This is a genomic window from Aeromonas sp. 603607 (genome assembly GCF_049171595.1).
Classification (GTDB): domain Bacteria; phylum Pseudomonadota; class Gammaproteobacteria; order Enterobacterales; family Aeromonadaceae; genus Aeromonas; species Aeromonas veronii.
In genome coordinates, this window is record NZ_JAAKOV010000002.1 from 1 (window position 1) to 115,343 (window position 115,343).

Sequence of the window (115,343 nt, forward strand, 5' to 3'; positions counted from 1 at the left end):
CCCGAGCGGCCAAAGGGATCAGACTGTAAATCTGACGGCTCTGCCTTCGAAGGTTCGAATCCTTCTCCCTCCACCATCATTCAGAAAGCCCGGCCTTGCGCCGGGTTTTCGCTTTCTTGCCCACTCACACTTTCCGCCCTTGTCAGATCTGACAGTTGCAATTGCATCCCACCTTGCTCATCGTGGCATCATCAACATCAGAGTGTTCACATCATGTTTGAAGTCTGGGATGAGCATGGCCACGCAACAGGTCTGACACTGCAGGCACTCAAAATCAGAATCAGCAACGACTATCAGGGCGATCTGATGGTGCGCTACAGCAACAAGCTGGGACTCCCCACGACTCTTTTTCTGACGGTTCACAAGGGAGTGGCCTACCAGCGCTTTAAAGCGGGCTCGCCAAGACTGGACTGGGAGTGGCTGGCTGGGGCTGGTAATGGCCATACACCCCGCGATTTTATGAGTGAGCAGTTCCCCTTATTTCAGCTCTCCCTCGACAACAACTGACTCTTCATACCGTTCGCTTAACCCCCTCAGCTCCCCGATGATTTGCTGTAATTGGGCACGAAATCCGGTCAGCTCATCAGCACAAGATGAGGACCCGAGCTGGCGGATCTTCTCTTCCAGTCGCCATGCCTCTTCAGCCAGCTGCGGCGCCATCATCATGCTGATGGTCCCCGCCTGACGATGCACCCAATTCGCCAGTGCCTTGTCATCCTGTGGCTGCTGCACCATCGCTTGCTCAAGCTCCTGGCGAAATAGCGGAAACATCTGCCGTAACTTGTCACCTTGGCCAAAAAATGCCTCCATGGCCGCGACATCAATCAAGGATGGCGATGGCAGGATACACCACTTTTGCAGCATCTGACGCAAACCATCCAGCAGCACCGGCTTGCCCAGCAAATCATCCATGCCGGCGGCAAAGCAGCGTTCAGCCTGCTCAGGCATGGCATTGGCCGTCATGGCAATGATCAGCAAGCGCTTCTTATCCTCCCCAGCCCGTACCCTGCGCGTGAACTCATAGCCATCCATCACCGGCATCTGACAGTCACAGAGCACCAGATCATAGGGATACTGCGCGACCATCTCGAGGGCTTGCTGGCCGTGCTCAGCCAGCTCGCAGTTCAGCTTGAGCTGCCCGAGCTGGCGTATCACCAGCTGCTGGTTAAGGGGATTATCTTCCACCAGCAGTATCCGACAGGGCAGCATGGACCCACGCGCAGCGCTATTGGGCATCAATTGTGAGGCGGTCTCATCGCTCAAGACCAGCTGGCGATAGCAGACTTCCCGCACTGCATGCCAGGTCATGGGATTGCTGTTGAGAATGTAACCCTTCTCATCACTGCGATAGCCAAGAGGGGTTGCCAGCGGCAGCACCCGGATAACGCCCTCAGCCGCCAGGTCATGGTCACTGAAACGCAACTGAGCATTATCAGGGGGCGACGTTCGCGTGACTCCCAGAGCGTCAAGATGCAGTAACAGGGTGTGACACAGCTTATCGTCATGCAGTTCAATGCTGGCTTGCAGGCCATTGAGACGGAGATCCGGCTCTCCAGTACCAGAACAGGCAACGTGACTGTCAAGGTGATAAAAGTGCCGAGCCCCGGGGCACTCTCCAGCCGGATCTCGCCCCCCATCAAGGTGGCCAGGGTCTGGCAGATACTCAGCCCCAAGCCAGTACCACCATAACTGCGGGTGGTAGAGCTCTCCGCCTGCTCAAAGGCATTGAAGATCCGGCCAAGCGCTTCGGGTGTCATGCCGATACCGCTGTCGCGCACGCCGAAGCGCAATTGCTGTTGCCCCTCCCCCTGTGCCAGCAGTTGCACCGAAATCTCGATAAAGCCCCGCTCGGTAAATTTGATGGCATTGCTGACAAAGTTGAAGAGGATCTGACGCAAACGCAACGCATCGCCGCTTACTCTGGCGGCAACACCAGCATCTGCCCAGAGGTAGACACGCAGCCCCTTGCGGTGTACCTCGCTCAGCGTCATGGTCAACACACTGTCGATCAGCTCACGGAGGAGAAACGGGGTTTGCTCGAGCTGCATCTTGCCTGCCTCCAGCTTGGCATAGTCGAGCACATTGTCGATCAGTGCATGCAGTCCCAGGGCACCGCGGTTGATGATCTCGACCATCTGGCGCTGATCCTGAGTCAGCTCGGTGAAGGTGAGCTGCTCCGCCATGCCGACGATACCATTCATGGGGGTGCGAATTTCGTGGCTCATGGTGGCCAGAAACTCCCCTTTCATGGTCGCCGCCGATTCCGCCCGCTCTTTCGCTCTGGCCAGTGCCAGCTCCACCTGCCGGCGCCTGGTAATTTCCTGACGAAGGCGCCAATACGCAATGCAGATAACCAGTATAAAGAGGGTTATACCCGACCCCAGCGGGATAAGTGTGCGCATCAGTTGCTGCCATGACACCCCCTCGCTGTAGTTCAATGCCAACCAAGTATTGCGGATCTGCCGTCGCTCCTTGTCGCTCATGCTGGCCAGCACCCGATTGACCAAAGGCAAGAGAGGGGTATAGGGCTCACGTACCGCTACCACCAGCTCATCCTTGAAGGGCGAAGGAGCCGCAATATTAAGCTGGTCTTCAAACTGATCCGCAATGAGTCGCGAGACTACCACCAGGTTGCCGATATAGGCATCCCCCTCACCAGCCGCAACTGCCGCCAACCCTTCACTGGCGTTGCTTGTCACCTTAATCGTCACATCCGGCAACAGCGCCTTGATCTGTGGAATTAACATGCCGTCGGTCAATAGCAGTCGCTTGCCTGTCAGGTCCGTGATATCTCCTATGGTGGGCGCACCGCTTGCCGTCACCAATACCATGGGAAATGATGCGAAAGGCTGGCTGGCATGCCACCCCATCAACCTGTCGATGATGCGGGTTGGCAGCACAACAAGATCGACATCATGATGCAGCAACTGTTGTTGAAGATCAGGCCAGCTCTGAACCGGAACCCTGCTGTAAGCCAAGCCAAGCTTCTCTTGCAGCAGCGCCAGATAGTCAACTACCATTCCAACCAGATTGCCATCCCTGTCACGATAGTAGAAAGGCATCCAATTGGGGCTCAATCCCAACTTCAATGGTGGCAGAGCCGACAACCATGCTCGCTCATCAGGGCGCAGCAAAAAATTACTGTGCCCCATAAAGTTGGGGACCAGGTTCTCCCCCAACCAGCGCTTCTCAAGCTCGCTGCGGGTCTCGACCGTCAACGCCTGAATGGCAGTATTAAGCTGGGTAGAAAGCGTTTGATTCTGGCTGGCAACAGCAAGATGAAGGGTCTCCATCAACAGGGGAGACTGTGCAACAACCGCCAGCGCAGGGTGACGCTTGATAAACAGATTGGCTACATACAGATTGCCGATATAGGCATCCGCGCGCCCTTGCTCCACCGCCTGCAGTGCGCTGTGAGTATCTACGAAGAGCCGCGGTGTGACCTTCGGATAGTGCAGCTTGACCAGCGTCTCGGTCATAAAGCCCTTTTCGATGGCTATGCTCGCAGACTGTAACCGGCTCACGTCGCGAAAGAGGGCGCTGTCCTGACGCACAACTACCACGGTCGGTGAGGTGTAATAGGGCAAACTGTAGGTGACACATGGGCGTCCCCCAGCATTAAAAGCATCGAGCAAGAGATCAATCTTGCCACGGCAAATATCCGCATACATGGCATCCCAGTCAGGGTAGGCATGCCAGGCAATCCGGTAATCCGGTAATCCAGTTTTTTAGCTAATTGCTCCATTAATTCCACGCTGAATCCAGCGGCAACCTTACCATCCCATCGCTGAAATGGAGCCCATCCTCCTGCTAATATACCGACTTCAATAGTGGCAACCTCAGGCGGCTCAGAAGCCTGTAATACAGGGGTAAAGAATAAAGAAAATCCAACAATAATGGTAATTTGACTGAGCAATGACTTTATTGAGCAACATATCGACATAGTGGTTTACATATTTTTACAAATCAGTGTATGCATATAAAAAACAGGGATCGTACGGTAGTATATCAATGTCAGATTTGATAGCCTTAATTTTACTAATCGCATCAATAGAGACTCATTTATTACCTTCAGAATTATACTTTCCGATGATCATCCATTGATTTTAGCTGGTATCCGTAGCCTGATTGAAAAAATAACCCCACGCTGTGATGTCGTAGCAGAGGCATATAGGGTTTCTGATTTGTATATTTTATTAAGGCAACAGCCATGTGACTTGCTGATAACGGATTTCAGCATGCCGGGTGATAGTCGCAGTGATGGCCTCGTAATGGTACAGCAATTACGCAGAGAGTATCCCAATTTGGCGATCATTGTACTGACACAACTCCACAACAATGCAATATTACAGGCTCTGCTTCAATGTGGGATTAGTGGCCTGATATTAAAAAAATCTGTTATCACTGAGTTATCAGAAGCCATTCGCCAAGTGCTGCTTGGCCACACTTATATAGGTAAGTCTGTTAAAACCCTGCTGACTGAGGCCGGCATATCTCGTCACACCGATCTCACCCCGCTTACACCAAAAGAGAGCGAGGTAGTGCGTTTGCTGGCCAGTGGCATGTCGGTCACCCAGGTAGCAGAACACTTGAATCGCAGTGTGAAGACCATCAGTACACAGAAAAAGAGTGCCATGATGCGACTAGGCTTGCAAAGCGATAGTGAACTTTTTAAGTATGCCAATGAGTATGGGTTATGTTAACATTGCATTGAGATCCATAGGTGAATCAACAGTTACAAACTATATATCCAGTAGCCTATTAAAATCCAAAATACAATGTTGTCATTTACCATATAATTAAATAAGAACATCAATCATAATGGTTATGTCACCTTTATAACGACTCCCAGGACGTTTCATCATCTCACTCAATTGCCACCCAGTTATTTCAAACTTGAATGGTCTTTCCTCACCAGATAAAACTGTATGTCCACTGAAATTCTCATGTTTACTCGCATATATTGGCCACAACCTTCGATTAATTCCTGTTGCATATACGCGAACAATTGCTGAATGATTTTTTTCATTTTTAATCATGCAATCATCCCCTACTTGATTTAAATATTGACATTTCACTTTCACATTATACTTTGCTGAAGTCCATATTCTGGCTGATAGTGTAGCCTCCAATTTTTCTGGAACACCACGGTTATTTCTATGTATCCAGTCGTGCCATCCCCTCGGGGGTTGTAACTCTACTCGATTTCCATTTATCGGGAACATGATTTTGAACTGATGATTAACCACAAGAGCAATATTTATTAAAAGAACATTATCAGAATAAATTCCATTACCCAGACTGATATCGCCATCTTTGCCAATAGATAATTCAAGACTACCTTTATATTTACCGTTAGGAATGTTAATAGGAGATGGAGGTTTTATTGCAAAACCGAATAAAACCTTCTTGACCACCCCACTTGATAACACAGAGGCTTTTGTATGACATCTGTTTCCAGCAGAACCTTGCCATAATACCATCCACTCACTCGTACTTTTCCCGCCCTCCATGTATTTATCAATCTGATTACATCCTCCAATTATATTTGACAGCTTATTGTTAAAAAATTGCCTGCCGATATCAGGGTCAACATTCGTACTATAATGAATACCTATGGTTTTTGGTAGAAAAGATACCGTGTATTTATCACCATTCTCTGAAGTTAGTACCACATTTCTTTTCCTCGGTATTTCCAGATAAGTAAATGCATCCTTCGGATCTGAAAATCTTTCCTTGGTCGTACGTAGCATATCCATACTGATAGGGAAAAATAAATTATCTAGGGGGAGTACACCACTCACACAATTGTAATTAAGCATTCCTGATGCACCTTGACTACATTTTGTGGTGCTATTAAAGGAATCACCATTAATGTCGTATGACTGTGGTGTATACTCGGCTGTCACTTCGATAGTTTTTGCAGAAACATTCAACGACAATAATAACAATGTTATTGCAATACAGACGCAAATAAACGTGTCACCACCTAGATAAAAATGACAGTTTTTAAGATTCATTATTTTGTTAATGCCTGATTCTGATTGGCCATTTGCCACGATGAACATGTCAACTCTCCTAGCATGATAATATCCATTTCTTCCATGCGCTCCTTGTCGCCCATCGAACGCCAGCAATAGAGAGTGCCATTTTGTTCCACACTAAACTCCGGCTGTAGCCGACTCGACTCCAGAGCAAAAAAACCGTCGTTTTCAGTAAATGTCCGTCCAATGGGGTTGCTGACCATGGCGCCACGCAGCGGCCGGTTCTGCTCATCAAGCAAACGACCAATCACTGTGACTGTGCTCACCGCATTCACTTGCCCATAACCAACCCCACCACGATTTAGGTGATAGGGAAGCACACTGGGTTTGATGGTGAGTGGTGTCCCTTCGTGGTCGGCCATCTCCAATTGCAAGGAGCCACTTTGCAAGGCTGGTACAGAGACCAGATGGCGACCGGGCCCCAATGTCTGCACCCCACCACTATCGTTACTGACCCTAATACGCGCCGCCTCGTCATCGGCGTCGATATCGAGGATCATCGCTGCCTCATTACCCATGCCGATCATATCGCGGGAACCGAGAGCGACCTCTCCTGCCCGCCCCAGTGCCACCGTGCTTTCCAGATTGATTCCACCTGTCACCTCACCGTTATAGGAGGAGTGCTGAGCATAAAGATCCCCTCCCAGCCAGGGTGCCGCGAAGCGGCCATAGCCGGACAGACCAGTACCATAACTATCATGCATGCTGCCGACTCTCACCTGGCTAAGCGGTCCCCACTCCACCTGCTGTTGATAGTTGAGATTGGCGCTGCGCTGAGCGCCGCCTGAACGGGAGGTATTACTGCCCAGCCCCAGCGACAGCTGTCTATCATCAGCCCCCCCAAGGTTGACGGTCAGACTCGGGGTACTACCGCGATCCCGCTGCTGCGCCGTACTCTCACTGCCAGGACGATCGAACAAAGTCACCCCCCAAGTCACCCAGCGTCCCCACAATCTGTCGCTGTAGTGCCATCCGAGATCGGCGCCATTGCCGCGACCGGACTGGTGAGAAAAATAGATACCGAGGGAGCCCCACTTCTCCAACGATTGCTGCAACGACAGGCTGGAGGTGGTGCTAGTCTCACCCTGCTTGCGCAAGTTGCGCGAATGGCTGGCCACCAGACTACTGTTACCATGCCAGTAGATCCCCTGCAGATCGTAACCCCACCCCATATCGATGCTCTGGTTGACAGAGGCAAAGCCATGGAACTGGCTGCTAGCCTGCCAGTCGAGCGAAATGGCGTTCTGAACCCGTCTGTCCACATACTGGCTACCCGCTCCCACCACCAACGAAGGAAGCAGCAGATGGTTAACGGCAATGCCACCACTGGCCCCTTCCAGATCACTCTCCCCCTGCCGTTCCAACCAGCGGGTCTGACGCCCAGCGAACAGGTTAAATCGCCACGGTTCCTCCGGCGTCTGCCAGTTGGAAGGTTTGTAGACCATCTCGCGCCAACGGCGGCTCTCTTGGCCATCCTCCAGCAGCCGCAGCTCCACCTCATAGATGCCACCAGGGAGCGAGCGGGTATCGAGCGCCTGCAGGCCAGCAATCACCGGCTGCGACTGGATAAGGTTGCCATCACGATAGATCTCCACCATGCCGGGCCGTGCTGGCGCGACCTGGATCGGAGCCAAGCTGGGCACTCCGCGCTCTCGACGCAACAGATCCGAACTACCCCACATAACCCCGAGTACTGTGGGCGTTGCACCACTGTAGTAGTTCGGCTGTCGCACCAATCCTTGCGCTGTGGGAAAGAAGAAACCAAGGCGATAAAAATTGGCCTCATGGAGCCGTTCTCCATAGACCTGAGCTATCCCCAGATCAGTTGGCCCACCCTCTTGCCAGGTGGCATCCCCCTCCATAAAAGGGGCCCACTGTCCCCAGCTTCCCTCCAACTGCAGGTTGTAGTGTCCATTGCGCTGGCTGCCCTGCACCAGGTTCAGCTGGTTCTGGACAAGCAACCCCTTGCTCTCCTGGGGCAAAACCATAAAGCGCTGATCCCGCGCCTCCCGCTCCACCTGAGAAGTCAGCACCGAGAGCTGGGACTCTTCCAGGCTGTATTGCAGTCCCAAGATTCCTTCTTGGCAGCCTCGGCCACACTCACCGAGCGGTATTTTTTTTCCCAGCCTGCTCAACCAGCGTTCACGCGCCCCCTCGTCAAAATCGCTATCCTGCACATCCACCAGAGATAGCAGTTGTACCGAGTTATCCCGCCCCAGCAGCACTTCACCATCCCCCAGCAACCGGCCGTCGACGGTAACACGCACCATCAGAGGCACACCAAAAAAGTGCTCTTCAAATCCCTCCGGTAATTGCTGTGCCTGTTTCAACAGCAATACAGGATCTCCTGCCAACACCAACCAGGGAAAAAAACCGAGCGAGAGGAGAATAAAGCGAATCATTACGTCACTCCCGAATGCATTTCATCTCAATGAAAGAGGGGCCTGTGGCCCCCCGAATATTCATCTCAAGCTTTCGGTGGTGCGTCTGACTCAAACATCATGCTGACTATCCCCTGATAGTTGCCGGGTTTGTAACCACCGGTTGGCGCAGCAGCGGGAATAATCTCGAGCCCGACCTGTCTACCTGTCTTGGCATCAGCCTGATTCAGCAAGTCCGATGATGTAGTGGTCAACGTGACCCCACCAACCTTGACTGTCAAGCCGATGCTCTCCTTACCACTGGCCATAGTCGCGGGATAGACCAGATAACCCTTGATGGGGCCAAGCGAACTCTTCATCTCCAGCTGCTTGGCCAACGGTTCCAGCTTCTGGCTAAAGGGGTTAAAAGACAGTTTCTGTGGAGTATTCATCCAATCCCCCACTGGCTGTACATAAAAGTTTTCGGTCGGGATCTGCGCCGTCACCGTCACCGTATGTTCGACTCGTTCGACAGCCATCAGATAACCACTTGCCAGCAGCAGAACGGGGGCGAACCATAACATCTTCATAATCACTCCTTATTGTGAGACTTTTTTGTGAAATACCGATAGTCAGGCTTTGAACTCCTTGAATATCGATTTATTTCCTTCGAGCAGTTCAAAACGAACCGTCTTGGTGGCATCTTTGCTGAGCCGTTTTTTAACGCCGGGCAGCAGATGTACTTTCTCCGGTTGACTACATGAGGTTTCCTTTTTGTCACACAGTTCCAGATAATCGAGAATCACGGTGGCATTGCCTCTGTTCTCCACATATAGAGCTCCGTTGTCACGGTCAATTCGGGTGTCATAACGAGGCTCTTTGGGGGCGACAAATAAAATGGTGCCAAAACCGGTCATTATGCTGACACCGGCACTGACTTGCTGATTAAGAGACAATGTGGTTATTTCATCTCCCTGTGGTTTGACCGGAACAAAGCGCACACGAAAATAGCGCTCCCGCTCACGTTCCCCCATATATATAAAGCGGGTAGCCTGTGAGCCACCAGCAGGAATAATCAGCCTGGACGGGCTGGTCACCAGTTGGCGAACCCCCTCCTCGGGTAGGGACTGCTCCTTTGGCTGCCCGTCGTCCCCATATACAATTTCGGCCAAGTTGATTTTGACAAAAGCCGTTTCATCGCCGAGATTACGAACTCTTTTTAGCTGAGTGTTTTTTTTCTGCTGACAGGTAGTCATATAAAGTACCAACACTGATGTCAGACGACGCAAAAACATTACTGCTAAATATTAAAAATAACGCGCAAAATTTACTCATTGACATTGAACCCAGCAAAAACAAGGAGAAAAATAGGATTGGGAAGCATGTGCAATATTACTGTCACAATAAAAAGTCCAAACCAAGCTCAACAACCCATCTCTTCTTAGCCAGTCTAGACAACCAGCACACCATAATTAATATGAATAATCCGATACCATCATAATGTATTCCGCCAACATTCAGACTATTCCTACAGCAGTTCTTTAAAAACATCCTGTATTATTCATCCCCATTTTTCTAAACAGGTAAGCGCCATGTTTGCGTTCAAAGAAGAGTTTCCGGTCGGTGACGTGGCATCCCTGGCAACAGCGGATATTGCCATCCCCTTCTATCAGCCGATCGTTGACCGGAACCACCAGCTCATCGGCTTTGAGGCGCTGGCCAGACGCTGGAAACCACGCCAGCAGCGCTATCAGGGGATCGACTTTCTCTCCCTCAGCGATGAGGAGTCCCTTCATCTGGACATCGTCATGCTCAGAGCGATTCTGCGCGACCTGCCGACGCTCGCGCAGAGCAGCACCAGTCTGCTCTCAATCAACCTCAACCCGACTCTGAACAGCCCCACCTACCAGAACCTGTTGTTGCTGGTACTGATCCAGGCGCGCAAGGTAGGGCTCGACATCTGGTTCGAGGTACTCGAGCACGCCCCGCTACAGCACAAGGAGCTGGCCCTGATTGAAGTGTTGCGCAGCCACGGCGCCCATATCGTCTGCGATGACTTTGGCACCCAGGAGTGCAACTTCCAGCGGGTGCTGGCGCTGCCCTACGAGATCATCAAACTGGATCGCTCCCTGTTGCTGCAAGCGACCAAGAGTAGCCATGCACTGCGGATGCTCACCGGTCTGGTAGAGTACCTGCAGCGGCTCGGCACCAAGGTGGTGTGCGAGGGAGTTGAGACCCAGCAACACATCGAGGTAGCCAACCTGCTCGGCTGTGACTATCAGCAGGGTTATGCCCATGCCATGCCATCTCCCCTCTCCCGCTGGGCCTGAGCGGCTGTTTCATTTCGGCATCCTATCGGCTCGCGCAGCCAACAATTTCCTGCCAAATTGCATGATGACGTCGGGGCGAGTACAATCTCGCACCCCGAATATCCGGCGCATCTTCTTTCGATAACCCCGGATATGCCGTCATCGGGTCGCGCTGCATTGAGCATCCTCTCGGAGGGCATCTTGCACCGCAACTCAACCACTACGACGCCATCAGGTGGCGTTGTCCTGATTTGCAATCAGACATAAAGAGTCCGACATGTTTAAACCAGAATTGCTCTCCCCCGCAGGTTCCCTCAAGAACATGCGTTACGCCTACGCCTATGGCGCCGATGCAGTCTATGCCGGCCAGCCCCGTTACAGTCTGCGGGTGCGTAACAACGAATTCGATCACGAGAACCTTCAGCTCGGCATCAACGAGGCTCATGCCCTCGGCAAGCAGTTCTATGTGGTGGCCAACATCCAGCCCCACAACTCCAAGCTCAAGACCTTTATCCGCGACATGCGTCCGGTGGTGGAGATGAAGCCGGATGCGCTGATCATGTCAGACCCTGGTCTCATCATGATGATGCGCGAAGCTTTTCCTGATATGCCCATTCACCTCTCGGTGCAGGCCAACGCGGTCAACTGGGCCACGGTGAAGTTCTGGCATCAGATGGGCTTGACTCGGGTCATCCTCTCCCGCGAACTGTCGCTGGACGAAATCGAGGAGATCCGCATGCAGGTGCCGGAGATGGAGTTGGAAGTCTTCGTTCACGGCGCTCTGTGCATGGCCTACTCCGGCCGCTGTCTGCTCTCCGGCTATATCAACAAGCGCGACCCCAACCAGGGCACCTGCACCAACTCCTGCCGCTGGGAGTACAAGGTTCACGAAGGTAAAGAAGATGATGTGGGCCAGATCGTCCACCGTCAGGAGCCCATCGCCGTGCAGAAAGTTGACCCGACGCTGGGCCTCGGCAAGCCGAGCGATGCACTGGTGCTGCTGGAGGAGTCCAACCGCCCGGGCGAGTACATGAGCGCGTTCGAGGACGAGCACGGCACCTACATCATGAACTCCAAGGATCTGCGCGCCGTCGAACATGTCGAGCGCCTGACCAAGATGGGCGTCCATTCGCTGAAAATCGAAGGGCGCACCAAGTCTTTCTATTACTGCGCCCGTACCGCCCAGGTCTATCGCAAGGCCATCGACGATGCGGTTGCAGGCCGTCCGTTCGACCGCAGCCTGATGGGCACCCTCGAAAATCTGGCCCACCGCGGCTATACCGAGGGCTTCCTGCGCCGTCACAACCACAGCGAATACCAGAACTACGACTACGGCTACTCCGTCTCCGACACCCAGCAGTTCGTCGGCGAGATCACCGGTCGCAACGGTGACATGGTCGAGGTCGAGGTAAAGAACAAGTTCCTGGTGGGCAACAGCCTGGAGCTGATGACCCCGCAGGGCAACCTCAGCTTCAATCTGGAGCAGATGCAGAACCGCAAGGGCGAGCTGATCGACACCGCACCGGGCAACGGCCACGTAGTCTATGTGCCGGTGCCGAAGGAAGTGGACGTGAACTACGGCATCCTGCTGCGCAACCTCGGTGAGCGTCAGGATACCCGTCAGCCCCACTCGGCCGCCTGAGATGGCACTGCTCATCACCGACAAGTGCATCAACTGTGACATGTGTGATCCCGAGTGTCCGAACCAGGCCATCAGCCTGGGTGAGGAGATTTACGAGATCGACCCCAGTCGCTGCACCGAGTGCGTCGGTCACTATGAGAAGCCGACCTGTATCAGTGTCTGCCCTATCGACTGCATCATCTGGGATCCCGCTCATGTGGAGACCGAAGATCAGCTGATGGAAAAGTTTGTGCGGATGCATCGGCAGTAACCTCGGTATCTGCATCAACAACTCACAGGCTGCATCCTCCGGGAGCCCGTCCATATGATGAAACCGCAGCGCTGCTGATGAAGAAGTTTGTACAGATGCACTGACAGTAAATGCAACAAGGCCGGGAAATCCCGGCCTTTTTTGATCCAGCCCTCATCTCCATGATGGCTATTTTTTGTTTACCAACCGGTGCAATTCATCCAGCTCCCGCTGCGCCGTCAGCAAGTCGGTCTGTGCCTGCTCCAATTTGCTCTGCTTGTCGGCAATCTTGTCCGGCTTGCCACTGACTCTCGCCTCCTGCAGCTCGAGCAGACGCTCGTCCACCTTGCCACGCAGCTTGTTAACCCGCTCTTTCTGCTCCTTGAGCAGACCTTCATCGGTACAATTGGCCTTGATATTGCGTGCGGCCTGTTCCAGCCCGGCAATCTGCCCGGCGTTATTGTGTGCTTTGGCAAACACCAGCTGGTCGTTGACGGCCTGCAGACGGGCCTTGCAACCGACCGCCTCACTGCCAAAGGCCTGACCCGCCAACAGCAGCAAGCCGGCTCCCAATACTTTCCACATCTCGATTAATCCGGTCTTGTTTGCGAGCTGACCATAAAAACCTTGATCGGCAGCAGGGTCAAGCAAGCGGGAAAAAGGTGCGACAGAAGTTGTGCAACATCACGCAATTGCCACCCTGTTGGTTCTACAATAGCGCTCTTTTCAATCGGGAGTCTGTTATGAATCAACAAATTGTGGTCATTGCCAACGGTGCCCCCTATGGCAGCGAATCCCTGTTCAACGCCCTGCGTCTCGCTATCGCCCTCAACGAACAGGGCGGTGCCAGCCTGAAGCTGTTCCTGATGTCCGATGCGGTGAGTGCGGCGCTGGCCGGTCAGGCACCGGCCGAGGGATACAACCTGCGCCAGATGCTGGAGATCCTGCTGGCCCAGGGCGTCACCATTCGCCTGTGCAAGACCTGCACCGATACCCGTGGCATCACCGCCCTGCCGCTGATCGAGGGCATTGAAGTCGGCACCCTGCCGATGCTGGCCCAATGGACCCTGGCTGCCGACAAGGTGCTGACCTTCTGAACCATAAGGGGCTGGCCAGCGGCGAAGTCAGCCCGGTTAGCCTATCACCGACTCCTGCCGGGCACTTCGCCGACCATGATGTCGGGAGCCAGCTTCATAAAGCGCAAAAATCGCCACACAAAGCAGCGCCATCAGCACATAGAGCAACTGCCCGCTCCACTGCTCGAGGATCCAGCCTCCCAGCAAGGCACCTGCGGCCCCTCCCAACCCGGCCAGTGCGCTGGCGCCAAAATAGCTTCCCTTGAGGTGGGTGGGGGCCATCTGGTCGATCAGCACGTTGAGCAGGGGAAAGAGAATGGTCTCGCCGATGCTGAGCAACAGCACGGCGCCAAACCAGTGGCTGCGCACCATTGGGTCCCCCAACGCGAAGAGCAGCTGGGCCGCCAGAAAGAGCGCCATACCGATATGAAGCCGTACCCGCACCGGCCAGCGTGACAACAACCGCAGCAGCGGAAACTGTAGCAGCACCACGGTCAGGGCATTGGTCGCCACCAGCAGGGCAACCAGCTCGGCCACCTGCGGCATACCAGCCCGGGTCAGGTATTGCACCAGCGGCGAGTGAAACTGGGAGTAGACCAGCACCATCAGGAGATTGGCCATCACCAGCAGCAGGAAGGTGCGATCCGCCAGCAACACCTTGATGGCATCCCGCAGTCCGGGGCCAGCAGCACCCGGCTTGCCTGTGCTGCCAGCCCGGCGAAATCCCCAGCCAAAGGCCAGCGCCAGCAGCAAATAGCTCACCACCAGAAACAGGAAGGTCTCCTGCTGGGCGTTGATCCCGAGGGTCACCCCGAGCAGCGGCCCCAACGCGGCTCCCAGGTTGAGCAGAAAATAGCGCAGGTGCAGTGCCAGCTCCCGCGCTTTGGCCGAGGCCAGACTGTCGGCCATCAGCGCCTTGCCGGGGGCATCGATGAGCCCCGACGAGAGACCGCTGCCCATCACCCCGACCCCGAGCCAGAACACCGCATGGGAGAAACCGAGCAGGGCGAAACAGATCATCGCCACCAGACAACCGGCCAGCAGTATGCTGCGCCGCCCGAAGCGATCAGAGAGCCAGCCGCCGTAGAAACTGACCAGGGTAGAGAGGGCCATCGAGCCACCCAGCAACAGGCCGATGAAGGTGGCCGAAAGGTCATACTCCCGATAGAGCAGAATGGAGAGGAAGGGCCACACCATGTAGTAGCTGGTGCGCACCATGAAGGTGCCCAGAATGACGATCCAGACCAGCGGGGTAAATTGCCTGAAGGTGCTCCATGACATCGCTATGCTCCATGCCCCGCAGCTCTTACCACAAGATCCTGTCATAAACGGGGAAAGCGTTCAGTTGTAACAGAGGGCCTCAATAGAAACAACCTTTGCTCACCCGCAAGGTGCAACCGGATGCAAAAAGGCCAGCCGATGGGCATCGGCTGGCCTTTTTATCGCGGGATTTCCCTCTGGCTAACGCCAGAGGGCCAGGCTTAGCGCCAGGGGCTCTGCTGCCACAGACGCCCCAGTCCGGCTTCCAGCGCCTGAGCACCCTGCTGTCCCAGCTTCTGGGTCAGACTTTTAGGCTTGCGATAGCTGATGCCGATCACCTTGTGGTGGCTGGCCTGCGCCAGCAGATAGTCATCACTGGTGCAGAGGGTATCCACCAATCCCAGCCCCTTGGCCTGACTTGCCAGCCAGTGCTCGCCGGTCGTGACCTGATCGATATCGAGTTGCGGGCGGTGTTCGGCCACAAAGGCCTTGAAGCGCTCGTGGATCGCCGCCAGCTCCTCGCGAAACTTCTCGCGCCCCAGATCGTCGTTCTCGCCGAACATGGTGATAGTGCGCTTGTACTGACCGGCAGTGTGCATCTCGAATTCGATATCGTGCTTTTTCAACAACTTGTTGAAGTTCGGCATCTGGGCGATCACCCCGATGGAGCCGACGATGGCAAAGGGGGCAGCCAGGATCTTGTCTGCCACACAGGCCATCATGTAGCCACCGCTCGCCGCCACCTTGTCGATAGCCACGGTGAGCTTGATGTCACGATCGCGCAGTCGCTGCAACTGGGAAGCGGCCAAGCCGTAGCCATGCACCACGCCGCCACCGGATTCGAGTCGCAGCAGCACCTCGTCGCCGGGCTGGGCGACGCCAATCACCGCGCTCACCTCCTCGCGCAGGGAGGCCACCTCTTTGGCATCCATGCTACCGTTGAAATCGAGCACGAACAGGCGACTGCGCTCATCACCCGCCTTGGCGCGCTTTTTCTGCTCCTCTTTCTGCTGCTTTTCCAGCACCTTGCGCTCGGCCTTGCTTACGAGCGCGCTCTTGAGGGCAAATTGCCCCTGCTCCAGCTCGCTCGAGAGATCGGTCACCACCAGCTCCCCCTTGCGCGCTTTCGGCTGGCGAGTGCTCACAATCATCAGGATGATGGCGCCGATGGCCAGCAGGAAGGTCACTGTCTTGGCCAAAAACAGGCCATATTCGGTCAGAAATGTCACGATGGACTCCAGAATGGATCGGTTTTCGTCACATTCTAGGGAGTTTGATGGAGGCGCGCAAAAAATCGCAGCCAGTGCCAGGAAAAACCAACCCGAGCATCACAACCTCTCTATTTTCTTCACATTTTTCTTGCCGCTGGCTGGTCAAACAGGCGCGCGGATCAGTACACTTGGCGCCGATTGCCATGCACTTATGGCCGGAATTTGTTAACAGGAGTTGTCATGCTCGATTATCAGGCGCCCCGCGATCTGCTCAAGGATAAAGTCATTCTGGTCACAGGTGCCGGCGACGGGATCGGCCGCGAAGCCGCCCTCACCTACGCCGCTCACGGTGCCACCGTGATCCTGCTCGGCCGCACCAGCGCCAAACTCGAAGCCGTGTATGACCAGATTGAAGCGGCCGGTTATCCGCTGCCCGCCATCGTGCCGGTGGATCTGAAAGGGGCCACCGCCGCCCACTACCGCGGCATGGCAGAAACCTTCGCCCAGCAGTTTGGCCGCCTCGACGGCGTGCTGTTCAATGCTGGTCTGCTTGGCACCCTCTCTCCGTTTGAACATATTCAGGAGAAGGAGTGGGACGAGGTGATGCAGGTCAACGTCAAATCGGAATTCCTGCTGACCCAGGCGCTGCTGCCGCTCTTACGCCAGACTGCCAAGGCGCAGGGCGATGCCTCCATCGTCTACACCTCCTCCAGCGTGGGACGCAAGGGGCGCGCCTACTGGGGCACCTATGCCATCTCCAAATTTGCCATCGAGGGGATGATGGAAGTGCTGGCCGACGAGCTTGAGAACACCGGTGTGCGGGTCAATACCCTCAATCCGGGCGGTACCCGTACCAAGATGCGCGCCAGCGCCTTCCCGGCGGAAGATCCCATGAACCTCAAGACTCCGGCCGACCTGATGCCGCTCTACCTCTACCTGATGGGGTCGGACAGCCGCGGCAAAACCGGCCAGACCTTTGTGGCTCAGCCAAAATAAACAAGTTGCGTGGCCCAGCCCAAATAAATCAATAAAATACCCAGAGTGTTGTGCGGCAGGGGTTAAATTGAATAGGGGGCACAGGCTCCCTGTTCGAACCACTGACCATCCTATCTCCAATCAGGTTGAACTATGTTTCGTCCCAAGAGCACGTTTGAGCAATGGCGGATCTTTCAGGCGGTGGTCGACTGCGGCGGCTACGCCCAGGCGGCCGAGGCGCTGAACAAGAGCCAGTCCTCCCTCAATCATGCGGTTGCAAAGTTGCAGCAGAGTCTGGGGGTGCCCTTGCTGGAGGTGCGCGGCCGCAAGGCGGTGCTGACCCCAGCGGGCGAGATCTTCCTCAAGCGGGCCCGTCAGTTGAGCCAGCAGGTGGAAGAGCTGGAGAATCTGGCCAACAACCTGGAGCGGCAGTGGGAGCCGCAGATCAACCTCTATGTCTCGGCGCTGCAACCAAGGGATCGCCTCTATCGGGCCTTGGCCAGCTTCTATCCCCGCAGCCGGGGTTGCCGGGTCAACCTGCACGAACGCATTCACTGCCACTTCAACGCCCTGCAACCGGGGGATCTGATGCTCTCCGAGCACCTGCCCGGCGATCGCACCGGCCTGTTGCTGGACGAGGTGTGCCTGCTGCCCCTCTGCGCCGCCAGCCATCCGCTGGCGCAAGAGGAGGGGCCCATCCGCAGCGACGTGCTGACCAGCCACAACCAGATCAGCCTTCATCCCCCCATTCACCGCTCGGTGGACTGGAACGATGCGGATGACACCGGCTGGAAGGCAACCCACTACCACGAAGTGCTCGCCATGCTGCGCCTTGGCCTCGGCTATGCCTGGCTGCCGCGCCATCTGGTTGAGCGGGAGTTGGCGGAAGGTTCACTCATACAGCTGGATCTGGAGAGCGGCAACGAGCGCCACCTCTACACCTACCTGCTGACCCTCTCCCCCGAATCCCTCGGCCCCGCGACCGAGCTGCTGCTGCGCTGCCTGCGCAACGAATATCAGGGCGAATCAGCGCAGCTCCCGCACGCCCAGCCCCAGCACGACAAATAACAGCCAGATCCCCCGTCAGACGTTGGGCACCCGCCAGCTGGCGGCCAGTGCCACCAGTGCCAATCCCAGCGCAACCATAAAGACCCCGTGGAAACTCCACACCTCCGCCACCACACCGGCGATGGCCCCTGCCATGATGGAGCCGGTGCGGATGCTGTTGGCAAACAGGGTAGTCGCCACCCCGGCTCGCCCCGGCATCAGATCCTGAAAGTAAGACATGCCGATCCCCGCCACGATACCGATGAAGATGGCGTTGAACAGCTGTAAGGCGATCAGGGCGTATTGGTCGGTGAGGGTCACCAGACCTGTGTAAAAGGCCGCGCCAGCCAGCACCGCCAGCAACATCATGGGGCGCTTGCCAAAGCGCGCCGTGTAATAACCCGCCAGCAGCATGAAGGGGATCTCCAGCGCCGCTGCCGTGCCCATCAGGATACCGGCAAGCTTCTCATCCATCCCGAGCTCGCGAGTGATGTAGAGCGGCATATTGATGAGGTACATGCTGTTGCAGGTCCACATCAGAGTGGAGGCGATAAAGAGCGCCCGCACCGCCGGATCCCGCCAGCTGCTGACCCGCTCTGTCTCTTCAGCCAGCTTGGGCAGTGGCAGAGAGGGGAGCCAGCGCCACACCACCAGGGCACAGAGCAGATAGGCCAGTGCCGAGGCCAGGTACATCAGCTCAAAACCGTAGCCGATGGCCAGCGCAAAGGCGATGGGCGGGCCTATGACCCAGGCCAGCGAAAACTGGGCGCGCATCACCGAGCTGAACATGTCCGCCCGCCGGTTGCGGCTGTCGGAGTACTCCCGCGCCAGCGCAAACAGCTGGGGGCTGGCAGTGGCCGCCAGCGCCGCCAGCATCACCCCCAGACTCGCCAACAGCCAGTAGTTGCGGTTCCAGGCAAACAGCAAGGAGAGCGCCACCCCGGCAAAGCAGCAGCGCAGGATCAATCGCTTGCGATCCCCCTTGTTATCGGAGCGGTGGCCCAGCCACTGGCTGACCAGAATGCCCACCACAGCGTTGATGGTGTAGAAGAGCCCGACCAGAAAGGGGCGCACCTGCACCTCTTCGGCCAGAAACAGACTTAAGGTAGGCACCTGCAGTGCCACCGCGACGCCGGTCATAAAGGTCACGGCAAGAAATGAAAGAGAGACGGGGTCCGGGCGTTTGACCGCCGCTATCGACAAGCTCATAGGGTTACCACTGATTGGAAGGACGATACGGGCTAACGGGCGGCAGCCGTATGAAAATTCGGCGCCTATCTTATGTCACTATCAAGAGCGGGCTCAAGGATGGCATAAGCAGGTGTGCGCCTTGCGAGGGAGGCCGCGACCCCGTAGAGTGAAAGCCCATCCTGCCAGCACAAGGAGTTCGCATGTTTGATTTTGATCAGGAAGTAGACCGCAGTGGCACCATGAGCCTGAAATGGGACAAGTACAAGGGTCAGGATGTGCTGCCCATGTGGGTTGCCGATACCGACTTTGTCTCCCCCCCGTCCGTGATTGAGGCGTTGACCAAACGGGTCGCCCACGGCATTTTCGGCTATTCACGCCCCTCGCCGCGCCTGATCGAACTCATTATCGAACGGATGGCGACCCGCTATGGCTGGACCATCGAGCCCGAATGGCTGGTGTTCCTGCCCGGCGTGGTGCCGGGGCTTAACCTCGCCTGCAAGGCGTGGAGCCAGCATGGCCGCGGTATCATCACCCCCAAGCCGGTCTACTACCCCTTCCTGCAGGCACCGGGCTTCAATGATCGTCCCCTGCTCACCGTGCCGATGATTGAAGAAGCCGGTCGCTGGGTTCTGGATCTTGAAGAGCTGGAGCGTCAGGCTCCCGCCGCAGATCTGCTGCTGCTCTGCAACCCTCACAACCCGGGCGGCACCATCTTCACCCGTGACGAGCTGCTGGCCATCGATGCCATCGCTGCGCGCCACAATCTGGTGATCTGCTCCGATGAAATCCACTGCGATCTGCTGCTGGATAAAAACGCCCGCCACATTCCCTACGGCGCCATCAGTGCGCAAGCGGCCGAGCGCTGCGCGGTGATGATGGCCCCGAGCAAGACCTTCAATATCGCCGGTCTCTGCTGCTCCTTCGCCATTATCCCCAACGCCCGTCTGCGCTTCAGGCTGCAACAGGCGATGCGCGGCATCAGCGCCGACGTCAACCTGCTGGGTTTTGTCGCCGCCGAAGCGGCCTATGAGGGTGGCGAACAGTGGCTGACCGAGCAACTCGACTATCTGACAGCCAATCTGGCCCTGATCCAGCAAGCGGTTGCCCGCTGGCCCGGCGTCAAGCTGGCCAGTCATCAGGCGACGTATCTGGCCTGGATCGATGTGAGCGCCCTTGGCCTTGCCGATCCCATCGCCTTCTTCGAGCAGGCAGGGGTTGGTCTCTCCCCCGGCGCCCAGTTTGGCGACGGTCAGTTCGTGCGGCTCAACTTCGGCTGCACCAGGGCACGGCTGACCGACGCGCTGGCGCGGATGGAGCGGGCAATCCTCAACCACAACAAGCCCTGATCAGCCAGCAACGGGATGGGCAAGCCCCATCCCTTTTACCCTGTGTCATCAGCCAGCGGTCAACTCAGTCAACGGTCAATTATGTCTCTACGGATCTTGCATCACCTTCTGCTCCCCCTCTGTGCACTCTCTGCGCTGCTCCCCTTTGGCAGCCAGGCGCTGACTATCGGAACGGGCCCGCTCAACGGGGTCTACTACCCGACCGGTGGCGCCATCTGCCGGGTGCTCAATGCCGGCCATGCCCTGCATGGGGACAGCTGCACCGTGCAGAGCACCCGTGGCTCGATGGCCAACCTCAAGGCACTCGACAAAGGGGACGTACAGCTGGCGCTGGTGCAGTCCGATGTGTTGCACCACGCCCTGCACGGCACCGGCCCCTTCAGCGGGCAGGGGGCCAACAATGAGCTGCGCAGCCTGTTTCGCCTCTATCAGGAGTCGCTGATCCTGCTGGCTGCCCCCAATAGCGGCATCACCACCCTGGCAGATATCGAAGGGAAGCGGGTTTATCCGGGCAACAAGGGCGCCGGTGAGCAGATCACCAGCCAGGCCCTGATGGCGGCCATGGGATGGCAACCCGGGCAGTTTGCTGCCTATCAACTCAAGTCGGACAGCGAACCGCTGGAAGGGCTGTGCGATGGCTCGCTGGATGCCGCGTTTGTGGTGGCCGGTCACCCCAGTCTGGCGGTCGGCGATCTGATCAGCCGCTGCAAGGTGCGCCTCATCCCCATCGAAGGGGAGCAGATCGACAGGCTGCTCAAGCAACACCCCTACTACCAGCGCAGCCGCATCGCCGCCAACCTCTATCCGGGGCAGACCACCGCCATCAACAACATCGGGATGAGTGCCGAACTGGTGGCGCTGGCCAGCCTGCCGGACCCCATCGTCCGTACCGTGCGCGATACCCTGCTGGCCCGAGTCAAACAGTTCAGTCGGCTGCATCCTGCCCTGAGCAAGGTGACCCCCGAGCAGTTGCAGGCGCAAACCGAGCTGCCCCTCCATGCTGGGATGTCGGATCAACCGCCAGCTCCCTTGTCACTGACCCCCGAGCAGTTAACCGCGGAACAGCTGACGCCGGAGCCGTTAACACCAGCGCCATCGGCCTCGGAGGCGGCACCAACGGCAGAGCAGGTGAGTGCCGCCAACGGGACAACTGCGCCCCTTGAAGCGCCCTCTGACGCGACCACCACCAGCAGTGCCACAGTGGCCACAGAAGCCACAGAAGCCACAGAGGTTAATCCCTTGCCCGAAGAGGCGCTCGAGGTCACCTCCGAGCTCACTGCGCCAGCCTCCGAGGGTGAGAGCGGGGCCCCTTCGGCCTCTTCTGCAGTGTCAACGGTTCCATCACCATCGGCTGCCGTGTCGACTCAGTTGCCACAGAGCGCCTCGGCGGCAACTGCGCCGCAAGAGCAGGCAGCCGAGCCGGCCAGCAGCGCGGTGAGTGGCGAAACCCCACCGCAGGATAAAACCGATATACTTCCCTCCCCTGCCACCAGCGCAGCCACACCGCTGCAACCCTGAATGGTCAGCTCCCACAAATGCATCAGGGCAGCCGAGGCTGCCCTGATTGTTTACGCGCGTTCGATAGTGACGCAATTGAGAGCGGCACAGTCTCCCCGATAGGCCTGCTCACCTTGCCGCCCCGCTACGGCTCTATCACCCGGGTCAGATAGGGATTGGGCTTCTGGATCTCCTCCTCCACCCAGTGCAGCAACTGCTTGATGGCCCGCGACAACACCTGATTCTGGCGCACCACGTAGCCCAGACTGGTACCGGGAAAGTCGCCGAGGCTGGTGACCGGCGCGGTGAGGTTGAGGCGCGGATGCAGAGAGAAGTCCGGCACGATGGCGACACCAAAGCCAGCCTCGGCCCAATCGAGCTGGGCGTCCACGCTGCCCACCTCCATGATGCGACAGGGGGGCAAGGCCAGCAGCGGCAGGGACGGGTCGATCAGCGCCCGGGTGCGGGTGTCGTGACCGAGCAGGATCAGGGTCGGCTCGTCGAGGGGGTCGCTCTCCCCCGCCACCGCCCGCGCCTGCCAGCGGGCAAGGCCGTGCCCCAGCGCGCACCAGGTCACCTGTTGCAGCTCGGTGTAGAAGAGCGGCTCGCTGCGCTTTTGCGCCATCACGAAGCCCAGATCCGCCTTGCCCGCCTTGACCAGCTCGGCGGCCTGATCCGAAGTGGTGTTGAACAGGGTAAGGTCGATGCCGGGGAACTCCCGCTTGAAGCGCTGGAACGGCTGGATCAGCAGCAGGCGGGAGATGATGTCGCTGGCGGCGATGGCCAGCGTCCCCTGACTCAGCTGGTTGAGGGCATTGAGATCGGACTGGCAGAGCTGCAACTCGGCAATGGTGCGCTCGGCGCTTTGCAGCAGCCGCTCCCCCGCCTGCGTCAGGCGAAACGGACTGCGCTCGATCAGCCGCACCCGGGTCGCCTGCTCCAGCCGCTTGATATGCAGGCTGACATTAGGTTGGGTCATGTGCAGCTCGGTGGCGGTCTGGCCAAAATGTTGCAATCGGGCCAGGGTGACAAAGGTTTGCAGCCAGTGAATATCCAGCATAAGAGTCCCTCAACCCGCGATGTGCGGGGCTTGCCAGGCAAAATCGGACGGTTTGCCGCTTAATTGGCCATAATTATATGGTTCTCTTATCGGAACTATAAAGATAATTAATTTTTCTAATCCGCATCAGGCTCCTAGGATGGACGCCTAACGTCTTAGGAGAAAGAGTCATGTCGTCTATCGTAGTCGTAGGTGCTAACTGGGGTGATGAAGGCAAAGGCCGCATCGTGGATTATCTGGCAGGTCAAGCTGGCGCCAGCATTCGCTTCCAGGGCGGCAACAACGCTGGCCACACCGTGGTCAACGACCTTGGCACCTTCAAGCTGCACCAGGTTCCGAGTGGCGTATTCAACCCGGATTGCCTGGTTGTCCTCGGCCCGGGCATGGTGATCAGCCCCGAGAAACTGACCGTCGAGCTCGAGGAAGTCAAAGCCTCCGGCGTGACTCCGAAGCTGGCCATCTCTGACCGCGCAACCCTCTGCCTGCCGCTGCACGCACTCGAAGATACCCTGGAAGAGCAACGTCTGGGTGACGGCGCCTATGGCTCCACCCGTCAGGGCATCGCTCCTGCCTACGGCGATCGCGTGATGAAGAAAGCGATCCTGGTCGGCTGGCTGAAACAGCCGGACGTGCTGGTCGAGCGCATCCAGTTCATGCTGGACTGGAAACTGCCGCAGATGAAGGCTATCTACCCCTCCTTCGAATTCACCCAGACTGCCCAGGAGATGGCCGACTGGCTGCTGGAAGTCTCTGCACCCTGGATCGACGCCGTGTGCAACGTCAGCATGCCGCTCAAAGCGCTGCAGGCTGAAGGCAAGACCCTGCTGTTCGAAGCCCAGCTGGGCGCTGGCCGTGACCTGATCTACGGCGAATACCCCTGGGTGACCTCCTCCCACGTATCCGGCGCCTACGCCGGTATCGGTGGCGGTCTGCCGGGTCTGCGTCCGGAGCGCGTCATCGCTGTGGCCAAGGCATTCAGCTCCTCTGTCGGTACCGGCACCCTGCTGACCGCCATGGAGAACCAGGACGAGTTCCGCAAGATCACCAATGAGTTCGGCGCTACCACTGGCCGTCCCCGTGATGTCGGTTACTTCGACGCCGTCGCCACCAAGAACGGGGTCGAGCTGCAAGCCGCCACCGAAGTGGCCCTGACCAAGCTGGACTGCCTGACCGGTCTGCCGGATCTGAAGATCTGCGTGGCCTACGAAGGTGCCCACACCGAGAACCCGATTTGGCCGCAAACCGCTGCCCTGAAGCCGGTTTACGAGCAGATGGAAAGCTGGAGCGAAGACATCACCGGCTGCCGCACCTTTGAAGAGCTGCCGCGCGCTGCCCAGCAGTACGTGCTGCGTATCGAAGAGCTGCTCGGCGTACCGGTTCCGATGGTTTCCGTCGGCCCGGGCCGTGACGAGATGATCCTGCGCTAAGCCGCATTTCTCATCGTCAAACAAAAAACCGGCATCCCTGATGCCGGTTTTTTTATGGCTGCCGTTTACCTTCTTGCCATAAAACCACTCAAAGGCTCAATTAACTCACCAATCGACCTCACATTGAGCCGTTCTGCAATAACATTCTACCCTGCCCTCGTTAAAGTGAACCCGTTACCACACGAGGAGTCACCCGATGAAATTGCTCAAACAGAGTGCCCTGTTGCCACTGCTCTGCCTGACGGCCATGCCGGCCTTTGCCATGACCCTGAAGAGCACGGACATTCACGAAGGCCAGTTGATGGACAAACAGTTCAGCTTCAACGGCTTTGGCTGCAGCGGCGACAACCACTCGCCCCAACTTAGCTGGCAGGATCTGCCGGCAGGCACCAAGAGTGTTGCCATCACCGCCTATGACCCCGATGCCCCTACCGGCAGCGGTTGGTGGCACTGGTTGTTGGTTAACCTGCCTGCCACCCAGAGCGAGCTGGCCAGCAATGCCTCCGGCAAGCTCAAGCAGGGATTGGAGATCCGCACCGACTTTGGCAGCCAGGGTTACGGCGGCCCCTGCCCGCCCGCTGGTCACGGCATGCACCGCTATCAGTTCACCGCCTGGGCCCTGCCCCATGATCTCGAGGTGAAGGCTGATACCCCGCCCGCTATGGTAGGCTACATGCTCAATAGCATGGCGCTCGGCAAAGCCACCCTGACCGCCACCTTCGTCACCCCCTAGGAGCCAACCGGATGAGCACTCCCCTGCTGCAACAGAGCCACTATCTCGGGATCCGCCAGCAGCCCCTGCATCGGGTGCTCATCTATGCCCCAACCCTCATCTGGGTCACCCAGGGGAGCAAGCAACTATGGTGGCGCGAGCGGCGTCTGTCGTTTGACAGGGAGCGGTGGCTGCTGATCTCGGCAGGCCACCAGCTCACCTTCGTCAATCAGCCGGAGCAGGGCAAATTTCGCTCCCACGCCATCACACTGCTGACTCCACCACCGCAGGAGTGGCTGGCCGAGTCAGCCCCTTCCCACGCCGATCTGGAGGAACCCGCCGTCAAGGTCACCCCCGGGCTCGCCTTCTGCTTTGAGCTCATCAGCACCATGGCCGAACGGGGACTGAGCGAAGCAACCCAAGCCGAGCTGCTGCGCAGCTTCTATGCCGAGCTGCGGGCTGCCAACGCCCTCGGGTTGCTCTTTCCCGCCAGCACCATGACCCTCGCAGAGCGGCTGGCCCGATACCTGGCGGTGGAACCCGGCATCGACCACACCCTGGAGGCGGTGGCCCCCCACTTCTCCATGAGCCGCGCCTCCATGGTGCGCAAGCTGGCCGCCGAAGGTCGCAGCTTTCGCCAGTTGCTGGCTCAGGTACGCATGAGCCACGCCCTCAATCTGTTGCAACAGGGCCTGACCCCGCTGGAGGTCGCCCTCGCCTGCGGTTATGACTCCCCCAGCCGCTTTGCCGCCCGCTTCAAACAGGAGTTCGGCCTGACGCCCCACCAATACCTGCACACCTGTCCTGCCAGATTGGCGAGCAACGAAAAGTAAAATATTACTTAAAGACCATTCTATGTAACCTGATGTAACCCGGTGATCCCGCTCACATTGCCGCCTCTTCAGAGTGTGATCTCGCGCCAACGCTCCCTTTTTCCCTGCCGTACAATGGCTACCGAACACCTTTTCACTAAAAACAAGCGTAAAAAATCTTCCTTTTAACCTACATAAACGGAATTGGAGCGAGCAATGTTTCGTAAAACTTTACTCTCGGTAGCCCTCGGCACCGCCCTGTTCGGACTGACCGCCTGCAACGATAACCAGACAGAGAGCAGCACAGTCGCCAAACCGGAGCAGGCCATCCAGTACAAGGACGTGATCGACCGTCGGGGAACACCGACCCAATTCCGCGACTTTGACAGCTACTCCAACCTCAAATACAACCCGCTGCTCGATCTGGGGGCCTGGCACGGTTTCCTGCTGCCTGCCAACGACAAGGAGTGGGGGGGCTTTACCGGCCCCATGGTCATCTCGGAGGAGTACAGCCTCTTCTTTGCCAGCGAGCTGGACAAGCTCACCCTGAGCGATGCGAGCGGGCGCCCGTTCCCGCTCACCAGCGCCCGCAAGCAGGAGGTGTACGCCATTCCCGGTGCACTGGTGCAACACTTCGAGTTCGAGCCCTTTACGCTGGAGCTGGAGCTGCGTTATGGCGATGCCCGCACAGCTCTTATCCGCACCCGACTCATCAATCAGACCGATGCACCGCTCACCCTCAACCTCAACTGGCAGGGCGAGTTGCTCAATCAATGGGATGCCAAGGATACGATTGCCAGCAAATATCCAGGCTGGACTCGCACCATCAGCGAGAGCGACAAAGGAATCGAATTCCAGTTCGGCAAACTGCGCAGCACTTGGAACATCATGCAGAGCGGCAGCGCCCGCTATCGCATCGACCGCACCCTGCCAAGCCGCACCACCCTCGACCAGAAGACACTGGGCTACCAAAGTGACGCCAGCATTACCCTGGCCGCCAAGGGGAGCCAGGATATCTACACCCTGCAGAGCTATCTCCACTCCGCAGATGACGCCAGCCGCCATCAACAGAGCCGTCAGGCCCTGCTGGCTGACCCGGCCAGCTATTTTGCCGACTCCATCCGCCGCTGGGAGGGCTACCTTGCCAAGGGTCTCTCCAATCAGGGGATCCCCGAGTCGGAGCGTCGCATCGCCGTCAAGGCGATGGAGACCCTCAATGGCAACTGGCGCTCCCCGGCTGGCGCCATCCTCCACGACGGGGTAACCCCCTCCAATACCGCCCGCTGGTTCGACGGCGTCTGGGCCTGGGACAGCTGGAAGCACGCCTATGCCATGGCGCACTTCAACCCTGAGGTGGCCAAGAACAACGTGCGCGCCATGTATGACTATCAGGTGCAGCCGGATGATCCGGTGCGACCGCAGGATGCGGGCATGGTGATCGATGCCGTCTTCTACAACAAGCTGGCGGATCGCGGTGGCGATGGCGGCAACTGGAACGAGCGCGATACCAAGCCGCCCCTCTCCGCCTGGGCCATCTGGGAAATCTACAGCGCCACCAAGGACAAGGCCTTTATCGCCGAGATGTATCCCAAGCTGCAGGCCTACCACGACTGGTGGTACCGTGCGCGGGACAACAACCACAACGGCATCATCGAATATGGCGCCACCAAGCATGTGGAGCACAACGACGAGTACGGCAATATCACCTTCAAGGTGCAGTACTCCAACGGTATTCCCGCCGGGCTGGATCTCTCCAGCTGTACCAGTGAGGGGGATGGCTGGTATGCCTGCGCCGGTATGCCGCTCTATCAACAGGTGTTGAACGTGGGCGGTTACAGCGACATGGATATCGGTGCCCAGCACGGCGCCGGTTGGGAGTCCGGCATGGACAACGCCGCCCGCTTCGGCTTTATCGAACCGGGCCAGCTGCAACGCTATGCCGACAAGACTTATGGCGGAGATTTGGCCAAGGCACGTCAGGACTGGAACGTCGCCTTCTTTGAAAACCATCAGGACAATGGCGATTTGATCGGCTTCTCCATCGATCAGGAGTCGGTGGAGCTCAACGCCTTCCTGGCCAAGGAGAAACGCATTCTGGCAGACATGGCCGACCTGCTTGACAAGCCGGACGACGCGAGCCGCTACCGCGATGGCGCGACCCAGCTGGCTGGTTACATCAACAGCTGCATGTTCGATGAGGCATCAGGCTTCTATTACGATCGCCAGATTGCTCAGGGGGATGTTGCTGACGGCAACGGCTGCGTCGGCAAATTGCTGACCGCCCGCGGCCGTGGCCCGGAAGGGTGGAGCCCGCTCTGGGCTGAGGTCGCCGACAAGGAGAAAGCGGCGCGGGTGCGCGAGGTGATGCTCAACGCCCAGGAGTTCAACACCAGGATCCCGCTGGGCACCGCCGCGCTGACCAACCCGGCCTACGACCCCAATATCTACTGGCGAGGCCGGGTATGGCTCGATCAGTTCTACTTCGGGGTGAAGGGGCTGGAGAACTACGGCTATCGCAGCGATGCCGAGGCTCTGGTCAACAAGCTGTTCAACAACGCCGAGGGCTTGGCGGGCAGCGGCCCCATCCGCGAAAACTACAATCCGGAGACCGGCACCATGCAGGGAGCCAGCAACTTCAGCTGGAGCTCGGCCCACCTCTACATGCTCTATCGCAACTTCCTCAAGCCACAGGAATAAGCCTCGAGAGAGGATGGCTTGATGCATCAGGTGGCCTTGTAGAGTGTTGCCATACTGATTGAGCAAACTGAGCGCTCGGGAAATATTGCTCAGGTGCTTGCTGCTCCCCCGCAAAAAATGGTGATAGCGGGGGAATAAAAAACAACCCGGCACGAATGCCGGGTTGTTTTTTTATCAGAGAGACGAACTCAGCTCTGGCCTTGCAACGCCTGTTGCAGCTCCTCTTCAGTCCAGATGGTAATGCCGAGCTCCTGCGCCTTGGTCAGCTTGGAACCGGCCGCTTCCCCCGCGACCAGCACATCGGTCTTGGCAGATACCGAACCCGCCACCTTGGCCCCCAGCTCCTGCAATGCCGCCTTGGCGTCGTTGCGCGACAAGGTGGTCAGGGTCCCGGTCAGCACGAAGGTCTTGCCGGCAAAGGGTTGCTCCGCGGCCTCTTTCTTCTCGATAGCCGGCCAGTGGATGCCGGCAGCCAGCAAGGCTTCCAGCACCTCCACGTTGTGGGGCTGACGCAGGAAGTAGTAGACATGCTTGGCCACCACCTCGCCCACGTCGGCCACTTCGAGCAGTTGCTCCACCGATGCAGCGCGCAGGGCATCCAGGGTGAAGAAGTGGTTGGCAAGGTTGAGCGCAGTCGCCTCCCCCACTTCGCGGATCCCCAGAGCAAACAGGAAGCGCGGCAGGGTGGTACTGCGCGCAGCATCGATGGCGGCTACCAGATTGAGGGCCGATTTTTGCCCCATCCGCTCAAGACCGGCCAGCTGGATGGCGTTGAGGCTAAACAGATCGGCGGGAGTCTTCACCAGCCCCTTGTCTACCAGCTGCTCGACAATCTTGTCGCCAAGGCCATCCACATCCATGGCGCGACGGGCGGCGAAGTGCTTGATCGCCTCCTTGCGCTGCGCCTCGCAGAACAGGCCACCGGAGCAGCGGGCAACTGCCTCTCCTTCCAGCCGCTCTACTGCCGAACCACACACCGGACACTCGGTCGGGAAGAGGATCGCGCGGGCGTCGCTTGGGCGCTGCGCCTCCACCACGGCGACGATCTGCGGGATCACATCCCCTGCCCGGCGCACGATCACCGTATCGCCAATCATCACGCCAAGGCGCTCGATCTCGTCGGCGTTGTGCAAGGTGGCGTTGGAGACGGTCACGCCGCCGACAAACACCGGTTTAAGCTTGGCCACCGGGGTCACGGCGCCGGTGCGGCCGACCTGAAACTCGACGTTCTCAAGCTCTGTCATCTCTTCCTGCGCCGGGAACTTGTGGGCGGTCGCCCAGCGCGGCGCGCGGGCCACAAAGCCCAGCTCCTCTTGCAGAGCGATGGCATCCACCTTGTAGACCACGCCGTCGATCTCGTAAGGGAGCTCGCCACGGCGGGCCAGAATGTCGTCGTGGAACGCCTGACAACCGGCGGCCCCCTCTTTGAGCTTCACCTCGGGACTAAGCGGCAGCCCCCACTCCTTGAGCTGATTGAGGCGACCAAAGTGAGAGTCACCGAGCAGCTCGCCGCCAACACCGACACCGTAAGCGTAAAAGCTCAAGGGACGGCTGGCAGTGATACGTGAATCGAGTTGACGCAGGCTGCCGGCGGCGGCGTTGCGCGGGTTGACGAACACCTTCTCGCCCGCTGCCAGCGCCTTGGCGTTCATCGCCTCGAAACCGGCCTTGGGCATAAAGACTTCGCCACGCACCTCCAGCCGCTCTGGCCAGCCAGTGCCACGCAGCGCGAGCGGAATGGCCTTGATGGTGCGCACGTTCTCGGTGATCTCCTCACCGGTGGCGCCATCGCCCCGGGTGGCCGCCTGCACCAGCTGACCATTTACATAGAGCAGGCTCACCGCCAGACCATCGAGCTTGGGCTCGCAGCAGAAGGTGAAACGCACGTCACGCTTGAGGCGATCGCTCATCCGTTGTTCGAACGCCTGCAGCTCTTCGCTGCTAAAGACGTTGTCCAGACTCAGCATGGGGATCTCGTGGCGCACCTGTTTGAAGGCCGTCAGCGGCTGACCGCCGACCCGCACGCTGGGTGACGCCGGTGTTTTCAGCTCGGGATGCTCGGCCTCCAGCGCAATCAGTTCGCGCATCAGGCGATCGTATTCGGCATCCGGCACTGTGGGGTTATCCAGCACATAGTACTGGTGACCATATTCGGTAAGCAGTTCACACAATTGACGGTGGCGGGAGAGGGTGTCGCTCATGAAAAAGTCTCGAAGTGTGATTGAACATACGGCCGGGGTAGAAACAAAAATGCGGTACCAGGGTACCGCACTTTTTCTTCACTCGACCCGCATGGTGTATTAGTCGCGGCTGGCCTCGTAGGCAGCCAGCTCGTGACGGTAACGGGCAATAGTCTCGTCGCTCAGCGGGCTGCGATCCATATCTGTCAGCATGGCATCGAGATCGCTGGCCAGCTGATCGGCTGCCTGCAGCATGTCCTCGAAGGCAAACGCGGCATTGCTGCGCAGGGGCAGTTGCATGAACAGGGAGACACCCGGCGTGGTGAACTGCTCCATCCGATAGGGATTGAAGGTACCCGGCTTGACCATGTTGATCATGGAGAAGAGCACTTCACCCTTGCCGTTGGGATCTTCGTGACGGTGGAAAATATCCATCTCGCCAAACTTGAAGCCCAGCGCCATCAGGGATGAGAGCAGGGTCGCACCTTGCAAGTCGTGACCCGGACGGCCCATCAGGTTGATGACATAGACATCCTGCCAGATCTTCTCGACCGGCTGGGGCGCCATGCGCGGCTCTTCCACCACAGGTGCAGGCGCCACATAGGCTGGCTCTTCATAAACAGGCTCGGGAGCCACATGACGGGGCTGCGGCTGATATTCCGGCTCGGGAGCACGCACCGGTTCGGCACGAACGGTGTCAGCGGTACGGACTGTCTCTGCACGGGCACCAAAAGTCGGGGCGGTCGCGTAAGCGGGCTCGACCAGCGGCTCGTCATCCAGCGACTGCATCATGGGCTCGCGCTGGGGACGGGAACGGTAGACCGGGGTACGACGATTGACCTGAGCAGGTTTGCGCACCGGCGCGGCGGGCGCCTCGTCGATCTCCTCGGGCAGCGGTTCGTCGAACGCTTCCTCCTCTTCATAGACAGGAGGCGGCGGAACCGGGCGGGCAGCAGGCTTGCGCACTACGGGCGGCGGCAGCTCGTCCTCGTCATCTTCATCATCAAAGGCGGGGACGGCAGGGCGACGACCGAGTTCCGGCTGGCGGCTCTCTTCACTACGCAGCTTGGGCTCGGCACGACGGCCACCACTGACCACGCGTACCTGGCCGATGCCATCGCTGTCGAAGGCGTCGTTATCACGATCCCGCGACTTGGAGTCCATCCGTCCAATCGGTTTCTCTTTGATCGGTGCCTGACGATTCTTTTTGTTGCTCCACAACCCGTGAATGAGCAATGCCGCAATAGCAATACCGCCCAGGGCAACCAAGATGTAACGCAATTCCTGCATTAGCTGCTTCTCTTTCTAGTTTTGCTCAGCCAAAGCGACGGCTTCACCGATATCGACCGACACAATGCGAGAAACCCCGGGCTCTTGCATCGTGACGCCAACCAGCTGCTCAGCCATCTCCATGGAGACCTTATTATGACTGATGTAAACGAACTGTACTGTGCTCGACATCTCTTTGACAAGAGAACAGAAGCGACCGACGTTCACTTCATCGAGCGGTGCATCCACCTCATCCAGCAGACAAAAAGGTGCTGGGTTGAGTCTGAAGATGGCAAAAACCAGCGCAAGCGCGGTTAACGCCTTCTCCCCCCCGGAAAGCAGGGCAATGGTAGCATTCTTCTTACCCGGAGGTCTCGCCATGATGCTCACTCCGGCCTCCAAAAGATCATCAGAGGTGAGCTCAAGCCAGGCACTGCCCCCACCGAACACTTTTGGAAACAGGGATTTTAAATCTTCGTTGACCTTATCGAAAGTGTCCCGGAACCGTATTTGTGTCTCTTTATCAATTCTTTTAATGGCTTGGCTCAAGGTTTCCAGAGCTTGCTCGAGATCCTGACACTGATTTTCGAGGTAGGTTGCCCGGGTTTTCGCCTCTTCGTACTCCTCCAGCGCCGCCAGGTTGATGGCACCGAGCGCCTCCACTTGCGCCTCCAGGGTCTGGATCTCCTGCCGCAGCTTGCCGCGATCAGCTGCGATCAGCACTGCCTGATCGAGATCTACCAGTCGAACACCCAGCTCTTCGAACTGCTCGTGCAACCCTTGCCGGCGGGTGAGGTTGCGTTCGCGCTCAAGGCGCAGGGTTGCCAGCTTCTCTTGCAGAGTCACCAACTGCTTGTGATCGGCACTTCTGGCCTGCTCCAGCTCACCGAGCTGGCGCTCCAGCTCCGCAAGCCGTTGATGGCAGGCGAGCTGCTGCGCCTCAAGATTGCGCTGCTCAGCCAGCAGGGGCGCCAGATCCGGCACGGCCTCGCTATCCGGCCCTTTCAGCCCGGCCAGCTCCAGGCCGAGCCTCGCCAACTCCTCTTCGCCCAGGGTAATGAGTTGGCGCAGATTGCCCAACTCCAGTTGCAAACGCTGGCAGGTCGCTTGTTGCTGCTCGCGGCGCGCACGGGCCTCGTCGACCGTCCGCTCGCTGCGGGTCAGCTGCTCCTGAGCGAGCTGCAACCCTTGTGTCAGCGGCTCCCCCTGCTCCTGCAACTCGGCAAGGCGCGCCTCATCGAGCTCCAGTTGTTCACGGGCGCTGGCCAGCCGCTCAGCCTCTTCGGCCTGCTCCTGATCGAGCCGGATCAGCTCTTCGCCGAGCTGACCGAGCCGCTGCAACCGCTCCTGCCACTGACCCTGTTGCAGGCTCCAAGCTTCGCGCAGTTGTTGCCATTTCTGCTCTTGCTCGCGCAAGGTTCGCTGCGACAACTCCTGCGCGCTGGCAAGCTGGGCACGCCGGGCATCGGCAGCCACAAGTTGCTCGCTTAGCTGTACCAACCCCGCGGCAACCCTCTCCTGCTCGGTATGCAACCGCTCACGCTCACCCAGCAGTGCCATGGTGCCGAGCGCCGCGCCTTGCCCCAGATCTGCCCAGTTTGGCCCCAGCCAGTCGCCAGCAGGAGTCAGTACCGACTCACCGGCCGCAAGGCTTGGCTGGCGGGCCAATGCGGCCTCCCGGCTCTCGACCAGCCAGATGGCATTGAGGAAGGCGGGAATATGCTCGCCGCCCAGTTGCGCCGCCAGCGTACCGGCAACCGCCGGTTGCGCCGGGCCAATCCAGAGCCCCTCTTGCGCCAGATCGCACTCGTCCGCCGGCGTTGCGGTGAGCCAGCGACCCAGCACCTTGTCGAGCGCCTGTGCCCATTCGGGAGCAACCTGCAGTCGATCCGCCAGGGTCGCCCCTTCCATCTGCTCGCCCAGGATTTGATCCAGGGTCGCCAGCCGCGCCTCCAGTTCCCGCTGCAGGCTCAACTGCTGGCCATACTGCTGCTTGAGTTGTTCATGGGTGTCGACCGCCTGCGCCAGCTGCTCGGTCAGCTCGCCATTAGCCGCCCGCGTCAGCTCCAGCTCACCACTCAGGGCATCGAGGGCCGGTTGCAGGTCATCGGCCTCAGCGCCGAGGGGTCCCGCGCGTTCATCTTCCAGTTTGAGGCGGGCCAGCCGGGTCTTGGCTTGCAGTTCCTGCAGGCCACCCAACCGGGTACGAGTCTGGTTGAGCTGCCCCTGCAACCCGGCCAACTGTTGTTGCCACTGCTGCTGGCGCAAGCGGGCCTGTTCCAGCTGCTCGCTGGCGTGCTGGCGGGCCTCCTGCTGCTCGGTGAGCAACTGCTCACACTGCTCCAGCCGGGCACTCTCCTGCTCGGCGCGCAATACCCCTTCGGTCAGTTGATCCTGCTGGCTGGCAAGCTGCGCCTTGCGGGTGGCGATCCGCTCACCGAGCGCCTCTGCACGGGCCTGCCAGTCGCGCCCCAGTTCACTCTGGTGCAGTTGCTGTTGCTCGAGACGGGCGATGGCCTGCCCGCCGAGAAAAATCTGTTGCTGGCGGCTCGCCTGTTCGGCTTGCGCCTCTTGTCTGGCGACCGACAGGGTGACGTGGCGCCCCTCATCGGCGGTGCGCTTGGCATCGAGCGCCGCCAGCGCCTGCTCGGCCTGCGCAAGTTCGGTTTTAGCCTCGCCAAGGCGCGTCTCCAGCGCCCACAACTCGGAGCCAATCAGCTCGGCGCGAGCTGCGCGCGAACGACTCTTGAGCTGTTTGTAGCGCTCGGCCGTTTCGGCCTGGGCTTTGAGGTGGTCAAGGCGCGAACCCAGCTCGCCGCGAATATCGCCGAGGCGCTCCAGGTTCTCCTGAGTGTGGCGAATGCGCTGCTCGGTCTCGCGGCGCCGCTCCTTGTAGCGGGAGACCCCGGCGGCTTCTTCCATAAAGAGCTTGAGATCGGCCGGACGTGACTCCACCAGTCGGCTGACAGTGCCCTGCTCGATGATGGCGTAGCTGCGAGGGCCAAGACCGGTGCCGAGGAAGAGGTCGGTCACATCCTTACGGCGGCACTTTTGACCGTTGATCTGATAGTGGTTGGAGCCATCGCGCAGCACTTCGCGGCGCACCGAGATCTCGGTAAAGCGGCCGAACTCGCCGGGCACCCGGTTATGGGGATTGTCGAACACCAGCTCGACCGAGGCGCGCCCGTGCGCACTGCGGTTGATTGAGCCGTTGAAGATGACATCGGTCATGTTTTCGCCGCGAAGATGGCGGGCGGAACTCTCCCCCAGCACCCAGCGCACCGCGTCGATGACGTTGGATTTGCCACAGCCATTGGGGCCCACCACGGCGGTCATGTCTGCCGACAGTTCGATGCGGGTCGGCTCGACGAACGACTTGAAGCCGGCGAGTTTGATCAGTTTCAGACGCATGGCGACCTGTATCAGTGGCTAAATAAAGAGGATGCGGGCAGGTGACTTTACCAAATCCAGACCCGGCTTTGTTTGTAATATGCAGGCATCATCCCCATTCAATGCCCGATTTTCAGTCGCCACGGCACGAAATAAGGAATAGTCGGCGACTTTACCAAATCAAAGGCTTGTTTGTAATATGCTGGCAGTTCTCCCATGCATAGATGGAGCTCACATGAGCCAATCACCCCATATGGTCAAAGATTCAATCAGCGGTGCAGACTACTTTCTGCGCGGGTTTTCCCTCATTCGCCAACCGGGCATCCGCACCTTTGTGCTGATCCCCCTGCTGGTCAACTTCGTGCTGTTTGCAGGGGCCTTCTATGCCCTGCTGCTGCAACTGGACGGCCTGTTCGCCTGGCTCCATCAGCAGATCCCCGCCTGGCTCGACTGGCTGGACTACCTGCTCTGGCCCATCGCCCTCATCACCATACTGGTGGTCTTCTCCTTTATCTTCAGCTCGGTTGCCAACTGGGTAGCCGCCCCCTTCAACGGCCTGCTGGCGGAGAAGGTGGAGCAGATCCTCACCGGTCAGCCCGCCAATGACAGCGGCATGCTGGATATCGTCAAGGATGTGCCACGCACCTTCGGCCGCGAATGGACCAAGCTGAAGTATTACCTGCCCAAGGCCATCGGCTGCCTGATCCTGTTCCTGATCCCTGTGGTGGGCCAGACCCTGGCGCCGGTGCTCTGGTTCCTGTTCAGCGCCTGGATGATGGCGATCCAGTATGTGGATTATCCGTTCGACAACCACAAGATCGACTTCATCACCATGCGCGATGCCTTGAAGCAGCGCCGCGGCAAGTGCCTGAGCTTCGGCGCTTTGGTGACCCTCTTCTCCGCCATTCCGGTGGTGAACCTCTTCGTGATGCCAGTCGCCATCTGTGGTGCCACCGCCATGTGGGTCGATCACTACCGGCAAGAGCAGTTGGGGCGCTAACCCTTGAACATTGATTAGAAAAAGGCACCCGAAACGGTGCCTTTTTCGTATTTAGCATGAATTAAATTAATGCATGCATTCGATAGCTTGTCCCATATGACACGAGTTGGTAGGATTCTGGCCTTTCTCGTTCCCTGGGATATCTCATGTTACATGCACTCTTCTTGGTGGGCCTGGTGGCCGAAGGGATGACCGGCGCGCTGGCCGCGGGTCGGCGACGGATGGACCTGTTTGGTGTGGTGATCATCGCCTCGGCGACGGCCATCGGTGGTGGCACCATTCGTGATGTGCTGCTCGGCCACTATCCGCTGCTCTGGATTGAACATCCGGAATATGTGCTGCTGGTTGCCGCAGCTGCGATGGCGGGTGTGGTCTCCGCCCCCCTGATGCGCTATCTCGGCAAGCTGTTCATGGCCCTTGATGCCCTGGGACTGGTGGTCTTCTCCATCTTCGGTGCGGCCCGGGCGCTGGATATGGGCCACGGCGCCGGTATTGCCTGCATCATGGCGGTAGTGACCGGGGTCTTTGGCGGGGTGCTGCGGGATCTGCTCTGCCAGCGGATTCCACTGGTATTTCGTCGCGAGCTCTATGCAGCCATTTCGCTGATCACCGCAGCGCTTTACTGTCTGGCGCTGGATCAGGGCTTGCCGACCAACTGGGCCGCGTTCGGTTCCATCGGGATCGGCTTTGTACTACGACTGCTGGCGGTTCGCTTCAAGTGGGGTCTACCCACCTTCAACTACCAGTACGCGACCCACTGAGTACGCCAGCTTCTGGCGAGGCGGGTTGGATTGCGAGCAACAAAAAAGCGCCCGAGCGGCGCTTTTTTCATGGACGGTCTGCGACTCAGTTAATCCCTTCCGAGCTAAAGAAGGTCGCCTTGTCGGCGATAAAGCGGATCTTGATATTCTTCCCTTCTCCGCCCCAGAGGCAGCTGGTGGTGCCCAGCGCATCGTCACAACGCTCCGCCTTGCCCAGAATGGTGCTGGCCTCGGCGTAACTCATCCCCATCTTCAACTGGTCGTAATTTTCACGGTTGAGCTTGCTGCAACCGGTCAACAACAGGGCGATCAGGCCGCCAATCACTATCTTTTTCATCGCAATCTCCTCTCTGGTGGGAAGAGCTTGGCAGTTTGCCAACCCCTTTACCAGCTGCGCACCGGGCCGGTATCGAGGTGAACGAAGTTATCACGGGGATAGTAACCAACCCCACCCACCTTGAGCTGGAGCGCCGCCTTGCGCAGATGGGCCAGCTGTACGCCGGGGATCCGCACATCCACCGCCTGCCCCAGGGTGTGGTAGCTGTGCTTGGCCACGCCGCGGCTTTTGTGGCGCTTCTGACGATTGGTTGCCGGGGCGCGATAGCCGGAGATCAGCTGGATTTCACTGCGCCGACCCAGCTTGTGCTGCAACAGAAACAGCTGATCAAACAACTTCTTGTCGATGTTGAACACTTCGTTGCGCCGGTAATCGCGGAAGATGTGGTTGAGCTCGGCCAACCCGTCGCTCAGATAGTGGCCGTTCTCCCAATAGCTGGCGCGCACCCGCTCGCCGGTATTGAGATTGAAGAAACTGAGTTCACGCCCGGTGGTACTGCGGCTGGCCAGTGCAGGGAAGGAGATCAGCGAGCTGCCCAACAGGCAACCGGCTCCCAACAACAGGCGACGTCGACTTATCTCTTGTTCCAGCATAAGGGGTTCGTCCATCGCAGATTCAAGCGAAAATAGTTGAATAAGATCACTGATTGAATGTGATACAGGCGCTTGAAACTACCCTCCTGCGGGGCGCCCTGTCAAACCTCAATCGCCCATAGAAAAGCCCGGCACCGGCCGGGCTTTTCACTCTGTGGCAGGGATCACAGCAGGCGGCTCTGGAAGCTGACCCGATCAAATCCGTAGATGTCGTTACGCAGTTGCTGGCGACCATTTTCGTCGATCCAGCTGCTCCAGTAGACGGTAAAGACCGGGATCGGCGTGGTGAGCGGCAACCATTTGGTCTGGCTCTCCTTGAGGATATTGGCCACCTTGTCCGGCTGATAGCGGGAATCTGCCAGCAACAGTTCGGCCAGATCGTCCGCATGTTCCACCCGGATGCAGCCCGAGCTGAAGGCGCGCGCTCCCTGTTCGAACAGCGCCTTGCGCGGGGTGGAGTGCAGATAGATGGCGTCATTGTTGGGCAGGTAGAACTTGTAGCGCCCCAGGGCATTGTGATCCCCCGGCTTTTGCCGCAGGCGATAGGGGAAACCGGCGGCCAGCGCCTGATGCCACCCCTCTTCGGTGAACTGGACCGGATTGCCCTCGCTGTCGATCACCTCGAACTGCTCGCGACTCAGATAGGCGGGATCGCGACCCAGCTTGGGCAGGATATCCTTGCTCAGGATGGAGCGCGGCACATGCCAGGAGGGGTTGAGCACGATGGAGCGAATTTCGCTGGCCAGAATGGGGGTGGCCCGCTGCTCCTTGCCGACGATGACCCGGCTGGTAAACACCTCGTTGCCGGACTCCACCACGCTCAGACGGTAGTCGGGAATATTGACCAGCACGTAGCGGCCACCGGCGAGCTGATCCACCAGATCACGACGCCACAGGTTGCGCAGCAGCAGGCTGGCGCGCACTTGCGGGCCGGTATTGAGCCAGGAGCGGGTCTGACGACCGATAATGCCGTCCGCGGTGAGACCGTGACGACGCTGGAACTGTTTGATGGCCTGCTCGGTATCACCATCGTAAATCTGATCACCATGGCTCGGGGCGCTGTCGCCCAGCTCGTTGAGCATGGCGCGGATCTGGCCGAGCTCGGCGGAGCTCTCTCCGGCACGCAGGGTCGGCATATCGAGGGTCGGCCACTTGCTGGCCATCGGCATTGCCAGCAGTTTGTGCACTTTGGCCCGCACCGCCTCGTATTCCGCCACCTGAGGGCGCAGGGATTTCACCTGGGTGAGCAGGTCATCATCGCTGGGCTGGGTCACCACAGGGCGGTTCAAATCGAGCTTGAGGGTCTTCATCTGCTCGCGAGAGACCAGATCCATCCCCCGCCAGGCGTGCTGGAAACGGCTCAGCTTGGTAAAAATGTCGTCATAGATGGCGCCACGCTTGTCTGCAGGGGTGGCCTGCAGGCGCTTCCACAGCGTGAAAAAATCGGGATGCAGCTGGGCAAGCACAGCCTCTTGCAACTGCTGCTCCAGCTCGACACGGGCCTGTTCGGCCTGACTGCCCTGATACCAGTCGTGTCCGGTTTCACTGGCCGCCACCACAACTTGTGCTTCGGTCGCATGTACCGCGCCAGCGGGCAAACATCCCAGCCACACCAGATTGGCAAGGGCCAGCCAATACTTCATCCCCATGGGTACCTCAAAACGGTTTGTTCACTCTGTCGGGCCTGACAAGCAGACCCGATACTCAGGCCGCTCATGATGCGTGAACGGCCAATACTTTGCTAGCGCCCGGGGGCATAACGCTGCCAGATAATGTCATACGCATCTGTCTCCTTGAACCGCGCCAACGCCTGATTAAATTGTTGCAAGAACTGCGGCGAAAAGCTGCGCTTGCCCAACATAAAGAAGCTTGGCGATTCAGATACCACCATGGGGTGACTGGTGAACAGACCGCTCATCCCCTCCTTGTTAAGGGCGCTGGGGGTAGCCAGCATGTCACCGAGGAAACCGTCGATCCGGCCGCGGGCCAGCTTCTCAAAATTTTGCTGGTCGCTCACCGCACTCACCTGTTTGGCATAGCGAGCGAGCAGCGACATCACTTCCTCACCATAGAAGTACTCTTTGGTAACGCCGAGAGAGTAACCACTGGCCAGCCAGCTCGTCAGATCCTGTTCGGGATAGTGGCTGCCCTTGCGGATCCACAGCAAGGTGCGCCCCGGGTTGTAGGAGTCGGAAAACCAGGCATAACGGGCGCGCTCATCATTGATATTCGCCTCCATCGCCATGTCTATCTCGCCATGCTCCATTTCGTGCAGTACGCGCTTCCAGGGCAGCTCCACATAGTTGACCTTGCAGTGCATGGAAGTGAGCACAGCCGTCAGCACCTCGGCGGCATAACCGCGCACCTCTTGCGGTGAATCGGCTTCGTAATAATGGTAAGGGGGCCAGTTATCGTAACCGACCTGAATAGGCTCGGGACACAGGGCCCTGGCCAATGCCATTGGCGCCCATAATCCAAGCAACAGACAGCAAGAGATCCACTTCATATGTCATCCTTGACGAATAAGTGAGTCATCATAAATCGCCCCCTGCAAAATGGCGATAGAGGCCAGATGACTATCGCATCCGCTAGAAAATGACGCAGCAAAGCACGTCTATTTGCCAATTGCCCTGCCGGAGCACCATTGGCAACCGGCGCCCCGCCAGACCTGTTTAACCGGGAAACAGCAACGTTTGGAACAGGGGTAAAAAGGGGTTAATATGTGACCAAATATTTTTTTGTGATCCACTATGCTTTTTTTGCAATTGGATTAGCATATGCGCGACATCGGCCTACCCATTCTGTCAGGCATAGAGAGTGATATGACGTACAAAAAGTTCGGTTTTTTGACTGCCATTCTGGCGTTAAGCGGTTTTTATCTTTACACCCTCTATCTGGCTGCTCACCCCAACGTGAGCCTGGCCTACAAACTCTATTATCTGGAAGGCAAAACCCGCTTCTGGGAACACAACTCCAGCATGACCTATCAGCCGGGTAACGAGCTCAATCTGACCAAGCCGAGCCGCTTCCTCTCCAGCGAAGGCTGGGCCAAGAAGCCGAGCGACGAAGGTACCCTGCTCAGCGGTCAGGGCGGTCTCTACTTTGTGCTGCCCAAGCAGGCGGCCAATCCGGATCAGCTTACCGTACAGGCCCGCATCAACAGCCCGGAAGCCGGTGCCCTGTTGAAAGTGGCGCTGGGTCACGACTTCACCACCACGGTGAAACTGGCCAAAGCGGGCATCAACGAAATCCGCCTCAGTTTGCCCGGCGACTCGCTCACGGCAGATCCCAAGCGCCCCAATTTTCTGGCGCTCTCGGCACCTACTCCCATCAATGTGCAGTCGGTACGTTTGACCGTAGCCCAGTGATCCTTGCCCCGAATACCATTTTATAAAAACAACTATCCCAAATAAGGACGTTCTTATGTCGCATCCAGATTTTCGACTCTCTCTGGTCGTTCCCGTTTACAACGAGGAAGAGAGCATCGATGCCTTCATCAACGCGATAGACAACGAACTGGCCCCGCTGAAAGACCAGCTTGAAATTGTATTCGTTAACGATGGCAGCCGTGACCGCACCCGTGAAGTGGTCGAGCAGGCCATCGCCCGTGACCCGCGCGTGACCCTGGTCAACCTGGCACGCAACTTCGGTAAAGAAGCGGCCCTGACCGCCGGTCTGCATCAGGCCAAAGGGGATGCCATCGTGCCGATGGACGTGGATCTGCAAGACCCGCCCGCCCTGATCCTGGAGTTCGTTAAACTGTGGCAGACCGGTGACTATGACACCGTCTACGGCATCCGCGTCGATCGCAGCGCCGATACCCCGATGAAGCGCCTGACTGCCGGTGGCTTCTACCGCTTCTTCAACGCCCTCTCCACCAGCACCAAGCTACCGGAAAACGCCGGTGACTTCCGCCTGATCGACCGTCGCGTGGTCGAAGCGATCAAGCTGCTGCCGGAGCGCAACCGCTTTATGAAGGGGCTGTTTGCCTGGGCCGGTTTCCGTGCCGTTGGCGTCCCCTACGAGCGCCCGGCTCGTCACGCCGGTGAAACCAAGTTCAACTACTGGAAACTGTGGAACTTCGCCCTCGACGGTCTGCTCAGCTTCTCCAGCTGGCCGCTGCGGGTCTGGAGCTATGTGGGTGTCAGCGTCTCGCTGGTGGCCTTCCTCTATATCCTGAAAATCATCACCCAGGTGATCTTCTTCGGCATCGACGTGCCCGGTTACGCCTCCCTGATGTCCGTAGTGCTGTTCCTCGGCGGTATCCAGCTGCTGTCGCTCGGCATCATAGGCGAGTACATCGGCCGCATGTTCGTGGAAGTGAAACAGCGCCCGGTCTACCTCATTGAAGGGGTCTATGGCCAGTATGCCAAGCAGGATGCGGCCAAACCACAGAGCGCTGACAGCAACCCGCAAGAGCAGCAGGAGCAAGCGCCTCAATGATCTCCCGCGAGGAATTCTGGCGGCTGGTACGTTTCGGTTTTGTCGGCGGGGGGGCTACCCTCGTCGACCTTGGCACCTCCATCGCACTGTTTCATACCTGGCCCACCATCTCGGAGCACCTGGTTACCACGCTGGCTTTTGCCATCGCGTTCTGGTTCTCCTTCTTTGGTCACCGCTACATCACCTTCCAGAAGCAGGGAGCCGCCAGCAAGTTTCTGCTGGTTGCCCTCTTCTCGCTGGCGGTGCGTAACCTGATCCTGAGCGGCCTGCTGTTTGCGGGACTCTCCGGTCTGCTGCCGGTGGTCATCGCCACCCTGACCGTTACCGTCCTCACTTACGTTCTCTCTCGCGTCTGGGTTTTTGCCTGATGAATGATATGACCAATACTGCCCCGCTAACCGGGGCTGCACTCCCCTATCGCCCGTCACTGCGCATCAGCGGTCGTGACTGGCTGATGATCATCGCTGCCTTCATGCTGAGCCGGGTGGCGCTGTATGGCATGGGTTACTTCGGTGTCCAGCTCTATGGCTCCCCCGACATCGGCCCGCTGCAGGCCTATTGTCAGTTCGACTGCGTCTGGTTCCAGCGCATTATCGAGAACGGCTACGATCTCTACCCGCGCTGGCTGAGCAAGGGCAATGCGGCCAACTGGGCCTTTATGCCGCTCTACCCGATGGTCTCCGGTGCCATCTCCAACCTGTTCAATGTCGAGAGCCTGATCGGCCTCATCATTGTGGCCAACGCCTCCTTCTTCGCCAGCCTGCCGCTGATGCTGCTGGTGCTGCGTCAGCTCAAACTGGGTGACGATACCGCCCGCTTCGGCGTCTGGCTGCTCGCCTTCTCCCCCTTCTCCGCCTACTTCGTCTCCGGTTATACCGAGTCGACCTTTATGGCACTGATGCTGGGGATGTTCCTGTTCGCCTATCGGGAGCAGTGGCTGATGGTGGCCGTGCTGGGGGTCTGTATCTCCGCCACCCGCAACCTGGGGGTGATGATGGTCTTCCCGGTGCTGATCCTGGCGCTGCATGCTTACGGCTGGCGGGAATTTTTCCGCTTTACCGAGCGAGCTTTCAAGGTGGTCTTCACCCTCTGGATGATCCCGTTTGGCCTGTTTGCCTACATGGTCTACCTCTATCACCTGACCGGCGATGCCTTCGCCTTCAAACACATTCAGGTGGCATGGGGTCGCTACATGGACAGCCCGCTGGACTGGTGGCTGAGCGGTTTCGAGCTGGGCGGCCGCAAGGCTTACCTCTCTATCATGGTGATCTTCGGCTGGTGCCTGAACGGCTACCTGTTTAGCCAGAAACGCTGGGCCGAAGCGACCCTGATGTTCATCTGCTGCACCATCCCGCTGATGACCGGCCTCAACGCCATGCCACGCTACATGTTCGGGCTCTACCCGACCCTGCTGGCCATCATTCTGCTGACCCATCGCTGGCCTGCCATCCGCCCTGCTGTGCTCTGCCTCAGCGGCATGGTTGCTTCCTTCATCGCGGTGGCCTTCGTCAACTTCAAGTTCTTCACCGTCTGATGTGACGACAATGCCTGACACACCAAATGCCGGTCACCTGACCGGCATTTTTTTATGGCCGCTATTTTTATCGGCAGAGCGTCTCTCTCCTCTCCGTCACACTTTCCTCGGCTTGAAAACGTAACCATTTGAACTGATGTCACAAATCGGCATTTTGCCGATCCAAGGCGCGCTTTGCTGCTCCTAGAATGGGCCCTTGTCCGAACTGCCCTGCTCAAGGAATGGCTTATGCGTCGTGCTCATTACTTATCCCCTCTCTGGCTCGCCCTGCTGGCCGCCCCTCTGTTCACCCAACAGGCGCTGGCCGCTCCCGAGGTTCGCCTCTATGTGGATGGTCAACCGGTCGCGACCCCGATCGCGCTGGACAAGGGCACGGTGGAGCTGATCCATCCCCTTGCCAAGGGGAGCCACCAGATCCACATCAGCGACGCAGACAACAGTTGCGGTACCAGCTTTGGCCCGAGTGAGAGCAAGCCACTCCCCTTCGGCACCGCCCAACCAATGGACAAATGCAGCAAGGATCAGAGCTTTACCCTGCGGGTGATGCTGGCCGGGGAGTATCAGTTCACCTTCAACCCGGATACCCCCAGCCTCAAGGTGCTGCGGGCGACCAAGAAGAGCGAGTTCAAGCGCCAGCCACCACAAGAGCCCTGCATCAGCTGGGATGGCGGCCCGGTCACTGTATCCCTGAAAGGGGTCTGGCCCGACGGTACCCGACTGAGGGATGCCTACTCGAAACAGGAGGCGGTGGTCAAACAGGGCAAACTGACCCTGACCCCGAGTAAAGAGAGCGGCGGCCTGCTGCTGCTCGAGCCGGTCAAGGCAGTCAAGCCAGCACCATTCAGCTGGGATCAGGCGAGCGTCTATTTCCTGCTGACCGACCGCTTCAACAACGGCGATCCCGCCAACGACCACAGTTTCGGCCGCCAGAAGGATGGTCAGGACGAGGTGGCCACCTGGCATGGCGGTGACTTCAAGGGGCTGACCGAGAAGCTCGACTACATCAAGAGCCTCGGCATGAACGCCATCTGGATCACCCCCATGGTGGAGCAGGTTCACGGCTTCATTGGTGGCGGCGAGCAGGGCAATTTCCCCTTCTACGCCTACCACGGCTACTGGGCGCTCGACTTCACCAAGATTGACCCCAACTACGGCGATGAAGAGAGTCTGAAAACCCTGGTGGACGAGGCCCACAAGCGCGGCATGCGGATCATCCTCGACGTGGTGATGAACCACGCCGGTTATGCCACCCTCGCCGATCTGCAAGATCTGGGGCTCACCGAACTGACCCAGAACAGCGGCAAACTGCCGACCGTCTGGAACCAGTGGCGCCCGAGCGGTGGCCTCAACTGGCATGGCTACAACCAGTTCATCGACTATCAATCACCCGCGTGGAACAAGTGGTGGAGCGGTGACTGGGTGCGCGCCGGTCTGCCCGGCTACCCACAGCCAGGCACCGACGATGTCACCGGCTCGGTGGCGGGGCTGCCGGACTTTCTCACCGAATCGACCAAACCGGTAGGGCTGCCGCCGTTGCTGGCTGCGAAAAAAGATACCCTCGCCAAGGCGCTGCCCGACGCTACCGTGAGTGACTATCTCATCGCCTGGCACACCGACTGGGTGCGCCGCTTTGGCATCGACGGCTTCCGCGCCGACACCGTCAAGCATCTGGAGCCCGAGGTGTGGGCCAAGCTCAAGCAGGCGGGCACCGCTGCGCTCAAGGAGTGGAAGACTAACAACCCGGACAAGGCCCTCGACAATCTGCCCTTCTACATGGTGGGCGAGGTGTGGGATCACGGGGTGGCCAAGGATTTCTGGTATCAGAACGGCTTCGATTCCCTGATCAACTTCGACTATCAGCGTGAGTTCGCCCTGCCCCAGGCGCAGTGCATGGCCAGTGCCGAGCCCACCTATGCCAGCTACGCCAGCCGCATCAATCAGGATCCCGAGTTCAACGTGCTGAGCTACATCAGCTCCCACGACACCAAGCTGTTCTTTGGCGACTATCAGGATGTGCCGCTACAGCGCCGGGTCGCCAACAGCTTTATGCTGCTGCCAGGCGGTATCCAGCTCTACTATGGCGACGAGTCCGGCCGGGGGCTGGCCAAGGATGGGGGGGTGTTCGATCAGGCGTTGCGCTCGGACATGAACTGGCAGGAGCTGGCCAGCGGCGACAAGGCTGAGCTAGTCAAGCACTGGCAGCAACTGGGCCAGTTCCGCGCAGCCCATCCGGCCATTGCGGCAGGCAGCCACCAGAAACTCTCTGATGCTCCCTACGCCTTTGTGCGGGAGAAGGGGGATGACAAGGTGGTGGTGGTCTTTGCCGGTCGGCAGAAGTAACTCTTGAGCCACATTCACCAGCAACAGAGAGGGGAGCCACTGGCTCCCCTCTCTCGTTTATCTATCTACCAAGGCTCACTGTGACAGGCGCGCCGCCACCGGCCACTGCAGGCGCGCTTTGACCAACATCTCTTGCCACAGGGGCCAGGCCAGCAGCGCCTGATGATAGGTTCCGGCCTGACCGGGCAACAGGATGCCGTAGCTGGCCAGCCGATAGGCCATCACCGCATAGAAGGCGTCGATAATGCCCGCCTCGCCAAAGTAGAAGGGGCCACGCGCCTGCGACCAGATCTCCTGCAAGCGAGCCAGCTCGCCGACCGCCTCCACCGGGGGATCGATACGGGTTGGCGCCCCAAGAAAGAAGGGGAGCAGAGAACGGATCTGCCGAAATCCGGCGTGCAACTCGGCACAGAGGCTGCGAGCCTGTGCCCGCTCGGCAAGCGAAACAGGATAGAGCTGGCGGTCGGGACAGAGCTCGTGAACATATTCGGCAATGGCCAGCGAGTCATGAACCCGCACGCCATCGTGTTCGAGCCAGGGCACCAGACCGGCCGGTGCCAGCCGCTTGAGCCGCGCCAGCGACTTGGCATCCTCCAGATCGAACACCTGCTCCTGCCACGTCAGCCCGCTCATGGCGAGCACCAGTGCCGCCCGCATCGCCCAGGTGGAGCCGGTGCCCACCGCCAATACCAAGGATCCCATCTGCTGCCTCCTGCATGAGTTGCCTGCGACCGGCCGATCTGCCCTTGATGGCAAAACATCCGATGGTCGCTTCACATTTGCACACCGGCGGGTTTGACCCTCTTGGTGAGCGATGCTAGTTTGATTTTTCAAAACAATCAGTTAGCAACAATGTGAGCCATTAACCGAAATATGGACAGCCAATTTACCATCGTCATCGCAGATGACCACCCCCTGTTTCGGGGCGCCCTTTACCAAGCGGTGCACATGGCCATCAACGACGCTCAATTGCTGGAAGCGGACTCCATCGACAGCCTGACCAGCCTGCTCGGCGAGCACCCCGAAGTTGACCTGTTGCTGCTCGATCTCAAGATGCCGGGAGCCAATGGCTTCGAGGGGCTGGCCCACCTGCGCGGCCAATATCCCGACCTGCCCATCGTGGTGGTCTCCGCCTCGGAAGATGCGGCCATCATCCAGCAGGTGCTGCGGCTCGGGGCGCTCGGCTTTATTCCCAAGTCGGTGCCGATGAAGGAGCTGGTCAACGCCCTCAATACGGTGATCGGGGGGGATAACTGGGTGCCGGAAGGCATCTCGCTTCATCCCGAATCGGAAGATGGCCCCGATTTCGCCAGCAAGCTGGCCAGCCTCACCCCCCAGCAATACAAGGTGCTGATCATGCTGCGCGATGGCAGCCTCAACAAACAGATCGCCTGGGAGCTCAATGTCTCCGAGGCCACCATCAAGGCCCATATCACCGCCATCTTCAGAAAACTGGGGGTCAAGAACCGCACTCAGGCGGTTATCGCCCTGCAACAGCTCGATATCAAGGAGAGCTGAGCCCCGAACGCGGCGACACAGGCCAGATGAGATAGCCAGCCATGCTGGCTATTTGTTGCTCGACAATTAGCACGATCGTACTTTATGCTGCCAGCGCCAACGAGGAGAGAGTGATGAGCAAGGGGCGCCTGACCCGGGAAACCATTTTGCAGACCGCCTTCGAGCAGGCGAGCCAGCAAGGGCTGGAGAGCCTGACCATCGGCTCGCTGGCCAGCGCCTGCGAGATGTCGAAAAGCGGCCTGTTTGCCCACTTTCAATCTCGCGACAATCTGCAGATCGCCGTGCTGGAGTACGCCGCCGAGGTGTTCCGGCTGCGGGTGATCCAGCCGGTACGTCAGCAGGAGCACCAGAGCCAGCACGACAAGCTGATCGCCCTGCTGCGCGCCTGGCAGGCGTGGAACCACTGCTTCGCCGGTCGCTGCATGTTCCTCGACGCCTGGACCTCGGCGCAGGATGGCCATGAGCAAAAGAGCCTGGTGCAGCAAGCTGCCCGGCAACTGGTGCGCTTCTGGCTCGACTATCTGGCCCGTCAGGTGGTGCAGGGTCAGGCCGCAGGCGAGTGGCGACGGGAGATGGATCCCTGGCGCGCCGTTTACCGTCTCTATGGCCTCTATCTGGCGGATCAGGTGTTCAACGATCTCGAACTGTGTCAGGATCCGGCCCGCCACTTCTGGCCCGAGGTGGACGCTCTGCTGAGCAGCTGGCGCTGATGTTTTGGCATCCGTTCAACACGAATTTTTAAAAACCGACAAAAAAGCACGACCGTTCGCATATAAAAACCACAGGATGACCATGAGCAGCAAGATCTACTTCAACACTCGCCGCTTCAGCCCGAGCAAATGGCTGCTGGGGATCGGCACCCGGTTGCACCACAGACTCGCCCCTACCCATGCCAAGCGTACCGCCAGCAAGTTGCTGCTCACCCCCCAGCGCAACCAGCGCGGTGGCCACGAACCAGCCGGTCTGGTGAAGCAGGCCGTCCATACCAGCGAAGGTGTATTGATGAGCTATCGGCTCGGTCAGGGGCCGCTGTGGCTGCTGATGCACGGCTGGTCCGGCAGCGCCAGCCAGTTCTATCCGCTGATGAGCCATATCGCCGCGCAGGGTTTCACCGCCATTGCCTACGATCATCCGGCCCACGGCCAGAGCGCGGGCAACACTGGTCACCTGCCCCGTTTCGTGCGCGCCTTCGACGAGCTGGCAACCAAGCTGGCCAGTGAAGTAGGCCCGCTGCACGGGGTCATCGCCCACAGCATGGGAGGCGCCGTCACCCTCTCCAGCCGTCAGGCGGGTATCGATACCCTGCCGCTGCTGTTGATTTCGCCGGTGCTCGACTATGTGCCCCAGCTCTACGGCATGGTGGCGCGCTCCGGCTACTCCATCCGGTTGTTCGATGCGGTGGTCAAGGAGATTGAGCAAGAGTACCAGCACCCCTTGAGCACGGTCGATCCGCTGGGTCGCCTCGCCAGTCGCAGCGGTGCGGCAATGATAGTACACGACGAGGAGGACAGATTTGCCCCGCACGGCGATTCCTTGCGGGCCAGTCAGGATGGTCATACCAGGCTGGTGAGCACCCGGGGACTGGGCCACGGTCGCATCCTCGCCAGCGCCCCGGTCTTCGCCGCCTTCGATCAGCTGGCGCGGCCGGAAAATCCTCACCGCGCCCTTTGACATGGGGCCATGAAAAAAACGGGCAAGCGCCCGTTTTTATATTTGATACAGCGCCTTATAGTTAACTTGTCAGTGGGAACATTCTTGTCAGAACACGATAAGGCGCCAGCATATGGCCAGACCCAATACAGCGTTGTTGCTCACCGGTGGCGGTGCTCGCGCCGCCTATCAGGTCGGCGCCCTCAAGGCGATTGCGGAGCTCTACCCGCGCAATCTCGGCATCCCTTTTCCCATCCTGTGTGGCACCTCGGCGGGGGCCATCAATGTCACTGCACTGGCCTGCTACGCCTCCTGCTTCCATCTGGGGGTGCGCAAGCTGGAGTGGGTCTGGCGCCGCTTCGAGACTCACCACATCTTCGATTTTCATCCCGGTCGCCTGCTGTGGCGGCTGATGTACGAGGGGTCGGCGGGGCTGATCAACCCCCACACCAACCACGCCTTTCACCTCTTTGACAACGCGCCGCTGCACCGCCTGCTGGATCAGCTCATCGACTATCACCGCATCGATGACAACATCCTCTACGGCAGTCTGGAGGCGCTGGCCATCACGGCATCGGATTACGACGACGGTCTCTCCACCACCTTCTTTCAGGGGCGGGCCGACCACCATCCGTGGGAGCGGGCCAGACGGCGCGGGGTACGCACCGTGCTTACATCGGAGCACCTGCTCGCCTCCTCGGCGTTGCCCTTTGTCTTTCCGGCCACCCGGATCGGCGAGAAATTCTACGGCGACGGCTCCATCCACCAGCTGAGCCCGCTCAGCCCCGCCATCCATCTGGGGGCGGAGCGGATCCTGCTGATCACCCAGGATCCGCCAGCCCACTCGGCGCCGACCCATCATCACGGTCATCTCACCAGCTCCAATATCGCCAGCCATCTGCTCGATACCGTCTTTACCGACACCCTCAACTCCGATCTGGAGCGGCTGTGGCGCATCAACCAGACTCTGGATCTTATCCCTGAGCGGGAGCGCAACCGCCTAAAGCTGAAGCGGGTGGAGACCTGCGTGCTGAAACCGAGTCAGGATCTCGACACCATCGCACTGGCCTACCTGCGCAAACTGCCGCTAAAGTTGCGCCGGCTGTTGCGGGTGTTGGGCGTGAAGGGGGATGAGACCAGCAGTCTGGCGAGCTTTCTGATGTTCTATCCAGGTTACTGCCAACAGCTGATCAAGCTGGGCTATCAGGACACCCTGAGGGAGCGGGAGCGGGTCGTCGCCTTCCTCGATATCGAAGGGCTACCAAAAGAGCGGGAGTAAAGGACGCGGCCGATGAGAGCAAGGGGGCTCAGCGCCCCTCCAGCAAACGCTGCTCCGCCTGCTCCATCGCCACCACGGTACCAAACAGGATCAGCCGATCCCCAGCCGCCAGCACCAGCTCGGGTCTGGGTTCCAGGCTCTGATCGCCGCGCTGTACCTCCTTGATCCGCACCTCATCAAGCGGCAGCTCGCGCACTTCACGGCCTACTGCCCACGCCTGATCGTGCAGCAACAGCGGATGGAGGCGTTCAAGCAGCTGATCCGCTTCCAGATTGCTGGCGCTCTGATCCCCCCAGTAGAAGCCGTGCAGGAAGCGATACTGGCTGCTGCGCTCGAGCTCCATCCGGCGGATCACCCGACCAATGGGGATATCGCAGTTGAGCAGCAGGTGGGAGACCAGCATCAGGGCCCCCTCCTGGGATTCGGGGATCACCTCAAACGCCCCCGCCTGCTTGTACTGCTCCAGAAAGCTGTCATCCCGGGTACGTACCAGCACCTTGAGATCCCCCGCCAGTTCGCGGATCAGTGCCAGCATAGTCTCAACCCGCTTGCGGTCATCGAAGGTGATGATCACCAGCCGTGCCCGCAACAGACCGGCGGCCAGCAGAATATCGCGGCGGCTGGCATCGCCGAAGGCCACCTGCTCCCCCGCCAGCTTGGCCTCGCTCACCCGCTCGGGGTCGAGGTCTAGGGCCAGAAAGGGGATCTCCTCGATCTTGAGAAAGCGGGCACAAGTCTGCCCGGCCCGGCCAAACCCGGCGATGATGACATGCTGGTTTTTGCTCAGGCCCGACTGGGCGACTTCGGAGCGGGTCAGCAGCGCCGGATCGGTCAGGCTGCGGGCCAGCGAATGGGCCTGAGTCACCAGCCAGGGGGTCATGGCGATGGAGATGATGCCGATACCGATCAGCAGGGAGACCAGTTGCTGATCCAGCAAGCCGTGGTGGAGCGCCAGCGCCAGCAGCACGAAGCCGAACTCCCCCACCTGACTGAGCATGATGCCGGCGGCCATGCTGTCGCGCTTGCGCTCCCCCATCAGCCGCCCGGCCAGCAGCACCAGCAGGGATTTGCACAGTACCAGTAGCACCACGCAGATCAGTACCTGCCACCATGCCCGTGCCACCAGCTCCCACTCCATAGCCATGCCGATGGTGATAAAGAAGAGCCCCATCAGCACATCGCGAAAGGGCTTGATGTCCACCTCCAGCTGATGACGGTAGTGGGACTCCCCCAGCATCATCCCCGCCAGAAACGCCCCCAGTGCCATCGACAGCCCGAGCGAATGGGTCATGAAAGCGGCGAGCAGCGCCACCAGCAGGGCACTCAGCACAAACAGCTCGTCGGAGCGGGCCCGCGCCACCTCGTGAAACAGCAGCGGCAGCAACCACTTGCCCACCGCCAGCAGAGTGAAGAGGGCAAACAGCCCCTTGAGGGTGGCCCAGGCGATCTCGGCGGCCAGGGCGCTCCCCTGCACTTCCGGCTGGGCGAGAATAGGGATCATCACCAGCAGGGGCACCACCGCCAGATCCTGAAACAGCAGCACGCTCACCCCCAGCTGGGCGCGGCGGGTATGGAGCTGCTTCTGCTCGCCGAGCTGCTTGATCACCACAGCCGTGGAGGAGAGTGCCAACGTTCCCGCCACCACCAACGACTGGGCCAGACCCAGCCCCCACCACCAGCCGATGGCGAAGAAGAGCAGTGACGTGAGCAGCACCTGCAACATCCCCACCCCCAGCACCAACCGACGCATCGCCAGTAATTTCGGCAGGGAGAACTCCAGCCCCAGCGAGAACATCAGAAAGACGATCCCCAGCTCGGCAATGGTCTGCATGATCGACTGGCCGGTGATCACCGCCAGTCCGTGGGGGCCGAGCAAGACGCCAGCAATCAGGTAGGCAAGGATGACCGGCAAGCCGAGGCGCCGGAAAGTTGCCACCAGCAGCACGGCGGCGAACAGCAGGATCAACAGGTCGGTGTACAAATTTCCCTCTCCTTTTATCGACTTAAGCTTAGTCAGCCGATCTGGCGGGCAGGAAAGATATATTGGGCATGCCAATTGCAAGGAGGAGACAGTAGTCAGGTGTTACAGGTGGAAGACCATGGAAAATACGTCGTCACTTAATGGCTTTAGCCATGGCATCGAGCAGTGGGTTCGCCAGATGGAGCGGCTCACGCCGTTGCCCAGCGTTGAACGCAACCAGTTGCTCGAGCAGTTGTTGGGGCAGAGCGATCTCGGCGGTCTGCTGACAACTTTTGCCGATCGTGCGGCAAGAATTGTCAGGATCCACGGTCTCTACCTCGATTGTGGCCAGCCCCATGTGCTGATCCAGCACCCGCCGCTGGCCACCCTCAACCTGCACAACTATCCGTTCGAGCTGCGCGGTCAGCATGGCCAGCTGCTCGGCCAGCTCCACTACGAGCTGGAACACCCGCTGAGCGGCAGCCAGCAACGGGTACTGATGCAATACCATCAGCTGCTCTGCCTGCTGCTGCCCCTCTATCTGCGGCTGGAAAAACTGGATCAGCTGGTCCGGCTCGATCACCTGACCGGCCTTGGCAACCGCTCCTACTTTGACGAAGCCATCGGCCGCGCCATCGAGCAGCATAGCCGCGAGCCCCACGGACTGGTGCTGGTGCTGCTGGATCTCGATCGCTTCAAGCAGATCAATGACACTTGGGGTCATCCAGTGGGGGATCTGGTGCTTAGCCGCTTCGCCCAGCTGCTCAAGGGGTGCATCCGCAGCACGGATCAAGCCTTCCGGCTCGGGGGAGATGAATTTGCCCTGCTGCTGCAACCGGCCGAACCCGAGGCGTGGCGCCCGGTCTGGCTGCGACTGCAGCATATGTTGATGACCAACAAGGAGCTCAGCACCTTCTCGGTCGGATGCAGCCTTGGCGCCGCCAGCTGGCAATCCGGGGTCGATGTGCCGAGCCTCTACGAGGCGGCCGACAACCACCTCTATGCTCGCAAAAAAGCCGGCTCAGCCGGCCTTATCGAATAATCCCGAACTCTTCTTTGCTCCGGCACATGCACGCCATGTGACCGGAGCTTCTTTTTTTTGGGCTAACCCCCCCTTACACCGAGATCACCTCAAGCAAGATCCTGCTCGGGCAGAACCGGGGCTGTACCGCTTCCCTGCCAGTGGCAGACCAGACCAGTTCCCTCAGCCATAAAGCCGTCGCAGACAAAGAGCCCCACCACCGCCGCCACCTGCTCGCCATAGTAAAGGATGGGGATGCGCCCCCGCTGCCACGAAGGCACGCCATACTCCTGCAGCAGCTTCTTCATCCGCCGACTGCCGCTTCGCCCCACCGGTTTGAGGGGGATCCCGGGCGCCACCAGAAAACGCACCGAGAGCGGCTCGTCCGCTCGGGGGGAACGCAGCAGCCCCTCGCCGTGCTCCGCCATGCGCACCACCAGCTCACCCAACCCGTCCGGCAGGGTCAGCGGCTCACCCACGGTCAGCGGCAATACCTGATGACAGGGTTGCAGGTCAGAGCTCACCAGATAGAGCCGCTCCTGATAACGGCGACAGCTCTGGCGCCCCCAGTTGAGCTGGGGATTGGCATCGCCGCGCGCCAGCGCTACCTCCTGCCAGAGCCGGGCAAGCTGCTCACGGGATGGCATCTCGCCCCCCTGACGGCGGATCCAGTAGCGCAGCAGGTTGTTGCGCCGTGTGGGTGAAAGGGCGTGCAGCGGGCCGATATGGAGCGCCTCCCCCTCGCCCGCCAGCTGCCAGTCACTCTCGGCCAGCTCATCCAGCAGCGCCTCCTGCTCGGCGCACAGGGCCATGCTGCGCGCAGCGGTCTGGGCCATGGCGGGCCAGCGCGCCTTGAGTTGGGGGATAAGCATCTGGCGCAAAAAGTTGCGGTCATAGCTCACGTCCTGATTGCTCTCATCCTCCACCCAGCCAAAGGGGAGGCTCGCCGCCGCCTCGGCCAGCTCGGCGCGACTCATATCTAGCAGCGGCCGCAGCAACAGGCCACCGGCAAAGGGCTGGCTTGGCAAGATCCCCGCCAGCCCGCGCAGACCGGCGCCGCGCTTGAGGGCCAGCAGCAGGGTCTCCAGCTGATCGTCCTGATGGTGGGCGGTGAGCAGCCACTCCCCCTCCCGCATCCGGGCGGTCAGCCGCTGGTAACGGGCTGTGCGCGCCTGCGCCTCCAGACTATCGCCATTGCCGCGGGCCAGAGTTACCCGCTCGACCAGCAGCGCCACCGCCAATTGCTGACACACCGCTTCACAATGAGCGACCCACTCATCGGCATGGGGACTGAGGCCGTGGTGCACGTGCAGGGCGCGAAGTGGCAGGCTGTGCTCGCGGGCATACTGCGCCGCCAGCACCAGCAGCAGGGTGGAGTCGAGGCCGCCACTGAAGGCCACCAGCAGACCGGTGGAACCTTCCGGCGCTGGCATAGTCAGACAAAAGCGAGAATAAAGATGAGAAATCATAGGCTTCCCCAAAACGGACCGGCCGATCTTAGCAGAGTCGGGCTTATCAAGCTGCAACCCTGCTGCTAGAGTGAGGCTCGCCCGCCCTCTCCACCAGGCTGGCCGCAAGGCGGTCGCACAACTGATTGGAGCAAGGAAGATGGGCAGGGAAGCAAACAATCGGAATTGGAATCAAACAAGATGAACAATAAGAAAAGCTTACTGGCCGGCCTGATTGGACTGGCCCTGCTGGCTGGCTGCAGTCAGGCACCGCAAGACTCCCCCAAACACTCCGAGCTGGCGCTGGCCAATATGGACACCCAGGTCAAACCCGGCGATGACTTCTTCCGTTACGTCAATGGCAAGTGGCTCGCCACCGCCAAGATCCCCGACGATCGCCCCGCCGATGGCGCCTTCTACATGCTGCGGGACAAATCCCTCGCCGATGTGCGGGTGCTGGTCGAGGGGCTGGCCAAGCAGGAGGCAGCCACCGGCACGCCGACCCAGCAGATCCGCGATCTCTACGCCAGCTATCTGGATCAGGCTAGCCGTGACACCAAAGGGCTCACCCCGCTGGCACCGGCGCTAGCCGACATCGATCGGATCGGTGATCAGGCCGCGCTGGCCCGTGCCTTTGCCCAAAGTGGCCGCATGGGCGGCGGCGCGCCGTTTGGCATCTGGATCGACGCCGATGCCAAGTCCCCCGACCGCTATGCTGTCTACCTCTATCAAGGTGGACTGGGACTGCCGGATCGGGACTACTACCTCAAGCAGGATCCCGAGAGTCAGGCCCTGCGCCAGAAGTACCAGCAGCATATCGCCGCCATGCTGAGCCGCCTCGGGGAATCTGACCCGAGCGGCAAGGCCAAGCGGATTCTGGCCCTCGAAACCCGGCTCGCCACCATCCAGTGGGACAACGTGGCCCTGCGGGATCGGGAGAAGAACTACAACAAGCGCCCCGCCAGCGAACTGGCACGCCTCGCCCCCCATCTCGACTGGCAGGCTTATCTCAATGCCGCAGGCATTGCTGGCCAGCCGGAGCTCATTATCGGTCAGCCGACCTATCTGAGCGCGCTGGATCAGGTGATGGCCCAGACTCCCATCGCCGACTGGCAGGCCTACCTCAAGTGGCAACTGCTGACCGATTACGCCCCCTATCTTGACAGCGAGACCGACCGCGCCAACTTCGCCTTCTACGGCACCACATTGAGCGGCACGCCCAAGCAGCGGGCCAGCTGGGAGCGGGCGCTCGGGGTGCTGAACGATCATCTGGGTGAAGCAGTCGGCCAGCTCTATGTGGCCCGCTACTTCCCGCCAGCGGCCAAGGAGCGGATGGAGCTGCTGGTGGAGAACCTGCGCACCGCCTACGGCCAGAGCATCAAGGAGCTCGACTGGATGTCGCCCGAGACCAAGGCGCAGGCACTCGAGAAGCTGGCCAAGTTCCGCCCCAAGATCGGCTACCCCGACAAGTGGAAGGATTACAGCGCCATCACCATCAAACCGGATGATCTGGTGGGCAACCTGCAACGCTCGCAAGCCTTTGAATACGCAGACAGTCTGGCGCGCCTCGGCAAACCGGTCGACCGGGACGAGTGGCACATGTCGCCTCAAACGGTGAACGCCTACTACAACCCGAGCAACAACGAGATCGTCTTCCCGGCGGCCATCTTGCAGCCCCCCTTCTTCGACATGACGGCGGATGATGCGGTCAACTACGGCGCCATCGGCGGGGTGATCGGCCACGAGATGGGCCACGGTTTTGATGATCAGGGGGCCAAATCCGACGGTGATGGCATGATGCGCGACTGGTGGACACCGCAGGATCTCAAGGAGTTTCGCTTCCGCACCAGCCGGCTGGTGGCCCAGTACAACCGCTTCGAGCCCATCAACGGCCAGTTCGTCAACGGCCAGTTTACCCTGGGGGAGAACATTGGCGATCTCGGCGGTCTCACCATCGCCCACAAGGCCTACGAGCTGTCGCTGGATGGCAAGGAGGCGCCGGTGCTGGATGGCTTCACCGGCGAACAGCGCTTCTTCCTCGGCTGGGCGCAGGTGTGGAAGGGGATGTATCGCCCCGAGCTGATGCAGATGCTGCTGCGCTCCGACCCCCACTCGCCCCCCGAGTACCGGGTCAACGGCGTGGTGCCGAACATTCCCGCCTTCTACGAGGCATTCAACATCCAGCCGGGGGACAAGCTCTATCTGCCGCCCCAGAAGCGGGTGAAGATCTGGTAACAGCATCACGTCGGGCTCCCCGAGAGCCCGCACTCAAGAGACAGCAAGAGGTTGCAAGATGAACAGAGCATTGATGATGGCAGGGCTGCTGACCCTGCCGCTGGCGGCACAAGCCGAAGAGGGATTTAGCAAGCAACTGACCCTCCCCTCCGGGCAGGTGATCCGGATGGCGCAGGGGGTGGGTGAGCCCGCCTCCATCGGCAGCTATGACGTGCGGCTCTACTCGGGCCAGAACGCCCAATTTCCACTGGATGAGTTTCAGGATGGCAAGGTGATGGCCCGTAACGGCTTTATCCGGGAGCTGAAACTGGTCGATTTGAATGGCGACAAGCAGCCCGAGCTGGTGGTCATCATCGAGAGCGCTGGCAGCGGCAGCTATCAGGATGCCGATGCCTACACCGTCAGCCCGCAAGGGGAGCTGGAGCTCTTCAATCAGGTCAAGGAGCTGGAGCCCAAAGAGGATGTGGTCAAGGCGCTCAAAAGCCCGCAGGACTAAGCCCTCTCCCGGAATCTGAAATATAAAAAGCCCTGATGATCAGGGCTTTGTTGTTTCTGCTGTTGGCGTAACCAGCTCAGAGGCGGGTCGCACGAATGGAGACCTGTGGCAGCGCCATCTCGTGCTGGGCCGCCACCAGTTGCAGCTCGTAGGCCCCCGTCAACCAGGTACGAGCCAGCACGGCATCCACGCTGGCGTTGGTAAGCTCGAACGCCGCTACCGGGGTACAACCCGCCAGCAGATTGGCCAGCATGGTGGCGCTCAGCAGATCCCCCACCCCGATGGGATGGCGGGCAAAGGGGTAGAGCGGGCGGGAGAGGTGAAAGGTCCCCTCCTCGCACACCAGCAGCATTTCGAAGCGGTCCATGGCAAAGCCGGCCTTGCCCAGATGCTTGACCATCACCAGCTTGACCCCTTGCGCGCGCAGCTGCTGGCACGCCTCGATGGCCTCCGGCACATTGCGGATATCGCGGCCGGTGAGCTGTTCCAGTTCCAGCAGATTGGGAGCCAGCATATCGGCGCAGGCCAGTGCCCTGGTTTTCAGAAAATCGGCGACGCCGGGTGCCACTATGCACCCCTTGTCGGGGTGACCCATCACGGGGTCACAAAAATAGAGGGCGGCCGGATTGAGCGCCTTGAGCCGGGCCACAGCAGCCAGGATCTCCTCCCCCTGTTCGGCCGAGCCGAGGTAGCCGCTCAAGATCGCATCGCACTCGGCCAGCACGCCGATCTCCGCCAGGCCGTTTACCAGCTGACGGATATGGCCGCCGGGCATCACCATCCCCTGCCAGCCTTCGCTGTATTGGGTGTGGTTGGAGAACTGCACCGTGTTCATCGGCCACACCTCGATCCCGAGGCGACGCATGGGAAAAACGGCGGCGCTGTTGCCGGCACAGCCAAAGACTACGTGGGATTGAATGGAGAGCACTCGCTTCATGATTGGCGACTCACGCAATAAGAACAGGAATTCCGGAGGGAAAAACGGGCCTTGCGGCCCGTTGTTGTCACTTTCGACTGTTGTCACTGTCGATTAAAGCAGCACCTTGACGGTGTAGCTGCCATCGGCCTGACGATAGAGGCCGTGGATGTCGGTCTCGAAGCCCGGGTAGTGGGCACCGATCTCGCACAGCATCTCGAGGAACTCGAGCACCGGCAGAGAATCCTGAGTCACCATCTCGCCCGGCAGAACCAGCGGTACTCCCGGCGGGTACGGCAGGATCATGTTGGCGCTGATGCGGTCAACCATGTCACGCAACGGCACCTCTTCCAGATTGCCCGCCAGCTCTTGCTGCCATGCAGCATGCGGGGTCATCTTCATCTCCGGCAGCACATCGAACGCCTTGAACATCAGCTCCGGCAGACGGTATTTGCAGGTCAGATCATGGATGCTCTGGGCCAGCTCCTGAATGCGCATCCCTTCGTAGAAGCTCGGATCTTCACGATAGAGGCTCGGCAGGATGTTCTTGATGGTCAGGTTCAGGTCATAACCACGCTTGAACTCGGTCAGGGCGCGCAGCAGCTGCATCGCCTTGGACTGATCGATACCGATGGAGAAGAGGAACAGCATGTTGTAGGGGCCGGTCTTCTCCACCACGATACCGCGCTCGTCCAGGAACTTGGAGACCAGTGAAGCAGGGATGCCGTTGTCCAGCAGTTGGCCGTCACGACCCATACCCGGGGTCAGCAGAGTGACCTTGATCGGATCCAGGTACATGTGGTTGTCATCGATGTCCTTGAAGCCGTGCCAGTCATCTTTCGGATCCAGCTTCCAGCACTCGACGGTGTCGATGTTATCCGGCTGCCATACGTCGAAGAACCAGCCTTCGCTCTGATCACGCAGACGCTTGATCTCTTTGCGGAAGGAGATGGCGCGATCGATGGAGTCCTTGATCAGCCGCTTGCCGGTGTTGCCACGCATCATGGCAGCGGAGATCTCGGTAGAGGCCACGATGCCGTATTGCGGCGAGGTGGAGGTGTGCATCATGAAGGCTTCGTTGAAGGTCTCTTCCTCCACGTCACCCTTGATGTGGATCATCGAGGCCTGGGAGAAGGCCGCCAGCAGCTTGTGGGTGGACTGGGTTTCGTAGAACACCTTGCCCGGCATGGCTTCGCCGCTCATGCCGCACTTGCCTTCATAGATCGGGCTGAAGTTGGTGTAAGGCACCCAGGCACTGTCGAAGTGGATGTAAGGGGTATCCAGACTCTCCTTGATGAAGCCGGTGTTGTAGAGCAGGCCATCATAGGTAGAGTTGGTGACGACGGCGTAGCGGGGAGCCTGGGCACCCGGTGTTGCGGCAACCTTGGCAGCTATGGTGTCGCGGCTGAACTCGCTCTGCGGGATACCACCCAGAATGCCGTAGGCGTTGCGGGTCGGACGGAAGTAGATCGGGGTCACGTCGTTCATCATCATCAGGTGAGTGAGCGACTTGTGGCAGTTGCGATCCACCAGCACAGTGCTGCCGGCTGGCGCTGAGTACATACCGACGATCTTGTTGGCAGTGGAGGTGCCGTTGGTAACGATGTAGGAGCGATCGGCGTTGAAGGTACGGGCGATGTACTCTTCGGCTTCCTTGTGCGGACCGGAGTGATCCAGCAGGGAGCCCAGCTCCGGCATGGAGATGGAGACGTCGGCCTTGAACGCGTTCGGGCCATAGAAGTCATAGAAGATGCTGCCAGCCGGGCTCATCTGGAAGGCGGTACCGCCCATGTGACCCGGCGTACAGAAGGTGTATTTACCCTCTTCCACGTACTTGAACAGTGCCTTGGTGAACGGCGGCAGGATAGCGTCCTGATACTCCTGAGTGGCCTGACCCATCTTGAGGGCGATGTCGTCAGCCATGCCGAGACGGTACTCGAAGAAGTGCACGTTCAGACGCAGGTCGGTCAGGTGAATGTCCAGGGTGGACTGGTCGTTGGCAAAGGCAAAGATCGGCAGCTTCTCGTTGCGATCATGGATCTCCTTGCACAGGCCCAGAGAGTATTTGTCCCAGTCGAAGATGGCGCCGCAAACGCGGGGGTTCTTCTCGATCAGTTTCAGCAGGTCGGCGACGTCTACCGGATAAACAACCTCGAAACCCTTGCGCTCGAGGGAGGCTTGTAGCTGGCGAATGGGTTCTTCTTTAAAGAAAACGCCCAGGTGGTTGAGGATGGCAATGATATTCATCGTAATGCTCCACACGTAAAGGGGCGCTCTCCATCAGGGATGGTGAGTGAAGAGCGCTCGGAAGATAAAAGGGGGAATTAGTTGCTGGGTTGCTCGTTGAGCAGGGCGTCGTGCTGACGCAGACCCTGTTTTTTGGCGTAGAACATCAGGATGATGAGCGACACCACGAAGGTAGCGGTAAGGTTGGAACCCTTGGCGCCCATCAGGGCCACCAGACAGAAGACACAGGCCACACCGGAGAAGATCATGGCGCCGATGCTGCGGGAGGTCATGCCCTCAAAGCGGATCAGGTTAATGCTGGAGTAGAAGTAGGGCAGCATGGTCAGCAACACCGCATCTGTGGTCAGCACATTGAAGAGGTCGGCAGCGTGGGCGGACTGGGAGGTGAAGGCGGTCAGGCCAATCATCAGGGCAGTCATCTTGAGGGAGCCCAGGATCAGACCCTTCTTGGCCACGCCGTTCTTGTCCACTTCACCATAGATTTTCGGGAAGTTGCCGTCGTTGGCGGCACGCTTGCCCGCCTCGCCCACCAGCATCATCCAGGAACCGAGCGAGGTGAAGCAGGCCAGGGCGGTGAAGGCAGAGACGAATGGTGCAGACCAGCTACCGAAGATGGCGGAAGAGGCCATGGCAAACGGGGCGCCGGAGGCAGCCACTTCACCGGCCGGGAACATGCCGCTGATCACCTGGGTAGAGAGGATGTAGATAACACCGGCGATACCGGTACCCAGCATGGTAGCGAGCGGTACGGTGCGCTTGGGATTCTTCACCATGCCGGAAGAGACGGCGGCAGATTCAACACCGACGAAAGACCAGAGGCAGATCAGCACGGCGCTGATGACCGCATGCAGGTCGCTGCCGCTGGTGGTGTTCCAGTTCTGGCTGTAGACAGTGGCATCAAAATGACCCCAGCCCATCACCGCTGTACCGACAACTGGCAGCAGGATCAGCACCAGACCCAGAGTACAGAGTCGGCTCACCCAGCTACCGCCAAGCAGGTTGACGAAGGTGAAGATCCAGACGGCAGCGATGGTGGCTGCGGCGGCCGGAATTGGGCTATTGAGAATGGGGAAGAAGACCGAGAGGTAGGAGACACCGGTAATGGCGATGGCCAGGTTACCGATCCAGTTGGCGTGGTAATAGAGCACACCGGTCTGGAAACCGAACACCGGAGAGATCTCGCCAGCGTAAGCAATGGGGCCACCCTCTTGCGGGTTCTTGGTAGCAAGGCGGGCGAAGACAAAGGCGAGGCCCATGGCGCCTACCAGACAGATTGCCCAGCTAAAGACAGAGATGGAGCCGATGGTGGCCAGTGCCGAAGGCAGCAGCGCAATACCACTCCCCATCATGTTGCCGGCCACCACACCTGTACAGGCGATAAGGCCAATCTTCTTGCTCGTATCTAGGGACATAAGATCTCCGGTTCTATAAAAGGTCGGGTCGTCACATACACATTTGGCGGAACGCCCCGCCAAAGAATGGGCACAGACTAGGCCTCTCATCCCCGGAAAACATAAAGACCAGCTAACGGATAAAAATATGAGCCAACTTTTTTCGCTGTCTCATTATTTTTGATAAAAACCATTTAAAAACAGTCAATTGACATCATGTCACACCGCCGCCTTGATAAAACCTTGATATCCTTCCGCCCCATTTTTGCCCCTTGATAACCCCCTTATCTCGCCGTCTTGATATTTTTGGTCAGATAAACTCGGGATAAAGCAGCGCCCATTGCGCCCCCTCCCCTTGTAACCATCCGAACGCCCAGCTGACCATCACCCTGAGTGGCCACTCACCTCCTGTTCGCCCCTCAGCTCGGCTCATCACAATCCAAACTCAGAGGTAAAGCGCAACGGCGATAACCGGTAAGCAATGAGAAATGGGTCGAGACAGACAGCTTATCCCGCAACCGACAATGAGCAGATGTCACAAGCTGCGTGCGCGGCGTGAAGCCGAACAAACGCGAGTGCAGCGAATGCCGCGTGCAAGACAAAGGCAGATAGTGGGGAACTGCGGGGGGATAAATCGGGCCGCACCAGAGCGACTATCCCCAGTGGCAAACAAGCAGGATTGAAACAAGCAGAAACAGCACAGGCCGCCCGAAGGCAGCCTGTGGATGGGGTCGGCAACCGCGCCGGCCGAAGGAAAACCCAAACTGCGGTGTTAGAAGAGCTTCACCTTACTCTGACCCAGCGCATTGAACAGAGCCGGGGTGAGGCTCTCCATATTGCTGTAGAAACCGAGCTGCTGGCAGAGCAGATAGGTCTGCTCGGTCGCCTCCATCAGGAAGGCCTGACTGTAGGCATCCCCCGCCGCCTCAGGGCGACCGTCCAGCTCCGCCAGCTTGCCCTGCAGTATGTAGTAGAGCACCGAGCGGCCGCGACTCGCCGCCTTCTCTAGCAGATAGTTGGCCTGCTGTTGCTGGCCGTTGAGGATCGCCTGCAGGGTCAACGCCTCCCACACCCGAGCAGGGAGAGCACCGCTGTTTTGCACCACGCTGGCGAGATGAGTGCCAATCCCCTGCAGCCGCTCGCTCTCGGATTTGCCCGCCAGGGTGGCCAGCGCCTCGCCAGCCAGATAGCGCTCCGCCAACAGCAGCGGCTGATCCGGATGGGCAATCAGCGCCTGCTCCAGCAGATCGATGCCGCGCTTGAGGGCGACCGGATCCCGGCTGTTGATGTAGTACTGCGCCTCCATCATCGCCATCAGGGAGGCATCATCGGTCGGCCAGCCCATCCCCGGCTCGGCATCGGGTTGGTCGAGGGCGCGCAGCAGATCCTGGCTGCTGGCCTGCAACACGCCGTGCACACTGTGGCGACTGAGCTGGTACTGATGGCTGAACAGCACCCGGTTGGTGTTGATATTGCGATACTCCAGATCGAGATAGGTGCCGCGCGGCTGGCGGGTGACCCGCACACTCAGCTCCTTGCCGGGCATGATGCCCCCCATCAGAGTGGTGGCACCATACTGCACCCGCAGCGGTGTAGCCACGGCCACCTCCCCCATCAGGGCGCGGGTAATGCCATCGGCGAGGCGCACGTTCTCGTTGTTGTCATCCATACCGGAGTGAAAGCGGAACACCAGCAGATTGGGATCCAGCATGGCATGTACCTGGGGGCTGGTGTGCTGGTAGCTGAGCATGCTGACAATGGCGATCAGCACGATGGCCACGAAGATATCGAAACTCACCATCTTCCAGCGGCTGCGGGCATCCTTGGCATGGGTGGAGATGGCGCGGGTCAGGGGCCCGGCGGGAAAAGGGGCAACATTGGGCTGTGCATCATCATCCTGCTCAGCCACGGGCGGGCTCAGATCGGAGAGCATCGGGTTGTCGGAGAGAGCGGTATTGACCGCGGGCGCGGGCTGCTCGTCCGCCATCACCACAGAAACCACCTGTAGCGGCCGCACCGGTGCCACCAGCTTGTAGCCACGCTTGGGCACGGTGACGATATAGTCGGTCGCGTCGGTGCGACCATCTTTGAGGATCTTGCGCAGTTCGAAGATGGACTGGGTCACCACCTGATCGGTCACCTCGGCGCCGTCCCACACCTCGTTGATCAGGGCATCGCGACCAAACACAGTGCCGGCATTGCGGGCCAGAAACCGCAACAGGTTGACCAGTCTGGGTTCGAGGTAGACCTCGCGGTCGGGGCGACACAGCATGTTGTCGTCAACGCTCAGGGTCCAGTCGTGGATCTCAAAAACCGATTCGCTCATGATTCACTCGCTGCAGATGGAGACAATGCACGATGAGAGAGACGCAAAACCCGGACTGACTGAACGGAACAGGATGCTGTCACGAGGTGACAGATGAAAGAGAACCGAAGCAATAAAATCTCTGTGAGCCAGTCTGGCCAGGCCATCCTGCTAGCGTCTGAAGGGCATCCTTGCGGGCATTCCGACTAACGGGATCGGAAAAAAGCACTTTAAGCAAAACGGGAGCTGGATCCCACTTTTTTTGGCTATAAATCGCCGTTGAGTTGATCCGACCCCGCATTTTTCAGCAAATAGCGTGCCAATGAGTGCTCATATGAACACCCCATCTATCTGAATCAAAAAAGCCCTGAACATCAGGGCTTTCTCATTTCTTCGACCATCGGGGAGACGTTACTTCGCTACCGGAAGCGCATCCTGCTGACGACTGCGGCGCAGATGACGCCGCCACAACGAGAAGCCGCCGTAGCCAAGACTCAGCACCACCGCATAGAGCACCTGAGAGGAGAGCGCCACCAGCACCAGGGCGCAGAGCAGCACGCTCACCCCCGCCAGCCCCTTGCCCACACCGCCAAGCAGACGCCAGCCCGCCGCCATGCAGAGCAGGTAGACCAGCACGAAGTTGCCGTTGGCGTAGCGGATCAGCTCATCGAGCGGCAGTCGCAGCCAGATGATCAGGGTGATGCAGAGCAGACAGATAGCGAGCACCAGACCGAGTGCCCGCAGCGGCGCGCCGCGCGCGGTGAGTACGGCCAGCGAGGGGGGCAACTTGCCTTCCCGCGCCATGCTCCAGATCAGCCGGGCAAAGCCCTGAATGTAGATATTGATGCTGGCAAAGCAGGAGAGGTAGCCGAGCACCGCCACCAGCCACTTGGCGGTGGGGCCGAACAACAGCGCCAGCAGGGAGGGGATGGCGGTGGCGTTTTTCGCCTCATCGCCGTAGAGGCCATATTTGAGCACCACCAGCGAGTGTACCCAGTAGATGAGCCCCGCCAGCAGTACACCGCCGAGCAGGGCGATGGGGTAGTCCCGCTCCGGCCGCTTGAACTCCTCCCCCATATGAGCAAAGGCTTCCAGCCCGACGAAACACCAGAACATCACCGCCAGCGCAGTGGCCATAGGGGGCCACTCATCCGCGCTCGGCAGCGGCCGGGCCGCATCGCGCCAGCTCACCTCCCCCTTGAACCAGATAAGCAGGGTGAGCCCCAAAATGGCCAGCGCGATCAGCAACTGCAGGTTGCCGGAGGAGCGCGCCCCGCGCAGCCCCAGCAGAAAGACCCCGAGCAGGGTCAGCAGCTGGATGGCCCAGAGGGTCCACTCCCCCATCTCGAACAGGGCGTGCCAGAAGCCGGCGGCAATCATCAGGGCGGCAGGCAGCCCCACCGGCAGCACAGCCAGAAACAGGAAGGCGGAGAAGCGCTCGGCGCCGTTGCCAAAGGCGAGGCCAATCAGGTGCGGCGCACCGCCCGCATGGGGATAGCGACGGCCGAGGCGAGCGAAGGTAAAGGCGATGGGCAGCACCAGCGCTATCAGCAGCAACCAGGCCCAGAGCGAGGCCCCACCCGCCAGCGAGGCGGCAGTCGCCGGTACCACGAAGATCCCGGTGCCGAGCAGCGAGGTGGCGAGCAGCCCCATCCCCTGCCAGAGCCCGAGATCCTTTTTCAACCCAGACATATCCTTTTGTCCCGACTAGAAAAACATCCCGCCATGTTAGGCCTGCTCCGCCCCTTTGTTAAGCACGATGGTTAAGCGCGGCGGCGAGAATATGCAGCCTTTTATTCAGGCTCGGGCCCAGCTTGCAGGGATTCGGCCAGAAAATCCCCCAGCAGGGTGATCTTGAGCACCTGCCGCCGCGCCGCCGGATAGATGAAGTAGAGGGTCTTGGCCGGGCTCTGATAGCGGCCAAGCAGCGGCAGCAAACGCCCCGAAGCGATATGGTCACTCACCTGTTCGGCTGGCTGCAAGGTGATGCCAGCCCCCGAGAGCGCAGCCGTCAACAAGGCTGGCCAGTGATTGATGCGCAGGCGCGAGGCGACCCGCACCTCCTCGCTCTGGCCATCCTCGCCAACAAACTGCCAGCGCTCGTGCTCGCCCCAGTTGCCGTGCAGACACTGGTGGCGGGCAAGATCGGCCGGATGACGGGGCACGCCGCGGCGATTGAGGTAGTCGGGGGCCGCGCAGAGCCGGTAGTGCTGGGTCAGCAGCGGACGGGCGATCAGCGCCTCATCCTGCGGGCGCAGGGTGCGGATGGCGGCATCGAACCCCTCCTCCACCAGATCGACCCAGCGAGGAGTGAGCTGCAGATCCAGATCCAGCTTGGGGTAGCGGTCGAGAAAAGCGGGCAGCAGCGGCACCAGCCGGTGGTGGCCAAAGCTGAGGGGGGCGGCGATGCGCAGCCGTCCGGCCGGCTCGGCCAGCAGATTCTGGGTGAGCGACTCGGTCAGTGCCATCTCCTCCTGTACCCGCTGGCAGCGAGCCAAAAACAGCTGGCCCAGTTCGGTGAGGGTCTGCTGGCGGGTGGTCTTGTGAAACAGCTTGCCCCCCAGCCACTGCTCCAGCCCCAGCACATGCTTGCCCACCATCTGGGCGCTGATCCCCTCTTCGCTCGCCACCGCGCTATAGGAGCCTAGATCCACCACCCGGGTGAAGATACGCATGCTGGTCAATCGGTCCACAACCCCTCCTTTTTGCCCGTTTCAAGGCCGTTTGTCCCGCGACCAGGGCCCAGATTCACAACCAAAAGTTTAGTAATAAATGGATTTTAGCCAATTTATTCAACTTTTAGTTACCAATACAGTGATGCCGTCCCTTCCCCACAGGATAAATTCCCATGAAAAGCACCTATCTGGCCGCATTACTGGTCGGTCTGCTGGCCAGCGGCGCCAGTCAGGCTGCCGAGAGCAGCTTTATAAGCAACCACGATCATGCCCCTGCCTCAGCAACTCAAGCCCGGCCCGATATCTTTCGGGTCAGCCTGCTCGGCACCGGCACTCCGGTACCCCAGATCAGCCGTGGCGGTTACAGCACTCTGGTCGAGGCGGGCAACCAGAAGCTGGTGTTCGATTTTGGCCGCAACTCCGCCACTCGCCTGTGGCAGCTGCATATCCCCATCGGCCGGATCAACGCCTTCTTCCTCACCCACTTTCACTCCGACCACACCAACGGGCTGGCGGATCTCTGGCTGACCGGCTGGCTGCAACCGGCCTATGGCCAGCGCCACGCGCCGATGGAACTCTACGGCCCCAAAGGCACCACAGCTCTCGCCCGTGGCTTGCAGCAGGCCTACGCCACCGACATCGCCACCCGGGTCAAGGATGAGGGTACGCCGCTGGATGGGGTGGAGATCAACAGCCACGAGGTTACCGCCGGGGTGGTCTACAACCATGACGGGGTCAAGGTAACCGCCTTTGACAACGACCACGGGGTCAACATCAAGCCGTCATTCGGCTATCGCATCGACTATCACGGCCATAGCGTGGTGCTCTCCGGCGATACCCGCTACAGCCCCGAAGTGGTGAAGCAGGCCAAAGGGGCCGATCTGCTGGTGCACTGCGTCTCCATGACCTCTGCCGAGCAGATGAAGGCCAACCCCGGCTACAAGGCGATCGCCGGTCACCTCGCCTCTCCAGAGCAGGCGGCCCGGGTAATGAACGAAGCCAAACCGGCGCTGACCGTGTTCAGCCATATCGGCCTCAACGGCAAGATCAGGGTCAAAGATCTGGCGCAGGATCTGCGTGCCCGCTACTCGGGCCCCTTTGTCATCGGCAACGACCTGATGCAGATTGATCTGCCCACCACGGCCTCCGGCAAGGGCTACGCCCTCTGGCAGTCGGAGAATATCGACAATGCCCAATCCTGAATCCCGGCCATAAAAAAGCCGCCTCTTGCGAGGCGGCTTCTTCATTCAACTTGGTAACCGACGTTATCAGGCAATCAGCTTGTAGATGATACCGGACATGGCGATCAGGCCGATGATGGTCACGAAACCGTTGCTGATGTTGCCAGCGTATTTGCGCATGGCCGGAACCTTGGTGATGGCGTACATCGGCATCAGGAACAGCAGCATTGCGATGATCGGGCCGCCCAGGTCTTCAATCATGCCGAGGATGCTCGGGTTGATGGTGGCGATGGCCCAGGTGGTCAGGATCATGAACACGGCAGTGACTTTGTTCAGTTGCTTGGTGTCAACGTTCTTGCCCTTCTCGCGCAGCGCCTTGGCCATCAGGCCGTTCATGCCCTCTTGCGCACCCAGGTAGTGACCCAGGAAGGATTTGCTGATGGCAACCATGGCGATCAGCGGAGCCACAGTACCGATAACCGGGTTATCGAAGTGGTTGGCCAGGTAGGACAGGATGGAGATGTTCTGTTCTTTGGCAGCAGCCAGGTCAGCCGGGGAGAGGCTCAGTACGCAGCTGAATACGAAGAACATAACGGTCATCACCATCATGACGTGGGCGCCCAGCAGGATGTTGCTGCACTTCTTCTCGGCACCTTCACCGTAACGACCTTTGTTGTCCACCGCGAAGGAGGAGATGATCGGGGAGTGGTTGAAGGAGAACACCATTACCGGGATAGCCAGCCACAGGGTCTTGATGAAGTCACCGTTGAAGGCGTCGGACAGGGCCGGAGCTTCAGTGATGATGGCACCGTTCCAGTGCGGGATCAGGTAGAACGCCAGACCCATCAGGGTGAGTACGAACGGGAATACCAGCACGCTCATCGCTTTGACGATAACCTGGCCGCCCAGACGAACAACCGCCATCAGACCGAGGATCAGGGCCAGTGACAGAACGGCACGGGGAGGTGCAGACATGCCCAGCTGGTGAACAATCACGCTCTCGACGGTGTTGGTGATGGCGACTGAATACATCAGCACGATCGGGTAGATGGCAAAGAAGTAGAGCAGGGTGATGAATTTGCCTGCGGTCTTGCCGAAGTGCTCTTCTACTACTTCAGTGATGTCGCCATCACGGGTAGAGCCGGACAGCACGAAGCGGGTCAGACCACGGTGAGCAAAGAAAGTCAGCGGCAGCGCCAGGATCAACATGGCAACCAGCGGCCACAGGCCACCGACACCGGCGTTGATTGGCAGGAAGAGCACACCGGCACCGATCGCGGTACCGTACAGACCCAGCATCCAGACCACATCGGCCTTGTTGACGCCGCGGGAGGTGTTGCTGGCTAAACGACCATCAGCTGCAATATTCATGTCAGACATACGTTGTTCCTGTCATCTAGGAAAATGGGATTCTTGTTTGGTCGGGCCTTGGCCCGGTTCCATCTCCCTGGAACGCCTGCTGTCCGTCCTTGATATTAACCTCTCGCCCCCCGGCAACCTGGCCATCACTCCTTGTGACAACAGGATTGCAACAAACAACAGTGCGAGATTTTGACCCTGAGGGTCGGCGCCCGTCTCACTTAACAACCGATTAACGTGCGCCACTCTTGATGGGCTGACTTTAATTAAATGCCCTTATTAATCACAGCGTTTTTTTGAATTAATCAACCAAAGTTTGATTTTGGTCGCCTTTCGGACGACCAAGATCACACTCAAAGCGCCTTATTGTGAGTTTTTTTTAACAATTCAACTTAGTTTCACTGGAATCAATGGCCTGCGAGCAGCTACATATTTGCAACAAGCCACCCGTTTAGCGCGGATTGTGTGCAGCACGGCCTTGGCGTACCCTTGTGACTCACGCCTTTTTGTTGATTGATGATGACCATTACCCGTACCGATCTCGCCGAACTGGCGGTATTTGCCGCCGTCGCCCGTCACCGCAGTTTCAGCAAGGCCGCCCTCGAACTCGGGGTCTCCGCCTCCGCCCTCAGCCACAGCCTGAAGGGGTTGGAAGCAAGGCTGGGGGTGCGGCTGCTCAACCGCAGCACCCGCGCCGTGGTACCGACCGAAGCGGGCCAGCGGCTGCTCAAGCAGCTGCTCCCCACCCTCAATACTCTTGAAGAGGCGCTTTGCGAGCTGGCCCGCAACAGCGATGAACCTGTGGGACGACTCAAGCTCTGCGCTCCGCGCGGCGCCATCGACAGCCTGCTGGCACCTGTGCTGATCGACTATCTGGCCCGTTATCCGCGGATGCAGGTGGAGGTGGTGGAGCAGGAGCTGATGCCCCGGCTGATTGAGGATGGTTACGATGCCGCGCTCTTTTATGGCGATCTGCTGCCCAAGGAGATGATCGGCATCCCCCTCGGCCCGCCCCAGCGTTATCTGGTGGTGGGCTCCCCGGCCTATCTGGCGGAGCACGGAACACCGGAGCACCCGAGCGAGCTGAGCCGCCACGCCTGCATCGGCTATCGCCTCACTCCGCACCATCACTATCGCTGGGCCTTTGCCGCCGACGGCACCATGCTGGAGATCGAAGTGACCGGGCCGCTCACCACCAGTACCCCGGCCCTCTATCTGGGCGCCGCCGAGGCGGGGCTGGGACTGGCCTACTGTCTGGAAGAGGAGGTAAGCCAGAAGGTCGCGGAAGGGAAACTGCTCACCGTGCTGGAGCCCTGGTGTCCCACCTTTGCCGGCTTCTACCTCTTCTATCCCAGTCGGCATCAGCTGGGCAGCGGGCTGCGCATCCTGATCGACATGCTCAAGGCGCACTACCAAAACCCCGGATTAGTGAGTAATACTCAGCAATTCATCAAGTGAAACCCTGATTATCACCAAATAAGTATTAATCTAGACTAGCTGTTCGATAATCGAACTCCCCGAGAGAACAGATATGTCTGCCTATTTAACACTGCGGCAACGGGCCATGACCCGTCGCTTCTGGGCTTACGCCCTCCCCTCCATTCTTGCCATGCTGGTCTCGGGGGCCTACTACCTCATCGACGGCATCTTCGTCGGCCACTATGTCGGTGCCGCTGGCCTCGCCGGGATCAACCTGGTCTATCCGGTCATCATGGTGCTGATCGGTCTGGCCGCCATGATCAGCATGGGGGCGGCCACTGCCATCTCCTTCCAGCAAGGGGCGAAAAACGACACGCTGGCCCGTCAGGCGCTGGTCAACGCCCTCTGGCTGCTGGCCGGACTCGGGGGCGTTGCGCCGGTGCTGCTCTATTACACCCACACCGATATCCTGCTGGGGCTGGGGATTGAACAGGGCACCGAGACCTGGAAACAGGCGAGTGACTACCTCACCTGGATTGGCGGCGGTACCCTGCTGCTGGCGAGCAATCTGGCGGTGCCCTATCTGCTGCGCAACGATGGTCGCCCGAAACTGGCCATGGTGCTGGTGAGCAGCGGCGCCGTGCTCAATATCATCCTCAACTACATCATGGTGGGTCGGCTGGGGCTGGGACTGATCGGGACCGCGCAAGCCACCCTGATGGCAGAGGGTGCGGTGAGCCTGATCGGCCTAGGCTACTTCTTTACCCCCTGGGCGCGGCTGCGCCTCAGCTGGCGGGATCTGGTGCCCAACCTCCCCGCCATGCCGCACCTGCTCTTTACCGGTCTGCCGAGCTTGATTGCCCAGTTCAACCTCGGCCTGCTGCTGATGCTGCACAACAGCCAGCTGATGGTGTACGGCAATGTGAAGGATCTGGCGGGCTTTACCGTGGCCGGTTACACCGAAGCTGTCTTTATCGTCATCCTGCAGGGGCTCGCCTTCGGCATTCAGCCGCTCATCAGCAAAGCAGCAGGGGCCAAGCGCCACCGCAACCTCAAGTACCTGATGGAGATGGGGCTCAAGTTCACCTTTATCTACGGCATGCTGGTGTGGCTCACCATCCAGCTGCTGCCGGGACAGGTCGCCATGCTCTATACCGGCGACAAGGATCCCGAGCTGCTGGCCGCCGCCATCAGCAGTCTGACCCTCAACCTCGGCGCCATTCCGCTGGAGGGGATCATCATGTTCGGCATCGTGCAGCTGCAATCCATGGCGCGTACCCGTCAGGCGCTGGTCATCTCCATCGCCAAAACCGTGTTGCTGCTGCCGCTCATCTTCCTGCTGCCGCAACTGTGGGGGCGTGATGGGGTGCTGATGGCCCAGCCCGCCACCGTGCTGCTGCTCACCCTGCCGCTCTGCTGGCTGCTGTGGCGCGAGTGGCTGCGCCTGAAGATGGCCTGCGCGCCAAAAAACAAGCGTCGCCCGCAACCGGCCCGCGCACGCGCCGCCGTCCAGCTGGCCCGTTAAGGCCACCAATCCCGCAAAACAATAAAAAACCGGCATCCATTGATGCCGGTTTTTGCTATATGGGCGGGTCTGCCTGCCCTTACACAGGGATTCAGGCCAACACCGCTGCCCACACTTATGCCAATACTTCTGGCCTGAGCTGGGCCATCAGCCCCGGGTTGTCGGAGTAATCCACCGGAATGGCTACCACAGCTGGCCCCTCCACCGCCAGCGCAGCACGCAGGGTGGCGCGCAGCTCGTCGGCCGAACGCACCGCGAAACCGGCCGCCCCGAACGATTCGGCATAGCGTTTGAAGTCGATGGGGCCAAAAGAGACGCCGGAGGTGCGGCAATACTTCTGCTGCTCCTGCATCGCGACCATGTTGTAGCCGTTATCGACCCAGATGATGTGAACGATATTGCTCTTGAGCCGCACCGCCGTCTCCAGCTCCATGCTCGACTGCATAAAGCTGCCATCCCCCGATACCGAGATCACCTTCTCACCCGGCCGCACCAGCGCCGCACCGATGGCCCACGGCAGTGCCACCCCCATGGTCTGCTGACCATTGGAGATCAGCACCTGACGGGCGCGGAAGCTGTAGAGGTAGCGGGCAATCCAGATATGGAAGCTGCCCATGTCGACGCAGAGTGTCATGTCGTCGCGCACCAGATCCTGCAGCTCGCGCACGATACGCAAGGGGTGAACCGGATTGCCGTGCAGATCGTCGGCCCGCATCGCCAGTCGCAGCCGCTGCTGGCGTACCCCTTGCAGCAGCCGATCCACCTCGGGGGGGCGGATTTTCGGATTGCCCATGATGCGGGTCAGCTGCAACAGGTTGGCGCGGATCGACCCCACCAGCTCGGCGGTCGGGCAGTAGCTGCTGTCGATATCGGCAGGCAGCACGTCGATATGGAGGATGCGCCGCTCCCTGTCGCCATTCCACAGCACGGGGTCGTACTCGATGGGGCTGTAGCCGATGCAGATCACCAGATCGGCCCCTGCCAGCAGCTGATCCCCCGGCTGGTTGTTAAACAGCCCCACCCGTCCGGCAAAATCATCGAAGTGGCAGCTGTCCACCACCCCGGCAGCCTGATAGGTACCGGTCACCGGCAGCCGCGCCTTGTCGAGGAAGGCGCGTACCGCTTCGGCATTTTCCGGCCGGCTCGCCATCAGGCCGAGCAGCACCACCGGATTCTGGGCGTTGCGCAGCAGGGTCAATGCCTGCTCCATATTCTGTTCGTCGGCGCAGCCCGGCTCCGGCACTTCACGGGGCACCAGCACATTGCCCTGCACCGGCTTGTTGATGATATCCATCGGCAGGCTGACAAACGCCGCCCCCGGCCGTCCCAGCTCGGCAGCGCGAAAGGCGTTGGCCATCACTTCCGAGATCGCCGCCCCGCTATTGACCTGGGCGCTGAACTTGGTGACCGGACGGCAGAGGTTGACCGTATCCATGCTCTGATGAGTGAGCTTGAGGCCATCGGCACGGCGCACCGCACCGCCCAGCGCCACCATGGGGTCCCCCTCCGAGGTGGCAGTCGCCAACCCGGTAATAAGGTTGGAGCAGCCGGGGCCCGAGGTGACCAGCGCCACCCCCGCCTTGCCGGTGAGGCGCCCCACGGCGGCCGCCATAAAGGCGGCGTTCGCCTCGTGGCGCACCACTATGGTCTCGATGGGAGAGTCCTCCAGCGCATCGAACACCCGGTCAATCTTGGCACCGGGAATACCGAACACCTGCTTGACCCCTTGCGCCTCCAGATGACGAACAACCAGCTCGGCACCGCACTTCCACTGTCTGTTTTCCATGATATTGCTCCTTGTCTATCAGCCTTCGGCGGCCTGAATGGCGCGATCGAGATCGGCGGGGTTGAGGTCGGCCTGCCGGAAAGCGGGATCCGATGGCAGGGCCAGATTGAGGTGACGCACCACAGAAAGTCGCAGGGTGCCGTGGGCCATGGTGTAGTCGAGCAGATGGCCGCCCCCTTTGCGATCGGCGGTGATCATGTGTTCGTGAAAGCCCGCCACATTGACCCCCTGCACGAACGGCGGGCAGCGAAATCCCACCAGAGTCCCCACCACCGCGGCAAAACGGAACAGCGGCTGCTGTTCGATGGCTTCCAGCATGGGGCGATAGGGGGGCTCCTGGCGCGGCACGGTACGTACCTTGGCCGTTTCAAACTGGCCGTCGAGGCGCAGGGCAACGAAGACGTTGTCGGAGCCCACCAGCCGATCCACCCACTGGTGGATCTCGTCACGGCTCAGGGGGTGATCGAAGCGACGCTCCAGACAGGGGCGAAAATGGGTCATCACCGCGAAGGGGGTCTTCTGATCGGCACGGGCGGGCCGGGCCGAGCCATCGGAGCGCAACTGGTGGATCTGCCGCTCGAAGGCGATCAGCTCGCCATCGAGGTGATTGAAGGTGCCGAGGCCAAAGTCGCCGTGGCGCAGCAGCTCGCTCATGGTGGTCTCCCCTTCGTAGACCCCGGCCAGCAGGGCGCTCATCAGGGAACTCTGGTAGATCTCGCCACCGTCATGCTGCCTGCGCCAGCGGGAAAACTGCTGGCTCACTTCGAGGGCACAGCTGCACCCGGCACTGTCAGATGTTGCAATATGTTCCATTCGGGTTTCACCTCCACCGTGAATCCTGTTAGCGTTCGGATCCAATGGTGACTTGGTTCACATTTCAACACCAATACGCTGATCCCATGACTTTGAGACTCAATCGATATGGAACTTCGTACGCTCCGCTACTTCATGGCCGTTATTGAAAAGCAGAATTTCACCCGCGCAGCCGAATCACTCAACATGGCCCAGCCGCCGCTGAGCCAGCAGATCCGCAAGTTGGAGGAGACTCTGGGCACCCCGCTGCTGCGCCGTTTGACCCGCAGTGTCGAGCTGACCGAGGCGGGCGAAAGCCTCTATCGGGATGCGGCGCAGATCCTGGCGCTGGCCGATGCGGCAAAACTTAAGGTGAAACGGATTGCCCGGGGCGAGCAGGGGGCGCTGCGGATCGGCTTTGCCGGTTCCACCGTGCTCCACCCTGCGGTGCTGACCCTGTTGCACGACTATCGGGAGCGCTACCCCGAGGTGGCCCTCAGCCCGCAGGAGGGCACCATGCCGGCACTGGTGGAGGCGCTGCGCAACGATCGGCTGGACGCCGCCATCTTGCGGCTGCCCTGCCGGGGTAGCGAGGGCTTTGCCCATCACCTTATCGAGCAGGAGCCGCTGCTGATCGCCCTGCCGACCAGCCACCCCAAGGCCAAGCCGGGCCCCTTGCCACTGGCCAGCCTGAAGGACGAGAGTTTTATTCTGTTTCCCCACGCCATCGGGCCCGGGCTCTATGACGGCATCGTGGGCCTCTGCCGGGAGGCGGGGTTTGAGCCGATACTGGGGCCCGAATGCCCGCAGGTGATCTCTACCGTCGGCATGGTGCAGGCGGGCTTTGGCGTGACTCTGGTGCCCAGCTCGGTGGCGGCGCTGCGCCCGCTCGGGGTCAGTTATCACCCCATTGAGGGCAACAGCATGATGACCAGTATCAGTCTGGCGACACGGCCGCATCCAGGTAGTGCCGTGCTGCGGCACTTTATCGCCCAGATCCGTGCCGCCCAGATACGACAAGGCCTCCCGAAGGAGGCCCTGTTGAACAAGCTTGAACCGGTTTGATGGCCAGCTTGCCTGATGCGACGGCTTATTTGACAGTCACGCGGGCGAACTTGCGCTTGCCAACCTGATAGACGGCGGTACCGGCACCGATGAGTGCCTTGCCATCTTCCAGCTTCTCGCCATCCACCTTGACCGCGCCCTGCTTGATCATCCGCAGCGCTTCGGAGGTGGTGGCCACCAGATCGGCATCTTTCAGCAGGTTGGCAATGGCCAGACCTTCGCCTTCCAGAGCCAGCTCGACTTCCGGCATTTCGTCCGGAATGGCGTTCTTGGAGAAGCGCTGGGTGAAATCTTCGTGGGCCGCTTCGGCCGCCGCTTCGTCGTGATAACGGGCGATGATCTCTTTGGCCAGCCAGATCTTCACGTCGCGCGGGTTGAGAGTGCCGGCAGCGATGCCTGCCTTGAACTCTTCAATTTCAGCCAGCGGACGGAAGGAGAGCAGCTCGTAGTAGTTCCACATCAGATCGTCGGTGATGGACATGATCTTGCCGAACATCTCGCCCGGAGCGTCATGGACGCCGATGTAGTTGCCTGCGGACTTGGACATCTTCTTGACGCCGTCCAGACCCACCAGCAGCGGCATCATCAGCACGCACTGGGTCGCCATGCCGGCATCTTTTTGCAGCTCGCGGCCCATCAGCAGGTTGAACTTCTGGTCGGTACCGCCCAGCTCGACGTCCGCCTTCAGCGCGACCGAGTCATAGCCTTGCAGCAGCGGATAGAGGAATTCGTGAATCGCGATGGACTGGCCGTTGCTGTAGCGCTTCTTGAAGTCGTCGCGCTCCATCATGCGGGCCACGGTCTGCTTGGCCGCCAGCTTGATCATGCCGGTCGCACCCAGCTCGCTCAGCCAGCTGGAGTTGTACTCGATGCGGGTCTTGGCCGGGTCGAGGATCTTGAACGCCTGCTCGGCATAGGTGAGGGCGTTGTGCTTGATCGCCTCTTCGGAGAGCGGCGGACGGGTGGCGTTCTTGCCGGAGGGGTCACCCACCATGGCAGTGAAGTCACCGATCAGCAGGATCACTTCATGGCCCAGATCCTGGAAGGTTTTCAGCTTGTTGAGGATCACGGTGTGACCCAGGTGAATGTCGGGGGCCGTCGGGTCCATGCCCAGCTTGATGCGCAGCGGGCGCCCTTCCTTCAACTTGGCAACCAGTTCCTCTTCAACCAGAATTTCTTCCGCTCCGCGCTTGATCTCGGCTAGCGCCACCTCGAGCTGGGACATTTTTTGACTCTCCATCACGATTCCACAGGGCCAAACATATTACTGGAATGGCGGGCCAATTGGAAAGGCTGTAAAATCCGTCCATTCTGCCCGACTTCATCTGCATCTCATGGTTATTTGGCACGCCTTCAACTCTCTCCCTCACTGGCACCGCAAGATGGTGCTGATTTTGAGCATCATGATCATGATGCTGGCGGCCTGGCCCAGCGAACAGGCGGTCGCCACCCGGGTCGATGAAAACGGCAACGAGATTGCCCTGCGACAGCAACAGGAAGAGAACAGCGACGACAATCTGCCCCAGGACGACATCACCGCAGATGCCGTGCAACCGGCCACCCCGCCCAAGCCGCGCTATATCACCAAGCAGGTGAAGGTGCGTCGCGGCGACAACATGGGGGTGATCTTCCAGCGTCTGGGCCTCAGCACCACGGATCTGCACCTGATCGACCAGCTCGATGACAGCAACCCGCTGCGCATGCTGCAGCCGGGGCAGGAGCTCACCTTCAAGCTGACCGAAGATGGCCAGCTGCACAGCCTCTACTACCCCCACAGCCTCGAACAGGCGCTCAAGGTGAGCCGCAAGGATGACACCTTCGTCGCCCGCAGCGTCAAGATCGCCCTCGACACCCGTGAACAGGTGACCAAGGGGGAGATCCGCTCCAGCTTCTGGAGCTCCGCTGTCGAGGCGGGCATGACCGAGGATCAGATCATGGACTTGGCCGCCATCTTCGGCTGGGACATCGACTTTGCCCAGGACTTGCAGCCGGGCGACAGCTTCCGGGTAGTCTACGAGGACAAGTTCCGCGATGACGAGCGGGTTGCCTCCGGCGATATTCTGGCCGCCGAGTTCGTCAACCAGGGCACCGCCTACCGCGCCGTGCTCAATGAAGATGGCAACTACTACACCCCGGAAGGCAAAGCCATGCGCAAGAGCTTCCTGCGTGCGCCGGTCAACTTCAAATACATCAGCTCCAACTTCAACCCGCGCCGTCTCCATCCGGTGACAGGCAAGATCCGCCCCCACAACGGCATCGACTATGTGGCGCCGGTGGGCACTCCCATCATGGCGGCGGGCTCCGGCAACGTGGTGGCGGCGGGCTACAACCAGTTCAACGGCAACTACGTTTTTATCAAGCATGCCGGCAACTATGTGACCAAGTACCTGCACCTCTCCAAACGCACAGTCAACAAGGGGCAGCGGGTCAAACAGGGGCAGACCATCGGCCTGTTGGGGGGCACCGGTCGCGTCACCGGCCCTCACCTGCACTACGAGTTCGTGGTGGGCGGCGTACACAAGAACCCGCGCACCCTCAACCTGCCGCAGGCGGAGTCCCTGAGCGGACGCGAGCTGGCCAACTTCAGAAAACTGGCGACACCGCAGCTGGCCAAGCTCGACAGCCCCGAGCTGCAGCTGGCCCAGAACAAGCGGGAGAGTCGCGGCAACTAAAGCCTTCAGGGCTGGCGGGGTAGCGGCCCCGTCAGCCCTTTTTATTTTGCCTGCGCATGGCTCTGCGCCATGTTGCATCGGTGTCGGGAAGCGGACCATCCCGACCAGCGAGTGAGGAGAGCCAATGGCTGAACGCTATATCGGATTGATGTCAGGCACCAGCATGGACGGCATCGACGCCGTACTGGTGGTGATAGACGGTGATCAACTGCGGGTCGAGGCGGCCCTCAGCCACCCCTGGCCCACCGCCCACGAGCTCCATGAGCTCTGCACGCCGAGCGACAACGAGATCGATCGGATGGGAGTGGCCGACAATCTGGTGGCGCGCGAATTTGCCGCCGCCACCCGCGCCCTGCTGGCCAAGACGGGCCTCACGCCCGCCGATATTCGCGCCATCGGCAGTCACGGCCAGACCATCCGCCACCGCCCCCAGCTTGGCTTTACCCTGCAGATCGGCAACGCGGCCCTGCTGGCGGCGCTGACCGGCATCGACGTCATCGCCGACTTTCGCACCATGGACATGGCCCTCGGCGGTCAGGGGGCGCCGCTGGTGCCCGCCTTCCATCAAGCCTTCTTTGCCCGCCCCGGCGCCCTGCGGGTGGTGCTGAACCTCGGCGGCATCGCCAATATTTCGGTGCTGCCGGGCCATGCCAACGGGGTCTATGGCTTCGATACCGGCCCGGCCAATACCCTGCTCGACGGCTGGTATCGCCGCCATCACCCCAAGGGGGCCGGTTACGATGCCGGCGGCCAGTGGGCAGCCAGCGGCCAGCTCATCCCCGAGCTGCTGGAGCAGCTCTTGGCTCACCCCTACTTCGCCGCCCCCCACCCCAAGAGCACCGGACGGGAGATGTTCACCCTGGCGTGGCTCGATGGTGAGCTGGCGGGCCGCCCCTATGCTCCGGCGGATGTGCAGCGCACCCTGCAGGCGCTCACCTGCCACAGCATCGCCCGCCAGCTGCCTGCGACTCCCGAGGCATTCGGGGCCAGCCAGCCCAAGACCGAGCTCTTTGTCTGCGGCGGCGGCGCCTACAACACCCCGCTGCTGGCGGAGCTGGCCAGCCTGCTGCCCGGCTGGCGCATCGCCAGCACTGCCGAGCTGGGGATTGCTCCCGACTGGATGGAGGGAGCTGCCTTTGCCTGGCTGGCGGAGCGCTTTATCAAGCGCAAACCCGGCAACCTGCCCGCCGTCACCGGCGCCAGCCGTCCGGCTGTGTTGGGTGCTCTCTACCCCGCACCCTAGATATCCCCCAGATATGCAAATGACGACAGCCCCGATATGGGGCTGTCGTCATGTCACATCATGAACAGTGGCACTTTGGCCAACACCCGTTGTTACGTGGCATTGGTGGACTCAAAAATTTTGTCGGCGGACGCTTCGACAAAGCCCGGATAGAGCACGCCATCTGGCTGCGGGTAGCGCAGGGCGAACTCGTAGAAGCAGCTCGGGATGGTACGCACCCCATCGCTGAACGGCACCTCTGCTTTGTCAGCCATGGTGGAGGATTGCTCCAGCATCACCTGCGGATCCCCTTTCACCTCGCCACCCACGCTGTTGAGCACAAAACCCGCCGCCTTCAGCGCCGCATTGACCTGATGGATGGTGTCGAAATCCTTCAACTTGTTGATATTGACCGTGAAGTGGTTGGCACGATAACCCCAGGCTGCCATCCAGGCCGCATACTCGCTCTCCGCCAGCAGAGTCTGATAATCGGCATAGGAGACCTGCCAGGGGGCGCCGGTGTAGAGAAATGCCGGGGTATCAGTCAGATGATCGGGCACCTGATCGGCCAGCTTGTGGATGATGGCTTGGGCAGCCGGGGAGAGCTCTTCCACCTTCAGCTCACTGATAAACACCTTGGGAGCGTCCGGATCCTGATGCTCGAAGTGCTTGGCGTAGAGCTTCTTGGCCTTGAAAACGTACTCGCCCTTCTGCTCGTAACCGAGCGCCAGAAAGTGGGCTGCCAGCTTCTCCAGCCCCAGCTTGGGCAGGTTGTAGGTACGAAACGCCACGTGATCGTTGACGATGGGCTCGCCGCCACCCAGCAGGGTGTGCACCTTGAGGGCGCTCGGGGTCACCTTGATGTAGTTGTCCCACAGATGGCTGAACAGGGTGTCGATATCCTTTTGCATCTCTCTTTCCTTTGATTGCGGGTACAGATGGGGGCACCGCTGGATGCCCCGTGTCGTTATTAGAAGCGCAGGCCGGGCGACAGTTAATCCGGCATGGCGGCCTTGCTGTCTTCGACAGAGGCAATCGGGGATATGACACAGTAGTCGGCGGCGTTGAGCCATCTCTGCTGCATTGGCATCCCCGTTTGCTCTTAAAACGTCAAGCCAGGAGACAGCTGCTCCGGCATGGCGGCTTTGCTGTCTTCAACGGAGGCAACTGGGTAAGCACAATAGTCAGCGGCGTAGTAGGCGCTTGCCCTGTGGTTGCCGGAAGCGCCGATACCGCCAAACGGCGCGGCACTGGAGGCACCGGTGATGGGCTTGTTCCAGTTGACGATACCGGCGCGGATCCGCTTGAAGAAGTGGTGCCAGTCCGCCTCCTTGTCCCCCAGCAGACCGGCCGAAAGACCATAACGGGTAGCATTGCCCTGATCGATGGCGGCATCGAAATCGTCATAGCGAATGAGTTGCAGCAGCGGGCCAAAGTACTCTTCGTCAGGCAGCGCGCTGACTGAGGTCACGTCGATAATGCCCGGGGAGACAAAGCCGGTACCCGCTTCCAGGTGCTTGAGGGTAAGCAGGTTCTCACCACCGAGGCGCTGCAGGTTGGCTTGCGCCTCAACCATGCCCAGTGCTGCCTTCTCGCTTATCATCGAGCCCATGAACGGCTGCTCGGCGGCGTCATAGAGGCCGACCTTGATCTGGCTGACCACCTCGACCAGTCGCTTGACCAGCGCATCGCCCCGCTCGCCGCGCTCGACAAACAGACGGCGGGAGCAGGTGCAGCGCTGACCGGAAGTGATGAACGCCGACTGGATGATGGCATGCACCGCACCGTCGATGTCGCTCACATCTTTCACGATCAGCGGGTTGTTACCGCCCATCTCCAGCGCCAGAATTTTGCCCGGCTGACCGGCAAACTGCTGATGGAGGAAATGACCGGTGCGGGAGGAGCCGGTGAAGAAGAGGCCGTCGATATCGGGGTTGCCAGCCAGCGCCTTGCCGGTCTCGACCTCCCCTTGCACCAGATTGAGCACCCCTTTGGGCAGCCCGGCCTGCTGCCACACCTTGACCATGGCTTCGGCCACCATGGGGGTCAGCTCGGAGGGTTTGAACACCACGGCGTTACCCGCAATCAGTGCCGGGACTATATGGCCGTTGGGCAGATGACCCGGGAAGTTGTAGGGGCCGAACACCGCCACCACACCATGGGGCTTGTGACGGACAAACGCCTTGGCGCCCGGCATGGCATTTTCAACGGTGCCGGTGCGCTCGTCGTGCGCCCGGATGGAGATGGCAATCTTGCCCTGCATGGCGGCCACTTCGGTGCGGGTCTCCCACAGGGGTTTGCCTGTTTCACGGGCGATGGTCAGGGCCAGCGCCTCTTTCTGCTCGCCAAGCAGATCGGCATAACGACGCACTATGGCCAGACGCTCCTCAAGGCTCATGTCCGCCCAGTGGTAGAAGGCGGCACGGGCGGCCTTGACGGCGGCATCCACCTGCGCCGCACTGGCGGCAGCCCCCTGCCAGATCACCTCGTTCTTGGCCGGATCGGTTGACTCGAACGGCTTGCCTTCACCGGCAAGCCACTGACCGTCGATAAATTGCACTAACTGGCTCATCCATTCACTCCCTGTCGCTGGCAGGCAGCCTCGGCAGCCTGTCTGATAATCGGTTTGCTTGTCCTGTTTGTCTCAGTCGAGGTCGACCACCCGCACCATGTCGCCATCCTGCACCTTGAGCGCCGCCGCCATCTTGGGCGGGATGATGGCTTCATGCTTGTCGAGATCGACCCGGATATTGCCGTAGCAGGCGCGGTAATGCTCGAAACGGCTGTTGCAGATAAGGTGGGTCTTGCCACCGATGGGCTCGCCCACCAGCACCCGCAGCTTCTTGCTGCGGCGCACGCTGCGGATATTCTTCACGTCGCACTCGACGGTGGGGCCCGCATCGAAAATATCGACGTAACCACGGTTCACGAAGCCCTCGTCCTGCAGCATCTTGATGGCCGGGCGGGTCTTCTCGTGGGTCTGGCCGATAACGGCCCGCGCCTCTTTGCTCAGCAAATTGACGTAGATGGGGTACTTGGGCATCAACTCGGCGATAAAGCGCTTCTTGCCGATGCCGGTGAGATAGTCGACGGTGGGAAAATCCATCGAGAAGAAGTGGGTTTGCAGCCACTCGTAGAAGGGGCTGTGACCGTTGGCATCGGAGACGCCGCGCATCTCGGCGAAGACGGTCTCGTCAAACAGCTCGGGGTGCTCGGCCATAAACAGGAAGCGGTGCTTGGAGAGCAGGCGGCCGTTTAGCCCCTCGCGGGCACATTCGCGCAAGAACAGGGTGCAGAGCTCGGAGTTGCCGGTGTAGTCGTTGGAGAGGGTCAGGGTTTCAACGACGTTGTAGATGCCGAGCTTGGGGGAAGAGTGCACCACCTTGCCGATGTGGTAGTTGTAAAACGGCTGGGAGAGGCCAACCGCGGCATCGATGGCACAGGTGCCGACCATCTCGCCGGTCTCCAGATCCTCGGCCACGAAGAAGTAGAGGCAGTCCCCCTTGCCGGCGGGCTTGTCGGAAAAAGTCTGGGTAGAGGCGTCAATCTTGCGCTGCAGCAGCTCATCGTTGACGGGCAACGAGGTCATGCCGGTGCCGGACTCGATGGCGCAGGTCTTGAGCCCGGCAAAATCTTTTTGCTCGATGGGACGGATAACCAACATAAATGACAACTCCCTTTCATTGACGACAGGTGGGGTCCCGGCTCCTGCCGGGAGAGCTCCCCACCTCAATTTGGAATCAGGCGTTAACCACCTGGGCAACCGCCTTCTCGAAGCGGGCCAACCCTTCCTTGATGTCCGCTTCCGGGATCACCAGTGAAGGGGCAAAACGAACCACGTTGGTGCCGGCAACCAGCGCCATCAGCCCCTGATCGATGGAGGCCAGCAGGAAGTCGCGCGAGCGTCCCTTGTACTCTTCGCTCAGAGCGGCGCCCAGCAGCAGCCCCTTGCCGCGGATTTCGCTAAAGCAGTGGTATTTGGCGTTGATCGCCTCAAGCCCATCGCGGAACAGCTGTTCGCGCCGCTTGACCCCGTCCAGTACCTCGGGAGTATTGATCACGTCGATCACTGCCTCGGCGACCGCACAGGCCAGCGGGTTGCCGCCATAGGTAGAGCCGTGAGTGCCCACTTTCAGGTAAGAGGCGATTTCGTTGGTAGTCAGCATGGCGCCAATAGGGAAACCGCCACCCAGCGCCTTGGCGCTGGTGAGGATGTCCGGCGTGACGCCCAGCCCCATATAGGCATAGAGATCACCGGTCCGGCCGACCCCTGACTGCACTTCGTCATACACCAGCAGGGCATTGTGTTTGTCGCACAGCTCGCGCACCCCTTTGGCAAACTCGTCGGTAGGACGAATGATGCCCCCCTCCCCCTGCAGCGGCTCCATCACCACGGCGCAGGTATTGTCGGAAATCACTTCGGCCAGCGCCGCCAGATCGTTGTAGGGAACATGGGTAATGTCACCGGGCTTGGGACCGAAGCCATCGGAGTAGGCTGCCTGGCCACCGACGCTGACGGTAAAGAAGGTACGACCGTGGAAGCCCTGATTGAAGGCGATGATCTGGGTCTTCTGCTCGCCAAACTTCTCGATGGCGTAGCGGCGAGCCAGCTTGAGGGCAGCTTCATTCGCTTCGGCGCCGGAGTTGCAAAAGTAGACCTTGTCGGCAAAGGTGGCCGCGACCAGCTTCTTGGCCAGACGCAGGGCCGGTTCGTTGGTCATTACGTTGGAGAGGTGCCACAGCTTCTCGCCCTGGGTTTTCAGAGCCTCGACCAGCTTGGGATGACAGTGACCCAGGCCGTTAACGGCGATACCACCGGCGAAGTCGACATACTCGCGCCCCTCCTGATCCCAGACACGTGACCCTTCACCACGCACCGGGATGATCTTGGCTGGCGCATAGTTGGGAACCATCACTTCATCAAACACTTCACGTGTCACTGCCAACAACTCTGACATATAGCTCTCCTTCAGATTCGGCGACAGAATAATCCACCGCCTAAAAGTTAAATCCGTGTAAACGTGACGGGATTATCACAGAAATAAAGTAAAAAGTCTGTAACAAGACGACCTATGAGGAACAATGTTCGATTGACCTTGAGATTTTAGGCAACCGCATTGCATAACGACTCAGGGGGGCTTGGCAAGAGATAATTTGGGCTGGAAGGGGGCTGAATAAAGTGTCAGAGAAATATTTTTTACCTTCTTTCAAACTTGAGAAGGTGATCACAAATTTTTATGAACAGGACAGAAAATTGGCCAGCAGCAAATGGCCCTGTTCGCTCAAAATACTCTCCGGATGGAACTGAACACCCTCGACAGGAAGTGTCTTATGGCGTAATCCCATGATTTCGTCAAACGAGCCATCGGCATGCTCGCTCCAGGCGGTGACCTCGAAGCAGTCGGGCAGCGTGTCGCGCTCCACCACCAGTGAGTGATAACGGGTCACCCGCAAGGGATCCTTTAGACCGTAGAATACCCCTTCGCCGCGATGGCGAATCAGGGAGGTCTTGCCATGCATCACCTGACGCGCGCGAACCACGCGGGCACCAAACGCCTGCGCCAGCGACTGGTGGCCAAGGCAGACGCCAAGAATGGGTAGCTTGCCGGCGAAGTGGCTGATGGCATCGAGAGAGATCCCCGCCTCATTGGGTGTACAAGGACCGGGAGAGATCACCAGAAAACGGGGGGAGAGCTGCGCTATGGCATCAAGCGTCAGTTCATCATTGCGCTTGACCACAACCTCTTGTCCCAGGGCGCCGAAATATTGCACCAGATTCCAGGTAAAAGAGTCGTAGTTATCGATCAACAACAGCATGAGATAACCAACAGTGGAGAATTAACGATCGAGATAACGACCCTGTTCCATTTCCCGTTCACGCTGACACTCGGCCAGATAGATGGCTGCAGCGATGGCAGCAGTCTTGTGATGTTTATCGATGGCATTGGAGACCATCAATTGCAGGGTATTGAGGTTTTTCGCCTTGCGGAACTTGCGCAGCCAGTGACCTTTATCACTCAGCTCTTCAATCGAAATATTTGGTTGAACAGACATGCGTACTCTTGGGGATATAACCCGGGTTGAAATAAAGAATTAAACAAAATACAACGTGGGAAAATAAAGAAAGCCAGGCAAATACCCAGCTCTCTTCTACTACACCTTCCCAGTATGTCAGGCTCGAGGAACGAAGCCGACTACATCATATACGCTGGTCAGGGTTTTTTCAGCTCTTTCACGCGCCTTTTGTGCCCCTTCGGCAAGAATCGCAATCAGATGGGCCTCATCCTGACGCAACTCGTGGAAACGAGCCTGGATCGGTTCCAGCAGCGCAACCACGGCTTCGGCGGTCTCGGTCTTGAGGTGACCATACATCTTGCCTTCGAAGTGCTGCTCCAGCTCGGGGATGGAGCGGCCAGTCACGCCGGACATCAGGGTCAGCAGGTTGGAGACACCCGGTTTGTTTTCCGGGTCGAAACGCACCACCGCCGGCTCGTCGGAGTCAGTCACCGCACGCTTGATCTTCTTGACGATCTGCTTGGGATCTTCCAGCAGGCCGATGAAGTTGGCCTCGTTGTCATCCGACTTGGACATCTTCTTGGTCGGATCCTGCAGGCTCATCACCCGCGCCCCTTCGGTCGGAATGAAGGGCTCCGGCATGGTGAACACTTCACCATAGAGGTTGTTGAAACGGGTACAGATGTCGCGGGTCAGCTCCAGATGCTGCTTCTGGTCGTTGCCGACCGGCACCTGATTGGCCTGATAGAGCAGGATATCGGCTGCCATCAGCACCGGATAACCGAACAGGCCGACGTTGACGTTGTTCTCGAAACGGGCGGACTTGTCCTTGAACTGGGTCATGCGCGACAACTCACCCATCTGGGTATAGCAGTTGAGGATCCAGCCCAGCTCGGCGTGCTGCGGCACGTGAGACTGGATGAAGACAGTGCTCTTCTTGGGATCGATACCGACCGCCAGATAGAGGGCGGCTGCGTCCAGACAAGCCTTGCGCAGGGCAGCCGGGTCCTGACGAGTGGTGATGGCGTGCAGGTCGACGATGCAGTAGAGGCAGTCGAACTCATCCTGCATGTTGACCCACTGACGCAGGGCCCCCATGTAGTTGCCGATGGTCAGTTGACCGGAGGGTTGCGCCCCGCTCAATACGATTGGTTTAGTCATGAGAGTGTTAATCCTTGTTATTCAGCCAGCCCAGCTGCGCTATTAGACCAAAAGTGCATCGAGCTGGGCAAACTGCTCGAATACCCAGTCTGGATGGGAGTCGGCAATGGGGCGGCCATAGTTGTAACCGTAGGTCAGGCCCACCACCTTCATGCCGGCCGCCTTGGCCGCCAGCACGTCATTTTCGGAGTCGCCCACCATTAGAGTGCGAGCCGGGCTCACCCCCAACTCCTGACAAGCGTGCAGCAATGGCTCCGGGCTCGGCTTCTTGACTGGCACGCAGTTGCCGCCAAGCCAAAGTTCGAAGCAATCGCTGATGCCAAGGGCATCGAGGATGGGTGCCACGAAATCACTCGGCTTGTTGGTGACGATCGCCTGCTTGTAACCCAGGGTTTGCAGGCGACGCAGACTCTGGGCAACCCCGTCATACATAGCCAGCCCTTGCAGCAGGCAGGCGTTGTAGTGCTGGAAAAAGATCGGTCTGGCCTTGGCAAACAGCTCGGGGTCAGCCTCGCGATAGGCGAGCGCCCGCTGGATCAGCTTGTCGGCACCATTGCCGACCCAGGTACGGATCACAACTTCATCAGCCTGTGCCAGACCGAGGTCTGCCAGAGTCAGATTGACTGCCAGCGCCAGCTGGGCGGCACTGTCAATCAGGGTGCCGTCCAGATCGAACAGCACCAAATCAAATGCGCGCTCAGCGTGTGACATGAGCCAGCTCCGCACGCATCTTGTCGATCACCGCCTTGTAGTCAGGCTGGCTGAAAATGGCAGAGCCGGCGACAAACATGTCGGCGCCCGCTTCGGCGATTTCACGGATATTGTCGACCTTCACCCCGCCATCGATCTCGAGGCGGATATCGCGGCCGCTCTCGTCGATCAGACGACGCACCTGACGCAGCTTGTCGAGGGTGCCGGGGATAAAGCTCTGGCCACCGAAGCCCGGGTTGACCGACATCAGCAGGATCACATCCAGCTTGTCCATCACATACTCGAGGCAGGAGAGCGAGGTAGCAGGATTCAGAACCAGACCCGCCTGGCAGCCCATCTCCTTGATCAGGCCCAAAGAGCGATCAACGTGATCGGACGCTTCCGGATGGAAGGTGATGAGGGAAGCACCGGCCTTGGCAAAATCGGGAATGATGCGATCCACCGGCTTGACCATCAGGTGCACGTCGATGGGGGCCTCGATACCGTAGTCACGCAGCGCCTGACAGACCATGGGGCCAATGGTCAGGTTGGGGACATAGTGGTTGTCCATCACGTCGAAGTGAACCACGTCGGCACCTGCAGCCAGTACCTTGGCTACATCGTCACCCAGACGGGCAAAATCGGCAGAGAGGATCGAGGGGGCAATCAGAAAGTCTTTCATCAGCATCATCCATTGGCAGCCAGGGAGAAAAAGCGGCGCAATTTTAACGTAAAAGGCGGGCGAAAACGACTCGAATGCGGGGTAAATGGGGCAATCGCCTCCCCTACCCCAGCCACCTAGGTTTTGGGGCATCGGCACGGGCCCAGGGGCGCCCATAAAAAAACGGCGCCCCTGGGCGCCGCATGGTCTGTTACGTCAGCGGCAGCAGTTCACTGTCGCTGGGATAGTAACCCTGCTCAGGTTCGATTCCGGGGGGATAGAGCGCCAGCAACTCGGCCACCTTGTTGCGGGTGCCGCCGTTGCGACTGATGGTGCGCTTGACCAGGATCTCATCGAGGCGGGCACCGCGATAAAGCTCACGAGTCAGCTCGATATCATGGTTGCTGATCAGCACCGGCACCCCTTTGTGAGCGGCTGTGTGACGGGCCAGTCGCGCCAGGATCGCCTGATCATCCAGGGTAAACCCGCCGGAGGCATAGGTGGTGAAGCTCGCCGTAGTGGAGAGCGGCGCATAGGGTGGATCACAATAGATAACCCAATCCTCTTCGGCACGCTTGATGGCGTCGGCGTAGCTCTCGCAGATAAAGGTCGCCTTCTGCGCCTTTTCGGCAAAGGCCCACAGCTCTCTTTCCGGGAAATAGGGCTTCTTGTAGGAACCGAACGGCACGTTGAAGCCGCCCTTCTTGTTGTAGCGGCACAGTCCGTTGAAACCGTGACGGTTGAGAAACAGGAACAAGAGTGCCCGCTCGAAGGTGGTCTCGGTCTGATTGAACTGGGTACGCAGCCGATAATAGGCCGCCTTGTGGTTGTGCTCTGCCACAAACAGCTTGCGCGCCTCGGCAATGAAACTGTCCGGCGTCAGCTTGAGGTGGTTGTACAGGCAGATCAGATCCGGATTGATGTCGTTGAGCACATACGCGTCGTAGTCGGTGTTGAGAAACACAGACCCGGCCCCGACGAAGGGCTCCAGCAACACACGCCCGGCCGGCAGGCGCTCGGCAATCTCTTCAACCAGGGAGTATTTTCCCCCGGCCCATTTTAAAAAAGCGCGTGTTTTTTTCATGGAAATCCGGTGTGTAAGAAGGCAAGACCCAAAAAGGGGGACGATTCTACCCCCTTATCCGGTATCAAGGCTATTGCTTCAGCTCTTTTTGTACCTGTGCAAACGACTTGGGCCAGGGCTGGCCTTTCAGCAAGGCTGGCGGAAGCTTGCGAATGGCACTCTTGGCCTGGGTCAGACCGGCATAATCTCCTTGCAGCACCACATACCAGGGACTGCCACGGAATTTGGTCTGATAGACCCATACCTTGCCCGCCAGACTATGCTCGGCGACAAATTGATCCACCGCCTTGGTGTTGCTCGCCCCCATCAGCTGAACGCTGTAGTGGTTGCGCGGCTTCTTGTTCAAGGTGGCGACCGGTGTCAGGGCCACTTTGGGTGCTGGCGCGGCAACCGGCTCGTTGCTGGCTGTTTTGGTGGTGGCAGCAGGCGTTGCGGTTGTCGCCGGATTCAGTACTTTGGAGGTACTGGCTGGCACCGTGGTTGCGATTGCACCACTGGGGGCTGTGCCACTCGGGTTCTTGCCGGTCAGCTCGTCCACCACGTCAGTAGGCAGAGCGCCGCTCACCTTGGGTTCGGTCATCAGCTTTTGCACGACCTCGTCAGAGATCACCACCCGACGCCCTTCGTAATTGGTTGATTCGGTGGTCACGGTTTCGCTCTCCACCGATTTGGGAAGCACTTTCGCCTCCGGCTGCCAATCTTTCACTACCCCATTGGGATTGTTGGCTGCATCGCGGTTTTGCGCGCCTTGTGCAGCGGCATCGGTATTCGAACCGCCTGCGGTGAGGGGATCGCCTCCCGCTACCGGGATCGGCAATGCCGTGTTCTGCGCCGGATCCTGCAGCGCCGGTTTGCTTTCATTGTCAAACAGCGCAGGCAGCAGGTAGCTCAACGCCAGCAGGGCGCCAGCGACCAGCGCGATAGCGGTGGCAATCTTCTTGACGGGCAACTCCGCCTGACGCTTCTTGGGCCTTCTGTCGGTCATGATATCCTCCAGTAACTGCATGATGGTGGACGGATGTCCGTTCGCCGTTTTCAGGATCTCCTCCACTTGCGGCTTGGGCAAGAGGGTCGCCGGGATCTTGAGCTCTTTGGCTTTTTCATACAAGAAGATGCGCTGCTCCGGCGGGCTCAGTGGCGGCACTTCCAGCTCAAGGGCTGGCATGGCTCGCCCTTTGAGCTGCGGCCGTTGGGTACGACACCAGACGTCACTGCCCGAGACGATAATGGCCAGCTGATGGGGCGCCGCCAGGGTATCGTTATGACGGATGATCGCCCACAACTCTCCCAGCAGGTCGGCCGGCAACTGGTCGGCCCGCTCTATCAGTAGCAACAGGGTGGCAGGCTTGCTCCCCTCCAGCATGCGAAAGAAGCTCTCCGCCAGCGCATCCTGTGGATTGAACAGCGGGCGCGCCACCACCTGTGGCAGCAACAGCTGGCGCACATCCACCATCTTCATGGCAGACGTACCAATCAGGCTTACCACCCGCACTTTTTCCGGCAACACGCCGAGCAGGGATTCGCACAGGGTACCGCGACCACAACCGGGTTTACCGGAGAGAAAAATGAAAGGGTGATTGAATTCAATCAGATGCAGCAGCCGGTCAACCAGCTGCCGCTGGGAAGGAAGTTTTAGCAGTTTATTCGTCACGACCAGACTCGATCACCGCCAGCAACTCGGCATCGGACACATCCCCCACCACCTGCGCATGGCCGATGCCAACCGGCAACACCAGACGCAGCTTGCCTTCCAGCACCTTCTTGTCACGGCGCATATGGCGAATAAAGGCGGCGAAATCCATCTCGGCAGGCGCATGAATGGGCAGATTGGCGGCCAGCAGCAGGGCGCGCACTCGCGCAACGTCCGCTTCGCTCATATCGCCACGTGCCTGCGCAGTCCAGGCAGCCAGCATGGTGCCGGCGGACACTGCTTCACCGTGCAGCCAGTTGCCATACCCCTGCTCGGCCTCGATGGCATGACCAAAGGTGTGGCCCAGATTGAGCAGCGCACGGACGCCGTGCTCGGTCTCATCCTGACCGACCACATCGGCTTTGATCTCGCAGCAGCGTTTGATGGCGTAGGCCAGCGCGGCAGGTTCCAGCTGTTGCAGACGCACCATGTTCTGCTCCAGCCAACTGAAGAAATCAGCATCCCAAATGATGCCGTACTTGATCACCTCGGCCATCCCTGCGGCAAATTCGCGGGCTGGCAAGGTACTCAGACATTCGGTATCGATAACAACTTGTTTGGGCTGATAAAAAGCCCCAATCATGTTCTTGCCGAGGAGGTGGTTGACCGCGGTTTTACCGCCAACAGAGGAGTCAACCTGGGAGAGCAGAGTGGTCGGGATCTGGATAAAAGGAATGCCACGTTGATAGCTTGCTGCCGCAAAGCCCACCACATCCCCGATCACGCCGCCCCCCAGAGCGATCAGTGTCGTATCGCGCCCATGGTTGGTTTCAAGCAGAGCAGACATGATCTGCTCAAAGGTCGCCAGGTTCTTGTACGCCTCGCCGTCGGGCAGAACAAGGTGTTCCACCTGAAAATCCGCCAGCAGGGAAGTCACTTTCTCAAGATAGAGCGGGGCGACGACCGTATTGGTCACTATCATCACCCGCCTGCCCTTGATGCTTGCTGCCAGCACCTCGGGGTGCTGTAGCAAACCGGCAGCTATCTCGATGGGATAGCTGCGCTCACCCAGTTCAACCTTCAACCGTTCCATGGACGTCCTCTTGATTACATACCGATCAGCTTTACAATTTGATTGGCAACGATTTTTGCGCTCTGGTCATCGGTGTGCACAACAAAGTCGGCAACCTCTTCATACAGGGCATTGCGCTCTTGTGCCAGACGTTCCAGCACTTCGCGTGCCGGTTCTTCGGTCTGTAGCAGAGGGCGGCGTTTGTCTCGCTGTGTGCGCGCCAGCTGCTTTTCGATAGTGGTTTCGAGGTAGACCACGATGCCACGAGCAGACAACTTGTTGCGGGTTTCCCGGCTCTTGATGGCTCCACCACCGGTTGCCAGCACGATACCCTGCTGCTCAGACAATTCGCTGATCACCTTCTCTTCGCGAATACGGAAACCCTCTTCGCCTTCAACATCAAACACCCAGCCGATATCAGCACCACTGCGGCGCTCAATCTCATGATCTGAGTCGAAAAACTCCATATGCAGTTGTTCTGCCAGATGTCTACCTATGGTGCTCTTGCCCGCACCCATGGGACCTATCAGGAAAATATTGCGTTTCTCAGCCATGTTTTTTCGTTAGTAATTACAAACTGTACGACCCCGATAAATACTGGATCGGGGTACCTATGAACCTTATCTTGCGATGGATCAGGAGGGGGATTATCTCAATAGATATCGGGACTGGCAACCGCAGCCCTTACGCCCCAGCCTCATTGGGGCGTAAGGTTATATGTGTTTTACCCTCACATGTAAAGCATTCAGAAGGCGTCGGTGACTATCTTGGGGGTCACGAAAATAAGCAGTTCACGCTTTTTGTTCTCGCTGGTGGTCTTGCGGAACAGGGCGCCCAATCCGGGGATATCACCCAGCAAGGGCACCTTGGTCACATCGCTTTTGATAGTCTGCTGATAGATGCCGCCCAGCACCAGTGTCTCGCCATTGTTAACCAGTACCTGCGTCGTGATGGACTGGGCGTTGATGGAGACTGCATCACCGGTACCGGTCGGTACGGTTTCGCCCTTGGTATCCTGGGTCACGGTCAGGTCGAGGATCACCCGGTTGTCAGGGGTGATCTGCGGCGTGACTTTCAAGCTCAGTACCGCCTTCTTGAAGGTGACCGAGGTTGCACCACTGGAAGAGGACTCCACATAGGGGATCTCGGTACCCTGTTCGATCAACGCCGGTTTCTGGTTCGCAGTGGTCACCCGGGGACTGGCGATAATCTCGGCCTTGCTCTCTTTTTCCAGCGCAGACAATTCAAGGTCAAGCAGGGTTCCATCGGCCAGACGGGCAACCTGGAATGCCAAGGTACCGGCAGCATTGGTCACCGGCAGATTGACGTTCATCCGATTATCGACCGAGGGTCTGGTAATCGTTGAACTACCGTCGTTATTACCGGACGAATCATTCCCTTCAATAGAGCCTGAAGTGCTGTTGCCGTGACCATCGTTCTTGGTCACTCCCCAACGAACCCCGAGCGCTTCATCGAAACCGTCATCGATGGTCACCATACGCGCTTCGATCACCACCTGCTTGACCGGGATATCCAGAATATCCAGCATCCGCTTGATACTGCTGATAACCTCAGCCGTATCCTTCACAACCAGCACGTTGGTCCGTTCATCCACACTCACCGCGCCACGTGGCGATAGCAACTTGGTACTCTCGGATGAGAGCAGAGCAGCCACTTCGGATGCTTTTGCATAGTTGATCTGCATATATTCGGTATATAACTGGGCCAAATCAGCCACCTGATTCCGGCTCTCCAGCTGCTGTTTCTCCCGTGCCGCAATCTCTTCAGCCGGAGCAACCAGCAGGATGTTGTTATCAAGCCGCTTATCCAGACCGCGCACTTTTAAAATGATGTCGAGCGCCTGCTCCCAGGGCACGCCATCCAGACGTAGTGTCAGATTGCCTGCCACAGAATCGGTAGTAACCAGATTGAGGTTGTTGAAGTCAGCGATAAGCTGCAACACGGTTCTAACCGGGATATCCTGGAAGTTCAATGAGATGGGCTTGCCCTGATACTGCTTTGAAAACGCAGATGCCGCCGTGCGTTTTTTCACTTCGATAATGAACAGTTTATCAGCCTGATCGTAACGGTAATCAAACTGGCCATTAACCGACAGCTCAAACAGGGTATCGTTGCCCTGCCGGGACACCTCAACCTGAGAGACCGGTGTCGCAAAATCCTGCACATTGATCAGATTAAGCAAACCATCAGGCACGCGAGTACCATGAAACTTGGCCAGCACAGTTTGACCGCGGCTGCTCACATCGACGGCAGCCGAGCTGTTGTCAAGTGTGACCAGAAACTCCCCCTGACCATCCTTGCCACGACGAAAATCCACCCCGGTCACCGAGTTGAAATAGGCTCCACTGCCACTGTTTTGATAGCTGCCGAGCAGTGGTTTGCTGGCAGCAGGCGTCGCAACAGGAGGGGTTACCGGTGCAACAGGCATTGACTTGGCAACAACCTGAGAATTGAGCAGTGCCGAAGGAGCTGGAGTGGCCACCATGGCTGAGGAAGCCGTTGCGGCTGGTGCAATCAGGGCGCTTTCGCCATTAATCAGAGCTGATGAGGTCCCTTCACCAAGGGAAACCAGCAATTTGTTACCCTGTTGCTGCACCTGATAGGGAGCCAGCTGATCGAGAGCAATCTTGATATCAAGGCCAGCTCCCTTCCCTTCCACCTTGATGTTGTCTACTCCCTGACGCTGAATAGGCAGCGGGTTCACCTTGAGTACGCCCACAGCACCGGGGACATGCAACAGGAGCTGGTTAGGTTGATAGGAGAGACGATCGGTAAAGCCACTCACAGGCTCGCTGAAGCTGAGCTCCAGTTGCAACTGGTCTGCCAGCAATGGATTAACTTTTATCTCTTGCAAGGTTGCCACTGCCCACGCCTGACCAAAGGCACTGGCGCAAAACAGCAAAGCCACTTTTGTTACACTGTCTATGGTTGTTCTCATTGCTGTTCGTCCCTGATTATTGTTTTTCTTGCATATTGGCCATCGCCAACTGGGTTTCTCTTGTTACCCAGCACCCCTTCCCGTCCGGAATGGTTTCCAGTAAATCCACTGCCGTAGGAGTAATCTTGATGACTCTACCCTGATCGAGCCCCATATACTGGTTGAGCCCGACCCGTATTGATTTTCCATCAGGTGTGCTGATCAGGGCCCACAACTGCCCGGCCTTTCCCAAGGAGCCGTGCATTGACAAGCTGGCGAGAGAGTAGTTTTCCAATACCTCTTTTTCTCTGTCCATCATAACCTGTGCGCAATCAGGCTTCACCTGGGCACTATTCGCGCGCCCGACACTTGCTTCTGGTTGCGGCATCATGAAGGGGCTACGCAGATCGCGTTGTTGATAGTGCATGGGGGAAAACGGCTTCAACTGGGGTAAGGGTTCAATAGGTACAGGGGGTCTTGCCTTGGTTTCGGCAATATAGGAATCCATCTCCTCCTGACCACCACAGGCCGTCAGCAAGAGGGCAGGTAACAACCAGCAGATGCGTCTCATTGTTTCTGCTCCACTGTTTTACCGTTGTACTTGTAGGTTTTGGCCAGCATCGACATAGCAATCAGGTCTCCCTCATCCTTGCTCTGACTCAAGGTAAAGGAGTCGAGTATGACGATACGAGGCAGGGCTGCCATATCTGCCGTAAACTTGCCGATCTGATGATAATTACCTACCACCTCGATCCGCATGGGCAATTCGGTAGAAAACTCGTGCTTGACCTCCGGTTCCCAGTTGATGCGATTGAGCTTCAAGCCATTATCGGTGGCAATAAAACTGATATCGTCCAGCAAACCGGCGACCTCATGGGTATTGGGCAGCTGCTTGAGCTGGGTATCGACCAGTTGCTCGAGCTGGATCATTTGTGCCTTGTAGGCGCCCAAATTGGCTGCCAGCATCGCCTTGCTTTCAAACTGGCCTTTCAGCTCCGTCTCTCTGGCGCTCTCTTTGGTCAGATTGCCTAAGGAATTGGCAATCACGTAGTAATAAATAGCGCCACCAGTCAACACACAGCACAGCAGGATAAAGACAGCTTTCGCCCATTTTGGCCAGCTCGCGATGTCATTCAGATCAAGCTCGTTGAGTTGCTGAAGGTTCATTTGCTCTCCTTGGCCATATCCCCGGCAGCAGCGGTATTATTGGCAATCAGGAACATCATCGAGAATTGACTCAACGATACCGGCGCGACCTCCGCTGCAAAAATGGTGCTTATTTTCGACTGTCCCAGCCAGCCGGAACCATCAATTCGACGCATCATGCTGGCAACTCGACCATAAGCTTCTGTCTTGCCGTTGACATCGATAATATTGTTCTGCAACGAGAGGGTATTGAGGTAAACCCCATTGGGTACCAGAGAGGGCAACTGGTTGAAAAGACGAACGGGCACATTTCGACGCATTTGGAGATGTTCGATGAGTTGCATCCGATCGATCAGCTCCTTGCGACGTTCTTTAAGCAGGCGTATTTCTCCCAGTTGTGCATCCAGGATGGTCATCTCCTGAACCAGACGCTGATTACGCTGCTGCTGGGCGGCAATCTGACGCTCGACCAGCCAGTTGGCAAAGAGGCTCAGTGCGACAGTGACCAACACGAAAAGCCCTAGCAGGGCACCAAACTGTTTCTTTTGCCGCTGAGCACGAGCCTCGCGCCAGGGGAGAAGGTTTATATTTGACATGGTGTAAAACTCCTCAGAGCCAACCCGAATGCCGTCATATATTTAGCGCCATGTACCAGCTCGGCCTCTCCTTTCGGTTTGCCAAACAGGGCGAACAGATCCGGGTGCAACACCTCGCAATTGACCTCTTCTTTTACCTGTACCAACAAACCGGGTAGCAGACTGCCTCCCCCCGTCAGCACCAGTTTTGCGATGTCGCGATAACCGGATGAACTGCAAAACAGCTGGATATTGCGCCGCACTTGCTGCAGCAGCGAGTTGATGTGGGGCATCAGCACATCCAGCTCATGGTCAACAGGCAAGGTACCTTTGGTTTTAGCCTGCTCAGCCTCATCCAGCGTCATGCCATAAAAGGAGGAGAGCGCCTGGCTGTACTGATCGCCGCCGAAGTTTTGCAAGCGGGAGTAGATCACCTCTCCCTTGACCAGCGCCGCGAAGGTCATGGCACTGGCACCGATGTCGATCACCCCGATCGGTCGCTCACTCTCCTGCAACTCGGGCAAACAGGCCACAACGGCCCGCCCCAAGGCATGGGCTCCCACATCCACTACCTTGACGGCAATGCCAGCCTCAGCGAGAGCGCTGACCCGGCCATTGACGCTCTCAGTACGGGCTGCGCTCAACAGGACATCCTGACGATCTTCACTGGCGCTGGTGTCCAGCACCTCAAAATCGAGGCTGACTTCATCGAGGGGAAAGGGAATTATCTGTTCGGCCTCCAGCTGCACCTGACTCTCCAGCTCCTTGTCACCAAGGCGAGCATCAATCTGGATGACCTTGGTGATCACATTGGAACCAGTCACCGCTGTCGCGGCATAATCGCTGTGGCCAGAGATAAGGCGCTTGAGGGTTTTCAAAGATGGGCTGACCCGCTCGATATCCTGTAGCTGGTAATCAACCAGCGTACCTTTCGGGGTGGCGACCTCGGCAACAGATTCAATATGCAGCTTGCCGGGACGACCAGTGAGGGTAACGGCCTTGATGGTCTGGCTACCGAAATCAATGCCCACCAGGGGGAGGAGGGATCCCTTATTAAATAGCCCAAACATATACACATCCATGCGTTATTGGGTTTTATACCTGAATTGAGTGTAGGACACTCTAATCAGATGAGAGCTTGATCCATCCTAAATGCTCTAACTATCAATGTCATAAAGTTTATACCGAAAAGTGACCCACCTCGCTTTCTTGAGATAAAGGGAGGCACCTTGGTTATTGCTCACTGTAGTGCTAACCTCTCGCATCCTGTCGATGGGTGACTTGCCACAGGAAAACCTCGAATTCCAGATGGCAAAAGGGCTATACTCTGCGCCCGTTGGCTAAATTTAAGACGATTGGTAGTTCTTCCATGCTGAAATGGCTCGTTCGCCTGTTTATTGTCATGATGCTGGGTGCTGTGCTGGGTGTTGCCAGCCTCATCGGTATCTACTTCTATATCAAACCCCAACTGCCCGATGTCACCGCACTGCGTGATGTCAAACTGGCAACCCCGATGAGGGTCTACAGCCGAGATGGGGAATTGATCGCCCAATATGGTGAAATCCGTCGCATTCCGTTGCGCTTGGATGAAATCCCCCAACCAATGATCGATGCCGTACTGGCAACCGAAGATGCCCGCTTCTACGAGCACCCCGGCATTGACCCCATCGGCATCATTCGCGCCGCCTCCGTCTGGGCCGTATCAGGTCATGCCCGTCAGGGTGCCAGCACCATTACCCAGCAGGTTGCACGCAACTTCTTCCTGAGCAATGAGAAAACCATCATCCGCAAGATAAAGGAGGTCTTCCTGGCCTGGCGGATCGAGCAGAATCTCTCAAAAGACGAGATCCTCGAACTGTACCTCAACAAGATCCCTCTCGGTTATCGCTCCTTCGGGATCGGTGCTGCGGCTCAGGTTTATTTTGGTAAAGAGGTCAAGGATCTGGGGCTGGACGAGATCGCCATCATTGCCGGTCTGCCCAAAGCCCCCTCCATGCTCAACCCCATCCGATCCCCCGAGCGCGCCTTTGCGCGCCGCAACGTTGTGCTTGGTCGGATGCTGGAGACCGGCAAGATCACCCAGGCCCAGTTTGACGAAGCGTCCAAAATGCCGATCAAGGCCCGTTTTCACGGCGCCGAAGTGACCCTGCACGCTCCCTATCTGGGTGAAATGGTACGCCAGAAGATGGTAGAGCAGTTTGGTGAAGATGCCTACACCATGGGCCTGCACGTCTACACTACCGTCTCTGCCGAACGCCAAAGGGCCGCCAGACAGGCTCTGCTGGATGGCGTCTTTGCCTACGATATGCGTCACGGCTATCGTGGCCCGACGGCCCAGTTGTGGAAGGCAGGCGAAACAGCTTGGGATTACGAGCAGATCGTGGCCCACCTTGGCAAGCAACCCACTTATGATCCGCTGATGGCGGCCGTAGTTACCAAGCTCGGTGACCGTAGCGCCACACTGGTACTTAAAAATGGCAAGGAAGCAGAGCTGGGCTGGAACGGCATTAAATGGGCTCGCTCCTTTATTACCGACGACCGCCAAAGCTATGCCCCGAAATCGGCACGCGATGTACTGAAAGTCGGCGCCCAGATCTGGGTGCGGGAAGAGGGCGAAGAGTTGCTGCTGGCCCAAATCCCGGACGTCAACGCCGCGCTGGTTGCCATGAACCCGAAAAATGGCGCGCTGGAAGCAGTAGTTGGCGGCTTCAGCTTCGAACTATCCAAATTCAACCGGGTCGATCAGGCGCGTCGCCAGATCGGTTCAAATATCAAGCCTTTCCTCTATGCGACCGCGCTGGAGCACGGCTATACCCTGGCGTCGCTCATCAACGATGCGCCAATCAACCAGTGGGATCCGTCAAAAGGGCCCATGTGGCAGCCCAAGAACTCCCCGGCCGTTTATGATGGCCCCACCCCGCTGCGTCTGGGTTTGGCCAAGTCCAAGAACGTGATGTCGGTTCGACTGATGCGCGCCATCGGTCTGGATACCTATATCGACGGTCTGACACACTTTGGCTTCCCCCGCGACTTCATCTCGCCCCATGAGTCACTGGCGCTGGGCGCAGCCGAATTTACCCCCCTCGAGGTGGTGCGTGGTTACTCGGTACTGGCCAACGGTGGCTTCCTGGTGACCCCATACTTCATCGACAAAGTCACCGACAGCCTGGAGAACACCCTCTATCAGGCCAATCCCGCCATCGCCTGCAGCAATTGCGAACAGCAGACGGCGTCCGAACAGAGCACACAGTCACAGCCAACTGTTGATGGCACAGCACAAGATGGCTCTCAGACTCCTCTCGCACCGCTCATAGCCCCGCATACCATAAGTGCCCAGAGCGCATTCCTGATCACCGACACCCTGAGCACAGCCATCTGGGGTGGCAACGGCTGGCGTGGTACCGGCTGGCGTGCAGCCCGCGACCTGAAGCGTCACGACATCTCCGGTAAAACCGGTACCACCAACGAATCGCGGGATGCCTGGTTCTCCGGCTACACCCCGGACATAGTCGCTACTTCCTGGATCGGTTTTGACAACCACCAACGTGGCCTTGGTCGTGCCGAATTTGGTGGTGGCGCCGCACAGCCTATCTGGATCGACTTCATGAAAGTCGCTCTCAAAAAGCTACCGGAGCACAAGATGCCGGTTCCCGAGGGGATCATGACGGTGAAGATTGACAGCGAAACAGGCCTGCTGGCGACCAGTGGTGGCACCGACGAATACTTCAAGGAAGGTACTGAGCCGACCCGTTACGCTGCGCCCAGCTCGGACGGCAATCAGGTCTACGGCGGCGACAACCCCGATGTGGAAGGGCCTGTCTCTACCGACGATATCTTCTAAGCTGCTCTCGCGGCAGCAACAAAACCGGCAGCCTTGGCTGCCGGTTTTTTTATTGGGCCAACTGCTTGCGCATCAATGTAGCGATCGTGGCCGCCAACTCGTTGAAACAAGGGCGACGCACCGAGTAGTGGCGATAGAGCAGCGAGATAGTCCGCCCTGGCACCGGGTCGACCACGGGTCGATAACTGACTCCTCCCTCATCATGATCGGCAGGTACGGCCAGCTTTGGTACCAGAGTCATGCCGCTACCGGCAGCTACCATGTTGCGCAGGGTCTCGAGACTGGTACCCTTGAAGCGCTGATCTTCACCTATCCCACCAGCAAAACAGAATCCCATCGCCTGATCCCGCAAACAGTGGCCATCGGCCAGCATCAGCAATTTCTTGCCCTTGAGATTGCCGAGCGGCACCTGTCTGGCCTGTGCTTCGGGGTGATGGCAAGGCACCGCCAACCACATCGGCTCGTGGTAGAGCTGGATTGAACCAAACCCCTCCATCCCCGGCATCTCGGCCAGAATGATGCAATCCAGCTCCCCCTCTTCCAGCCGCTTGAGCAGGGTCTGGGTTTGCTCCTCATAGAGGTAGAACTCCAGCTGGGGGAAACGCTCACGCAGGGCCTGGATAATGCGGGGCAACAGATAAGGGCCCACAGTCGGAATAAAGCCGATATGGATCTCCCCGGACATCGGCTCGGAAAAATGCTGGCCGATGCTCTTGAGCTCACGCACCTCCTTGAGCACCCGACGCGCCTGATGAGCCATGGCATCGCCAGCCGGGGTAAACAGCACCTTGCGCGAGGTACGTTCGATCAGAATGACACCGAGTTCATCCTCCAGCTTGCGCAGCTGACCGCTCAGGGTAGGTTGACTGACAAAGCAGCGTTCGGCGGCTTTGCGAAAATGTTTTTCCTCATCCAGCGCCACCAGATATTCGAGATCGCGAAGATTCATACAGCAAGAGTCCTGCCTGGAAAATGGGCCATCAGCATGCACAATATCACCCGGCGGAACAAGTCATCGGCTCGCTCTGGCCCTCGGAAATAACAAAGCCCGATCACCTCGCGGCAATCGGGCTGTTTGACTCGACAAGGGATTACACCCTAAAACGGCGCACCATATCCTGCAACTGGCTGGCCAAATGGTTCAACTCGTTGCAAGCTTGAGCCATCTGGGTGGCACCGGCCGCCACCTCTTCGGAGGCGTGGCTGATATTGACCACGTTGCGGTTGAGCTCCTCACTCACCGCCCCCTGCTCTTCGGTGGCTGTCGCAATCTGGATATTCATGTGGGAGATGCTGCTGACCGAGCCACTGATCTGGGAAATGGACTCTCCCGCCTCCCGAGCGGTAGCTACAGTGGTGTTCATCAGCTCCTGACTCTGTTGCATGGTACTGCCCGCCTGTTCGGCACGCTGCTGCAACTCGGCAATGATGGTATTGATCTGGGAGGTGGAGTCCTGAGTGCGCTTGGCCAGCGTACGCACCTCATCAGCCACCACCGCAAACCCCCGTCCCTGCTCACCGGCACGGGCCGCTTCAATGGCCGCGTTCAATGCCAGCAGGTTGGTCTGTTCGGCAATGCCGCGGATCACCTCCAGCACCATGCCGATATTGCGGCTATCATCGCCCAGTTGCCGGATCACCACTGCAGTGCTCTCGATGGCCCCTGCCACCCGCTCGATGCGCAAAATAGAGTCATTAACAGTCTTGGCCCCAATCTCTGCGGTTTCGCTGGCCGAGGTGGCGGCACTGGCGGCATCGCTGGTGTTGCGAGAAACCTCCTGCACCGTGGCCTGCATCTCGTTCATCGCGGTTGCCAGCTGATTAAGTTCATGCTGCTGGGCACTCATGTTGGCCGCTGACTGCCTTGCTACCGAGCTCATCTCTTCGGTGGCCGAACTCAGTTGCACCACTGAGCCCGAGACTTCACTGACCAGGGTACGCAAATTGGTCTGCATCTCGCCAAACCCTTTGGCAAGAGTCCCCAGTTCATCATTGTTGAACTGTTGCATATCGATGCGGGAGGTAAGATCACCGGAGGAGACACGGCGGGTCTGCTCCAGCAGGGCCATCACCGGATTGCGGATCTGGGCGGTCAACAGCCAGGCAATCACCACCACAAAAGCCAGCGTCACCAGGCTGACAATAATGCTCATGGTTCTGGCATTGCTATACATGGCCGCAATGTCTTTCACCATCTCATCGGCAATCTCGTTATTGATCTCCCGCAAACGATAAGACTTGGCACCAACCTCTTCCAATGCGGCACGAGTCTCGTTTTTGCGCAGACTTCTGACTTTATCCAGATCGCCAGCAGCAAAGGCATTTAACAGCTGGTCATGTACCGAAAAATACTTGGCCCCCGCCGCAACCACCTGCTCATAAACCTGCTTCTCTTCACCAGTAGTGAAAGGTAAAGCACCATATTTTTGGGCTGCTTGCTCAAATTCCTGCTTGGCCTTATTGAAGGTCAGGGTGCGATCGCTTACCTCTTGCTCATCCTTGTTCAGGCCACCGATGACCTGGGCCAACTCTGAACGACGCGCATCCAGCACGGCAACATGCATCTGGCTCGCCAGACGAGTAGAAGGCAGTAAATTACCCGTGATGGTTTCGGTATCACCATAGAGCTTTGCCAGCTGGCTGATTGAAAACCAGGCCAAGCCCAGTACCAACAAGGCCAGGATGGCAAATCCGGCACTCAGTTTCTGGCCGATGGACATGTTTTTGAACATATAAGGGCTTCCTTGAAATGAGTCTTCACTCCCGCAACATCCACCGGGAATGGTCATATAGAGCATAGCCTGCACCCGGAAAACAGAAGGATTTCATACCGTTTCTGTGATTGTTTGCCTATCGGCCCTGGACACCTTTCCTGAAGCGGTCTCGTGTTCAAATAACAGCCATCATGTCATTAGAGCCAGCAGATGCGTGCTCAGAGCATCCGGCTCCCCCAGAAAATCGGCAACCCGTACAGGCGTGACCCGCCCCTTGTGCATCAGCCCAAGGGTGGGATAACCCTGACCACCCAGCCGTTTCATCCAGCCCTGGCTATCTGCCAGATGTTGCAGCAATGGGGCCTGCAGATAGGCTTGCTGGAACGCGTCTTCACTGACCCCCTGCTCTGCCGCCAGCGTGGCGAGAAATGCCGGCTCACCAATCCAGATCCCGTCCCGATAGTGGGATTGCTGGATCCGGTGCAACATGGCCAACCCATCCCCCCCCAAGGCCGTGACGGCCAAAACCGCACGGATCGGCGGCTCGGAGTCCAGCAGACACCCTTCGCGCAGCAGCAGTTCGTTAAAGTAGCGCTCGCCAAAATGCTGGCCGGTCAGCGCCTCGATCCGCTGATCATGGGGGCGCACATAATCACGCAATGCCTCGCCCATAGGCTGACGGCGACTACCCAGCCAGAGACCGCCCGCATGCAGCTCGATCTTGAGCCCAGCAATGGTGGCTGCCGCCTGCAACAGGGGGGCGGCACCGTAGCACCAGCCACAGAGCGGGTCATAGACATAATGGAGGGTGGTTTGTTGTTCGCTCATCTTCATTCTCACTTCAATCTCGGATAAAAAACCGGGCCCTTAGGCCCGGTAAAAACACAGGGAAAGCAGGCTCAGTGGCTTACCACTTCATCTCGCCGGTATTGACCTTGGCACCGATGGCCAGACCATCGTCAACCGGCAGTGCCGGATAGGCCTTCTTCAGAGCCTCAATCAGCTCACCGGAGTTTTTCGCCTTGGCCAGCTCCTGTTCGAAACGCTCTACATAGTCACGGGTAAAGGTCACAGCAGCAGTGCCTTTGGGAGCAGTGCCCAGGAAGTGGCCCGGTACCACACGCTCGGGTTTCAGGGCCAGCAGGTTATCCAGCGCCTTGACCCAGTTGCTGCGAGCCGCTTTGGTCTGGCTGTCGGCCATCCAGACATGCACCCCGTGGTAGACCGGCACACCACCAAAAGCAGTCTTGATGGAAGGGGCCCAGAGGTAGGCATTCGGGGTATTCATCTCTTTGATTTCAATCTTCTCGCCATCCAGCGTCAGGTGGCTGGCGGTCATCACTTGCGGCACGGTCAGGCTCTTCGGTGCACCCTTGCCGAGGATCGGGCTCCAGTAGCTCAGCTTGGCATCCTTGGTCTTGTTGATATGGTCAACCACATGCTGGTCGGCCAGCACTTTGACATCCGGGAACGCCGCCATGACCGGCTCCAGACCGAAGTAGAAGTCGGGGTCACCGGCACTGATATAGACAGTGGTCAGCTTCTTGCCGCTCTTCTTGATCATGTCGACCAGCGCCTGACCATTTTGCACGTCGAACTGGGCATCGATCAGGATGGCCTCTTTGTCACCGGTCACCAGTGAGGAGGAGACCGGGAAGATCGCCTTCTCGCCAGGGTTGTAGACGGTCACGCTCAGGGGGGCGGCCAGTGCGGCACCACTCAACAGGGTGGTCGCCAGAGTCAAGTTGCGGATCAGGGTGTTGTTCATCATCTATTCCTCATTAAGTATTCGGGGGTTCATTTGATGGACAGAGTGTATTGGATCACTTAAGGTGCAAATACAGCATAAAAAGCGCATCACTGTTGCACATATCGAACATATAGAGAGCCATACATGGATCGACTGACCGCATTGCAGGTCTTTGTCAGCGTAGTCGAACAGGGGAGCCTGAGCGGCGCCGGAGAGAAACTGGATATGTCGCGCGCCATGGTGTCGCGCTATCTGGCCGAGCTGGAGAGCTGGATGGGCGCCCGCCTGCTGCACCGCACCACCCGTCGTCTGAGTCTGACCGGACCGGGAGAGGAAGCGCTGAACCGGGCCCGCGCCATGCTGGCGCTCGGCGAAGAGATGGAGCAGATCGCCGTGAAGGGGGATGACGCCCCCAAGGGACAACTGCGGATCACCAGCAGCTACTCCCTGTCGGAAGCCTTGCTGGTCGGGGCTGCTAACGACTATCTGGCGCAATACCCGGGGACGGCCATCGACATTCTGCTGCTCGACAGAACCGTCAATCTGGTGGAGGAGCGGATCGATCTGGCGGTGCGCATCACCAACGACCTCGACCCCAATCTGGTGGCGCGTCGTCTCGGCACCTGCCACTCGGTAGTCTGTGCCAGCCCGGCCTATCTGGCCCGTCATCCAATGCCACACAAGGTGCAGGATTTGGCGCTGCACAACTGCCTCACCTACACCTACTTTGGCAAGAGCCTGTGGGAGTTCAATGGACCGGACGGTCCCGAGTCAGTGCCGGTCAGCGGTAACCTGAGCGCCAATATCTCCAACCTGCTGCTGGAAGCAACGCTTGAAGGTGCCGGGATCAGCCTGCAACCCCGCTACTCGGCACAACCCTATCTGGAGCGCGGGGAACTGGTGCCCCTGCTGACCGACTGGCAGCCCAAGCGCCTCGGCGTCTACGGGGTGTATGCCACCCGCAAGCAGATGTCGCCACTGCTGCGCAGCTTCCTCGATTTTCTGCTGGCCCGCATGGCGGCGGATCCCATCTGGCAGGAGTAAGCACTCCGCACACCCAAACATAACGAAGGGGCCGCTGTGGGCCCCTTCTTCATCTTCATCAGTTGATCAGGCTTCAAATCCGAATGGTTCTGAGTGCGGCGCTTCCGGCTGCGCACTCTCGTCCAGGAAAATATCCCGATAAGCCACATAGATGGAGTAGTTGAGCGCCGGGATCACCACCAGCAGACCTACCAGTAACAGCACAGCGCCAAACAGCAACAACATGGCTGAGAGCAGTCCCCACCAGAAGAAGGGCCACATATTGCGCCAGCAGCCGAAGAAGCTCAGACGCACCGCCTGGATGATGCCGATATCGTGGTGGTAGATCAGCGCAGGAGCAAAGGTGACCCCCATCAGCACGGGAATGATGAGCAGCATCCCCACCAGCAACACCAGCAGCAGTTGTTGCAACTGGCTGGCAGAGACCACCATGCTCTCGGGATCCTGCGTCAACAGCGGGAGCAGCCCCCACACGGAGAGCAGACCGAGACAGACGAGGCCAACCAGGCTGAACAGCAGCAACACCAGCAGACCGCCGAGCATCAGCGGGGTCAACTTGTGGCGAAAACCGGCGAAGAGATCGGCAAACTGCAGCGGCTCCCCCCGATAACCCCGAGCGGCGACCGCCACCCAACCCGCGCCCCACACCATGTAGAGCAGCTGGGAGATAAGGCCCCCCGCCGGCAGTTGCTCCAGCAGCATGCCCACCATAAACCAGACCAGCACCATGGCTACGCTGATCCCCATCCCCTTGTTGAAGATATCGAACCCGCTGCGAACCCAGAGCCAGCCACGACCTGTCGTGTATCGGGCCGGTGTGGTGCGCAAAGGGGGTAATCCGTTCATATCGTCTCCTCGGAGTGTCGGTGGCATCAGTGCCGGAAGCCGATTCTAGAGCCAGGGCGGGGGCGACTCAATGGCGAAGCAACCCGAGCACGACATAAAACCTGACGCAACTATGCACAAAAGGGGCATCAGCCACGCCCCGCCACTGGCTGCCCCGACCATAACGAGGCACAATCTGCCCCCTCCTCCAGCCGCGCCTGTCGTGGCCAGCATGTCGTGATCACCCTTTAGTGATCGACGAATGCCGGACAAGGGGTTGTCATCCCGCCATCCCGGGCGTTTTAACATCGAGTGGTATCGTCATGAGAGTTGTTTGTTGTCTGTTGTTGTTACTGACCAGCCAGTCAGCCCTGGCCGAGGGTTTTATCAGTCGCCTGCTCAACCATCCGGTGCCGGGTGGCGTTGCGGTGATCCCTCTTGGCGCGTCACCCACTGCCCCCACGGCCCGCTATCATGACAAACCCGTGCTGGTGGTGCGCGAAGACAACCAGTGGATCGCCATCGTCGGCATCTCTCTCAAAAACCCGCCCGGTGCCCAGCAACTGAGCACAGGTGATGGCCGTACTCTCGGCTTCACCGTGACCCCCAAGCACTACCGCGAGCAGCACATCAAGCTCAAGAACAGCCGTCAGGTCAATCCGCTCGCCGAGGATATGACCCGTATCAACCGCGAGCTGGCGGAGCAGAGCCGGGCTTACCAGACCTTCAGCCCCAACCAGCCGAGCAACCTGCTGTTCGACAAGCCGGTCAACGGCCCCCTCTCCAGCCCGTTTGGCCTGCGTCGTTTCTTCAATGGCGAGGAGCGCAACCCCCACTCCGGCCTCGACTTCGCCGTGGGCGCCGGCACCCCGATCAAGTCCCCCGCCGCAGGCAAGGTGATCCTGATCGGCAACTACTTCTTCAATGGCAATACCGTCTTTGTCGACCACGGTCAGGGGCTCATCAGCATGTTCTGCCACATGTCGAAGAGCGATGTGAAGCTCGGCCAGAGCCTGCCGCGTGGCGGCATCGTCGGGCGAGTCGGTTCGACCGGCCGCGCTACCGGCCCCCATATGCACTGGAACGTCAGCCTCAACGACACCCGGGTCGATCCCGCCATCTTTATCGGCGCCTTCAAGCCCTGAATCGGCAGAGCCCGTTAACAAAACATCCTCTAACAAAACAGGCAGCCCATGGCTGCCTCTCTACTATCAGCACGTCGTACCTGACTGCCTATCCGGCCTGCGTGTGAGCACCGGATTCCCGATGCATCGCTCGCCACATGACCAGCACCAGCAACAAGCTGCAGCTAGGCAACGCCAGCCATACCCCGGGCACGCCCCACAGGGTCGAGAATCCCCACAAGAAACCGCCGATCAGCACCAGCTTGCCACCGGTGAGCAGGGAGGCGATGCGGGCCCGATTGATGGCCTGGAAATAGGTGGCCCCCACCAGCAACAAGCCCTCCATCGGCAGCCCCCAGAAGTAGAGCCAGATCCCGAGGCTCGCCACCGGCAAGAGAGCCGCGTTGTCGCCGGCAAACAGATAAACAGCCGCCTCCGGCCAAAAGTAGAGCGGTACCATACCGCACAGCGCGATGGCCACCGTCACGGTCAGTGCCAGATTGCGTACCCGCAACACCCGCTGCCAGTTGCCTGCTCCCGCATTGAAGCTGGCGATGGGCTGAATGCCCATGGCGATCCCCTCGAAGATGAGATAGAAGAACGCCTCGGTATAACTGATCACCCCGTAGGCAGCGACATGCAGGGAGGTGCCTACGGCCAGCAGCGCCTTGTTGTGCAGTGCCAGCACCACCGAGAGGTACAGGTACATCAGAAAGCTCGACACTCCGAGACGCAGCATCTCCCCCATCAGCCGCCAGTTTGGCATCAGGGTATCCCAACCAATCCGCAGCTTGCTGCGCGGGGTAAAGAAGTGCCACAGGCAGAGCCCGCCGGTCACCGCCTGGGAGAGCATGGTGGCAATGGCGGCACCTGCCAGTCCCCACGGAATTACAGCCATCAGCAGATAGTCAAGCAGCACATTGAGCAGGCCGCCACCGACCAGGATCCAGGTAGTGAGCCCCGGGCGCCCGTCATTGCGCAGCAGGGCGGTAAAGGCCATGGAGAGAATGGCAAAACCGCCGAGCCAGGCATACCAGTGCAGATAGGCCAGACCGGCGCTGAAAATCTCTCCTTCGGCCCCCATCCAGGCCAGCATGGTGTCGCCATGACGGATCCCGACGTAGGCAAGCAGCACCGCAGCCAGCAGCACCATCACCAGTGAATTGCCGACAATATGGCGGGCCTTCTGCTGCTCGCCGCGTCCCAGATGAAAGGAGACCAGGGCCGATGCGCCCATGCCTATCAGGGCGCCGACCGCATAGAGCACGGCACAAATCGGGTAAGCGAGCATCAGACCGGCAAGCCCGTCCTGACCCAGAATATGACCGACGAAGATGCCGTCTATGGTGACATAGATACCGGTGACCAGCATGGCGGCCACGGTCGGCGTAACGTAACGCCAGAAAAGGCGAGATAGCGGGGCAGTGCCCAGATCAACGGCTGACATATTTGGCCCAGTGCAGAAAAAGCGCTAGGGATAATAGCGAAACGGCAGCATGACTTCCTGTTATTTGTGTTACGAATCATTAATATAGACTGCTTTACCCAGCGCCAGGCCCTGCTTTAGGCTAGGACCACCCTTTCTGAACGGAAACGAGCCTCATGTTGCAACGCCTGCTCACCCTCTTGCTGCTCTCCCTTCTCTTGTTGCCGCCAGCCGTGCGCGCCGACGATGCCATTGCCCAGGCCGAATCCCTGTTGCAGAGCGTGCCCAAAAGCGACACCCCGGAAAACCAGAAGCTGCGGGAGAGCTACCAGCAGGCGCTGCAATTTGCCAGAGAGGCCGAGCGCTACCGGGAGCAGAGCAAAGCCTATCAGCAGATCCTCATCGATTACCCCAAGGAGTCGGCGCGCCTCAAGGAGAGCCTGCACAACTATCAGCCCGCAGCTCGCCCGCAGCTGGCGAGCCTCAAGGAGGAGGCGCTGCGCCAGGCCATAGGTCTGAGCAGCAACCGTCAGCTCAACCTGCGCAAGGAGCGGCAGGGGGTGATGGATAGCCTCAACCAGCTGGAGAGCACCGGGCAGGAGTATCACCTGCGGGTGGACGATCTGCGCAAACAGCTGCAACTGACCCGCAGCCAGCTGGAGCGACTGAGCTTCAGCAGCGAATCGGATCGCCAGCAGGAGGCACAGCTGCTGCTGACCAGAATGAAGGAGCAGAGCCTCTCCGACCGGATCCAGATGCTGGAGCTGGAGCAACTCTCGGCCCAGCAGCGCAACGATCTCGGCAAGCTGAGACTGCAGGAGCTCAATCTGGCTATCGCCGACGAGGATGAGTGGCAAGCCAGCCTGCTTACCCAGCAGAACCAGCTGCGTAGGGAGAAGACCGAGCAGGCGCTGGAGGAGAGCGAACGGCTGCGCAAACAGCTCACCACCGACATGCCGCTGCTGCTGGAGCAGCAACAGCAGAATCAGGCGCTCTCCATCCAGCTCGGCACGCTGGAGGATCAGATTGAGCGGGTGCAGGACGAACAGCGCACTGTCGACAAGAATCTGTTTGAACTGAATGAGCTGGTCAACTCGGTACGCGAACAGCTGGAGTGGCTGCAGATCAGTAATGCCTACGGCGAGAACCTGCGCAGCAAACTCTCCGATCTGCCTCCTCAGTTCCCCCTCGACAAGCTGGAGTCCGCCATCGTCAGCGCCCGCATGGCCAAGTACCAGTACGAGAGCGAGCAGGATGGGCTCAAGGATACCCGCCAGCTGCGCGACAAGCTGATGGCCGAAGAGGAGGTGACGCTCGATCGGCCGCAGCAAGCGGTGCTCGACAACCTGCTCAAGGCCCGGCGCCAGCTGCTGACCCGGCTCAACGACGCCTCAGACACCCTCATTCAGGAGCAGACCCGCCTCAAACTGCTCTACAGCCGTCAGAACAGCAAGATCGACGAGATCCGCGAAATAAGCGCCAGCCACCTGTTCTGGATGCCGGATGTGCGCCCCTTTACCCCACAGGTGATGATCGGTATTCCTGCCGCGCTGACACTGGCCTTCAACCCGGACAACTGGTTGCAACTGCCCTATGCCATCGCCGAGAACAGCCCGCTGAGCCTCACTCTGGCCGGTATTGGTCTGCTGGTGCTGGCCTGGAGCTGGTTCAAGTTGGCCCGTCACCTGAGCCTCTATTGCGACCATATTGCGCCGCGGATCGGCAAGGTAACTCAGGACAAATTCAGCCTCACCAGCCGCTTGCTGCTGCGCTCCCTGCTTGCCGCCCTCCCCTTGCCCGCCATGGTGCTGATGGTGCGCGGCCTGCTCGAAGGGGCCTGGCAATACCCGTTTGCGGTGGCTGTGGCGCGCGGCCTTGGCGAGATCTGGTTTCTGCTGCTGGCGTTGGTGATGGCCCGCCATCTGACACTGGAGAGGGGGATTTTGATCCACCACTTCCGCTGGCCCCGGGAACAGGTGCAAAAGGTATGGGGGCAGTTTCGCACCCTGCTGCTGGTGCTGATCCCGAGTTTCTTTGTGCAGGGGATGGCCAACAGCTATCAGGAGCACGCCTTCTACGACTCCCTCGGCCGGATGGCCTTCATGATCGGTGCACTCTGGCTGCTGCTCTTCTTTGCCCGTCTCAACCGGGAGCGATTGCCGCTCACCTGGGGCCAGACCGACATGACCAAGCCCCATCTGCTGCACCACTTCATCTGGAACAGCCTGATGCTGGCGCCGCTGCTGGCGGTGATCGGCGCCCTGTTTGGCTACTTCTATACCTCGCGCACCCTGCTGCGCCAGCTGGAGCTTAGCCTGCTGATGGGGCTGGGTTGCCTGCTGGTCTACTATCTGGCCAGACGCTGGATGCTGATCCAGCGCCGCCGCCTCGCCTTCGAGCGTGCCAAGAGCAAGCGGGCCGAGATCCTGGCCCAGCGCGGCCGGGAAGAGGGGCATGACGAGCTCAGCTCCGAGACCCCGGACGTGGTGGAAGAGACTGAGCTGGATCTCGATACCATCAGCGCCCAGTCGCTGGGACTGGTGCGCACCCTGCTGATGCTGGGATTCACCATGCTGGTGGTGGTGCAATGGTCGGATCTCAACTCCGCCTTCAGTTTCCTCAGCAATATCGAGGTATGGCAGGTGAGCAGCAAGATTGGCGGCATCGAGCAGCTCTCCGCCATCACCCTGCAGGATCTGATGCTGACCGCCTTCGTTTTCATTCTGACCGTGGTGACTGCCCGCAACCTGCCAGGACTGATGGAGCTGACCCTGCTGCAACACCTCAGCCTCTCCCCGGGTACCGGCTTTGCCCTCACGACCACCAGCAAGTATCTGGTGATCCTGATCGGCGCCCTCACCGGCTTCTCCATGCTCGGCATCGACTGGTCGAAGACCCAGTGGCTGGTCGCCGCCCTCTCGGTGGGGTTGGGTTTCGGTCTACAGGAGATCTTCGCCAACTTTGTCTCCGGCCTCATCATTCTGTTTGAGAAGCCGATCCGGCTCGGTGACACCGTCACCATCCGCGATCTCACCGGCACCGTCACCAAGATCAAGACCCGGGCCACCACCATAGTGGATTGGGATCGCAAGGAGATCATCGTGCCCAACAAGGCCTTCATCACCGAGCAGTTCATCAACTGGTCGCTCTCCGATGCCATCACCCGGGTCAAACTGCGGATCCGGATCGGCCTGACCCGGGATCCGAAACTGGTGCAGCGCATTCTGGAAGAGTCCATCCAGGCATCGACCCTGGTATTGGAGACGCCGACGCCCGAGGTCTTCCTGATCGAATTCACCGACTCGGCACTGATCTACGAGATCCGCCTCTACGTCAACAACATGGATCACCGGATGCCCATCACTCACGAGGTTCACTCGCTGGTGCTGGAGAAGATGCAGCAGCAGGGACTTACCCTGCCCCATCAACAGATCGACATTCACCTGAGCCGCGGCTGATCCGCGAGGTAAAAGGAGCAGAACATGCAGATTATTGCCCATCGTGGCGCCAGCGGTCTGGCACCGGAGAACACCCTCAAGGCGATGGCAAAAGCACTGACGCTGGGAGTCAGTGCCATCGAACTGGATGTACAGGCAGCAGATGACGAGTTATGGGTATTTCACGATCGGAGGCTGGAGCGTTGTACCAACGGCAAGGGGGTGCTGACTGAACAATCACGAGCCTATCTGGAGCAACTCGATGCCGGTGAGGGAGAGGTGATCCCGACCCTGTGGCAAGTGATGGAGATTATCGCCGGACGCTGCGAGCTGCATATCGAGCTCAAGGGTGCCGATACCGCTAACGCAGTGGCATCCCTGACCCGAAGGGCAGAGGCCGAGCTTGGTTTTACCCCAGAGCAGTGGGTGGTTTCGTCCTTCCATCACCCGGAGCTGGCCCGATTTGCCGCCTTGCGGCCCGATATCCGCCTCGGCGCCCTGACCGCCAATCTGCCACTCAACCTGGCGCTGTTTGCTGATGAGCTGGGGGCCTGGTCACTTAACTGCGACGTGGATTTTGTCGACCGGATACTGGTGGAAGATGCACATCAACGCGGATTAAGGGTTCTAGTTTATACCGTTGATTATCATGAAGATTATGAAAAACTAGCCAGCATGGGGGTCGATGGAATCTTCACCAATCGTCCAGATCGTTTCCTGTAGCCACCTGACAAGGATACACATATGGATAAGCTCTGATTTAGGCACTAACTTTAAATAGCTGATCGGGATACAAAGAGTTCAACTTCAGCCGATAAGAACAGGCACATAACAATAACCAGTTTCCACACACTCAGACTGACGCTCACAAGGATGTAACTATGAACTTATCGATTAAAAACAAGCTGGTCCTGGCTATCGGGGTCATCATTCTGGTGATCACCGGGATACAGGTCTGGTACAACACCTCGCAACTGCGCAGCGAAACCCAGCGGCTGGTCTGGAATATCATCGACGAAAGCTCCATGGCCAACGTCAAGGGGATCTCCCGCTGGGTTGACTCCCGTATCGCCATCGTCAGCACCACCAAGGAGGCTTTCACCAAAGAGGATGAACCCATCAGCCATCTGGCCCAATCCATGAATGCAGGTGGATTCGACCTGGTCTATGCCGGTACTGCCGATGGCAAGATGATCCAGAGCAAGCCCACCAACCTCCCTGCCGGTTATGACCCCCGTCAACGCCCCTGGTACAAGGATGCGATGGCAGCTGGCAAACTGGTCATTACTGCCCCTTATGCGGATAT

At 59.2% G+C, this 115,343-nt stretch carries 95 protein-coding genes (1 of these 95 running past the window's edge); 40 read left to right on the forward strand and 55 right to left on the reverse strand.

Annotated features, from left to right (window positions below):
* The first annotated feature begins 213 nt into the window (after positions 1 to 213).
* Positions 214 to 507: a hypothetical protein gene (locus G5315_RS03020; protein WP_266134273.1), complete on the forward strand. Its 294-nt coding sequence runs from the start codon at positions 214 to 216 to the stop codon at positions 505 to 507.
* Here the strand turns inward: G5315_RS03020 and G5315_RS03025 are convergent.
* Positions 478 to 1,308, reverse strand: a complete 831-nt coding sequence (locus G5315_RS03025; protein ID WP_421332390.1) for a response regulator — start codon at positions 1,306 to 1,308, stop codon at positions 478 to 480. The two genes, G5315_RS03020 and G5315_RS03025, sit on opposite strands and share 30 nt — an antisense overlap.
* A complete protein-coding gene (locus tag G5315_RS03030; protein ID WP_421332392.1) occupies positions 1,305 to 3,671 on the reverse strand; it encodes an ATP-binding protein in 2,367 nt (788 codons plus the stop codon). Before G5315_RS03030 ends, G5315_RS03025 begins: the two co-directional genes overlap by 4 nt.
* 408 nt (positions 3,672 to 4,079) lie before the next feature.
* On the opposite strand from G5315_RS03030, the gene G5315_RS03035 reads away from it, so the two are divergent.
* On the forward strand, positions 4,080 to 4,703 hold the full coding sequence (locus G5315_RS03035) for a response regulator (protein WP_421332552.1): 624 nt from the start codon (positions 4,080 to 4,082) through the stop codon (positions 4,701 to 4,703).
* A gap of 96 nt (positions 4,704 to 4,799) precedes the next feature.
* Here the strand turns inward: G5315_RS03035 and G5315_RS03040 are convergent, their stop codons facing one another.
* The 4 genes from G5315_RS03040 to G5315_RS03055 all read right to left on the reverse strand — a co-directional run bounded on the left by G5315_RS03040 (position 4,800) and on the right by G5315_RS03055 (position 9,660).
* Complete coding sequence (locus tag G5315_RS03040) at positions 4,800 to 6,068, reverse strand: hypothetical protein (protein ID WP_421332394.1); 1,269 nt, start codon at positions 6,066 to 6,068, stop codon at positions 4,800 to 4,802.
* On the reverse strand, positions 6,020 to 8,446 hold the full coding sequence (locus G5315_RS03045; RefSeq protein WP_421332396.1) for a TcfC E-set like domain-containing protein: 2,427 nt from the start codon (positions 8,444 to 8,446) through the stop codon (positions 6,020 to 6,022). Before G5315_RS03045 ends, G5315_RS03040 begins: the two co-directional genes overlap by 49 nt.
* 65 nt (positions 8,447 to 8,511) lie before the next feature.
* Positions 8,512 to 8,994 carry a CS1 type fimbrial major subunit gene (locus tag G5315_RS03050; RefSeq protein ID WP_266134278.1) on the reverse strand — a complete coding sequence of 161 codons (483 nt, stop codon included), beginning with the start codon at positions 8,992 to 8,994 and terminating at the stop codon, positions 8,512 to 8,514.
* A gap of 42 nt (positions 8,995 to 9,036) precedes the next feature.
* Positions 9,037 to 9,660 carry a hypothetical protein gene (locus tag G5315_RS03055; protein WP_421332397.1) on the reverse strand — a complete coding sequence of 208 codons (624 nt, stop codon included), beginning with the start codon at positions 9,658 to 9,660 and terminating at the stop codon, positions 9,037 to 9,039.
* A gap of 336 nt (positions 9,661 to 9,996) precedes the next feature.
* Here G5315_RS03055 and G5315_RS03060 point away from each other — a divergent pair, with 336 nt between their 5' ends.
* The 3 genes from G5315_RS03060 (at position 9,997) to G5315_RS03070 (ending at position 12,605) form a co-directional block, all read left to right on the forward strand.
* On the forward strand, positions 9,997 to 10,734 hold the full coding sequence (locus G5315_RS03060; protein WP_421332398.1) for an EAL domain-containing protein: 738 nt from the start codon (positions 9,997 to 9,999) through the stop codon (positions 10,732 to 10,734).
* Positions 10,735 to 10,990: 256 nt separating this feature from the next.
* Positions 10,991 to 12,355 carry a tRNA 5-hydroxyuridine modification protein YegQ gene (gene yegQ, locus G5315_RS03065; RefSeq protein WP_216953099.1) on the forward strand — a complete coding sequence of 455 codons (1,365 nt, stop codon included), beginning with the start codon at positions 10,991 to 10,993 and terminating at the stop codon, positions 12,353 to 12,355.
* A gap of 1 nt (position 12,356) precedes the next feature.
* Positions 12,357 to 12,605, forward strand: coding sequence for a YfhL family 4Fe-4S dicluster ferredoxin (locus tag G5315_RS03070; protein WP_005334896.1), 249 nt, complete (start codon positions 12,357 to 12,359; stop codon positions 12,603 to 12,605).
* Between the two features lie 168 nt (positions 12,606 to 12,773).
* On the opposite strand, the gene G5315_RS03075 is transcribed toward G5315_RS03070, so the two are convergent.
* Positions 12,774 to 13,169, reverse strand: coding sequence for a DUF1090 domain-containing protein (locus G5315_RS03075; protein WP_421208760.1), 396 nt, complete (start codon positions 13,167 to 13,169; stop codon positions 12,774 to 12,776).
* 158 nt (positions 13,170 to 13,327) lie between these two features.
* Between G5315_RS03075 and G5315_RS03080 the strand changes: the two genes are divergently transcribed.
* Positions 13,328 to 13,681 carry a DsrE/DsrF/TusD sulfur relay family protein gene (locus tag G5315_RS03080; RefSeq protein WP_421312808.1) on the forward strand — a complete coding sequence of 118 codons (354 nt, stop codon included), beginning with the start codon at positions 13,328 to 13,330 and terminating at the stop codon, positions 13,679 to 13,681.
* Between the two features lie 36 nt (positions 13,682 to 13,717).
* Here G5315_RS03080 and G5315_RS03085 read toward each other — a convergent pair whose 3' ends face one another.
* Positions 13,718 to 14,941 (reverse strand): MFS transporter, encoded by a 1,224-nt coding sequence (locus tag G5315_RS03085; protein WP_421332400.1) that lies wholly within the window; start codon positions 14,939 to 14,941, stop codon positions 13,718 to 13,720.
* A gap of 200 nt (positions 14,942 to 15,141) precedes the next feature.
* Positions 15,142 to 16,149 carry a protease SohB gene (sohB, locus tag G5315_RS03090; RefSeq protein ID WP_005334907.1) on the reverse strand — a complete coding sequence of 336 codons (1,008 nt, stop codon included), beginning with the start codon at positions 16,147 to 16,149 and terminating at the stop codon, positions 15,142 to 15,144.
* 222 nt (positions 16,150 to 16,371) lie between these two features.
* Here sohB and G5315_RS03095 point away from each other — a divergent pair, with 222 nt between their 5' ends.
* Positions 16,372 to 17,127 carry a YciK family oxidoreductase gene (locus tag G5315_RS03095; RefSeq protein ID WP_005334909.1) on the forward strand — a complete coding sequence of 252 codons (756 nt, stop codon included), beginning with the start codon at positions 16,372 to 16,374 and terminating at the stop codon, positions 17,125 to 17,127.
* A gap of 132 nt (positions 17,128 to 17,259) precedes the next feature.
* Complete coding sequence (locus tag G5315_RS03100) at positions 17,260 to 18,174, forward strand: LysR family transcriptional regulator (protein WP_113739735.1); 915 nt, start codon at positions 17,260 to 17,262, stop codon at positions 18,172 to 18,174.
* 15 nt (positions 18,175 to 18,189) lie between these two features.
* Here the strand turns inward: G5315_RS03100 and G5315_RS03105 are convergent, their stop codons facing one another.
* Complete coding sequence (locus G5315_RS03105; RefSeq protein ID WP_103250803.1) at positions 18,190 to 19,362, reverse strand: MFS transporter; 1,173 nt, start codon at positions 19,360 to 19,362, stop codon at positions 18,190 to 18,192.
* Between the two features lie 182 nt (positions 19,363 to 19,544).
* Here G5315_RS03105 and G5315_RS03110 point away from each other — a divergent pair, with 182 nt between their 5' ends.
* Complete coding sequence (locus tag G5315_RS03110; protein WP_421332402.1) at positions 19,545 to 20,690, forward strand: MalY/PatB family protein; 1,146 nt, start codon at positions 19,545 to 19,547, stop codon at positions 20,688 to 20,690.
* Between the two features lie 81 nt (positions 20,691 to 20,771).
* Positions 20,772 to 22,208: a TAXI family TRAP transporter solute-binding subunit gene (locus G5315_RS03115; RefSeq protein WP_421332403.1), complete on the forward strand. Its 1,437-nt coding sequence runs from the start codon at positions 20,772 to 20,774 to the stop codon at positions 22,206 to 22,208.
* 124 nt (positions 22,209 to 22,332) lie between these two features.
* Here the strand turns inward: G5315_RS03115 and G5315_RS03120 are convergent, their stop codons facing one another.
* Positions 22,333 to 23,247 carry a LysR family transcriptional regulator gene (locus tag G5315_RS03120; protein WP_042658174.1) on the reverse strand — a complete coding sequence of 305 codons (915 nt, stop codon included), beginning with the start codon at positions 23,245 to 23,247 and terminating at the stop codon, positions 22,333 to 22,335.
* Between the two features lie 170 nt (positions 23,248 to 23,417).
* Between G5315_RS03120 and G5315_RS03125 the strand changes: the two genes are divergently transcribed.
* From G5315_RS03125 to ygjK, 4 genes are all read left to right on the forward strand, one after another.
* On the forward strand, positions 23,418 to 24,674 hold the full coding sequence (locus G5315_RS03125) for an adenylosuccinate synthetase (RefSeq protein ID WP_005347796.1): 1,257 nt from the start codon (positions 23,418 to 23,420) through the stop codon (positions 24,672 to 24,674).
* A gap of 196 nt (positions 24,675 to 24,870) precedes the next feature.
* Positions 24,871 to 25,407, forward strand: a complete 537-nt coding sequence (locus tag G5315_RS03130; RefSeq protein ID WP_058059194.1) for a YbhB/YbcL family Raf kinase inhibitor-like protein — start codon at positions 24,871 to 24,873, stop codon at positions 25,405 to 25,407.
* An 11-nt stretch (positions 25,408 to 25,418) separates the two neighbouring features.
* Positions 25,419 to 26,219 (forward strand): helix-turn-helix transcriptional regulator, encoded by an 801-nt coding sequence (locus G5315_RS03135; RefSeq protein ID WP_421332406.1) that lies wholly within the window; start codon positions 25,419 to 25,421, stop codon positions 26,217 to 26,219.
* A 195-nt stretch (positions 26,220 to 26,414) separates the two neighbouring features.
* A complete protein-coding gene (gene ygjK / locus G5315_RS03140; protein ID WP_421332407.1) occupies positions 26,415 to 28,895 on the forward strand; it encodes an alpha-glucosidase in 2,481 nt (826 codons plus the stop codon).
* Between the two features lie 188 nt (positions 28,896 to 29,083).
* On the opposite strand, the gene ligA is transcribed toward ygjK, so the two are convergent.
* The 3 genes from ligA to G5315_RS03155 all read right to left on the reverse strand — a co-directional run bounded on the left by ligA (position 29,084) and on the right by G5315_RS03155 (position 35,755).
* Positions 29,084 to 31,096, reverse strand: coding sequence for an NAD-dependent DNA ligase LigA (gene ligA / locus G5315_RS03145; RefSeq protein ID WP_421332408.1), 2,013 nt, complete (start codon positions 31,094 to 31,096; stop codon positions 29,084 to 29,086).
* 99 nt (positions 31,097 to 31,195) lie between these two features.
* On the reverse strand, positions 31,196 to 32,365 hold the full coding sequence (gene zipA / locus G5315_RS03150; protein WP_421332410.1) for a cell division protein ZipA: 1,170 nt from the start codon (positions 32,363 to 32,365) through the stop codon (positions 31,196 to 31,198).
* A gap of 15 nt (positions 32,366 to 32,380) precedes the next feature.
* Positions 32,381 to 35,755 carry an AAA family ATPase gene (locus tag G5315_RS03155; RefSeq protein ID WP_421332411.1) on the reverse strand — a complete coding sequence of 1,125 codons (3,375 nt, stop codon included), beginning with the start codon at positions 35,753 to 35,755 and terminating at the stop codon, positions 32,381 to 32,383.
* A gap of 214 nt (positions 35,756 to 35,969) precedes the next feature.
* Here G5315_RS03155 and cysZ point away from each other — a divergent pair, with 214 nt between their 5' ends.
* Positions 35,970 to 36,734: a sulfate transporter CysZ gene (gene cysZ, locus G5315_RS03160; protein WP_005338455.1), complete on the forward strand. Its 765-nt coding sequence runs from the start codon at positions 35,970 to 35,972 to the stop codon at positions 36,732 to 36,734.
* A 146-nt stretch (positions 36,735 to 36,880) separates the two neighbouring features.
* Complete coding sequence (locus tag G5315_RS03165) at positions 36,881 to 37,495, forward strand: trimeric intracellular cation channel family protein (protein WP_005338456.1); 615 nt, start codon at positions 36,881 to 36,883, stop codon at positions 37,493 to 37,495.
* Positions 37,496 to 37,580: 85 nt separating this feature from the next.
* Here G5315_RS03165 and G5315_RS03170 read toward each other — a convergent pair whose 3' ends face one another.
* The 4 genes from G5315_RS03170 to G5315_RS03185 form a co-directional block, all read right to left on the reverse strand.
* A complete protein-coding gene (locus G5315_RS03170) occupies positions 37,581 to 37,832 on the reverse strand; it encodes a lipoprotein (protein ID WP_005338457.1) in 252 nt (83 codons plus the stop codon).
* 47 nt (positions 37,833 to 37,879) lie between these two features.
* Positions 37,880 to 38,425, reverse strand: coding sequence for a DUF882 domain-containing protein (locus G5315_RS03175; RefSeq protein WP_005338458.1), 546 nt, complete (start codon positions 38,423 to 38,425; stop codon positions 37,880 to 37,882).
* 164 nt (positions 38,426 to 38,589) lie between these two features.
* Positions 38,590 to 40,074 (reverse strand): L,D-transpeptidase family protein, encoded by a 1,485-nt coding sequence (locus tag G5315_RS03180; RefSeq protein WP_005358830.1) that lies wholly within the window; start codon positions 40,072 to 40,074, stop codon positions 38,590 to 38,592.
* 92 nt (positions 40,075 to 40,166) lie between these two features.
* Positions 40,167 to 40,931, reverse strand: a complete 765-nt coding sequence (locus G5315_RS03185; RefSeq protein ID WP_129504524.1) for a substrate-binding periplasmic protein — start codon at positions 40,929 to 40,931, stop codon at positions 40,167 to 40,169.
* Positions 40,932 to 41,247: 316 nt separating this feature from the next.
* On the opposite strand from G5315_RS03185, the gene G5315_RS03190 reads away from it, so the two are divergent.
* The 5 genes from G5315_RS03190 to G5315_RS03210 all read left to right on the forward strand — a co-directional run bounded on the left by G5315_RS03190 (position 41,248) and on the right by G5315_RS03210 (position 46,742).
* On the forward strand, positions 41,248 to 41,793 hold the full coding sequence (locus G5315_RS03190) for a hypothetical protein (protein WP_041202288.1): 546 nt from the start codon (positions 41,248 to 41,250) through the stop codon (positions 41,791 to 41,793).
* Between the two features lie 55 nt (positions 41,794 to 41,848).
* Positions 41,849 to 42,868 carry a glycosyltransferase family 2 protein gene (locus tag G5315_RS03195; RefSeq protein WP_058056731.1) on the forward strand — a complete coding sequence of 340 codons (1,020 nt, stop codon included), beginning with the start codon at positions 41,849 to 41,851 and terminating at the stop codon, positions 42,866 to 42,868.
* Positions 42,865 to 43,236, forward strand: coding sequence for a GtrA family protein (locus tag G5315_RS03200; protein ID WP_005338463.1), 372 nt, complete (start codon positions 42,865 to 42,867; stop codon positions 43,234 to 43,236). The genes G5315_RS03195 and G5315_RS03200 overlap by 4 nt, the downstream gene beginning before the upstream one ends.
* Complete coding sequence (locus tag G5315_RS03205) at positions 43,236 to 44,402, forward strand: hypothetical protein (protein WP_421332413.1); 1,167 nt, start codon at positions 43,236 to 43,238, stop codon at positions 44,400 to 44,402. The genes G5315_RS03200 and G5315_RS03205 overlap by 1 nt, the downstream gene beginning before the upstream one ends.
* A gap of 228 nt (positions 44,403 to 44,630) precedes the next feature.
* On the forward strand, positions 44,631 to 46,742 hold the full coding sequence (locus G5315_RS03210) for an alpha-amylase (protein ID WP_421332414.1): 2,112 nt from the start codon (positions 44,631 to 44,633) through the stop codon (positions 46,740 to 46,742).
* 75 nt (positions 46,743 to 46,817) lie between these two features.
* Here the strand turns inward: G5315_RS03210 and G5315_RS03215 are convergent, their stop codons facing one another.
* On the reverse strand, positions 46,818 to 47,444 hold the full coding sequence (locus G5315_RS03215; RefSeq protein WP_252655947.1) for a glutathione S-transferase N-terminal domain-containing protein: 627 nt from the start codon (positions 47,442 to 47,444) through the stop codon (positions 46,818 to 46,820).
* Positions 47,445 to 47,615: 171 nt separating this feature from the next.
* Here G5315_RS03215 and G5315_RS03220 point away from each other — a divergent pair, with 171 nt between their 5' ends.
* From G5315_RS03220 to G5315_RS03235, 4 genes are all read left to right on the forward strand, one after another.
* Positions 47,616 to 48,260 (forward strand): response regulator, encoded by a 645-nt coding sequence (locus G5315_RS03220; RefSeq protein WP_005338467.1) that lies wholly within the window; start codon positions 47,616 to 47,618, stop codon positions 48,258 to 48,260.
* A gap of 113 nt (positions 48,261 to 48,373) precedes the next feature.
* Entirely contained in the window at positions 48,374 to 48,970 is a 597-nt protein-coding gene (locus tag G5315_RS03225) for a TetR/AcrR family transcriptional regulator (RefSeq protein WP_167572398.1), read from the forward strand.
* Between the two features lie 82 nt (positions 48,971 to 49,052).
* The gene (locus G5315_RS03230; protein ID WP_206900304.1) at positions 49,053 to 49,931 is read left to right on the forward strand and encodes an alpha/beta hydrolase; all 879 of its coding nucleotides are present in this window, start codon (positions 49,053 to 49,055) and stop codon (positions 49,929 to 49,931) included.
* 112 nt (positions 49,932 to 50,043) lie between these two features.
* A complete protein-coding gene (locus G5315_RS03235) occupies positions 50,044 to 51,189 on the forward strand; it encodes a patatin-like phospholipase family protein (protein ID WP_236361769.1) in 1,146 nt (381 codons plus the stop codon).
* Between the two features lie 28 nt (positions 51,190 to 51,217).
* Here G5315_RS03235 and G5315_RS03240 read toward each other — a convergent pair whose 3' ends face one another.
* On the reverse strand, positions 51,218 to 53,170 hold the full coding sequence (locus G5315_RS03240) for a cation:proton antiporter (RefSeq protein WP_421332416.1): 1,953 nt from the start codon (positions 53,168 to 53,170) through the stop codon (positions 51,218 to 51,220).
* A 118-nt stretch (positions 53,171 to 53,288) separates the two neighbouring features.
* Here G5315_RS03240 and G5315_RS03245 point away from each other — a divergent pair, with 118 nt between their 5' ends.
* Positions 53,289 to 54,191 carry a GGDEF domain-containing protein gene (locus G5315_RS03245; RefSeq protein WP_421332418.1) on the forward strand — a complete coding sequence of 301 codons (903 nt, stop codon included), beginning with the start codon at positions 53,289 to 53,291 and terminating at the stop codon, positions 54,189 to 54,191.
* Between the two features lie 89 nt (positions 54,192 to 54,280).
* Here the strand turns inward: G5315_RS03245 and tilS are convergent, their stop codons facing one another.
* Positions 54,281 to 55,639 (reverse strand): tRNA lysidine(34) synthetase TilS, encoded by a 1,359-nt coding sequence (gene tilS / locus G5315_RS03250; protein ID WP_421332419.1) that lies wholly within the window; start codon positions 55,637 to 55,639, stop codon positions 54,281 to 54,283.
* 180 nt (positions 55,640 to 55,819) lie between these two features.
* On the opposite strand from tilS, the gene G5315_RS03255 reads away from it, so the two are divergent.
* Both G5315_RS03255 and G5315_RS03260 read left to right on the forward strand, forming a co-directional pair.
* A complete protein-coding gene (locus G5315_RS03255; RefSeq protein WP_421332421.1) occupies positions 55,820 to 57,853 on the forward strand; it encodes a M13 family metallopeptidase in 2,034 nt (677 codons plus the stop codon).
* 58 nt (positions 57,854 to 57,911) lie between these two features.
* Positions 57,912 to 58,349, forward strand: a complete 438-nt coding sequence (locus G5315_RS03260) for a PliI family lysozyme inhibitor of I-type lysozyme (RefSeq protein ID WP_421332422.1) — start codon at positions 57,912 to 57,914, stop codon at positions 58,347 to 58,349.
* Between the two features lie 76 nt (positions 58,350 to 58,425).
* On the opposite strand, the gene pdxY is transcribed toward G5315_RS03260, so the two are convergent.
* From pdxY to G5315_RS03290, 6 genes are all read right to left on the reverse strand, one after another.
* Positions 58,426 to 59,286 (reverse strand): pyridoxal kinase PdxY, encoded by an 861-nt coding sequence (pdxY, locus tag G5315_RS03265; RefSeq protein WP_421332423.1) that lies wholly within the window; start codon positions 59,284 to 59,286, stop codon positions 58,426 to 58,428.
* 93 nt (positions 59,287 to 59,379) lie between these two features.
* The gene (locus G5315_RS03270) at positions 59,380 to 61,512 is read right to left on the reverse strand and encodes a lysine decarboxylase CadA (protein WP_421332424.1); all 2,133 of its coding nucleotides are present in this window, start codon (positions 61,510 to 61,512) and stop codon (positions 59,380 to 59,382) included.
* A gap of 77 nt (positions 61,513 to 61,589) precedes the next feature.
* The gene (gene cadB / locus G5315_RS03275; RefSeq protein WP_033136539.1) at positions 61,590 to 62,924 is read right to left on the reverse strand and encodes a cadaverine/lysine antiporter; all 1,335 of its coding nucleotides are present in this window, start codon (positions 62,922 to 62,924) and stop codon (positions 61,590 to 61,592) included.
* 751 nt (positions 62,925 to 63,675) lie between these two features.
* A complete protein-coding gene (gene cadC, locus G5315_RS03280; RefSeq protein ID WP_421332425.1) occupies positions 63,676 to 65,229 on the reverse strand; it encodes a lysine decarboxylation/transport transcriptional activator CadC in 1,554 nt (517 codons plus the stop codon).
* Positions 65,230 to 65,619: 390 nt separating this feature from the next.
* Positions 65,620 to 66,900, reverse strand: a complete 1,281-nt coding sequence (gene yjeH, locus G5315_RS03285; protein ID WP_421332426.1) for an L-methionine/branched-chain amino acid transporter — start codon at positions 66,898 to 66,900, stop codon at positions 65,620 to 65,622.
* Positions 66,901 to 67,001: 101 nt separating this feature from the next.
* Positions 67,002 to 67,901 (reverse strand): LysR family transcriptional regulator, encoded by a 900-nt coding sequence (locus tag G5315_RS03290; RefSeq protein ID WP_421332427.1) that lies wholly within the window; start codon positions 67,899 to 67,901, stop codon positions 67,002 to 67,004.
* Between the two features lie 155 nt (positions 67,902 to 68,056).
* Between G5315_RS03290 and G5315_RS03295 the strand changes: the two genes are divergently transcribed.
* A complete protein-coding gene (locus G5315_RS03295; protein WP_421332428.1) occupies positions 68,057 to 69,085 on the forward strand; it encodes an MBL fold metallo-hydrolase in 1,029 nt (342 codons plus the stop codon).
* A gap of 66 nt (positions 69,086 to 69,151) precedes the next feature.
* On the opposite strand, the gene G5315_RS03300 is transcribed toward G5315_RS03295, so the two are convergent.
* The gene (locus tag G5315_RS03300) at positions 69,152 to 70,444 is read right to left on the reverse strand and encodes an HAAAP family serine/threonine permease (RefSeq protein ID WP_005338498.1); all 1,293 of its coding nucleotides are present in this window, start codon (positions 70,442 to 70,444) and stop codon (positions 69,152 to 69,154) included.
* 498 nt (positions 70,445 to 70,942) lie between these two features.
* Between G5315_RS03300 and G5315_RS03305 the strand changes: the two genes are divergently transcribed.
* Both G5315_RS03305 and G5315_RS03310 read left to right on the forward strand, forming a co-directional pair.
* Entirely contained in the window at positions 70,943 to 71,881 is a 939-nt protein-coding gene (locus G5315_RS03305; RefSeq protein ID WP_042055187.1) for a LysR family transcriptional regulator, read from the forward strand.
* A gap of 73 nt (positions 71,882 to 71,954) precedes the next feature.
* Entirely contained in the window at positions 71,955 to 73,367 is a 1,413-nt protein-coding gene (locus G5315_RS03310) for an MATE family efflux transporter (RefSeq protein WP_421332429.1), read from the forward strand.
* A 115-nt stretch (positions 73,368 to 73,482) separates the two neighbouring features.
* Here the strand turns inward: G5315_RS03310 and alsS are convergent, their stop codons facing one another.
* Both alsS and budA read right to left on the reverse strand, forming a co-directional pair.
* Entirely contained in the window at positions 73,483 to 75,153 is a 1,671-nt protein-coding gene (gene alsS, locus G5315_RS03315; protein WP_005338504.1) for an acetolactate synthase AlsS, read from the reverse strand.
* An 18-nt stretch (positions 75,154 to 75,171) separates the two neighbouring features.
* Complete coding sequence (gene budA / locus G5315_RS03320) at positions 75,172 to 75,966, reverse strand: acetolactate decarboxylase (RefSeq protein WP_421332430.1); 795 nt, start codon at positions 75,964 to 75,966, stop codon at positions 75,172 to 75,174.
* Positions 75,967 to 76,074: 108 nt separating this feature from the next.
* Here budA and G5315_RS03325 point away from each other — a divergent pair, with 108 nt between their 5' ends.
* Positions 76,075 to 77,010: a LysR family transcriptional regulator gene (locus G5315_RS03325; protein WP_421332431.1), complete on the forward strand. Its 936-nt coding sequence runs from the start codon at positions 76,075 to 76,077 to the stop codon at positions 77,008 to 77,010.
* A gap of 25 nt (positions 77,011 to 77,035) precedes the next feature.
* Here the strand turns inward: G5315_RS03325 and tyrS are convergent, their stop codons facing one another.
* A complete protein-coding gene (gene tyrS, locus G5315_RS03330) occupies positions 77,036 to 78,235 on the reverse strand; it encodes a tyrosine--tRNA ligase (protein ID WP_041208119.1) in 1,200 nt (399 codons plus the stop codon).
* Positions 78,236 to 78,344: 109 nt separating this feature from the next.
* Between tyrS and G5315_RS03335 the strand changes: the two genes are divergently transcribed.
* Positions 78,345 to 79,682, forward strand: a complete 1,338-nt coding sequence (locus G5315_RS03335) for a peptidoglycan DD-metalloendopeptidase family protein (RefSeq protein WP_421332432.1) — start codon at positions 78,345 to 78,347, stop codon at positions 79,680 to 79,682.
* A gap of 124 nt (positions 79,683 to 79,806) precedes the next feature.
* On the forward strand, positions 79,807 to 80,925 hold the full coding sequence (locus G5315_RS03340) for an anhydro-N-acetylmuramic acid kinase (RefSeq protein WP_421332434.1): 1,119 nt from the start codon (positions 79,807 to 79,809) through the stop codon (positions 80,923 to 80,925).
* Positions 80,926 to 81,017: 92 nt separating this feature from the next.
* Here G5315_RS03340 and G5315_RS03345 read toward each other — a convergent pair whose 3' ends face one another.
* The 18 genes from G5315_RS03345 to tapM all read right to left on the reverse strand — a co-directional run bounded on the left by G5315_RS03345 (position 81,018) and on the right by tapM (position 98,946).
* On the reverse strand, positions 81,018 to 81,815 hold the full coding sequence (locus tag G5315_RS03345) for a DUF1338 domain-containing protein (protein ID WP_421332435.1): 798 nt from the start codon (positions 81,813 to 81,815) through the stop codon (positions 81,018 to 81,020).
* A 191-nt stretch (positions 81,816 to 82,006) separates the two neighbouring features.
* On the reverse strand, positions 82,007 to 83,476 hold the full coding sequence (gene astD / locus G5315_RS03350) for a succinylglutamate-semialdehyde dehydrogenase (RefSeq protein ID WP_201946252.1): 1,470 nt from the start codon (positions 83,474 to 83,476) through the stop codon (positions 82,007 to 82,009).
* Positions 83,477 to 83,548: 72 nt separating this feature from the next.
* The gene (astA, locus tag G5315_RS03355; protein WP_005334994.1) at positions 83,549 to 84,568 is read right to left on the reverse strand and encodes an arginine N-succinyltransferase; all 1,020 of its coding nucleotides are present in this window, start codon (positions 84,566 to 84,568) and stop codon (positions 83,549 to 83,551) included.
* A gap of 76 nt (positions 84,569 to 84,644) precedes the next feature.
* Positions 84,645 to 85,862: an aspartate aminotransferase family protein gene (locus tag G5315_RS03360; protein ID WP_421332436.1), complete on the reverse strand. Its 1,218-nt coding sequence runs from the start codon at positions 85,860 to 85,862 to the stop codon at positions 84,645 to 84,647.
* A gap of 277 nt (positions 85,863 to 86,139) precedes the next feature.
* A complete protein-coding gene (locus G5315_RS03365; RefSeq protein WP_216953065.1) occupies positions 86,140 to 86,721 on the reverse strand; it encodes an aminodeoxychorismate synthase component II in 582 nt (193 codons plus the stop codon).
* A 21-nt stretch (positions 86,722 to 86,742) separates the two neighbouring features.
* Positions 86,743 to 86,958, reverse strand: coding sequence for a hypothetical protein (locus G5315_RS03370; RefSeq protein ID WP_216953064.1), 216 nt, complete (start codon positions 86,956 to 86,958; stop codon positions 86,743 to 86,745).
* Between the two features lie 117 nt (positions 86,959 to 87,075).
* Positions 87,076 to 88,080: a tryptophan--tRNA ligase gene (gene trpS, locus G5315_RS03375; RefSeq protein ID WP_005362251.1), complete on the reverse strand. Its 1,005-nt coding sequence runs from the start codon at positions 88,078 to 88,080 to the stop codon at positions 87,076 to 87,078.
* A gap of 42 nt (positions 88,081 to 88,122) precedes the next feature.
* Positions 88,123 to 88,791 carry a phosphoglycolate phosphatase gene (locus tag G5315_RS03380; RefSeq protein WP_227342109.1) on the reverse strand — a complete coding sequence of 223 codons (669 nt, stop codon included), beginning with the start codon at positions 88,789 to 88,791 and terminating at the stop codon, positions 88,123 to 88,125.
* The gene (gene rpe, locus G5315_RS03385; RefSeq protein WP_005335006.1) at positions 88,778 to 89,452 is read right to left on the reverse strand and encodes a ribulose-phosphate 3-epimerase; all 675 of its coding nucleotides are present in this window, start codon (positions 89,450 to 89,452) and stop codon (positions 88,778 to 88,780) included. The genes G5315_RS03380 and rpe overlap by 14 nt, the downstream gene beginning before the upstream one ends.
* Positions 89,453 to 89,642: 190 nt before the next feature.
* Positions 89,643 to 90,515, reverse strand: coding sequence for a Dam family site-specific DNA-(adenine-N6)-methyltransferase (locus G5315_RS03390; RefSeq protein WP_421332437.1), 873 nt, complete (start codon positions 90,513 to 90,515; stop codon positions 89,643 to 89,645).
* 70 nt (positions 90,516 to 90,585) lie between these two features.
* Positions 90,586 to 92,166, reverse strand: a complete 1,581-nt coding sequence (locus G5315_RS03395; RefSeq protein WP_421332439.1) for an SPOR domain-containing protein — start codon at positions 92,164 to 92,166, stop codon at positions 90,586 to 90,588.
* The gene (aroB, locus tag G5315_RS03400) at positions 92,156 to 93,238 is read right to left on the reverse strand and encodes a 3-dehydroquinate synthase (RefSeq protein ID WP_421208787.1); all 1,083 of its coding nucleotides are present in this window, start codon (positions 93,236 to 93,238) and stop codon (positions 92,156 to 92,158) included. The genes G5315_RS03395 and aroB overlap by 11 nt, the downstream gene beginning before the upstream one ends.
* Positions 93,239 to 93,252: 14 nt before the next feature.
* Positions 93,253 to 93,771, reverse strand: a complete 519-nt coding sequence (gene aroK / locus G5315_RS03405; protein WP_266134309.1) for a shikimate kinase AroK — start codon at positions 93,769 to 93,771, stop codon at positions 93,253 to 93,255.
* A 191-nt stretch (positions 93,772 to 93,962) separates the two neighbouring features.
* The gene (locus G5315_RS03410; RefSeq protein ID WP_421263045.1) at positions 93,963 to 96,176 is read right to left on the reverse strand and encodes a type IV pilus secretin PilQ; all 2,214 of its coding nucleotides are present in this window, start codon (positions 96,174 to 96,176) and stop codon (positions 93,963 to 93,965) included.
* A gap of 16 nt (positions 96,177 to 96,192) precedes the next feature.
* Positions 96,193 to 96,726: a pilus assembly protein PilP gene (locus tag G5315_RS03415; protein WP_216953060.1), complete on the reverse strand. Its 534-nt coding sequence runs from the start codon at positions 96,724 to 96,726 to the stop codon at positions 96,193 to 96,195.
* A complete protein-coding gene (gene tapO / locus G5315_RS03420; protein ID WP_216953059.1) occupies positions 96,723 to 97,322 on the reverse strand; it encodes a PilO family type IV pilus biogenesis protein TapO in 600 nt (199 codons plus the stop codon). The genes G5315_RS03415 and tapO overlap by 4 nt, the downstream gene beginning before the upstream one ends.
* Complete coding sequence (tapN, locus tag G5315_RS03425) at positions 97,319 to 97,897, reverse strand: PilN family type IV pilus biogenesis protein TapN (RefSeq protein ID WP_216953058.1); 579 nt, start codon at positions 97,895 to 97,897, stop codon at positions 97,319 to 97,321. The genes tapO and tapN overlap by 4 nt, the downstream gene beginning before the upstream one ends.
* Entirely contained in the window at positions 97,885 to 98,946 is a 1,062-nt protein-coding gene (gene tapM, locus G5315_RS03430) for a PilM family type IVa pilus assembly protein TapM (protein ID WP_323137627.1), read from the reverse strand. Before tapM ends, tapN begins: the two co-directional genes overlap by 13 nt.
* Positions 98,947 to 99,245: 299 nt before the next feature.
* Here tapM and G5315_RS03435 point away from each other — a divergent pair, with 299 nt between their 5' ends.
* Complete coding sequence (locus G5315_RS03435; protein WP_421332441.1) at positions 99,246 to 101,717, forward strand: penicillin-binding protein 1A; 2,472 nt, start codon at positions 99,246 to 99,248, stop codon at positions 101,715 to 101,717.
* A gap of 49 nt (positions 101,718 to 101,766) precedes the next feature.
* Here the strand turns inward: G5315_RS03435 and oxyR are convergent, their stop codons facing one another.
* The 4 genes from oxyR to G5315_RS03455 all read right to left on the reverse strand — a co-directional run bounded on the left by oxyR (position 101,767) and on the right by G5315_RS03455 (position 106,199).
* A complete protein-coding gene (gene oxyR / locus G5315_RS03440) occupies positions 101,767 to 102,666 on the reverse strand; it encodes a DNA-binding transcriptional regulator OxyR (RefSeq protein WP_337072438.1) in 900 nt (299 codons plus the stop codon).
* 142 nt (positions 102,667 to 102,808) lie between these two features.
* Positions 102,809 to 104,449 carry a methyl-accepting chemotaxis protein gene (locus G5315_RS03445; protein ID WP_216978208.1) on the reverse strand — a complete coding sequence of 547 codons (1,641 nt, stop codon included), beginning with the start codon at positions 104,447 to 104,449 and terminating at the stop codon, positions 102,809 to 102,811.
* Between the two features lie 171 nt (positions 104,450 to 104,620).
* Positions 104,621 to 105,265, reverse strand: a complete 645-nt coding sequence (locus G5315_RS03450; RefSeq protein WP_216953053.1) for a DsbA family protein — start codon at positions 105,263 to 105,265, stop codon at positions 104,621 to 104,623.
* Positions 105,266 to 105,338: 73 nt separating this feature from the next.
* The gene (locus G5315_RS03455; RefSeq protein ID WP_026035063.1) at positions 105,339 to 106,199 is read right to left on the reverse strand and encodes a Vmh family MBL fold metallo-hydrolase; all 861 of its coding nucleotides are present in this window, start codon (positions 106,197 to 106,199) and stop codon (positions 105,339 to 105,341) included.
* Positions 106,200 to 106,325: 126 nt separating this feature from the next.
* Between G5315_RS03455 and G5315_RS03460 the strand changes: the two genes are divergently transcribed.
* Positions 106,326 to 107,225 carry a LysR family transcriptional regulator gene (locus G5315_RS03460; RefSeq protein ID WP_167573451.1) on the forward strand — a complete coding sequence of 300 codons (900 nt, stop codon included), beginning with the start codon at positions 106,326 to 106,328 and terminating at the stop codon, positions 107,223 to 107,225.
* A gap of 66 nt (positions 107,226 to 107,291) precedes the next feature.
* Here G5315_RS03460 and G5315_RS03465 read toward each other — a convergent pair whose 3' ends face one another.
* The gene (locus G5315_RS03465; RefSeq protein WP_421332444.1) at positions 107,292 to 108,071 is read right to left on the reverse strand and encodes a BPSS1780 family membrane protein; all 780 of its coding nucleotides are present in this window, start codon (positions 108,069 to 108,071) and stop codon (positions 107,292 to 107,294) included.
* Between the two features lie 302 nt (positions 108,072 to 108,373).
* On the opposite strand from G5315_RS03465, the gene G5315_RS03470 reads away from it, so the two are divergent.
* Entirely contained in the window at positions 108,374 to 109,195 is an 822-nt protein-coding gene (locus G5315_RS03470) for a peptidoglycan DD-metalloendopeptidase family protein (RefSeq protein WP_421332446.1), read from the forward strand.
* 88 nt (positions 109,196 to 109,283) lie between these two features.
* Here G5315_RS03470 and G5315_RS03475 read toward each other — a convergent pair whose 3' ends face one another.
* A complete protein-coding gene (locus tag G5315_RS03475) occupies positions 109,284 to 110,621 on the reverse strand; it encodes an MATE family efflux transporter (protein WP_266134316.1) in 1,338 nt (445 codons plus the stop codon).
* 155 nt (positions 110,622 to 110,776) lie between these two features.
* Between G5315_RS03475 and mscM the strand changes: the two genes are divergently transcribed.
* From mscM to G5315_RS03490, 3 genes are all read left to right on the forward strand, one after another.
* Positions 110,777 to 114,058: a miniconductance mechanosensitive channel MscM gene (gene mscM, locus G5315_RS03480; RefSeq protein WP_421332448.1), complete on the forward strand. Its 3,282-nt coding sequence runs from the start codon at positions 110,777 to 110,779 to the stop codon at positions 114,056 to 114,058.
* Between the two features lie 24 nt (positions 114,059 to 114,082).
* The gene (locus G5315_RS03485; protein WP_216953048.1) at positions 114,083 to 114,760 is read left to right on the forward strand and encodes a glycerophosphodiester phosphodiesterase; all 678 of its coding nucleotides are present in this window, start codon (positions 114,083 to 114,085) and stop codon (positions 114,758 to 114,760) included.
* A 158-nt stretch (positions 114,761 to 114,918) separates the two neighbouring features.
* Positions 114,919 to 115,343: the beginning of a methyl-accepting chemotaxis protein gene (locus G5315_RS03490; RefSeq protein WP_266134319.1), read on the forward strand. 1,453 nt of this gene lie beyond the right edge of the window; the window shows 425 of its 1,878 coding nt (coding positions 1-425); the start codon lies at positions 114,919 to 114,921; its stop codon lies off the right edge, out of view.

Bases quoted from the DNA above. Each gene is read 5' to 3' on its own strand.
- G5315_RS03295 (WP_421332428.1), top strand. From the start codon at position 68,057: ATGAAAAGCACCTATCTGGCCGCATTACTGGTCGGTCTGCTGGCCAGC.
- G5315_RS03325 (WP_421332431.1), top strand. From the start codon at position 76,075: ATGGAACTTCGTACGCTCCGCTACTTCATGGCCGTTATTGAAAAGCAG.
- G5315_RS03335 (WP_421332432.1), top strand. From the start codon at position 78,345: ATGGTTATTTGGCACGCCTTCAACTCTCTCCCTCACTGGCACCGCAAG.
- G5315_RS03435 (WP_421332441.1), top strand. From the start codon at position 99,246: ATGCTGAAATGGCTCGTTCGCCTGTTTATTGTCATGATGCTGGGTGCT.
- G5315_RS03070 (WP_005334896.1), top strand. From the start codon at position 12,357: ATGGCACTGCTCATCACCGACAAGTGCATCAACTGTGACATGTGTGAT.
- G5315_RS03360 (WP_421332436.1), bottom strand. From the start codon at position 85,862: ATGTCAGAGTTGTTGGCAGTGACACGTGAAGTGTTTGATGAAGTGATG.
- alsS (WP_005338504.1), bottom strand. From the start codon at position 75,153: ATGGAAAACAGACAGTGGAAGTGCGGTGCCGAGCTGGTTGTTCGTCAT.
- G5315_RS03475 (WP_266134316.1), bottom strand. From the start codon at position 110,621: ATGTCAGCCGTTGATCTGGGCACTGCCCCGCTATCTCGCCTTTTCTGG.
- G5315_RS03155 (WP_421332411.1), bottom strand. From the start codon at position 35,755: ATGCGTCTGAAACTGATCAAACTCGCCGGCTTCAAGTCGTTCGTCGAG.
- G5315_RS03175 (WP_005338458.1), bottom strand. From the start codon at position 38,425: ATGCTGGAACAAGAGATAAGTCGACGTCGCCTGTTGTTGGGAGCCGGT.
- yegQ (WP_216953099.1), top strand. From the start codon at position 10,991: ATGTTTAAACCAGAATTGCTCTCCCCCGCAGGTTCCCTCAAGAACATG.
- G5315_RS03195 (WP_058056731.1), top strand. From the start codon at position 41,849: ATGTCGCATCCAGATTTTCGACTCTCTCTGGTCGTTCCCGTTTACAAC.
- G5315_RS03095 (WP_005334909.1), top strand. From the start codon at position 16,372: ATGCTCGATTATCAGGCGCCCCGCGATCTGCTCAAGGATAAAGTCATT.
- G5315_RS03390 (WP_421332437.1), bottom strand. From the start codon at position 90,515: ATGAAAAAAACACGCGCTTTTTTAAAATGGGCCGGGGGAAAATACTCC.
- G5315_RS03025 (WP_421332390.1), bottom strand. From the start codon at position 1,308: ATGACCTGGCATGCAGTGCGGGAAGTCTGCTATCGCCAGCTGGTCTTG.
- G5315_RS03115 (WP_421332403.1), top strand. From the start codon at position 20,772: ATGTCTCTACGGATCTTGCATCACCTTCTGCTCCCCCTCTGTGCACTC.
- trpS (WP_005362251.1), bottom strand. From the start codon at position 88,080: ATGACTAAACCAATCGTATTGAGCGGGGCGCAACCCTCCGGTCAACTG.
- cadB (WP_033136539.1), bottom strand. From the start codon at position 62,924: ATGTCCCTAGATACGAGCAAGAAGATTGGCCTTATCGCCTGTACAGGT.
- G5315_RS03075 (WP_421208760.1), bottom strand. From the start codon at position 13,169: ATGTGGAAAGTATTGGGAGCCGGCTTGCTGCTGTTGGCGGGTCAGGCC.
- G5315_RS03220 (WP_005338467.1), top strand. From the start codon at position 47,616: ATGGACAGCCAATTTACCATCGTCATCGCAGATGACCACCCCCTGTTT.
- tyrS (WP_041208119.1), bottom strand. From the start codon at position 78,235: ATGTCCCAGCTCGAGGTGGCGCTAGCCGAGATCAAGCGCGGAGCGGAA.
- G5315_RS03410 (WP_421263045.1), bottom strand. From the start codon at position 96,176: ATGAGAACAACCATAGACAGTGTAACAAAAGTGGCTTTGCTGTTTTGC.
- G5315_RS03030 (WP_421332392.1), bottom strand. From the start codon at position 3,671: ATGTATGCGGATATTTGCCGTGGCAAGATTGATCTCTTGCTCGATGCT.
- G5315_RS03135 (WP_421332406.1), top strand. From the start codon at position 25,419: ATGAGCACTCCCCTGCTGCAACAGAGCCACTATCTCGGGATCCGCCAG.
- ligA (WP_421332408.1), bottom strand. From the start codon at position 31,096: ATGAGCGACACCCTCTCCCGCCACCGTCAATTGTGTGAACTGCTTACC.
- astD (WP_201946252.1), bottom strand. From the start codon at position 83,476: ATGAGCCAGTTAGTGCAATTTATCGACGGTCAGTGGCTTGCCGGTGAA.
- G5315_RS03485 (WP_216953048.1), top strand. From the start codon at position 114,083: ATGCAGATTATTGCCCATCGTGGCGCCAGCGGTCTGGCACCGGAGAAC.
- G5315_RS03110 (WP_421332402.1), top strand. From the start codon at position 19,545: ATGTTTGATTTTGATCAGGAAGTAGACCGCAGTGGCACCATGAGCCTG.
- G5315_RS03180 (WP_005358830.1), bottom strand. From the start codon at position 40,074: ATGGGGATGAAGTATTGGCTGGCCCTTGCCAATCTGGTGTGGCTGGGA.
- budA (WP_421332430.1), bottom strand. From the start codon at position 75,966: ATGGAACATATTGCAACATCTGACAGTGCCGGGTGCAGCTGTGCCCTC.
- tapN (WP_216953058.1), bottom strand. From the start codon at position 97,897: ATGTCAAATATAAACCTTCTCCCCTGGCGCGAGGCTCGTGCTCAGCGG.
- rpe (WP_005335006.1), bottom strand. From the start codon at position 89,452: ATGAAAGACTTTCTGATTGCCCCCTCGATCCTCTCTGCCGATTTTGCC.
- G5315_RS03345 (WP_421332435.1), bottom strand. From the start codon at position 81,815: ATGCAAAAGGATATCGACACCCTGTTCAGCCATCTGTGGGACAACTAC.
- G5315_RS03105 (WP_103250803.1), bottom strand. From the start codon at position 19,362: ATGAGCTTGTCGATAGCGGCGGTCAAACGCCCGGACCCCGTCTCTCTT.
- G5315_RS03310 (WP_421332429.1), top strand. From the start codon at position 71,955: ATGTCTGCCTATTTAACACTGCGGCAACGGGCCATGACCCGTCGCTTC.
- G5315_RS03165 (WP_005338456.1), top strand. From the start codon at position 36,881: ATGTTACATGCACTCTTCTTGGTGGGCCTGGTGGCCGAAGGGATGACC.
- G5315_RS03460 (WP_167573451.1), top strand. From the start codon at position 106,326: ATGGATCGACTGACCGCATTGCAGGTCTTTGTCAGCGTAGTCGAACAG.
- G5315_RS03215 (WP_252655947.1), bottom strand. From the start codon at position 47,444: ATGGGATCCTTGGTATTGGCGGTGGGCACCGGCTCCACCTGGGCGATG.
- G5315_RS03370 (WP_216953064.1), bottom strand. From the start codon at position 86,958: ATGTCTGTTCAACCAAATATTTCGATTGAAGAGCTGAGTGATAAAGGT.
- G5315_RS03125 (WP_005347796.1), top strand. From the start codon at position 23,418: ATGTCGTCTATCGTAGTCGTAGGTGCTAACTGGGGTGATGAAGGCAAA.
- G5315_RS03120 (WP_042658174.1), bottom strand. From the start codon at position 23,247: ATGCTGGATATTCACTGGCTGCAAACCTTTGTCACCCTGGCCCGATTG.
- G5315_RS03450 (WP_216953053.1), bottom strand. From the start codon at position 105,265: ATGAAGATGAGCGAACAACAAACCACCCTCCATTATGTCTATGACCCG.
- pdxY (WP_421332423.1), bottom strand. From the start codon at position 59,286: ATGAAGCGAGTGCTCTCCATTCAATCCCACGTAGTCTTTGGCTGTGCC.
- ygjK (WP_421332407.1), top strand. From the start codon at position 26,415: ATGTTTCGTAAAACTTTACTCTCGGTAGCCCTCGGCACCGCCCTGTTC.
- G5315_RS03305 (WP_042055187.1), top strand. From the start codon at position 70,943: ATGACCATTACCCGTACCGATCTCGCCGAACTGGCGGTATTTGCCGCC.
- G5315_RS03365 (WP_216953065.1), bottom strand. From the start codon at position 86,721: ATGCTGTTGTTGATCGATAACTACGACTCTTTTACCTGGAATCTGGTG.
- cadC (WP_421332425.1), bottom strand. From the start codon at position 65,229: ATGAGCGAATCGGTTTTTGAGATCCACGACTGGACCCTGAGCGTTGAC.
- G5315_RS03055 (WP_421332397.1), bottom strand. From the start codon at position 9,660: ATGACTACCTGTCAGCAGAAAAAAAACACTCAGCTAAAAAGAGTTCGT.
- G5315_RS03380 (WP_227342109.1), bottom strand. From the start codon at position 88,791: ATGTCACACGCTGAGCGCGCATTTGATTTGGTGCTGTTCGATCTGGAC.
- tilS (WP_421332419.1), bottom strand. From the start codon at position 55,639: ATGATTTCTCATCTTTATTCTCGCTTTTGTCTGACTATGCCAGCGCCG.
- cysZ (WP_005338455.1), top strand. From the start codon at position 35,970: ATGAGCCAATCACCCCATATGGTCAAAGATTCAATCAGCGGTGCAGAC.
- G5315_RS03080 (WP_421312808.1), top strand. From the start codon at position 13,328: ATGAATCAACAAATTGTGGTCATTGCCAACGGTGCCCCCTATGGCAGC.
- G5315_RS03045 (WP_421332396.1), bottom strand. From the start codon at position 8,446: ATGATTCGCTTTATTCTCCTCTCGCTCGGTTTTTTTCCCTGGTTGGTG.
- astA (WP_005334994.1), bottom strand. From the start codon at position 84,568: ATGTTGGTTATCCGTCCCATCGAGCAAAAAGATTTTGCCGGGCTCAAG.
- G5315_RS03085 (WP_421332400.1), bottom strand. From the start codon at position 14,941: ATGTCATGGAGCACCTTCAGGCAATTTACCCCGCTGGTCTGGATCGTC.
- G5315_RS03210 (WP_421332414.1), top strand. From the start codon at position 44,631: ATGCGTCGTGCTCATTACTTATCCCCTCTCTGGCTCGCCCTGCTGGCC.
- G5315_RS03270 (WP_421332424.1), bottom strand. From the start codon at position 61,512: ATGAATATCATTGCCATCCTCAACCACCTGGGCGTTTTCTTTAAAGAA.
- G5315_RS03300 (WP_005338498.1), bottom strand. From the start codon at position 70,444: ATGTCTGACATGAATATTGCAGCTGATGGTCGTTTAGCCAGCAACACC.
- G5315_RS03225 (WP_167572398.1), top strand. From the start codon at position 48,374: ATGAGCAAGGGGCGCCTGACCCGGGAAACCATTTTGCAGACCGCCTTC.
- aroK (WP_266134309.1), bottom strand. From the start codon at position 93,771: ATGGCTGAGAAACGCAATATTTTCCTGATAGGTCCCATGGGTGCGGGC.
- tapM (WP_323137627.1), bottom strand. From the start codon at position 98,946: ATGTTTGGGCTATTTAATAAGGGATCCCTCCTCCCCCTGGTGGGCATT.
- G5315_RS03470 (WP_421332446.1), top strand. From the start codon at position 108,374: ATGAGAGTTGTTTGTTGTCTGTTGTTGTTACTGACCAGCCAGTCAGCC.
- G5315_RS03040 (WP_421332394.1), bottom strand. From the start codon at position 6,068: ATGTTCATCGTGGCAAATGGCCAATCAGAATCAGGCATTAACAAAATA.
- G5315_RS03245 (WP_421332418.1), top strand. From the start codon at position 53,289: ATGGAAAATACGTCGTCACTTAATGGCTTTAGCCATGGCATCGAGCAG.
- aroB (WP_421208787.1), bottom strand. From the start codon at position 93,238: ATGGAACGGTTGAAGGTTGAACTGGGTGAGCGCAGCTATCCCATCGAG.
- G5315_RS03445 (WP_216978208.1), bottom strand. From the start codon at position 104,449: ATGTTCAAAAACATGTCCATCGGCCAGAAACTGAGTGCCGGATTTGCC.
- G5315_RS03170 (WP_005338457.1), bottom strand. From the start codon at position 37,832: ATGAAAAAGATAGTGATTGGCGGCCTGATCGCCCTGTTGTTGACCGGT.
- yjeH (WP_421332426.1), bottom strand. From the start codon at position 66,900: ATGTCTGGGTTGAAAAAGGATCTCGGGCTCTGGCAGGGGATGGGGCTG.
- mscM (WP_421332448.1), top strand. From the start codon at position 110,777: ATGTTGCAACGCCTGCTCACCCTCTTGCTGCTCTCCCTTCTCTTGTTG.
- tapO (WP_216953059.1), bottom strand. From the start codon at position 97,322: ATGAACCTTCAGCAACTCAACGAGCTTGATCTGAATGACATCGCGAGC.
- G5315_RS03100 (WP_113739735.1), top strand. From the start codon at position 17,260: ATGTTTCGTCCCAAGAGCACGTTTGAGCAATGGCGGATCTTTCAGGCG.
- G5315_RS03130 (WP_058059194.1), top strand. From the start codon at position 24,871: ATGAAATTGCTCAAACAGAGTGCCCTGTTGCCACTGCTCTGCCTGACG.
- G5315_RS03205 (WP_421332413.1), top strand. From the start codon at position 43,236: ATGAATGATATGACCAATACTGCCCCGCTAACCGGGGCTGCACTCCCC.
- G5315_RS03340 (WP_421332434.1), top strand. From the start codon at position 79,807: ATGGCTGAACGCTATATCGGATTGATGTCAGGCACCAGCATGGACGGC.
- G5315_RS03060 (WP_421332398.1), top strand. From the start codon at position 9,997: ATGTTTGCGTTCAAAGAAGAGTTTCCGGTCGGTGACGTGGCATCCCTG.
- G5315_RS03185 (WP_129504524.1), bottom strand. From the start codon at position 40,931: ATGAAGTGGATCTCTTGCTGTCTGTTGCTTGGATTATGGGCGCCAATG.
- G5315_RS03455 (WP_026035063.1), bottom strand. From the start codon at position 106,199: ATGAACAACACCCTGATCCGCAACTTGACTCTGGCGACCACCCTGTTG.
- G5315_RS03020 (WP_266134273.1), top strand. From the start codon at position 214: ATGTTTGAAGTCTGGGATGAGCATGGCCACGCAACAGGTCTGACACTG.
- G5315_RS03230 (WP_206900304.1), top strand. From the start codon at position 49,053: ATGAGCAGCAAGATCTACTTCAACACTCGCCGCTTCAGCCCGAGCAAA.
- zipA (WP_421332410.1), bottom strand. From the start codon at position 32,365: ATGCAGGAATTGCGTTACATCTTGGTTGCCCTGGGCGGTATTGCTATT.
- G5315_RS03255 (WP_421332421.1), top strand. From the start codon at position 55,820: ATGAACAATAAGAAAAGCTTACTGGCCGGCCTGATTGGACTGGCCCTG.
- G5315_RS03415 (WP_216953060.1), bottom strand. From the start codon at position 96,726: ATGAGACGCATCTGCTGGTTGTTACCTGCCCTCTTGCTGACGGCCTGT.
- G5315_RS03465 (WP_421332444.1), bottom strand. From the start codon at position 108,071: ATGAACGGATTACCCCCTTTGCGCACCACACCGGCCCGATACACGACA.
- oxyR (WP_337072438.1), bottom strand. From the start codon at position 102,666: ATGAATCTTCGCGATCTCGAATATCTGGTGGCGCTGGATGAGGAAAAA.
- G5315_RS03050 (WP_266134278.1), bottom strand. From the start codon at position 8,994: ATGAAGATGTTATGGTTCGCCCCCGTTCTGCTGCTGGCAAGTGGTTAT.
- G5315_RS03190 (WP_041202288.1), top strand. From the start codon at position 41,248: ATGACGTACAAAAAGTTCGGTTTTTTGACTGCCATTCTGGCGTTAAGC.
- G5315_RS03235 (WP_236361769.1), top strand. From the start codon at position 50,044: ATGGCCAGACCCAATACAGCGTTGTTGCTCACCGGTGGCGGTGCTCGC.
- G5315_RS03200 (WP_005338463.1), top strand. From the start codon at position 42,865: ATGATCTCCCGCGAGGAATTCTGGCGGCTGGTACGTTTCGGTTTTGTC.
- G5315_RS03260 (WP_421332422.1), top strand. From the start codon at position 57,912: ATGAACAGAGCATTGATGATGGCAGGGCTGCTGACCCTGCCGCTGGCG.